Source organism: Maritimimonas sp. 2205BS37-2 (assembly GCF_056591755.1).
Genome location: NZ_JBWQOI010000002.1, coordinates 1 through 115343, shown reverse-complemented (window position 1 = coordinate 115343; position 115343 = coordinate 1). Strand labels below are relative to the sequence as shown.

The following is a 115343-nucleotide window of genomic DNA, read 5'->3' as shown; positions in this document are numbered from 1 at the left end:
GAACGCAATTAGCATTATTAGCAGAAGAACAAGGATTCGGCGCCGAAAGTGCAGATTTAGATGGTGGGGCTCAAAATCCTGAAGGAAGTTCAGATGGCATTCAAAAGTATGCTTTCAAAAAACCTTCTGATACAGCGAATGTATACTATAAGTATATGATGGACAATTATGGAAGCTTAGGAGATCTAAATTCACCAACAGAAGGTAGAGCTCTAAATTGGGATGCAGATTTAGTTTGGGATATTAATCAATACCCTGATGAATATTATGCAGAAGCTATGGATAGTTTATATGCTCCAATTTCAGAGTCGTATGATGGTAGAAGAACTATTAATACTAAAAAATTAAAGTACCTGTACTTTACTTTTGATAGAGAAGCAGCTGCACGTAAAAGAGGTGGTAATAGAAAAGATTTTATTAAAAAGAATACAGTTGAAGTATATCCTGATACTACGGTATGGGTAAAAGATTTCAACTACTCATACAATGATCCCATGCACCAAGATTATTTCTGGCATCAAGCATATAATGATTATCCAGTAGTTGGTGTAACGTGGGGGCAGGCAAAAGCTTTTTGTGATTTTAGAACGCAGAAGAAAAATAAACACTTAGCAGGTAAGAAAAAAGGTGGAGGAAGAATCCCAAGCTTTAGATTACCAACAGAGGCTGAGTGGGAATATGCTGCTCGCGGAGGTCTAGAATATGCTAAATATCCTTGGGGAGGTCCTTACACATATAGTGATAGAGGTTGTTTCCTAGCAAACTTTAAACCAGAAAGAGGAGATTATGCGGTAGACGGAGCATTATATACGATGGAAGCTAAATCATTTGCACCTAACGACTATGGTTTATATAATATGGCCGGTAATGTTTCAGAATGGACAAATACCGCTTATAATCCATCTTCATACTACCTAGGTTCAACCATGAATCCTAATGTCGATGATGAAACGAACCAACGTAAAGTAATTCGCGGAGGTTCATGGAAAGATGTGGCATATTTCTTGGAGGTAGCTACTAGAGATTATGAGTATGGCGATTCAGCTAGAAGTTATATTGGCTTTAGAACTGTACAAGATTATTTAGGAACAAAAACGAAAGACAAAAAATAATAAAATCATGAAGTAGGAATAATTGTTAATAAATTGTTCTACTAATGATATACTAAAATTAGTATTCACAAGTTAAGTAATTAAACAAAACCCTAATAAACATTAACCTAAAACTTAAATTTTAAAATTATGGCACAATCACACAGAACAAAGAAACTATTTAACATGGCTTACGGATTAGGAGCCGCAATTGTTATTGTAGGAGCATTATTTAAAATTATGCACTTTAAAATTGGACCATTAACAGGTGGTCTTATGTTAACCATTGGTATGGTTGTAGAGGCAGCAGTATTCGCATTATCTGCGTTTGAACCAGTAGAAGACGATTTAGATTGGTCTTTAGTATATCCAGAATTAGCAGGTGGTGAAGCATCTGAAAGAGGAGCTAAAGGACAAGGTTTAACAGATAAGTTAGATGAAATGTTAGCTGAAGCACAATTAGATTCAGAAAAAATGGGTCGCTTAGCTAATAGTATTGAAAGTTTTGCTGATGCAGCTTCAAACATTGAGCCTGCAGCAAACTCAGTAGCTGCTACTAACAAATATAGTGAGCAATTATCATTGGCTGCTACTCAAATGGAGTCATTGAACAGTTTATATAAAGTACAGTATGATAGCGCTGAGCGTCAAGCACAAATGAGTGATGCGGTTGCTGAAAATACTGAGAAGTTAAAAGAGCAAATGGAATCTCTTGCAACAAACCTATCTTCATTAAATGGAGTATATGGTGGTATGTTGTCTGCAATGTCTAATAGAGCTTAAGAATTAAGCAAACTAACCAAGCATTAACCCTTAAAAACTATTAGAAATGGCAGGAGGTAAATTATCACCAAGGCAGAAAATGATTAACTTGATGTATTTAGTATTCATCGCGATGTTAGCAATGAATATGTCAAAACAAGTATTGTCTGCATTTGGTTACATGAACGAAAAAATAGCCGACTCAAATGTTTCGGCTGAGACGAAGAACGTTGCTACTTATGCAAGTTTAGCAACGAAAGCATCTGAACAACCAGAGAAGTTCGGTGATCTTAACAAAGAAGCTCAAAATATTCAGGCTTTATCTCTTGATTTTAACAATCATTTAGAAAAGATGAAGCAAGAATTGTTGACCGAAATTGAAGATCCTACAAACTACGAAACGATGGATGGCGAAGATGTAGGTAATAATTATTTCTTTAAAGGAGATGGTTTTTCTGAAGCAGGTGAGCAATATGTTGCTAAGATCAATAACTATAGAGAGAAAGTAGCTGCGGCCTTAGGAGAAAAATATAAAGGAATTGTTGAGCGTGCGAATAAGCGTTTTGATACTTCTGATCAAGATGTAGAAGGCGGTAAACAACCTTGGTTGAAAAACCGATATGAAGGATTTCCTTTAATTACTACTATTACGAACCTTACGCAAATGCAGGCGGATGTTAAGGCTACAGAGAACGAAATGTTAACTGCTATGGTACAAGGTCAATTAGAAAGTGAAGTTTCTATGACTAACTATACTACGATCTTAGTTCCTGAAACACCGGCTACATTACAAGGTAATAACTTTAAAGGTAAAGTAGTATTAGGTAGATATGATGCGAGTTTAAAACCTCATAAAGTAATCATAAACGGTAAGGAAGTTACCAATATTGAAGGTGGTGGAGCAGTATTAGATTTCCCTTCAGGTAATGTAGGTGAAAATGAAATCAAAGGTAAGTTTGTATTTAAAGAGAACGGTGAAGATGTTGAGATTCCAATTAATACAAGTTATGCTGTTGTTGCTAAGCCAAATAGCGCAGTAATTTCTGCTGATAAGATGAATGTAGTATATAGAGGTGTACAAAACCCAATTACTATATCTATGCCTGGTGTACCAGATAACGCAGTAAAAGCTACTGCTGCTGGTTTACGTAAAGTTTCAGGTATTGGTAAGTATATGATGAGTCCTGGTAAAGGTAGAGAAGTTAAGATTAGTGTATCTGCTAAATTACCTGATGGAACACCAGTTACTTCATCTCAATCATTTAGAATTAAAGATATTCCTGCACCAGTAACATCTGCGAGAGGTCAATATGGTATGATAAAAATGCCTAAATCAACTTTGCAAAAAGTAACTATAGGTGCTATGTTACCAGATTTCGTATTCGATTTAAAATTAAGAGCATCTGGATTTAGTGTTAAGGTACCAGGTTCACCAACTGTAAAAGTAAAAGGCACTAAATTTAATGCTGCTGCGATTAGAGCACTGGGTAAAGCTAGACCTGGCGATGTGGTAACTATTTTTGATGTGAAAGCAGCAATTTCTGGAAATTCTGGTTACTATTTGAAGAAAGTAGCACCATTGAATGTGCAAATAACAAATTAATATTATTTAATAGAGTATTATGAATTGGAGAGGTTTTTTAGCAATATGTGCTATAGTATTAGCAACTAACGCGATAAATGCGCAAGCTAATTTGTTAAACGCTACGATTCCTGAAGAGATAGGAGTAAAAACCGTTGAGCAAATGGCAGCAGATAACGATAGACCGTTGCCTTATGGATATATTGATGACAGAGATATATTATGGTCTAAGGTAGTTTGGGAGTATATTGATTTGAATGAAAAAATCAACTTACCATTTTACTACCCAGTTGATACCAATAATATTAGCTCAAGTAGAAGGTCTCTTTATGATACTTTATTAAGAGGAATTAAAAGTGGAGAGATCGTAGATGTGTATGACGATTCTTATTTTGAGAATAAGTTAAACTTCAAAGATGTTCAAGGACGTATGTCTAGAATAGATACAAGTGACGCTGGTATTGAATTATTAAATGCTGGTGAAACATTAACTGATGAGTACATTGATAGAAGAGACTTAACGGCTGGTGATATTACCGGTCTTAAGATCAAAGGTGTGTGGTACTTTGATAAAAGGCAAGGTGAATTAAAATACCGTTTATTAGGTGTTGCGCCGGTAGCGCCAGATGTTAACTTTATTGATGCTGAAGGAGGAGAAGATGAACTTATAGAATTATTCTGGATTTGGTATCCTGGAGCTAGAGAGGTTACTCATAATATGAAAGTATTCAATCGAAGAAACTCTGCTTTCCCACTGTCATACGATCATTTACTAAATGCTAGACGTTTTGTAGCTAGTATTTATAGAGAAGAAAATATATATGGTAATAGAGATGTTGCCGAATATATAAAAGGTAATGCATTGTTTCAAGTTCTTGAAGCCGATAGACTCAAAGAGAATATCAGAAATCGAGAGCTGGATATGTGGAATTATTAAAGAATTAAAAAGCCCGATAAAAACTTATCGGGCTTTTTTATAGAATAATAAAACTAACCGAAAATCAGCTTAAAATAATCTGATTTTACTCTTCGGTTGACTCCTAGCTTTGGCTGGGAGTTTTTTTTATGTGTTATACTAAAATCGTATCTAAATCCAGTTATTTTAGTTTCAATTTTCTTTACTATTCTAAACGAATTAATAAATGTCTTACTTACTTTTGTTATATGCAAGTAGACTATATTATTGTTGGTTTTGGTCTTGCAGGCCTTGCTTTTGCTGAGACCTTAGAACGAAATCACAAATCATACGTTGTATTTAATGATGCTTCGCAGCAGTCGTCAAAAGTGGCCGCGGCAGTATATAACCCGGTAATTTTAAAGCGATTTACACCTGTTTGGGATGCTGAAAATCAACTAGAAGTTGCACTTTCTTTCTATAAAGAATTAGAACTTAAATTTAAAGTACAATATGATTATAAGTTCGATATATATCGAATTTTAACTAGTGTAGAAGAGCAAAACGATTGGTTCGCCGCATGTGATAAACCAGTTTTGAGTAATTATATGCGCCCTCAAACCATCAAAAACCAAAATAAAGCTGTAAATGCTTCATTTGGATATGGAAAACTAACAAATACCGGAAAAATTGACGTAAAAAAGTTACTAGCTGATTATCAAAAACATCTTGAGTTAAATCAAAAGATTAAGAACGAAACATTTGTATATAATGCTATCAATTTTTCAGAGCACGGCGTAACTTACAAAGATGTTGCGGCTACTAAGATTGTTTTTTGTGAGGGCTATGGACTTCAAAAAAATCCTTTCTTTAGTTATTTGCCAATGAATGAAGCAAAAGGAGAGCTAATTACGATTCACGCTCCAGGTCTTAAGTTAAAAACAATGATAAAATCGTCATTGTTTATAATGCCACTTGGAGAGGACCTTTATAAAGTTGGCGCTACATTTAATTGGAAAGATAAAACATCTATACCTACAGAAGAGGGAAAAAAAGAATTAACAGATAAGTTAGATGCAATAGTTAATGTTCCCTATAAGGTGGTTAATCATGAAGCAGGTATTCGACCAACCGTAAAAGATCGAAGACCTTTAGTTGGGGTTCATCATAAGTACAACCAATTAGCTATCTTAAACGGAATGGGAACTCGAGGTGTTATGTTGGCACCTAAAATGGCACAATTACTTTATAATAATATTGAAAATAACAAACAATTACCTAATGAAATAGCTATTGAGCGTTTTCAATATTCGAAGCCCTAATACCATCTTCATTTTTATAATCGGCATCGTAGCCAACAAAAATATTAATATAAATCAATCGTGCTAAACGCAACGTAAATGGCGTAAATAAGATTAAAGCTATAATAATGCCTATAAATATATTGATTAGATCTAGCCCGATGAGGTATAAAATGATAAAAGTAGAGATAGACAAAGCCACTGTAATACCATACGAAACGTACATAGCTCCATAAAAAAATGAAGGTTCTATTAGGTATTTGAATCCGCAATTAGAACAATATTCCTTCATTTTTAAGACCTTTTTTAGATGCAGTGGATTGTCATCTTCAAAAAAACGTCCTTCATTGCATTTCGGACATTTATTTTTTAAAACACTATAGGTTTTGGTGCCCTTTTTTAGCATAGCTTTGATGAAAATTACATTAGATTTGCAAAGTTAAAATTTTAAGATGCTAAACGCACATAATATTACAGTTTCTTTTTCAGGAGAAGACCTTTTTTCGGGTATAACTTTCAGATTAGATGCCGGTAACAGGGTCGGATTAGTCGGAAAAAATGGTGCTGGAAAATCTACGCTATTAAAGGTTATAGCTAAAGAGCAGGAAATTGATGGAGGTACCTTAGCTTTAGAGAAGAACATTCGAATTGGCTTTCTAAAACAAGATCTTGATTTTGAATTTGGAAAAACCGTTTTAGAAGAAGCATACGAGGCATTTGTAGAAATAAAAGAACTAGAGAAGAAGTTAGAAAAGATTAATGAACAACTAGCTGAACGTACAGATTATGAGTCTGATAGTTATAACCAGTTAATTATTGACCTTAATGATGTAACGCAACAGTATGAAATGCTTGGTGGCTATAATTATCAAGGAGAAACTGAAAAAATACTACAGGGTTTAGGCTTTAAACGTGGTGATTTCGATAAGCTAACAGATACATTTTCTGGAGGATGGCGCATGCGTATAGAATTAGCGAAGTTATTGCTTCAAAAAAATGATATTTTATTACTTGATGAGCCAACAAATCATTTAGATATCGAATCTATTATTTGGTTAGAAGGGTTTTTGAAGAATTACCCCGGAGCAATTATGTTGGTATCGCATGATAAAATGTTCTTAGATAATATAACAAATAGAACCATTGAGATTTCTTTAGGAAATATTTACGACTATAAATATCCGTATTCTAAATACTTAATTCAGCGAAAAGAGCTGATGGAAAAACAATTACAAGCTCAAAGAAATCAAGAGAAAGAAATTAAACAAACCGAACAACTTATTGAGAAGTTTCGCTATAAAGCAAGTAAAGCTGCTTTTGCTCAATCACTAATTAAAAAGCTTGACAAAGTAGAACGAATAGAAGTTGATGTTGAAGATAAGGCGGTTATGAGAGTTCGATTTCCGATGTCTATTAACCCAGGTAAAGTAGTTATAGAGGCTGAGAATGTTGGTAAAAATTATGGAGATAAAATAGTTTTAAGCAATGTAAATTTACTCATAGAACGTGGGCGTAAGATCGCTTTTGTAGGGCAAAATGGCCAAGGGAAGACAACATTGGCTAAAATGATTGTTGATGAGATTCCTTACTCAGGAAATTTAAAGCTGGGGCATAATGTTCAAATAGGATATTTTGCGCAGAATCAGGCAGAATACCTTGATGGAGATAAAACCATATTGCAAACTATGGAAGATGCTGCTAATGATACCAATCGTATTAAAGTAAGAGACATGTTAGGATCGTTTTTGTTTAGTGGAGACGATGTAGAGAAAAAGGTTAAGGTTTTGTCTGGAGGTGAACGTAACAGATTAGCTTTATGTAAAATGCTGTTGTCTCCTTTTAATGTGTTGGTGATGGATGAGCCAACGAACCATTTAGATATAGCTTCTAAGAATGTGCTAAAAGAGGCTTTGAATTATTTTGAAGGGACCTTAATTATTGTTTCTCATGATCGAGATTTTTTACAAGGTTTAACCAAAACAATATATGAGTTTAAAGATGGCCGAATCAAAGAATACTTAGGAGATATTGATTATTACTTAGAAGAGCATAATCTCGAGAATTTACGAGAGGTTGAAAAACGATCAAAAACTGTTGAGATAAAAAAATCTATTTCAGAAAATAAAAGAAGCTACCAGGAAGAAAAAGAACTAAAGAAATTGCAAAATAAACTTAGCAAGCTTGAAGCACAGATAGCAAGTTTAGAAAAAGAAATTAAAGAAATCGACGCACAATTAATGGATGCTGCTAAATACGAAGAGCTAACTTCTAATGAAAATTTCTTTGCCAACTATCAAGCTAAAAAAGATAAAGTTGAGGTTTTGATGGAAGAGTGGGAACAACTTCAAGAATAATCAATTTTTGATTTTCTCTAATAATTCTTTAGCCTTCTTATGATTATATAATGAACCTTCTATTATTTCATTTAAAACAATCTTCGATTCATTTATTTTTTTCATTTTAAGATATAATAGGGCTTTGTACCATTTACCTTTTGAAGCATCTAATAATTCACTTAAAATCAGTTCGTCATAAGTTTTTTGAGCTTCATCGAATTTTGATAATTCTGTTTGAGTTATACCTGTATAAATATAAATAGAAGAGTTGTTCTTTTTAGCTAGTAGCTCTTTTGAGAAAATTTTTAGTGCGCTGTCATAATCTTTATTCTCAAAAAATTGCTGCGCTATAACAAGTGAATCTTTCTCTTGTTGCCTTGAAACAAACGAAGGTAAATTATCAAGATCAATATATTTATCATATAGTTTGTCAAAATCTGAACTTTGATAAGTAATACTATAAATTGAAAGTAAAATTGCTATTGTTGCAACACTTGCATATAAATACCAATTCTTAAATTTCTTTGATTTTTTGTGGTAGGTGTCGCTAGCAGTTTTAATATTCCTTTTTAAATCTTTAATTTCTTTGCTTGCAATTGTAGAAGCATATTCTTTGAAATCTTTGGTGTTAATTCGATCAGTATAACTCCAAGAACCCGGATTTAAATTTTCAAATAGCTTTTTTTCAAAAGCAACTCGATTTTTAAAATCAGGATCTTCCTGCATCCTTTTATTAAAGAGCTCAAGCTCTTCTTTTGAAAGAACTCCTTTTATATATTTCTCAATATAAATATCTTCCTCCAGACTCATATTTCAATTAAAGATTTATATCGGCTGTCTTTTTTAATCAACTCTTTTAATTTTTCCTTACATTTAAAAACACGCTGCCGAGCAACAGTTGTAGATTTATAATTAAGCTTTATTGCCATTTCATCATAAGGTGTTTTTGCGAAAAAAAGCTCTAATACTTTTTTGCAATTCTTGGAGATTAAAGCTAAGTTATCGTTAAAAAGTTCCCATCTTTTTTGTTCCAATAAAGCAAGGGTCAAATCTTCTTCTTCGGTAATAAGTTCTTTAACTTCTGATTTTGTTAATACATTTTTTGATTTATTTAATTCTCGCCTCCATAGATTTTTACACACAGTAAATAAATATGCCTCAAAATTTGTTTTAATCTCAAATTTTTCTTTTTTGTATCTTACTGCCAACTGTAATAAAGCCTTTTGAAAAATATCTTCAGCATCTTCTTTTTGTCCTTTATTTTGAAGTATAAACTTCATTATGGTTGGAAAGTTTTTTTCATATATTAAATAAATTTCTTCCGGATTACCTTCTATCAATATATTTAAGTATCGCGAATTGTTCTTCATCAAACAAATAAATAAAGGCAAAAATAAAATTTATATATTTATTGGGTAACAAAATGAAATTTTCTTAACAGTGTTATGAAATTAATTTAAAAATTACAGTATGAAGAAAATCAACATTTTAATAATTAGCCTGGTATTAATTTTAGTAGGCTGTGAAAGAGATAATTCATTAGATATTATTGATCATCAACCGATTAATGATTTAAACCCTAAAGTTGATTCGGCAATGGAGGTTTTAGTAACCTATACATTTGAGCCTCATGTGACACCCGCAGCTAGGCTTTCTTTTATTTTGGGATATAGACAGCATATGGCTCAGTACTATACAATATATTCAATCGAGACCCAACCAAGAACTTGCCTTTATAAAGAATTTGAAATTTGGACTGTGCATGATGAAGAATATAATAGCGCTAACCCTACACCTTTCGGAACCGGAACAGGTGGAGCTAATGCAACAGGTGACCCTGATTTTGATCCAGAATTACTTGAAGATATTACAAATGAATGTGTAGATGACCTTCCAGAGTTTGAATTTAATTAAGATAAAAGAAACGCCAAGAGTCTAATTCAACTTAATTTATAATCTATGATGAAAAGACATATTTTTAGTGCGCTCACCAAACTAAAAATATGTTTTTTTCTGTGCCTTCCACTTATAGTTTCCAGTCAAGAAAATTCTCAAACTTATTTATCTATAATTAATGACGAAGAGCTATTAAGTTCTGTTAAACAGAATAGAGTTGACAGCTTATTTATTAAGTATGAATTACAGGGTAAATTTTCTCAACTTGCTTATGACTCTTATGATTATATGGTCTGGCTTTATAGAGGCGGATTCACTGATAAAGCAATTGAGTCGGGCAAAAAATGTATAGAAACGATCCCTAGGTTGCATGCATTTGATAGCCTTAAGCATAAAAAAGTATATAATAATGTTGGGTTTTTTTATCAAAAAAAAGGCGATTATTATAATGCTTTCAAATTCTATAAAAAATTAACATCTATCGGTAAAGTAGATAGTTATACACAAAAAGCCTATCGACTAGCCGGAAGAAACCTTATGTACATTGGTGATTTTTATGGAGCGGCTGAATATTTCGATAAATCAGTAGAAATTGCGAACAAAGTTGGTGATATTAAATGGGTTGTGGTTAATAGTATTGATGCCGGAATAAATTATAAAGAAATAGGAACGACTAATAGTTTCCAAAAAGGCATTCAAATTATGGAAGAAGCTAAAAGCTTGATTGATCTTTCTCAAGATGGTTTGAATAAGCAAAATTCGGCTACGATTCCGTTACCGGTTTATTTCAGCTTTTATGAAAATCTTGCCAACCTTTATAATGATAGAGACGACTATAATTTTACTAAAAGCAAAATTTATTACGATAAAGCGTTAAACATTGCTTTAGAGTTAAAAGATTCTACTTCGCTATCACATGTCTATAATAGTATAGGCTTCCTTTACACTCACCAAGCTCGTCATGAGGCGTTGAATTATTTAGACCTTTCACTTTCTTATAAACCTGGCAAAAAATTAACTTCAATTGTCTTTGCAAACAAAGGTTTATATTACTTTAAACACAATAAATATGAAGAATCGCTTAAAAATATACAATTAGCAATAAATGAATTAGCTCCGATTAAAATTAATGATTTAACAGCTTTACCTGATAGCACCAGCTTGATAAGTAACCAGTACAAATATGAGTTATTAGAGAACCTAATCAATAAGTCTGAAGTTTGGCTAAATAAGTATAATAGAGATACTAATAAAAAAGATAATTTAATGAATGCTTTAAAAACATTAAGACTTTCAGATTATCTAGTTGACCTCATAAGGTTTGAGAGCAATGATAACAAGTCAAAGTTACATTGGCGTAAAATAGCTTCTAAAATATATACTTTGGCAGTTGAAGCATGTTTTTATTTAAATGATATTGATGAAGCATTTTATTTTATGGAAAAAAACAAGTCCATATTGCTACTTGAAGATGTTTCGCTAAGAAAGAAACGTTATCAGACAATAATTCCGTATGAGATTAGTAATCGAGAGCTTTATTTAAAGAAGCAAATACAAGATCACTCAAAAGAGATAAATAAACTTAAAAATAAATCCTCGGATGATTCTTTGTTTGGTGCAAAACAGGCTTACATAGCTTTTGTTGATTCTTTGCCAGAAAAATACCAGAGCTATTATAAATTAAACAGCTCTCTGCAGCCAATAAATTTAAAGGAAGCTCAGAGTTTATTAAAAGGTAACGAAGTATATTTAGAGTATATTTTAGGTAACAGATCGGGGTACGGAATCTTAATCGATAAAAATGATAAGTTTTTCTTTGAAATTAAAAATTACCCTCAGCTATTAGAAAAATCTCATCAGTATAGAAAACTTTTAGAAGAACCTATTTATGAAACTCATAAATTGAATGAATTAAATAATGTCGGTTTTTCTCTATATAATAATCTGTTTCCAACGGATTTAAGAAAAAAATTAATAAATAAAAAACTTACAATAATTCCCGATGGTTACTTGCAAAACATGCCATTTGAGGCATTAATGACTACCGAAAGAAAAGGTGATTATTTAGTAAAACTGAATGAGATTAGCTATGCTTATTCTGTTACTTTTCTCGCCAAGAATAAAGAGTTGAGAAGAGAAAATGAGAATGACTATTTAGCCTTTGCACCTATTAACTTTGCAAAAGAATTAGTGAGTTTACCAAATAGCGAAAACGAAGTTAATTACAGTAGTTCTTTGTTTTCATCTTCTACCTTTTTGTTGGATAAGGCCTCCATTGAAAATTTTAAGTCGAATTCAGAAGGGTATAGTATTGTACACTTGGCAACACATTCAAGTGTTAATGAAGATGGAGAGGCATGGATAACATTTAATGATGGAGATTTAACACTACCTGAATTGTATCTTACAAAAAATACTGCTGACCTTGTTGTTCTAAGCTCCTGTAAGACTTCTATCGGAAAATTACAAGAGGGAGAGGGGGTTATGAGTCTAGCCCGTGGATTTTTTAATTCAGGTGCTAAAAGTGTGCTGTCAACATTATGGGATGCGAATGATAAAGCAAGTTTTGAAATAATAGCAGATTTTTATCGAAATATTAAAAAGGGGCACACTAAATCTAAAGCTTTACATTTAGCCAAGTTGAATTATATTACTACACATCAATTAAGTGAGCAATCGCCATACTACTGGTCTAATTATGTACTTATTGGCGATGCTGATACAATATCTATAAAGAGTAAAAACAAGCATTATTTATGGTTGCTCTTTACTTTTTTCTTTTTGTTAATCAGTTGTTTAGTGTTTTTTAATAGAAAAAAATAATTTATTCGGGTAACAGATTCAAATTTTTGGAACATTAGGGAAATGTAAAAAATTATTGATTTGAAAAATCCCTTAGTCTTCCTCCTTCAAAAATTATTAGCCACAAATAAAATTAAAATTGATACTGAAGAGTTATCACTCCAAATTCAAAGCCACCCATCTTACCCAAGTTTACATTCAATAACTGGAGTTCTTGACCATTTTAATATTGAAAACATAGCTTTAAAAGTACCTGTTAATAAGGAAACTTTATATCACTTACCTACTAATTTTATAACACATATAAATTCAGAAAACACTAAAGAGTTTGTACTCGTAACTCAAAGAGAAAAAGATATTCAGTTATTGTATGGTAATAAAAAGAAAGACAAAATTAATGTAGAAGAATTCTTAAAAATTTGGAATGGAATTATCATTGTTTTAGAAAATGAAAATTTAGAGAATGAGAATAAAGAAATGAATACTGGAATCAGTGTTAAAATGTTCTTCGCTGTAACTGGTATATTAGGGTTGGGTATTTTTTTCTTTTCAAAACCTACTTTATTTGAATCTTTACATTTTATTTTTTCTTTAATAGGTGTAATAATCAGTTTTTTAATTATAAGCCATGAATTTGGGTTCCAATTAAATGCTATAGATAAACTCTGTTCAGCTACAGAGGCCACGAGTTGTAATAAAGTATTAAACTCAAAAGGAGCAATTGTATTTGGTCAATTTAAATTGAGTGACCTAAGTTTAATCTATTTCGCTGGGCTCATAATAACTTGGATCATATCTGCTAGTATTTCTGCAAGTAATGCACTATTGATTTTATTAACATTGGCAGCAATACCCATAGCAGTTTATTCAATTTACTATCAATATAAGGTTGTAAAAAAATGGTGTCCGTTATGTTTGGCTATAGTCGGTATATTATGGTTGCAGTTTTGTTCTTTATTCTTCTTAAGCAATAAATTAGCAGATTTAAAATTTGACTTTACAAGCAGCATTATACTTTTTTTCGGCTTTATTCTAACGGCTTCCTTTTGGAGTTTTATAAAACCGCTACTTGAAAAACAACAAGAATTAAAAAAACATAAGATTGAGTATTATAAATTTAAAAGAGACTTTAAGCTGTTTAACGCTCTTTATAGTAGTAATAAATTTATTGATACAGGTATTCATATTAATGGGGAAATTGTTCTAGGAAATAGAGGGGCTCCTATAAATATTGTTCTAGTTACAAACCCTTCATGTTTTTATTGCAAAGCTGCACATTTAGATATGGAAAAACTTCTTAAAAATAAAGATATAAGGATTACCATTCGATTTAATGTGCCAGAGCATAAGAATAATATCTCTAATAAAGTCGCATCTAGATTATTAGAGATATATGCCAAAGAATCCAAACAAAAATGCTTGGTTGCTCTGCACGAAGCCTATAAGAAAGATGTTGACCTTAATAAGTGGTTAATCAATTTTGGAGAAACTAAAAATAACGATTCAGAAAGCTTACTAAGCGCATCTAAAGAATGGTGTATTAAGAATAATGTCAATTTCACGCCGGCTTTTTATGTAAATGGTAGGGAATACCCAAAAACTTATGAAAGAACAGATTTGTCATTATTTGTAGATGAACTGATAGAAGAAATTAATCCCAGAGCTAATAACGAAAAAAAGACTTTAATAACCGCCTAAAATAAAAGCTAGAGCCTTTCTATAAAAAAAAAGAAAAGCCTAGCCTGAACAATATCTTCTCGCGAAAGATAGACTGAAACCTTGGCGGTCTTAAAATGTTCAAGGCTAATATAATTTAAATATTTAGATATGAAAAAATTAGCAAGTTTAAAAGGTGTAAAGGCTTTAACAAAATCACAACAAAAAAAAATTTTCGGAGGTGAGGATGAGTTGGATTTAAATGGAAACCCAGTTGGAGGTGGAAATTGTGTTATATGTTCTACTAATTCTGACTGCCCTTCTGGTGTTTGTGTACATTGGGGAGGTGATTGCTCTGGCCCTTGTGGCTGTGGTTGGTACTGTTTATAGCATTATAACAAACCTAAAACCGAATATATAGTAAAATTATTGATAGAAAATCATCGAAATATATATTCGGTTTTTATTCTCATTAAAATATGCTTTATAAAATTAAACAAGTAGTATTAACGGCAGTTTATTTTGTTCTCTATTCTTGTGTCGGAGAAACTAGTTCTAATTTTTCAATTAAAGGAAAAATTACTGGTGATATTCCAACATATATATATTTAAATTATGGAAGCTTTAGAGATAGTTCCATGGTTAAAAAAGGTAAGTTTTATTTCACTGGAAAAGTTGAATACCCAATTCAATCGCGCCTAACTATTAAGCCTATATCTACTATTGAAACTCCGTTTTATATAGAAAACAATGATATTGAAATTAATATATCAGTTAAAAAAAATAATTACAAAGACCGTTTAATTAGTTTTATTAAGGTTGATTCAATTATGGGTTCAGAAACTGCGCGGATACAGTATGATTTTGAAAAGTTTAAAAATGAAAACATAGTAAAAAAAGATTGGGATGAAAGACTATTTAAAAAATTAGAACTAATAATATTGGAGAACCCTTCAAATCAATATTCTGGCGACTTACTTGCTGAGATTTCTAAAACTTTTTTACTTAGTTCAGATAAGATAGAAATATTATATAATCAATTGGACACTTTGACCCTAAACAAGTTTAGTAAAAATGTCATTAAAAAAAGAATTGATTTTAAATTCGATTTGTCCATTGGTTCACAAATTCTTGACTTCAGTTTACCAAATGAAAAAGGTAATTTCATCAATACATTAGATTATAGGGGGAAAATTGTACTTATTAATTTTTGGGCTTCTTGGTGTATGCCATGTAGACAAGAACATTCTGATTTATTAAAACTATACGACCTTAATAAAGAAAAAAAGTTTGAAATTTTAGGCGTTTCAATTGATGCTAGTATAGAGAAGTGGTTAAATACTATAAAACAAGATAGATTAACGTGGGAAAATGTTATTGATCAAAGAGGGGTTAATAGTGATATCTTGGTAAAATATGGGGCTGCGAAATCAGTCCCTCAAAAATTTCTAATTAACGGAAACGGCCAAATAATTGCTAAAAATATTTCAACTTCTGAATTGGAATCATTTCTCAGCGTGAATCTGAATTAACGATTTTTTATTATTCGCGAAAGATAGACCGAAACCTTGGCGGTCTTAAAATGTTCAAGGCTAATATAATTTAAATATTTATTATGAAAAAATTAGCAAATTTAAAAGGCGTAAAGGCTTTAACAAAATCACAACAAAAAGAAATTTTTGGAGGTGAAGGACTTGATACTATTGACGGCGGTCCTGGAAGTAGTTGTCTTGTATTATGTAATAGTGGAAGTATGTATGCCGTCCCCAATTGTGATGACGCTCCTGATGGCGCTTGTCATACTACGGGGTGGTCTATATGCACTTGTTAATTAATAAGATTTAGGGTGCTCATGCACCCTAATATTATAGTAATTGAGTACGAGATTTGTTTAATTTTTTATTGTTTTTTCAATAGTTTTTCTCAAAAAATCGCGATTTGAACTAATAAACTGCAAAGAAATTGATTTCAGAAAATAGTTGTTGTAGGGACTTCTGATGATACTTTTGCACACAGATATAAATCATACAAGTAAAGATTTATTTTCTGTTTAAATAGATTCTATACTTAAGAAGTGATTATTTGATATAGGGATATTTCGTAACTCGTCTAAGTTTAGTCAAAGTTTTATCTCTAGGTGATATCATTTCGCTCGAGATTAAAATTAAACAGATAAAATTAATTTAAAAAGATAATTCCTAAATCTTTTCTAACGATATAATATCATTTGAAAAAATTCCCTCATTACAAACAAGCTGAATCTAAAGATTGTGGCCCCACATGCGTTAAAATTATTGCCAAGCATTATGGTAAGATAATAAATACTCAATCGTTACGAAACCTCTCTGAGACTACACGAGAGGGTAGCAGTTTGTTGGGCTTAAGCGAGGCCGCAGAGAATTTAGGTTTTCATACTATAGGTGTAAAAATAAACTTTAAGAAATTACAGGAAGCATCATTACCGTGCATCGTGCATTGGAATAAAAACCATTTTGTAGTGGTGTATAAAATTAAAAATGATGCCATTTTTGTTTCTGACCCCGCTCATGGTTTATTAAAGTATACACAAAAGCAATTTTTAAAACATTGGATTGGTAATAATTCTGATGAAAGCACCGAAGAAGGTATAGTATTGCTAATAGAACCAACCCCCAAATTTTATACAGATAGTTTAGAATTTGAGCAACCAGAATTCAATTTTAAATTCATATCTAAATACCTTTTTAAGTATAAAAAATTTATTGTTCAGTTAGCTATTGGTTTATTGGCTGGCAGCCTATTACAATTGATAGTTCCTTTTTTAACCCAGAGTATTGTAGATGTAGGCATTCAGAATAGAGATATACATTTTGTTTATCTCATATTATTTGCGCAGCTATTTTTATTTTTTGGAAAAACCGCAATTGAAGTAATAAGAGGATGGATATTATTGCATTTAAGTACAAGGATAAATATTTCATTGATTTCTGATTTTTTCATCAAATTAATGAACCTTCCTATTTCGTTTTTTGATAGTAAAATGACAGGTGATTTACTGCAAAGAATTAATGATCATAGAAGAATAGAAAGAATCTTAACCACGTCATCATTAAATGTATTATTCTCTATGGTAAACATCATAATTTTTGGTTTTGTATTGGCATATTATAGTTTACAAATTTTAGGAGTTTTTCTATTTGGCAGTGCTTTATATTTTGGTTGGGTTTTATTCTTTTTTAAACGTAGAAAAGACCTTGATTATATGCGATTTTCTGAGGTGAGCCAAGAACAAAGTAAAGTGATTGAGCTCATTAATGGCATGCAAGAGATTAAATTGCATAACGCTGAGAGACAAATGAGGTGGAATTGGGAATTTGTTCAAGCACGTTTATTTAAAGTAAGTATTAAAAGTCTTGCATTAGAACAAACACAATCTGTAGGATCTTCATTTATAAATGAACTCAAGAATATTCTAATTACGGTCTTATCAGCTAAATTAGTTATTGAAGGAAGTATAACTTTAGGTATGATGATGGCTATATCTTATATAGTTGGTCAGTTAAATTCTCCCATATTTCAATTGATTAGTTTCTTAAGAGATGCACAAGACGCGAAAATATCCTTAGATCGTTTAGGCGAAATCCACAATAAAGAAGACGAAGAAAAAGTTGGTGAGCAAAAAGTTACTAACGTACCAGAACATGTAGATTTTGAAATCAATAACATTTCCTTTAGGTATACCGGAGCGCTAGAACCTGTTATAAAAGATTTAGATTTAACAATACCCGTAAATAAGGTAACAGCTATTGTCGGCGTAAGTGGTAGTGGTAAAACTACATTAATGAAGTTGCTATTGAAATTTTATGAATTAGACAGAGGTGAAATTAAAATTGGGAGCCATAACCTTAGTGCTATTTCTCAAAAAGTTTGGAGAAAACATTGTGGAGTGGTGATGCAAGAAGGCTATATTTTTAATGATACAATTGCTAAAAATATTGCCGTGGGCGAAGATTTTGTAGATCAAAAAAAATTATTACATGCGGTAAACGTGGCGAATATAAAACCATATATAGATGAACTCCCATTGGGATTTAATACTAAAATAGGCCTAGAAGGTATTGGGCTAAGTACCGGGCAAAAACAACGATTGCTAATTGCCAGAGCCGTATATAAAGACCCTAAATTTTTATTTTTTGATGAAGCAACATCAGCTTTAGATGCGAATAACGAAAAAGTGATTATGGAAAACTTGAATGAATTTTTTACTAATAAGACTGTAGTCATAATTGCTCATAGACTAAGTACCGTTAAGAATGCACATCAAATAGTAGTTTTAGATAAAGGGAAAATTGTAGAAAAAGGAAATCATAAAGAATTAACTATGTTAAAAGGAGAATATTATAACCTCGTAAAAAATCAATTAGAATTAGGAAACTAAATGCCAGAAACACCTGAAAATATACAAATACGTAGCGAAGAAGTACAAGAAATATTAAGTTTTGTGCCTAGCTGGATGATTAGATGGGGTAACACATTGTTTTTTGGTTTAATATTAGGCTTATTACTTATCTCATGGTTTGTAAAATATCCAGATATTATTGTTTCAGAAGTTTTAATTACGACTTCAATACCGCCAGAAAAAATATATGCTAACAGAGGTGGACAGCTTGACGCAATATTAGTAGAGGATAATCAAAAAGTTGCGGAAGATAAAATTTTAGCTATTGTAGAAAATTCGTCGAATAATGAAGATGTTACTTTTCTAAAAAATATAGTAGATACATTAAAAATTGATTATCAAAATTTTCATTTCCCAATTGAAAATCTCCCAACTCTTTTTTTAGGAGATATTGAGTCTGATTTTGCTTTGTTTGAACGAAGCTATTCAGAATATGTATTAAACAAAGAACTTAAACCACTTGAAAATGAATACTTGGCCAATCAACTTTCTTTAGTTGAAGCAAACAATCGTTTAAATACTTTGATAGGACAGCAACACATAAATAAAAGAGAATTAGAACTCAAGCGGAAAGATCAAGAAAGATATAAGGCTTTGTATGAAAAAGGAATTATCGCTACCCAAGAATATGATCAAAAACAATTAGATTTTCTGCAGGCACAACGTTCATATAAAAATAACTCTTCCTCTATTTCTCAATTGAGAGATGCAATAAACAATTCTCGAAAAAACTTAAGAAGTACAGAAATAAAAAGAGTACAAGATGATACGAAGCTCATAAAAAATGTTATTCAATCATACAATCAACTAAAAAAGAGTTTAAAAAATTGGGAGTTAAGTTACGTTTTAAAATCTTCTATAGAAGGTAAAGTCTCTTTTTTAACTTTCTGGAATGAAAATCAAACCGTGAAACAAGGTGATCTAGTTTTTACGGTTGTTCCAACCAAAAGTAGTGAGTTTGTTGGGAAAATTTCGGCACCAGCTCGAAATTCAGGAAAAATTAAAAAAGGGCAAAATGTAAATGTCAAATTACTCAATTATTCTTTTGAAGAATTCGGTATGATTGAAGGTGTAGTTAAAAATATTTCCTTATTACCCGATGCTAAAGGTAATTATTTAATAGATGTAGAATTACCAAAAAATTTAATTACAACCTATAATAGGGAAATAGATTTCAAGCAAGAAATGGTGGGAAGCGCAGAAATAATAACTGAAGACCTTAGGTTAATAGAGCGTTTTTTCTATCAGTTAAGAAATATATTTAATAAATAAAATATCAATCGCGAAAGATAGACTGAATCCTAAACAGTCTTTAAACGTTTTGGGCTAATTTAATTTTTTTAATATGAAAAATTTGGCAAACTTTAAAGGAGTAAGAGTTCTTGAAAAGAGAGAACAAAAAAATGTTTATGGAGGAACATGGGGCACAGACACCATAGGAGATGGTACAGGAGGCCCTTCGTGTAATTCTTCATGTAGTAGTGATGTGGATTGCGGAACTATATGTGGGACTTGTGTTGTATATGGTTTCCCTAATGGTGATGCTAGTTGGGGAATATGTGAAGACGTTTAAGTTCTTTATGATAAAGTGAAATTAAAAGAGAACGAGATTCAACAAGTATAACTCTAATGATGAATGTAACTATGCTAAGACTTTATATTCAATCTCATTAATTAGTAAGTTCAATTTTTTAATTATCAAAAGAAAACCCCAAAATAAACAAGAGCTTATTTTGGGGCTTTCAAATCAAACAGAAAATATAAACGTTGCCTATTCGGCACTTGGTGGATAATTGGCCATTATTTCTGTGACGAATTCATTAATTCGCTCTTCTTTCTTTTCAATATTTTTAGCCGAACGCAAAGCACCGGTACCAACACCTTGCCATGCTAATTCTTTCTTTTTTGCATCTATAAGATCAATAAATAAAGTGCCCTCGGTTGATTTTGTAACCGTTTGGTAAGAATTAGGACCAAAACCTAAGCCCCATGGTCCATTCCATAAAGCCCATCTTCCATAATACCAAGGGTACCATCCATAATAGCGATTGTTATTATATACATCAATCTTTTGACGCGATTTGGTGAAGATATTTACTAATACATCAGGATTGCTAGATTTTGTTAAACCTTTAGCTTCTAATTCTTTCTCAATAGCTTTTAAGATTCTGCGCTTATCAAGATCTGAGATATCTACTTTATCTATTCCTTTTTTATAAAAAGCAAAGGTTTTGTAGTTGTTAAAGTTGGTTTCTTTATCGTAATCAGACGCAACTTTTACAGAAGTACATGAAGTGGCTATAAATAGCGCAAATAAGGGTAATAACTTTACAAATTTCATATGCCAAGCAATAAATTATTAATATTAATCTTTCAATAAATAATCCTTAAGGATAGTACTCAAATACTTTATCCAATAAGATGTTTTTATCAACGTTCGAAATCATAACATTTTAAACGTTTATCAGCTACAAATTACAATCAAGAATCATGCCGAGATTTATAGTTTTTGATTTGTCAGGTTTGCGCGTTTGTCTTCTTATCATACCCGTAGGGGCAATGCTTGCAGCCACTTTCGCAACAATAACCTCTTTTTAAATGATACTTTTCAGTAAACACCTTATAACCTTGCTCAGAATAGTAAAAATCATCTGGTTCTAATTTGGGCATTTTGTTATACATTCATTACAAAATTAAGGTGGTAAAATTACACAATTATACGTTAATAATACTGTTGATTTTTTAATGCTTGGCTATAACTAATGAAAGAACTGTTTCATTACATTTGTATTCAAATGGAGTATAAGTCTTTAAATATTTTTAGTGAATAGCAGTAATCAATCAGTAACGTTTCAAGGTTATTCTTTTACATTTAAACGTGAAGATATGCTACACTCCATTATATCTGGTAACAAGTTTAGAAAATTAAAATATAATCTATTAGAGGCAAAGAAACAGCAAAAAAATACATTGCTTTCTTTTGGAGGTGCATATTCTAATCATATTGCTGCCGTGGCTGGTGCCGGAAAGGAGTATAAGTTTAAAACTATCGGTATTATTCGCGGACAAGAGCTAAGAGATGAGATTGTTAATAATCCAACTTTGAAATTCGCGCAAAAATGCGGTATGCAATTTGAATTTATAAGTAGAGAAAAGTATCGCAAAAAGAAGGAAAGTTCCTTTGTTAAAGAATTACAGCTAAAATTTGGAGATTTTTATTTGCTTCCTGAAGGAGGAACAAATCAGCTTGCGATTAAAGGATGTGAAGAAATACTTACGACCAATGACCACAGTTTTGATTATATCTGTGTCCCGGTAGGAACCGGAGGAACAATAGCGGGGATTATTAATTCGGCAACAACGCAAAAAATTTTAGGTTTTTCTGCTTTAAAAGGTAATTTTATAATTGATGAAGTAAAAAAATTAACAACCAACCACAAGAATTGGCAACTTATTACTGAATATCATTTTGGTGGTTATGGTAAAATAAATGATGAACTTATTACGTTTATCAATGAGTTTAAGCAACAAACAGGGGTGCCTTTAGATCCTATTTATACAGGAAAAATGGTATTTGGAGTTGTAGATATGATTAGAAAAAGTAATATTAAAAAAGATAGTGATATATTAATAATTCATACTGGTGGTTTACAGGGAATTGAAGGTGTGAATAAAAAACTTAAAAGGCAAAATAGACCCTTATTGGCGTGATGAAAAACTTAATTTTAATACTCATACTTTTTTCTTTATTATTGAGCTGTGGCTCAAAAAAAACAATAATCAGTTCTAAAAAACAACCAAATAGGGTAGTTACCAGTACAACCAAGCCTAAAAAACAACCCGTTTTAGAAGATAAAGTTTTTGTAGAGAAAATAGAACGTGCAGATGATCTGGTTCACGACCTTAAAAGACGTAAACCCAAACTACATAAGAGTACATTAGCATATATTGAAGAATACAATGATATTGCAATAGCCGAAATGCATAAATATCAAATTCCGGCCAGTGTTACTTTGGCACAGGGAATTTTAGAATCTAATAGTGGTCGTAGTAGATTAACGGTTAAAGGAAATAATCATTTTGGGGTAAAATGCCATAAAAGTTGGAAAGGAAAGCGTATTTATCACGATGATGATGCAAGACAAGAATGCTTTAGAAAGTATAACAATCCACTTTCGTCGTTTAGAGATCACTCATTATTTTTATATGAACGTAAACGTTATGCAGCATTATTTGATCTAAAATTAACTAATTATAAAGGCTGGGCGAAAGGATTAAAAAAGGCGGGTTACGCCACTGATCCTAAATACCCTAAAAAATTAATAACACTAATTGAGCTTTATGAACTTTATAAGTTTGATGATTTCTATGATAAATATGCTGGGGGAGTTACTAAGGTAAAAAAGAAAGCTCCAGAAAAACCTGGAACCTTTATAGTAGTTAAAAAAGGAGATACTTTGTATTCTATTGCAAGAAATTATAATCTTACCGTTGATCGACTAAAATGGTTAAATGGTTTAAAGAGTAATGATCTTTCAATTGGTCAAAAGATATATATAGAATTATAGAAAAAAGCGGCTACTGCCGCTTTTTTTACCTTCTATCTTGAATTCTATCTCGTCGCAACCTTCTTTTTTTCATTTTGCGCTTGGCCATTCTTCTTTTAGCCTTATGAGCTCTATGCTTTCTGGTTTTTTTCCAAGTTTCAAACTGCTTTTCATTTAAGATCTGTTTCATTTCAGTTTGATGCGCTAACTGCTTATCTAATCTACTTTTCTTTAATTCAAATAGCTGATCACTAGATAATTGTTTTCGTTCAGATCTAAGAGTTTTCAACTCTTCTATTTTTTGCTTGCGCTCAACAGCTTTGCGTTTATTAATCTCATAAATTTGTTTCTGTTGTCTTTCAGAAAGATCAAGATCTAGGGTCATTTTTTTTGTCTGCAATTCTGCTATTTGCTCGGCGGTGAAGTTAGGACGTTTACGTCGCTGTTGATTTTCTTGCTCTTGTGCATATGCACCTAGTGTAAACAATGCCATAAGAGCAAAACTTATTAATTTTTTCATACTATACGTTTTAGTGATTTATAATTTCTTAACCACCACTTTGACTTCCTTAATTCAGTAAGGTTTAATGGCTAAAACTACTTTAACAATGTTTTAACTTAGTTTGCAGGTTTTTTAATCCAACTATTTGAGTTCTTTCGGTTGGAATAATCAATCATGTTGTTAGGATAATTTAACCAATCTATGTGCCGTATGATTTTACCCTTTTGATTAAAAATTAATATTGTGGTAAACTGCATCGCTTCAAATGTATTGTCTTTCCATTTTATAGGGGTGAAATAACCTTTAGTAACAACCTTATTGCCTTCAATAATTTGTTCTTCTATTACTAAAGCTGCTGATTCAGTTCTTGATAAATCTTGATTTCTCCAATCAAAAAAACTTTTAAATGAATCTATACCAATAATCTTATCGCCATTTATCATATCTTCTAAGACAATTGAATCATCATAAAAGCTTAAAAATTTATCATAATCTTTTTGATCAATATAAGTACTATAATACTCACTTACAATTTGACGTATATTTAATTGGCTATCCCGATTTTCTTTACAGGATAAAACCATAACCATTAGGGCGAAAAGTGAGGTTAAATATTTAGTCATTTATTGTCGATTATTGATAGTAGCAATAACATCAATATCTTTAAATTTTCGAGAAATTTCGAAATAGTCAATTGGTACCCTAGGTTTTTGTTCTTCTAAACTCCCATTAACAAAAGAACGCTGAAGAATATCTTCTACTAAAAAATCTAAGGCTTCCTCTTCAGGATGATATTCATTCTTTAGAGAGAGTTTGAACATATTGGCGGTGGTGTTATACCAAAAAGCTTTCCAGCCACTTCGATACTCTTTTACAAGGTCAAATGCAGTAAGACCTGTTTGCCTGTGAATTAACTTTATGAGTATTCTACCTTCAGTACGTGTCATTTTTTTAAGCTTATTGGTAAACTCACCTTCCATATATTTTTGCATCTTTTTCGTATGACGTTTTCGTTTACGTTTTGAACGAATTTTTGAGAGCTGGTCATTTAGTTTCACCAATCTTTCAGCTGCCAACTTTGCATACGGATAAGCCTTATGAACCTTTCTCCAATACCAATAATAATAACGTTTTTCTTTCGTAGAATCGAACTTAAGTTTACTTAAGACTACAACTTCATCTAATGAAATAATAGCTGAATCTCCTTTAATAATAATAAGATCATCGACAATAGTATCTTTCTTTACCTCTTGCGCCGTAAGACCAAGTGTAAAAATCACAAATACATATATTAAAATCTGCTTCATTTTTTCTTTAATATGTGTTTTCCAAATACCATTCCAAAAGTATAATATTTATTAGACCCTAGGTAAACATTAACGTTTATTTAGCTAATAAATTAGTACATTCGTGTACTAAATTTTTAACAATGGCTAAAAAGAGTATTCTTAATAAAAAATCATTAACTTTTTTAGAAAAATATTTAAATAATGCCTCACCAACCGGATATGAATGGGATGGGCAAAAATTATGGATGAATTACCTAAAACCCTATGTAGATGAATTTATTACTGATACCTATGGAACAGCAGTGGGAGTTATCAACCCTGAAGCTGAATATAAGGTAGTAATTGAAGGGCATGCCGATGAAATTTCATGGTATGTGAACTATATTTCAGATAATGGATTGATTTATGTGGTTAGAAATGGAGGATCGGATCATCAAATTGCTCCTAGTAAAATAGTAAATATCCATACAAAAAAGGGAATTGTTAAAGGCGTGTTTGGTTGGCCCGCCATTCACACTAGAAGTAGAGCAAAAGAAGTACCACCTAAACCTGATAATATTTTTATTGATGTAGGGTGTAAAAAGAAAGAAGAAGTAGAAAAATTGGGTGTTCATGTCGGCTGTGTGATAACATACCCTGATGAGTTCCATATTTTAAACAAAGATAATTTTGTGTGTAGAGCATTAGACAACAGAATGGGCGGTTTTATGATCGCAGAAGTTGCACGTTTGCTTCATGAAAATAAAAAGAAATTACCTTTTGGGCTCTATATAGTAAATGCCGTACAAGAGGAAATAGGCTTACGCGGTGCGCAAATGATAGCAGAACGTATTCAGCCGAATGCCGCAATAGTTACAGATGTAACTCATGATACAACCACACCAATGATTGATAAAAAGAAGCAAGGTCATTGTGAAACTGGTAAAGGCCCTGTAATAGCATACGCACCTGCCGTTCAACAAAAATTACGTGATTTAATTACCGAGACCGCAGAATCAAAAAAGATTCCGTTTCAACGAGCAGCATTATCGCGAGCTACAGGAACAGATACCGACGCTTTTGCGTATAGCGGAAGCGGTGTAGCTTCGGCATTAATATCTTTACCATTAAGATATATGCATACTACCGTAGAAATGGTGCATAAAGAAGATGTAGAGAACGTGATAAAGCTCATTTATGAATCGTTATTAAATATAAAAGAAGGAGAAACTTTTAGTTACTTCTAAAAATTAAAAGCCTCATTTTTTGAGGCTTCATTTTTTCTATGAAACTACTTTTACTTGCTGTAGCTCCTGCATTTATCATAATGTTTTATGTTTATATAAAAGATAAGCACGAAAAGGAACCTAAGAAATTATTACTTACCAATTTTTTACTTGGCGCTATTGTAAGTATAATTGTTACTACCATATTGTATTTTATATTTCAATCTATTTTCCCTCCATTTAAAGCAGAAAGCATTTTGCAGCAATTCATAAAAGCCTTTTTTATGGTTGGTTTAATTGAAGAATTTAGTAAATACATTATTGTACGTTATTATGCACAACCTAAGGAAGCGTTCAATGAGCCTTTTGATGGAATTGTATATGCAGTAATGGTTTCAATGGGATTCGCAGTTACTGAGAATATATTCTATGTTATTGAAGGTGGAATAGAAACTGCTGTTTTAAGGGCTTTTACTGCTGTACCTGCACACGCTACTTTTGGAGTGCTTATGGGATATTTCATGGGCAAAGCAAAATTTTCTAATAATAGAATTACCTTAAATCTAACAGGTTTACTCCTTGCTATTATTTTTCACGGAGCGTATGATTTCTTTTTGTTTATACCCTTTGTTCCAGGTATATGGACAGGAGCATTTGTTTCATTAATAATTGGAATCTTCTTATCAAGAAGAGCAATAAAACTACATCAAGACAATTCTCAATTTAATTCTTAAGTAGCATATTTTCCTTTATAAATTCGCTTGGAGTTTGGTTGGTGAATTTTTTAAATGCCCTATAAAAACTAGTTTTATTACTAAAACCACATTCCAAACCAATGGCTTGGATTGATAGTTTTTTTAAAGCTCCATTTAACAGCATTTTTTTAGCTTCTGTAATGCGAAGCTCATTAATAAAATCGTAAAAATTAGTACCCATGTCTTCATTTAAAACCTGCGAGATATGATGTGAAGGTGTATTTATTGATGCAGCTAGATCATTTATTTTTAATTTAGGACTTAAAAATAATTTATCCTTTATAACACTAGACTCTAAATTCTTTCGTATAATTTTTACTTGATTTTTTGCTAATGGTGATGTTTTATATTTTCCCAAAGTTAATGGTAATAAAACCTTAATATCTACAATCCAATAACCCAGTAATAAAATGGTAATCGCCAGTAAACTGGCTAATACAATTTCTGATATAATGGCTGAAGTACCTTGTATAATAAAGCCGGTTTGCAATACCATATAAATGATCGATAATGCCATAAGTACTTTGGTAATTCTTTTTAATAAAATACTATTTTGCCTGTTGTTCTTATATAAATATTTGAGTGAAATAATGGTATAAAAGAATAGCAATAACATATACAGATTAGCATTGAGCCAATTTAGAAATGAAAAACTTGCTCCCGGCACATGCGAATAATAATATTCGACTAGTCCTTTTTTAAAAGACAATGGTTTTAAATAAAAATACACCTGATACCCAATCATAATTATAAAAGGCATTAGATGAAAAGAGTCTGTTTTTTTTAATCTAAAACGAGAGTTGTTAAAACTTTTAATAAAGAAATAATACGCAGGTCCAATTAAGAATAATGTAGGAAAGCTTACACCTAATAAATGAGGATACTTTCTTATAAACTGTGTTGTGAATAATAAAAAAGTATCTAAATGCAATATTAGAAAGAATAAAACAGCTGCTAAATAGAATCTTGAGACTTTTAATGAATAGCTTTTTAGTAATATTAATATTATAAATGCACCTATTAAGATGGTGCCTCCTAATAAAAAAGTAAGTATAAACGACGAAGTTCCTAAGCTATCCATTTTTATATCTTGCGAAGATAGTAAGCCTTTATTAAATGAAATTCCATTTACCTCTAACGACTTAATAAAATAAGTTTCATTTAATAGAGCGTGCCTTATTATGCTAAAAAAGCCTTCCTTTAATAGTTAATTTCGAGTCAAAATCTTAAAAATGGCACGAAAAATTTTTAAATGGATATCATTGCTTTTAATCGCAATAATAGTTCTTACACTTTTATATGCCTTTATCCAATATCCTAAAGCTAAAGGAACACAGCACTTTATGGTCGATCGAATTATCTATGCTCCAAAACATAAAGTTTGGGATATAATATCTGATGTTGGAAATTATCATAAAGTTACTTCAGAAGGAATTCATAATGTTCAAATTATTTCGGGAGAAGGCCTAGGTTTAAAACGAATTTGCTCAGATCCTAATGGGAATAGCTGGGAGGAAACTTGTACAATTTGGGAGCCAGGAAAACAATTTGAATTTGAGGTAAATACCCAAAAAGAGGATTACCCTTTACCATTCAAATCACTTTCTGGTATTTGGAGGATAGATTCGATAACTCAAAATAAGACAAAATTAACGCTTGACTTCAGTTATGAATTTAAAAATGCTTTTGTTGCTGGTTTATTCTTAAGTAAAGCGCAAGAACAGGCAAAAAATGATACCAACCATTTATTAGATAATTGGCAACGAATGGCGGAAGATGTATTATTTAATTTAAACTTAGAAAAATGATAAGAATATTAATAATTAGCATGATTTTTATTACAAATCAATTGGTTGCACAAGAAGTACCTCGATGGTTCCAAGAAAATATGGAGCAATCAATAGGAGTATGGGTAACCAGCAATAAAAATTATCAAACCGAAAACGAATCTTTCGAATCGTATGGGATGGATTGGAATTGGGGCATCGGTAATAAATCAATCGTAGGAGAGTTATATGGGCTTTCTAAAGGCAAAAAGGTAGGGCCTTTTTGGCAATTCAGGCAATATTGGGATTTTAATAAAAATAAAGGAATGTTTGTTCAATATGCACCAAATGGAACTATAGGTCAAGGTTCTTTAAAGGTTTTAGATGATGAAACAATAGAACTCGTTCAAATTTTTACTGCGCCAAATGGAAAACAATCTAAGCATGGACATCGATCAATTTTAACCGGAGATACATCTATTTCTACCTCTTACTCCATTAATAAATCGGGAGAATGGAAAAAGAATAGATCCTATACTTGGCATAAACATAAAGCTGCAAATGACCTTGGTGAATTTTCAATTTCATTGACTGTTAAAGATATTAAGCTTTCTAAAGAGTTTTATGAAAGATTAGGATTTACTAGGGTAGCTGGAAATATTGACCAAAACTGGCTTATTTTAAAGAATGGAACTACCAAGATTGGCCTATTTGAAGGTATGTTTCCTAAAAATACATTAACGTTTAATCCTGTTAATGCAAGAAAAATTTATATGCATAGCATTAATGGGAAAATAGAAACATTAATGGCAACGGGTATGGACAAAGAATCCGGTAAAGCATCATTTATGATTACCGATCCAGATGGTAATCCCATTTTAATTGATCAGCATCAATGATCAACTGAGCCTGCGAAGCACTTTTTCAATACGCTTTCGCTTGCTCTCTTTTTCTACATCTTTTAAGCGTAGCTGAAGTGCATTGATAAATAGTTCTGCATGCTTTTCATCAATAACCGGTAATATTCTTTCAGCATACATCGGTAATTGGTTTGTTGGGCTTATTAATAGTCGCTCTTCAAGTAATTTTAGCATTTCATTTTTATACTTTCTAGATTTAGCTAGGTTGATCAAGATGTTAATCATTTGATCACGAGTAATCACTGAGCCTTTATCCGCAGCCTTAAGCACTGAAGGTAAATTATCAAAAATAATGGTCGGTTTCACCTTGCTTATAGAATTTAAGGCTGTCATGGCTCCCCACTGTAATCGATTATTTTTATGCTTTAATAATTGTAAAAAGCTAGTGAGGTGAGAAGATATAAGTTCTGGTTGTAGTTCTCCTACTTCATATAATACTTTTATGCAATCTTTTTGAACCAATTTGTCTTTACTTGATAAATTTTCAACCAGTAATTTAATGGCCTGTTTGTCTGCTTTTTCAACAATAAGTTTTGCCAATTCTATATTGGGTTGCTCATCTTTTCTATTGAGAGCAGAGGCTATATTATTAAGAACGTTCAACTTTTGCATTATTTAAATCACCTTATAATTAATCAATCTTTCCATCTAACCAATGAATAATATTTAAAAGTAGCTGATAGTTTTCTTTTGCAATATCTAAGCTCATTCCAAAACGTCTTCTGTTTGGTCCTGCCAATTGAGCAGTGAACATAGCGGCTTCTCCCCACATAACAATTCTACCTTTTCCGAATTTCTTGTAAGCACCTTGTGACCATCCTTTAACAGGAGTTCTTGGTAGGTCTGTAAAAACCCATGCCGTGTCTGGCAAGATGTTCACATAATTTTCATCAAAGGTTAAAACAGAAGTAGCGTCTTTTGGAATTTTAAACCCTTGCCCGGTAAAAGAAACGATAGAACTTATTTTTTCAGAAGGAGTCTTACCCTTTGTAATGATAGACTCACCAAGTGTATTATCTTCTGTTTTAAAGAATGCAGTCCCTCTATTGCTTGAAGAATTAAAAACAAATCCGTTTGTAAATTCAAAACCAAAAACCGCAGCTAATTCTTCTGCTGCACCAGCCATAGGCATATGATCTGCAATTAAAAATAAGCTACCACCATTATTTACCCACTCTTTAATTGTTTTAATTTCTTCTTTAGTAAATGCTGAGGGTGTTGGAACATACCAGTTTCTAATATTTATCTCATTAAGAGCATTGGAAATAACCAGTATTTTCCCTTCTGATAACTTTTCTTTAGTAAAGATTCCTTCGTATCCTTTTATAACATAACCATCTCTACGGAGTAAATTGGCAAAGGCCCAATAATTGCCATCTTTAGTGTGAAAATTATGATGCCCTTCATCAATAAAAACAATAGAACCTTTATCTTTTTGATACATTGGGTTTTCAATAATAGGTACATAGGTTGTATCTGGAATCTGTTGTGTATAGCCACTTAGAGCAACTATCGTAAATAGAAAGAAGAAAATGGTTCTCATGTGATTGGTTTTAATTAGGGAATAAACTCTTATCTAATCCAGGAATTAGCGCTAACGCATTTTTATAATATACCTTTTTTAAGACGTTATCGGATAAATTAATGCCGTACATTGCCCAAAAAGCATGATATTTTTTATGATAAGGAAAGTATTCATCTGCGGTTTCTAACACTCTAAAATAAGTTGGAAATTCTTCAGGCTTCCAGCTGTCTTTACCAAATAAGATTCTATCTTGATATTTTTCAAAAAAAGTTTTTGCAAACCTTGGTTGACGTCCTAATTCGGCAATAATGGCCCCAATTCCAACATACATATTTGGTATTTCATCTAATAGTCGGCCTAACTTCCCAAGGTCATTGGCAAACCATCCCATATGCGCATTGATGAATTTTGTATTAGGGTGTTTTTTGAACATGTTATGTTGCTCTTCAATTAATTGTTCCCAGGGAGCTGGGTCATTGGCCCCTCTTTTTCGTCGAGGTCGCGTTTTAAGCTCTAACCAGCGCTCATTATCTGCATTAAAATCTTCCCAAAAAGACTTCGGGTCTGCAGTATGAATTAACACAGGAATACCTAACTCGCCACATTTTGCCCAAATTGGATCTAACCTTGGGTCATCTACGGCAATGCGTTTACCATTCGTGTCTTTATTTCGCATACCCAGACTTTTATACACTTTTAATCCTCTGGCGCCACTTTTAACATCTTCCTCTAATTGAGCAACCGCTTTTTTGGTCCAATCTGGTTTTCCAACGCCGTTAAAATTCACGTTTGCAAAAACGACAAACCTATTTGGATAATGGTCAGCAATATTCTTTACAGACTTTTTTAAATTATCACCTGAACGCCCACTAAGGTTTACCATTATAGCCATATTTAAAGTATCCATAGCGGTAATGACAGGTGTTAAGTTTTGCTCAGGCATTCTGTATTGATGCCCATGCACATCGATAAAAGGAAATTTTGCTTTTTTAACAATCCCACCGGGAACTACTAAGGTAGATTTCGGATTGTATTCTTCAAAAGTAAGGTCTTGAGCTGTTAGAAAGTTTAATGATAAAAAGATAATTACGAGTAAGCTTAAATTTTTGAGTTTCATTATAGAAATTTAATAAGCTATAAAGATATTAATCGCTAAAGAAGTAATGAAGATTTTAGCAAATGTTTAACAATAAAAAGATACATTACGGGAGTTAAGATTTGACTACATTTGCTCAATGCAATCTAACCAACCGAAACTAGAATTAGAATTCGTTACCCTAATGGCCTCATTAATGTCTATAGTGGCATTATCTATAGATGCATTGTTACCGGCATTACCAGAAATTGGATCTTATTTAAGTGTTGTAAATGCAAATAACAACCAGTTAATGATTACCATGATTTTTCTTGGCTTAGGTGTAGGGCAATTAATTTTTGGTCCATTATCTGATAGTTTTGGTAGAAAACCCATTGTCTATGCAGGTTTTGTGTTGTTCATTATTGCTAGCATAATATGTGTTACTACCAAAAACTTTGAGGTGATGATTTTTGGTAGGGTTTTACAAGGTGTTGGTTTATCTTCTCCGCGAACAATGGCAATTGCTATAATTAGAGATAAATATGCAGGTGATTATATGGCCAAAATTATTTCAATAGTTGTAATGGTGTTCATTCTAGTTCCGGTAATAGCACCGGCACTGGGACAATTTATTTTGAATTATTACAACTGGAAAGTCATTTTCTATATAAACTTAGCTTTTGGCTTATTGGTGGTGTTGTGGTTTTGGTTACGACAACCAGAGACTTTGAAACTTGAAAATAAAATACCTTTTTCTTGGTCGTTATTTGTAGACGGTACGAAAGAGTTTATAAAGTATAAAGAAGCGATTGCTTTTACTTTGGTTTCTGGTTTCATCACGGGGTCATTCATGGTGTACCTAAGTACTTCACAACAGATTTTCGAGCAGCAGTATAACATGGCAGACCTGTTTCCATATATTTTCGCGAGTTTAGCTATATCGGTTGGGCTTTCTACATTTTTAAACAGTCGACTCGTAGTGCGATATGGTATGTGGAGAATAGCCTATACAGCATGTGTGGCCTATGTTATTATTTCACTAGCTTATATAATACTATTTTGGTCAGGAAAAAACCCAAGTATAGAGATCTTACTAGGGTTTTTTGCTATTCAATTTTTTGCCATTGGATTTTTATTTGGTAATCTACGCGCATTAGCAATGAACCCGTTAGGGCATATAGCCGGAATTGGAGCAGCGATAAACGGATTTGTATCAACAGTTATGGCGGTTCCAATAGCCAATTATATAGGTGGTTTTGTAAATGATTCTGTATTACCCTTATTTATCGGGTTCTCTTTATTTGGTGTGCTATCGTTATTTTTATTCTTTTATGTTCAACGAAGAAGAGCAAAGGCTATTAAAGTTTAATAAAAATTATAATGCCTTATCCATTATATCTTGTACAACTTCTGGGTTTAGTAAAGTAGAAGTATCTCCTAGATTACTTGTGTCTTTTGATGCAATTTTTCTAAGAATACGACGCATTATCTTACCGCTACGTGTTTTTGGTAATCCATTAGTAAATTGAATTTTATCTAACTTGGCGATTGGTCCAATATGCTCAGTGATAATCTGGTTAATCTCTTTTCGTAAATTGTCCTGATCTCTACTTTCACCAGTTTCTTTTAAAATGACATAACCATATAATGCATTTCCTTTAATATCATGAGGAAACCCTACTATAGCAGATTCAGCCACTGCCGGATGTTCGTTTACAGCATCTTCTATTGGTGCTGTTCCTAAATTATGGCCAGAAACAATAATAACATCATCTACACGTCCAGTAATTCTATAGTAACCTACTTCATCACGTAAGGCACCATCTCCTGTAAAATATTTATTCGCAAAGGCAGAAAAATAAGTGTCTTTATAACGCTGATGATTTCCCCAAATAGTTCGAGCCATTGATGGCCATGGAAATTTTATGCATAAACGACCATCAACTTGGTTACCATGGATTTCTTTGCCATTTTCATCCATTAAAGCAGGTTGAATTCCTGGCATTGGTAATGTTGCATATGTGGGTTTTGTAGGAGTACTATATGGAATAGGAGAAACCATAATTCCACCTGTTTCAGTTTGCCACCAGGTATCAACGATCGGTGATTTTTTCTTACCAATATTATCGTTATACCAATGCCATGCTTCTTCATTAATTGGTTCACCAACTGTACCCAAAACTTTTAATGATGACAAATCATATTTTTCAACAAAACTTAAATTTTCTTTTGCTAATGCTCTTATAGCTGTAGGAGCAGTATAGAATTGATTAACCTTATGTTTTTCTACAATTTCCCAGAAACGTCCCCAATCCGGATAAGTAGGAACGCCTTCATACATTACTGTTGTGGCTCCATTTGCTAATGGCCCGTAAACAATATAACTATGTCCGGTAATCCACCCAATATCTGCCGTACACCAGTAGATATCATTTTCTCGATATTGAAATACATTTTTAAATGTATAAGCGGTATAAACCATATAGCCACCAGTGGTGTGCATCATACCTTTAGGCATACCGGTAGAACCCGATGTGTATAGAATGAATAATGGATCTTCAGCATCCATAATTTCAGGAGCACATTCAGAAGAGGCGTTATCTAATAATGGCTGTAACCATTGATCTCTCCCTTCCTTCATCGTTATATCACTATTTATTCGTTTGGTTACCAGAACAGATTTTACACCGGGGCAACTTTCTAACGCATCATCAACAATTCCTTTAAGATCAATTGTTTTTGTTCCTCTATAAGATCCGTCAGAGGTTAAAACCATTTTTGCGTCACAATCATTTATACGAGTTGCTAGAGCAGTGGAGGAGAATCCGGCGAAAACAACAGAATGAATTGCACCGATTCGTGCACATGCCAAAACAGAAATTGCGAGCTCAGGAATCATGGGTAAATAAATACATACACGATCTCCTTTCTGAATACCTTGTTCTTTTAAAACATTGGCAAACTTATTAACTCTTGTATGTAATTGTTTATAGGTAATATGTTCAGTAGTTTCATTCGGATCATTAGGCTCAAATAATATGGCTGTTTTATCTCCGCGAGTAACCAAATGTCGATCAATGCAGTTTTCGGTAATATTTAATTGAGCACCTTCAAACCATTTAACTTCGGGCTTTGTAAAGTCCCAACTTAATACACTATTCCATTTCTTACGCCATAAAAAATGTTCTTCGGCGATTTCTTCCCAAAAGACCTCAGGATTACGCACAGATTTTCTATAAACTTGATAGTATTCTTCTAAATGTTTGATGTGGTAGTTGCTCATGGTTGTTTTAATTCAATTTACCGCCTAAAAGTAGGGTTTCTGAATTCATTTTACAAGAAATGAAGTCAAATGAAGTGTCAATAACCATTAACAACTTAAAATAGACGTTAAAAAACAATTAATGCGTCATGGCGTCGCCAGCGCCTGAAGGTATTCTAATATCGTCTACAATTCTTTGCACACTTTCTGGTGGGGGTGGAGTAAATGACGAAATAAGTATAGAAACGATTAAGTTAATAATCATAGCTACAGTACCAAAACCTTCTGGAGAAATACCCAGCCACCAATCTTCTTTAGCACCACCACCAAACCAATCGAATTTAAACTTAAGCATGTAAAACAACATGAGTAAAATACCAACTACCATTCCAGCAATGGCTCCTTCTTTATTCATACGCTTGTAAAATATTCCTAAAATGATTGCAGGGAAGAAAGATGCAGCAGCTAAACCAAAGGCGAGTGCAACGGTGGCTGCTACGAAATCTGGAGGGTTTATACCAAAATATCCAGCAATTATAACTGCGACCACCGCTGATAATCTTGCGGCTACGAGCTCGCCCTTTTCAGTAATATTAGGCTTAATTATTTTTTTTATTAAATCATGTGATATAGATGATGAAATAACCAATAATAATCCTGCTGCCGTAGATAGTGCTGCAGCTAAACCTCCAGCTGCAACAAGTGCTATTACCCAATTTGGTAAACGTGCAATTTCAGGGTTTGCAAGTACCATTATATCTCTATCAACAGTTAATTCATTTTTAGTGGCATCGGCTACGTATTGAACTTTACCGTCCTTATTTTTATCGTCAAAGGTAATGAGACCTGTTGTTTCCCAATTATTAAACCAATCGGGTAACTCTTCTCTGTTTTTATCATTTACCGTTTCTATCATGTTCGTTCTAGCAAATACAGCTATGGCCGGAGCTGTGGTGTATAGAATTGCAATAAATAATAGTGCCCAACCAGCAGATTTACGAGCGTCACTTACTTTCTTAACTGTAAAAAAACGAACTATTACGTGTGGCAATCCAGCAGTACCTATCATTAATGCGGCTGTGATAAAAAAGACATCGATTTTTGATTTACTACCAGAGGTATACTCATGAAAACCAAGCTCTCTATGAAGCCCATCCAATTTATCTAAAAGATAAACACCATCATTTCCTGCACTTCCAAATCCTATTTGCGGTACCGGATTTCCGGTCATTTGAATAGAGATAAAAATGGCTGGTACCATAAAGGCAAAGATTAGAACGCAATATTGTGCAACTTGGGTATAAGTGATTCCTTTCATTCCGCCAAGTACAGCATAAAACAATACAATAAACATCCCAATAATCACTCCAGTATTGATAGGTACTTCTAAAAATCGAGAAAAGACCAACCCAACACCTCGCATTTGCCCGGCAACGTAAGTAAAAGAAACAAGCAATGCACAAAGAACGGCTACTACTCGAGCAATGTCAGAATAATAGCGGTCACCAATAAAATCAGGTACCGTGAATTTACCAAATTTTCGAAGATAAGGAGCTAAAAGTAAAGCAAGCAATACATATCCACCAGTCCAGCCCATTAAATATACCGAACCATCATATCCACTAAATGAAATAATCCCAGCCATAGATATAAACGAAGCTGCAGACATCCAGTCTGCTGCTGTAGCTAACCCATTTGCAACAGGGTGAACGCCCTTACCAGCTACATAGAATTCTCCGGTAGAACTTGCTCGAGACCAGATAGCAATACCTATATATAAGGCAAAAGTAATCCCAACAATAATCCATGTCCATAATTGTATACTCATAACTTATTCTTCTAAATTATACTTTTTATCGAGTTTGTTCATGAGTTTTATGTACACGAAAATGAGTATTACAAAAACATAGATTGAACCTTGCTGGGCAAACCAAAAACCAAGTTTAAATCCCCCAAACCTAATTGTATTAAGTTCTTCTACTAATAAAATCCCAAAGACATAAGAAACCAAAAACCAAATTGATAAAAGTATGAAGAGGTACTTTATGTTTTCTTTCCAATATTTTTTTTGAGATTCTGTACTCATTGTCATAGAGATTGGTTGCCACAAGATAAAATTAATTTTTCTATTTTAGAGCTCAAACCAAAATATGCATGATTGAATTTTCTGAGCTTCTTAATGTATTAGTATTGAATTGGGAAGTTGTTGTATTATTTTTTCTTGTTGCTGTGTTATATTCTTCTGTTGGTTTTGGAGGAGGCTCTAGTTATTTAGCAATTTTAGCCTTAACCGGATTAACTTATATACAATTTAGAGCAATCGCATTGCTTTGCAATATTGTTGTAGTCTCTGGAGGCACTTATATTTTTGCCAAGAACGGACATTATAATTGGAAAAAGGTGTTGCCTTTGGTGCTATTAAGCGTTCCATTGGCCTTTATAGGAGGTTATTCAAAAATTAGCCAAACCTCTTTCTTTATCCTTTTAGGAGTTATATTAATTCTAGCTGCAATTTTAATGTGGATTTCTAAATATATTGTTAGTAAAGCTAAAGAAAGTACAACAGTTAAATCTAAGGTTATCGATGGAACTATTGGTGGCGGAATCGGATTTCTTGCCGGAATGGTTGGTATAGGAGGCGGTATTTTCTTAGCCCCTTTTTTGCATTTAACAAATTGGGATACTCCAAAACGCATCGCTGCAACGGCAAGCTTTTTTATATTGGTGAATTCAATAGCCGGCTTATTAGGACAGATACAAAATCCTGATTTTTACTTTGAGCCAAATATTGCTTTTTTGTTAATGGTGGTTGTGTTTTTTGGCGGCCAAATAGGATCACGACTGAGTGCAACAAGAATTTCTCCTTATATCTTAAAAAGAACAACCGCGCTGTTAATTGCTTTTGTAGGAATTCGACTTCTATTAAAGTATTTGTAATTTTTTTGATCTTTTATATACCAATTGGTATATTTTTATATATTTGTAATATGATATTGACAAAAGCTGAAAAAACAAGCCAGTTTATAATAGAAAAGACCGCACCTATCTTTAATAGAAATGGATATACAGGTACGAGTTTATCTGATATAACTGAGGCTACTGGTTTGACTAAGGGGGCTATTTACGGCAACTTTAAGAACAAGGAAGAACTTGCAGTAGAGGCGTTTAATTTCACTGTGAAATATCAAATGGACGAAATAAGAGCGATTATTCAAACTATTGAGTCTCCATTAGCAAAGCTATTCGCAATTACTAACTTCCATAGAAGCTACTATTCGAAATTATTAGAATATGGAGGTTGTCCTATTGTTAATATTGGTGTTGACGCTAATCATACAAATCCGGCATTGTTTCATCGAGTGAAATATGTTATCGACAAAATGCAGGGGAGCCTTACTTCGATTATTGAAGATGGTATTTTTAAGAATGAAATTAGAGATGATATTAATGCGATGAAATATGGTGTTCGTATTTACTCACTGATTCAAGGTGCTGTATTTACGTCTATGGTATCTAAAGACGAGGAATGTTTGATCGATATGATGAATCATGTTGATAAAATGATACAAACAGAGTTGAAGAAATAATATTTTTTTGGTTAAAAATATACCAATTGGTATAAAATATGAACTATGAACTTACAATTGCAATTATTGCGCTCTTATTTTAAAGTTTCTTCTTCGGTTATGCCGAAGTTAAGTGCTTTACAAGCTTTTAAACTTTTTCAGCGAGTAAGAAAAAAGACGGTTAGAAAAAGAGAAGAAGAGTTTTATAATCAGGCAAAGCATTTTAAAATCCCTTCGAGTAAAGAAGATATTCATTGTTATCAGCTTGGAGCGTCTGATGGTAAATTGATTTTTTTGGTTCACGGATGGGAATCTAACGCCGGCAGCATGTCTCGATTTGCTTTTGACCTTGTGGCTAAAGGATATCGCGTAATAAGCTTCGACCTGCCTGGGCATGCCAGAACTAAATCTAAATACACCAATTTATATGAGTGTAAAGAAGCATTTAAAAATGTTCTGGAATTTATTAACCCAATCGAACCGTTCACAGTGGTATCGCATTCATTTGGATCGGCAGTATCTACATATACGTTGTCGCAACTGGATTATGAAGTTGATAAATTTATTTTTTTAACATCACCAAATTCATTGTTTGAAGTTTTTAATGATTTTAAAAAAATTATTGGCCTTACAGATAAATCATTTGCATATGTGCTTAGAAAAGCCAAATTATTATTGAATGAAGATATTCAAGAAGTAAACGTAGATGAAAAACTCCAAAAGATATCGTATTCAAAATTATTGCTGGTGCATGATAAATTTGATAAGATTATCTCTATAAAAAATTCGGAGAAAATACAGCAAAAGAATACTGAAAAAGCAGAGTTAAAAGTTTATAATAAAATAGGACATTATAGGATGCTATGGAATGATACCGTGTTAAATGATACGTTAACATTTATAACTACCTAAACAAAAAAAGCCATTGTTGCATAAATTTCGAGCAGAAGTTTATTCATTAATTAAGAGTTAACAACATGAAAATTAACAATGGCTTTTTATTTTAATTTTCCTTTATACAAACCTTTAATGATTCCATCAGCCAAGCCAATTTTAGGTACATATATTTTTCTGGCACCACTCCATTTCATAGCCGATAGGTAAATTTTAGTAGCCGGTATAATTACATCAGCTCTATCTGGATTTAAACTCAATTCAGAAATACGGTCTTTATAGCTCATATTTTTTAAGAACTGGTATTGTGCATTTAAAAATATATAAGACAATGGCTTGCCAGGCATTCTGCCAGACATTTTAAAGAGCTTATTGATATTTCCACCAGAACCAATCAAAGCTAGCCTTTTTAAACCACTAGCATTCCCTTTGATCCATTTTTCAACTTCTTTAAAAATAACTTTGTTTTCAGCCTTAGTGTTGTTAATCAAACGAACTGTTCCCATTTTAAAAGACTTAGAATTAATAATCTTTCCTTTTGAAAAAATGGTAAACTCTGTACTTCCACCACCAACATCTACATAGAGGTAAGAGTCATCTGAACTAATCAATTCATCAAGGTCTGTTGATGAAATAATAGCAGCTTCTTTTTTACCATCTATGATCTCGATTTTTATAGCTGTCTTTTTAAAAATCTCATCAACAACATTTTTACCATTACTAGCCTCTCGCATCGCAGAGGTAGCACAGGCCTTGAATTTTTCAACGCCATGTACTTTCATTAATAATTTAAAAGCATTCATGGCATTGATCATACGTGTTGTGTTTTCTTCGCTAATAGTACCTTTTACAAAGGCATCAGCCCCTAAGCGTATGGGCACACGAACTAATGATGATTTTTTAAATTGAGGCTCTTTGTTTTTTTGGATTATAATGTTTGCTACTAATAGGCGAATCGCATTGGAGCCAATATCTATCGCGGCATATTTTTTTATTTCTAGCATCTAAGACATTTTTGGTGGTTTGTGATGCTTTGGGAATTCAATAATGAAAGTTTCACCTTTTTTAAAGTTTTTCCAATGTTTGATATCAAATTTAATACCTATAACACCACAAGTAGGAACATGCCCTATATATTTATCACCAAATTTATTTACAAAAGTACTAATGCCATGATCATGACTAAAAATAATGGCCGAATTGAATCCATCATCCAAAGCTTTAACCGCTTTAATAAGATAGCCATCACTAAAACTATATAAGGCCTTGCTTATTTTTAAATTGGCTAATGGGTAATTAAAAGTATAACTAAAGATCATTGCTGTGTGCAATGCTCTGTTTGCGCAACTAGACATAAAAACATCGGGTGTTTCTATCTTTTTTTCAAGCACATTAGATACTAAATAGGCATCATTGATACCTCTCTTTTTTAGAGGACGATCAATATCGCTTACGCCTTGATATTCCCATGAAGACTTAGCATGACGGACAATATAAAGTGTTTTCATTTTTTGTTAGCGAAGTAGTTTGTTAGGTTCTACAGTTCAAATATAATTGTTTCTTGTTTATGGTGCTAATCGTTCTTTTTTCCAATCAAAATTTTCTTGTAAAGAATAACGGATCCGATCATGCATTCTATTGGCGCGCCCTTGCCAAAATTCTATTGATGCAGGCTTTATTAGATAACCACCCCAGTGTTTCGGACGAGGAATTTCTTGTTCTCTAAACATTTCTTCACATTTCTTTAATGCATTATCTAGTTCTTCTCTAGATGTTACTATATCACTTTGGTTTGAAGCCCAAGCACCTAATTTACTTCCATCCGGGCGAGATTCAAAGTACCCATCGGATAAGTTTTCGGCTAATAATTCAGCGTTTCCTTTAATAATGATTTGACGCTCTAATGCTGGCCAAAAAAAAGACAAACACACCTTTTCATTTTTAGCAATTGCTTTTCCTTTTTCAGAATTGTAATTTGTATAAAAAATAAACCCTTCGTACGTAAACTTTTTTAATAAAACCATTCTATTTTTTGGATATCCATCTAATCCAATGGTAGCCACATTCATAGCGTTAGCTTCATGAACGTTTTCAGATTCATCTGCTACTAAAAACCAATTTCTGAATAGTTCAATAGGATTCTCGGGAGTGTTTTGCTCTAGCAAAGCATCCTTTTCATATGACTGTCTGTAATTGCTAAGGTCTTTTTCCATTATTGTAAAGCTACAGTTTCATCTGATGATTTTCGGGCTAATAATAGTCCTACAAAGGTAATTAATCCATTAACCCCTAAAAGTTCAAATCCAAAAACATATCCTCCGAACCATTGTTGAGAATATTTATTTAAAATATAACTCAAAGCAACGGAAAGAATAGCGATAATCCAGGCATACTGATCCTTAATTTGATATTTAGTAAAAATACCAAAGGCAAAAAGCCCTAATAAGGGGCCGTAGGTATATGATGCCACTTGTAATAAACTACTTATCACATTATCTTCAAGTACATATTTGAATATAATGATAACCACAACGAGTAAAATACTCATACCAATATGTACTTTTTTTCTTATCGCTTTTTGTTGTATTTGCTTCTTTTTTTCAAAATCTAAAAAGTCGATACAAAAAGAGGTGGTTAAAGAGGTTAATGCACTATCTGCACTGCTGTAAGCAGCAGCGATTAGTCCAAGAATAAACACAATTCCTATTCCTAAGCCTAAACCACCATTTAATGCTACTTCAGGAAATAAGAGATCTGTTTTAACACTACCATCTACAATAGGTATATTAATTCCGAACTTATTAGAATAAATAAATAATAACGCACCTAATAACATAAATACAAAAGTTACCAGACCTAATACGATGCTAAACGAGATCATATTCTTTTGGGCATCTTTAAGGTTTTTACAAGTTAGGTTTTTTTGCATCATATCTTGATCTAGACCGGTCATACATATGGTAACAAACATTCCGCCAATAAACGATTTTATGAAGTGATTTTTAGCAAGTATGTCATCAAAAAAGAAAGTTTTACTATAACTTTTTAATTCATCTGAAGCTAAGAATTCACCAAAAGACCAATCTAATTTTGAATTGATAAAATAAATTGCGGCAACGCAAGCTAAGATCATGAATAATGTTTGCAGTGTATCCGTCCAAACAATCGTTTTAATACCAGCTCTGTATGTATATACCCAAATTAAAAGAATAGATAATATCACGGTGATTTCAAAAGGTACCCCCCAGCTATCAAAAATCAAATATTGAAGTACAGAAGCAACCAAAAATAATCTAAAGGAAGCCCCTAGCACTCTTGAAATGAAGAAAAATGTGGCTCCGGTTTTATAACTTACAATACCAAAGCGTTGTTCTAAATATTGGTAGATAGAAGTTACATTTAGTCGATAGTACACTGGCATTAATACGAAAGCTACAATAAAATAACCAACCACATATCCCATTACTATTTGCATATAGTTGAATTGTGTATCGCCAACCCAACCTGGAACAGAGATAAACGTAACTCCAGAAAGCGAAGCTCCTACCATACCAAAAGCAACAATGTACCAGGGCGATTTACGCTCTGCTTTAAAAAACACTTCGTTACTATCGTCTTTACTCGTAAAATAGGAGATTAAAATTAAAACTGCGAAATAACCTGCAATGAGCAATAATATGTGAACTGGTTGCATTATTTTGTAGATGTTAGTTGTGCTAAGATAGCTTATTTCGTCTATTGGTAAAAGAAGAAAGAATAAATACTATTTTGCTATCTTTTATCTCATGTCTTTGATCTTTTTTCTTCTTTAAATTGTACATTTGCGGTTATGGATTTTTCTTCAAAATTGCTCGAAAATGCGGTAAACGAAGTGTCACAATTACCAGGTATTGGTAAACGTACGGCACTACGCTTGGTACTTCATTTATTGAAACAGCCAAAGGAGCAAACCAGCTATTTGACCAAAGCTCTAGAGCAATTTAGAAATGATGTTAAGCATTGTAAAAGGTGTCATAATATTTCTGATGTGGATGTATGTGAAATCTGTTCGAATAAGAGCAGGAATGATGAGCTTATCTGTGTAGTTGAAGATATTAGAGATGTAATGGCCATAGAAAGCACTGCGCAATTTAGAGGGATGTATCATGTGCTGGGAGGAAAGATCTCACCCATCGAGGGTGTCGGTCCACAAAATTTAACGATTGAATCTCTGGTAAATAAGGTGGCGAGTGGAGCTGTTAAGGAAATTATTTTTGCGTTAAGTACAACTATGGAAGGTGATACCACAAATTTCTATATCTATCGACAAATTGAAAAATACGATGTAAAAGTATCTACAATTGCACGAGGAATTTCTGTAGGCGATGAATTAGAATATGCAGATGAAGTAACTCTTGGGCGTAGTATTCTGAATAGGATACCTTTCGAAAACAGCCTGAAAGCTTAAATGTTAGTTTTCTTGATCCCAATTTTTACGTGCTCGAAGTCGCTTATATAATTTAATTCCCAACATCAGCAGTATAGAAATCAGTACCAAACCAACCACTCCATAAATCCAGTTTACAGCATTTTTAAGAGTAACTAGAAAAATAATAGAGAATAGAATAATGGTAGCTACTTCATTCCAAATTCTAAGCTTATTAGAAGAATATTTTACAATATCTTTTTGAAGCTCACTAAAGATTCTATGACAAAATAAATGGTAAATATACAGCAGCCCAACAAAGCCTAATTTTAAATGCATCCAAGGCATTTCAAGATATACAGGGTTTTGATATAGCATCCAAAAGGCGAATATACTGGCAAGTATTGCAGAAGGCCAGGTTATTATAAACCAAAGACGCTTACTCATTAATTTATATTGCTTTTGTAAGATACTTTTATCTGGCTCTGGCTTTTCTTCGGCTTCAGCATGATAGATGAATAATCGCACAATATAAAACAGACCAGCAAACCATGTAATTACAAAAATAATATGAAGCGCTTTAATATTTAGAAAATCCAAAAAGTAGTTATTTAGTAATAGCAAAAATAGCAGATTAACAGTTTTGTAACATAAAATTTCATTTATTTTTTATTATTTCGTTTGAAGAAGTCAATCATGAAATTACCAATTACACTAATATCGGGTTTTGTAATTTTTAACCTATTTGTTGGAAGGCTTTTTCAAGAAAGCTTAAGTGTGGTTTGTTTTTCTGAGTTGAGCGTTATTGCATTAACTAGTTTTGTGTTTTGGAGCGTGTCAGCTAAATCTGTAAAGAAAACTTCTAAGCGATATGATTTCTTTAAAAATCCGAGGCATCTTTTAGTGCACGGTGGTATTGGTATTTCTTCAAGCATTATTAACATTTTAATTAGCCAGGCATTTATTATTCTACTAATGGTATATGTATATAAATGTACCTCACCCGGGTTTAGTTTAATTAATGCCAGTTTAACAAATAATATAGCTGTAAACCTATTGTGTTATTTCTCATTGGTATTTTATTATTTATATATTGATAATAGGGCCGCTCAGGTGCATAATATCTCACCCATTGAGGCCGAAGAAAATGAGTACACTGGATTACTGTCTTTATCTTTAGGGAATGTAACTAAAGTTGTACATGTAGATAAGATTAAATTTATTGAGGCTTCAAATAATTGTATAGTTATAAATACGGATGTTGGTAAGTTTGTGAAGTATCAGAGCTTAAAATCTTTTTTAAGTGAGAACCATGTAAATACCATTCAACGTGTGCATCGATCGTATGCCGTTAATATCAATAAGATTAACTCCGTTAAAAAAAATAAAAATGGAGATGGAGTTATAACTTTAGAGAATAACGAAACAGTTAAGTTAAGCCGTAATTATAAATTAGGGTTACTTACCTAACTTCTGAGAATAAACTATAGATGACCGCATAATTAGACGTTTACATCGTTTTGGAAATGACTAATAATACTTTACTTCGATTAGATTGAAATTAAACTTTTGATTTCACCCTTCTTTGTCCTCGTCTTACCATATATATTTTTTTTAGTTGAAGTCTTTGCGCGAGGTTTGACAAAAAAAGGTAATGCAAAAAATATTCTTACTAGTAAGTTTTATATGCTCCATTTCAACCTTTGGTCAAAGCCCTGAGAGAATTATAGTGACCAAAGCTATTGGAGAAATTAATTTAGATGGAATTTTAAATGACGAGGTTTGGAAGCAGGCAAAAGAATTTTCGTTTTTAGAACAAAGTCCTAACTGGGGACAAAGAGATTCACTCACCTCTATGAAAATGGTTTTCGATGATAGGTATTTATACCTTGCCTTAAAGGCTTATGAACCTTTTCCAGAGAAAATAATTGATAGAAATTTAATAAGAGATGGTTGGTATGGAGATGATTTTTTTGCTTTTGGCATCGATCCGAACCAAACTAAAAAGAATTCTTTTATTTTCAGTATTTACCCTTCAGGAAGTCGTTACGATATGGCGGTATCTAATAATGCGATACCTTTAGGTAACTCAACGTTCAATCCTTCATACGATATGATCTGGGAAGGCAAAACACACAAGAATGATAAAGGCTGGACAGCAGAATATAAAATTGCTATTTCAAACTTAAGATTTATAGAAAAAAATGGAGCGGTAACTGCAGGAATTTCGGTAATTCGAACACAAAGACACCTTAATAAAACGGTTAGAATTACACCACTTCCTCCGCAAAATATCCCCAATGGAACAGAAACTCCTTCACTATATCAGCCAATCGTTCTAGAAGGCTTAAAACCTCGAAAGCAATTACAGGTTACACCCTACGCTTTGGGGATGCTCTCATCTGAAAATAGTTTACATAATGATGGTTATGTTAGAGACGATAATGAAAGTTTTGATTTTGGTCTTGATGTGCGCTATGGAATTTCGCCAAAGTTAACTTTAGACGCAACCATTAATACTGATTTTGCACAAGTAGAAATTGACGATCAGATTGTAAACCTCAGTAGAGGGTCTATTTTCTTACCAGAGAAGAGAAAGTTTTTTCAAGAGCAGGCTGGATTATTTGATTTTAATACAGGAATTTTTTCGCAACTTTTCTATAGTAGAAGTATTGGTATTAAAGATGGGCAAATAATTCCCATTTTAGGAGGATTACGATTAACAGGAGAGATCGGCACCATGGATGTTGGTTTGCTTTCTATGCAATCAGACAGCGAAACTTTAAATGATGGCAGTAAATTGGCCTCTGAAAATTTTTCAGTATTGCGCTTACGAAAGAAAGTGTTTAACAATCGTTCATTCATCGGTTTTATGGCTACCAATACATATAGAAAAGATTATTTCAATACAGCATTGGGTGTAGATGGCGTATTTAGTCTGGCAAATCAGAAATTTATAATTACTTCTTTAGCCACCAGTGTAAATGATGATTTTGGGTCGTTTAATTTTATAGACAATTCTCGTTTCGCCTTATTATTTGAAAAACGAAAAGATGATGGCTTCTTTTACAAGGCTGCATATGAATATTCTGCTGAAAATTTTAACCCTCAAATGGCCTCTTTACTTAGAGAAAAGCATCATAATTTTTTCACTTTGCTAAGCCATGGAAAATATAATAATACAAAAGAAGATGGTTTGTTTAGATACAAACGCTGGAATTTTATAGATTCAGATTTTTATTTTACAACTGATATGTCTCGTTTAGTTTCATGGTATGGTAATCCTTCATGGACTGGATCTTTCTTTTCTGGAGATAGAATAACATTAAGATTAAAAGGGCAATATGAATCTTTAACTGAACCACTTTCGTTTACAGATAAAATTACGATTCCTGCCGATACGTACTTTAATAGTGGTTTTGCCATATCTTACAGTCAAGGTACTCAACGTGCTTTTAGAGCTCCAATGAGCTTGGAATATGGTGGTTTTTTTGACGGAACGAACCTTCAATTTCGCATTTCACCCGAAATCACTCTTAATAGGTATTTGAATGTTTCGACATCATGGCGTACTAACTATCTTGATTTTAAGAATAGAAATATTAACGAGTGGATCAATATTGTACAGGCTAAATTGAATTTCGCATACAACCTTCACCTATCTGGGAGCATTATAGGACAATATAATTCTATTCGCGATCAAATTTTTATGAATGCAAGATTACGTTACAATTTTAAGGATGGACATGACATTTATTTGGTTTATAACCAAGATTATAACACAGAAAGGGATTTGATTCGACCACAATTACCCACATTTAACGATAGAATCTTCACCATTAAATACCTATATACGTTCTTTAAATAATATTAATGGCTTTCTTCAATCAAGTACCATCTTTATTAAGAAAGAGAGTGTTTGTAATATGGTAATTCTCTAGTTTTAGTTATAAAACATGTAACTTAGTACATAAAAATAATGATGAGGTATTTAGGAATCCTATTGATAGTAATTTTATTACCTTCATGTTTTTCAGACAAGGATAAAGGTTTAGTTCAAGTTTTTGAACTTGACCTTCCAAAAAACACTATTCCTGAAGGAATTGCGGTTGATCAGAAGTTGGGAGAAATTTTTATTAGCAGTATACACCTCAATACGATTACAAAGTCTACCAAAAATGGAAATGACTTTTCTACTTTTTTGCCAGAAAATTATTGTGGCTATTCTACCGGAGTTGGAATGGAGATTTTTAATAATAAGCTATATTCATTAGGAAGTTTTAATCGAAAGAAAAGATCAATTTTAGTAGTCAAAGATTTAGAAAATCCTGATGATGTTGAATGTTTTTCTATGCCAAGTAATGTGGAATCTTATTTTAATGATCTAGCGATAGATAATCAAGGCAATGCTTACATGACCGATACAAACTCTCACAAAGTATATTTCTTCAACTCAAGCAACAAGGTAATTGATATTTTTATGACCGATGAGCAGATTCAATATCCAAATGGTATAGCTATTTCAAAAGACAATTCGAAATTGTTTGTTGATTCATATACACATGGTATTAGAATAATAGATATTAAATCAAAAACAATTTTAAATAAACCTCATAAAGAATCTTCTAATATTGGAATTGATGGGCTTAAATTTCACAATGGGACATTATATGCTGTGAGAAATGGAGGAAGAGATAAAGCAAAACATGGTTTATATCAATACGTTTTAAATGAATCACACAATGATATTTTAGAAATGAACCCACTGGTGATAAATCATAAAAAAATGAACTTACCAACTACGGTTGCCATTTCTGATAATTTTGCTTTTGTTTTAGCAAATAGCCAGTTAGATAATTTTGATCAAGATAAAAATGAAATTATCGATACAATGACGTTAGATCCGGTTTACGTATTAAAAGTGCAATTAAATTAATTAATGATGGACAAGTTATTTGAACCTTATAAAGAATATGGATTATTCATATTGAGGCTATTTATTGGGCTCCGACTTATATATGGAGTTGTAGATAATGTAGTTAGCTGGAACCACATGTTAAAATTTTCAGAGTTTCTAACAGCCTTTCATTTTCCATTTCCTTTAATAAGTGCTGTTGTATCTGTATATGTTCAATTTTTAGGTGGACTATTTTTAATAATCGGATTTAAAACTAGATTAAGCGCAGCAATACTAGCTTTTAATTTTTTAATTGCATTACTTTTTGTTCATATTCTGGGTAACGATAGCATTGAGCAAATGACTCCGGCTTTAGCTATGTTTTTCGGTTGTGTAACGCTAATTTTTACAGGACCGGGTAAATTTTCACTAAAAAAATAAGCCTATAGTACAACTGTTTTTTCCTGCCATTCTTCAATCCAAGTGACCATTACATTTACCCAATCATCATTGTCATTTAAACATGGAATGTATTTATAATCCTTACCTCCAGCTTCCATAAATTGATGTTTGCCTTCCATGGCAATTTCTTCAAGTGTTTCTAGGCAATCAGCAACAAAAGCGGGTGTAATTACCGCCAATCTATTTTTTCCTTCTTTAGGGAATTTCTCTAATTCGAAATCGGTATATGGACGTAACCAAGGATCTTTTAACAAGCGAGACTGAAATGAGTCACTATAAGTACCTTCTTTTAAACCTAATTCGTTAACAACAGATTTTGTGGTTTCAAAACACTGATGCCTATAACAAGTACGATGTGCTTTCGATGGTTTTTCACAACAGCTACCATCTACTTTACAATGCGATTGCGTAGTATCTGATTTATAAATATGTCTTTCTGGAATACCATGATATGAAAATAAGATATGATCATATTCAAAACCATCTAAATGCTTTTTAATATTAGCAGCTAATACCTTAATATAATCTTTATCGTTATAAAAAACCGGTAAGACATCTATTTTAATATTAGGGAAATTGTCTTTATTTACTTGTTTTGCTTTTTCAACCACCGTTTCATAAGAACTCATCGCATAATGAGGGTAAAGAGGGGCTAATAAGATTTCTTCAACACCTTGATTCACTAACTCCTGAATACCTTTTTTAATGCTCATAGAACCATAGCGCATACCTAATGCAACCGGAAGATTCAGTTTTTCAGCTACTTTCTTTTTAAATCGTTCAGAAATAACAACGAGTGGCGACCCTTCATCCCACCAGATTTTTTTATAGGCTTCAGCTGATTTTTTAGGACGTGTATTTAAGATAATGCCTTTTATTAATAGATAGCGCTTCCAATATGGAATATCGATTACGCGCTCATCCATTAAAAATTCATCCAAATATTTACGAACATCTTTTACTTTGGTGCTATCAGGTGATCCTAAATTTACAAGTAATACTCCTTTTTTCATATTAAAGATTTCAACTGCAAAAATACAATTATTGAATAGAAAGAAAACCAAAAAAGCACTTAACTATTCACAAATGATATGCTACTCGTTTAGAGTAGGATTTTACTCATTTTAATTGTTTAAATTATAAACTAATAAATATATTTACCTCTCTCTAATTAGAACTATGAAGCAATTTTTAGCTATATGTTTGATGCTGATTACAGTAAGTGTTTCGGCGCAACAAAAATACCAAAGTCTTTTATGGAAAATTTCTGGCAATAAACTTAAAAAGGATTCTTATCTGTATGGAACAATGCATGTAAGTAGTAAAGTTGCTTTTAGACTTGACGATGTTTTTTATAAGGCACTTAAAGAATGTGATGCGGTGGCACTAGAGTCAGATCCTACAACATGGATGGAGCATAATTATGAGCTTATGGGGATGGTGTCTGGCTATGCTGGCTATTACATGAATAAAAGTGATGATTTTTATGCAAAACACTTTCAATTTAACTTTCCTAATGATATTACAATTCGATCTGCTATTAGATTAGATAATTATATCATAAACGGATATTTATATAGAAAAAATTTTGCCAGAGATAATTTCGAAGAAGAAACATACCTCGATATGTTTATATTTCAGGCAGGGAAAAAACAACTCAAACCAATTTTCGGACTAGAAGATTTTAAAGAATCGAGATACTTAACAACAAAAGCCAGTTATAATATTTCAAAGAAAAAAATAGACGCATGGTTGCAGAAAGAATATAAAAACCACTCACGGTTTGATTTTACCGAACAGGCATATAGAGATCGAAATTTAGATTTGCTAGATTCAATTGGAAATGCAACTAATACCGATCATTTTAGAAAGTATATGTTGTATGAGCGAAATCATAATATGGTAGAAGTTTTGGATTCATTAATGCATATACAATCGGTATTCTCAGGAGTAGGAGCCGCGCATTTACCAGGAGAAAATGGTATGATAGAACTTTTAAGAGAAAAAGGATATCAGGTAACTCCACTAAAATCTAAACAGTCTGAATTTGGTAAAAAAACGAAAAAAGAAATTGAATCAACTTTTATAAAACCACTATTAAAAGAAGAAGAAACAAATGACAGTTTTTTGCGCATTAAAAGTTTTGAAAAATTACATGAACTTAATTTCTTAAATCAAAATTACTATGTGGCAACAGATATGACGAATGGGGCTTATTTAGCTATTACTCGTATTAATACATTTGACTATTTAAATTCTAAGAAAAAAATAAACTTAAAAGATATTGACGATTTTCTATTTGAAGATATTCCAGGAGAAATAATAACAAAAGAGTATTTTGAATCACCTCATAAAGGAATACGAGTTTTAAATAAGACAAAAAAGGGCGATTATCAACGTTATTCGATCTATAAAACACCTCTTGAAATTGTAATAGTTAAACTTGGCGGTAAGCAAGATTATGTTTTAAAATACGGCGATGAGATTTTTAATTCGATTTCGTTTAAACCTATTAATAATCTATGGCAAAATTTTGATCCTAAGTTTAAAAAATATGAGTTTTCTATTCCATCAAACTATATCGCTGAAAACTTTGGTAAAGCGGGTAGAAAAATTGTGCAATCTTATGATAAAAATGGGTTTTACTTTTTTGAAGAAGTGCCAATAAACGACACTAAATATATTGAAGAAGATGCTTTTGAAGCTTCCTACATTCATAAGGCATTTTTAGATATTAATAAACTAAAACCTAAAAATGGAAAATTTGAAAACGGCAGGTACAGTACTTATCGATCTTCAACGACAATTGATTCAATCAACAACGAAAAAATAAGCTTAAAGACTATTATTAAGGATGGGTCTTACTATTTAATGGGATATGTTGGTGGAAATTTAGAAAAGGCCGATCAATTTTTTAAGTCATTTAAGGTTAAATCTATAATTTATAATAAAGAAGCAGAAAAGGTAATCGATACCTCATTACACTTTTCTGTTCGTACCGCAGCTAAACAACCTTTCCCGAACATGTTTACAGGATATAATAGTAGAAAAAGAAAATCCTATGACGAGCTTAAGAAGACAACAAGTTATTCTACCAAGGCTAATGAGGCAATTTTTGTAAAAAGAACAAAGTATCATGACTTACAAATGTTTGCGAATGTTGATAGTCTATGGAATAAAATCAAGAAGCCTCTTCTTAACGATTATTACGTTGTTGACGAAGAAAAATCTTTTGATAATAATTTATATACATATGATTTTGTATTGAGAGATAGTTTAAGTGCAAAGCAAATTAAGGTTAAAAATGTTCTTAAAAAGGGAACACTGTTTGAATTAAAAACATTGCAAGATAGCATTAGTGTGTCTTCAAAATTTGTGAATGATTTCTATACTAGTTTTCACCCCTTAGACACGCTATTAGGCCGCAATTTATTTGAAGATAAGGTGCCAGAATTTTTTGAAGCATTAAAGAATAATGATAGTATAGTTTTTGGGTCAATTGATTTGTTGAATTTTACAAAGGCTCATAAGAAACGGTTAAAGGAAGTTATTGGAAATTTCGATTTTCCTAAAGATAAAATGCCGATAAAAAGCCAATTAGTAAAAGAGCTTATCAGATTAAGTGATCCCGAAGAAATGCAATTGATCAAACAGCTTTATGCTACATCCTATAGCGAACCGCAGATACAGATTGCTATTATAAAATCACTGATAAAGAAAAAAGATAAAGCATCGTATAAATTGATCTTAGACTTACTAGAGACCGATTTTCCTGTGAGTAATGACTATAATATAAGATCACTATTTACTACTTCTTTTAAAAAGGACTCATTAAAATTAAAAAGAGAACTTTTTCCAGAGCTATTAAAATATTCTACAATTACAGAGTATAAAGAACCAGTCTATAAATTGCTGTCTGAGTTACTTGGAAAAAACTTTATAAAAGTTAAAGATTATAAGAAATATAAAAGTCAGATTTTGAACGACGCCAAATTAGAACTAAAAAGAAGTCTTTTTAATAGTAATAATAAAAAATACAATAAATATTCAGCTTATAGAGGCTCTAAAGAAGAGTTGTTAGACGATTATGTGAACATCTTGTTTCCTTTTAAAGATGAAAAAGAGCTTCAAAGTTTCTTTACTAGGTTGCTTGAAAGTAATGAAAATAAAGCACTGGGAATGTACTATGCACTTTTAAAGAAGAATAAGTTGCCTATTAATCAAAAATTAAGTGATAAACTACTTAATGATGTAGAAAATTACAGCTTTTTAATTGATAAACTCGAAGAACTTAAAGTAGCTCATAATTATTTAAAAGAAGATAAAAACAAGCTAAAATATGCACGCTCTAGAGTGTTCAATAAGAAAACTTATAATAAAGAAACGGATGAGATTACTTTTTTAAAGATAAAGCCTATAAAGGTGAAAGGGGAAAGTATAAGGGTATACTTTTTTAAATTGAAAGAAAAGAATAATTATAATACCAATACTACAATACATGCAATAGCTTTCTCAATTAAAGATGGTAAAATGATTTTAGAACCCTATTATCAATCAGAAAGAAATGGGCGGCAATTGGATGAAGTAAGAGATGAAGAAGAGGTTATTAATGAGATTCTAGATACTATTAGATATTTAGATAGAAAACGATTGTTTAAGTTGACTTATAGTCCATTTTAAATTGATTAGTAAGCTCGTAAAGTGTAATTGCTAAGCTGTGTACAACATTCATTGATGAATTTGTTCCGTACATCGGTATTGAGATGCTTTTATCAAGCAGGCTGATGTCATTTATCCCTTTACGCTCACTACCTAATAATAGTACAATTTTATTATGCTTAGTAAAATCATATTCTTGAATGTTTGTACTTTGATCGGTAATTTCTAAACCTAAAATGATGTTCCCTTCGGTTTTTAACTTGTTTATGAGGTCATTAATGTCATCGTAAATTTCAAAGGGTACCACATTAATGGTGTTTCTGGCGGTTCTATTAACAATTCTGTTTTCGGTAGATGGAGAATTTTTATGAATAAAAATTTTTTCAACACCAAAACTTTCTGCCACTCTAAAGCACATACCTATATTTTCTGGAGTTCGAAGTTCATCACAAACTAGCGTAACAGGAAATAATTGCTGCTCATTATGTGTTTCAAGATGAGAAAGCTGTTTCATAGAATTATGCCTGTAATGCGCTTACATATTTTTTGGGAGTAGTGCCGTATTTCTTTTTAAATGCAGCAATGAAATGACTAGAGGTACTATACCCTATTTTATGTCCTACCTCATTCACATTTAGTTTATTTGATTCTAGCAGTTTGCGCGCATACTCCATTTTATAGTCGAACAAGAAACTATAAACCGAATCGCCATAAATTTGTTTAAAACCTTCTTTTAATTTTTTTAGAGTAAGACCTACTTCATTCGCTAATTCTTGTAAGCTTGGAGGCTCAGCCATCCTTTCAATTACGATGTCTTTGGCTTTTCTAATTTTTAATACATTTTGTTCGTCAACTAAAAAAGGACATTGTTCAATATCGGCATCTTCACTTTTATTAAAGTGTAGGCTTAATAGCTCATAAGCTTTTCCTTTTAAATACAATTTTTTGATTGAATAATGTAAGTTGTTGTTCAATACTTGATTTAGCACGATGGTCATTGTTGGAGAAATGGGCCTGGTATCGTAGTATTTTTTGTCTTTATTATCATCACTCAAAAAGTGAATATAATCGGCCTCTTGAGAAAATAAGGAATGAAACTTTTTTATAGAAATTAGCACCGATACAATACTTGAGTTAGGATGTAATTCAAGGTTTAATGGTAATTCACGCTGAGGATTGTATAACAATAATGAATGCTCATTACTTACGTCGAAACCATAACGACCTTCATTAAACAAAAATTTTGAAGCGCCCTTTAGGCAGTAATGAAATTGAATAAAATTACTATCTATCTCGCGTACAATCTGCTGAGGTTCATTACTTTTGTTGAGCAGCTTTAGTACTAAAAATCCATCTTCAAGTAGGTATTCTTCAGTTGAACCTTTAGCGATATTTTTATGATGATTGCTGTTGTTAGGTTTCATGTGTTTTATTTAGAATGAGTCTAAATTATATGATCTCTAAACCCTTATTTTAAGGCAAAAATACGGTTTTTTGTAACTTTTGGGTAAGAAGTTAGTCTAAAAAACTTATAACGTTATAAAAAAAACCTTTAGCGTTGTTTTTTTAATGTTGCTACAATTATTTTTGTCCACGAATTTAAAAGCTAGATGAAAAGCTACAATATTTCGAAACATACTACATTTTACTGTATCGGGTTAAGCTATAAAAAGGCAAATGCCGAAATAAGAGGTAAGTTCTCAATAGATGCAAATACCAAAGAATTACTTTTACAGCAAGCTAATGATGCTAGAATTGAAGAGATTATCGTGATATCTACATGTAACCGTACGGAAATTTATGGTTTTGCAGAACATCCTTTTCAACTTATTCAATTATTATGTAACAATACGAATGGTACGGTAGAAGAGTTTCAGAAAGTGGCTTATGTGCATAAAAACAATGATGCCATAGCACATTTGTTTCGGGTTGGTACTGGGTTAGATAGTCAGATTTTAGGTGACTTTGAAATCATAAGTCAGCTTAAACAAAGTTTTAGACTATCTCAGAAATATAATCTAATCAATGCTTTTCTTGAACGTTTGTTCAATGCAGTTATTCAGGCGAGTAAGCGTATAAAAAACGAAACAATAATTTCTACAGGTGCCACTTCAGTAGCCTTTGCTTCGGTACAATATATCTTAAATAACGTAGTAGATATTTCTAATAAGAACATTTTACTTTTTGGAACGGGTAAAATTGGAAGAAATACCTGCGAAAATTTAATAAAACATACTAAAAATAGCCATATTACGCTGGTTAACAGAACTAAGGATAAGGCAGAACGTTTAGCGGGCAAGTTAAATTTAGTAGTAAAAGATCATAATGAGCTGTCCTCTGAGATTGGTAAATCTGATATACTTATTGTAGCTACAGGAGCTCAAAGTCCTACAATTACAAAAGAGCACATCAGCAAGGGTAAAGATTTATTAATTTTAGACTTATCAATTCCTAAGAATGTTTCAAGTGATGTTTCAGAGTTAGAAAATGTGACTTTAATACATTTAGATCATTTGTCACAAATTACCGATGAAACTTTAGAAAAACGCAAGCGAGAAGTTCCAAAAGCACAGTTAATTATTGATGAAATTCAACAAGAGTTTAATGCTTGGCTTGAGACCAGAAGATTTGCCCCTACCATTAAAGCTTTAAAATCTAAGCTAAAAGAAATCCAATTAGAGGAAATTGACTATCAGCGCAAAAAGCAAAATGATTTTAACGAAGATCAGGCAAAAATTTTATCTGATAGAATCATTCAAAAAATTACCAAACACTTTGCAAATCACCTCAAAGAAGATACTACGACTGGTGAAAGTATTGAGCTGATCTCTAAAGTTTTTCAATTAGAAAAAACCAATTAATGAGTACCACTATTATCAGAATAGGAACTCGCGATAGTGAGTTAGCATTATGGCAGGCAAAAACAGTTCAGCATCAATTAGAATATTTAGGATATAAAACCGAATTGGTACCCGTAAAATCTACAGGTGATTTAATTTTAGATAGACCGTTATACGAATTAGGTATCACAGGCATATTTACAAAAAACCTTGATATCGCGATGCTTAATGAAGACATTGATATTGCGGTACATTCATTAAAAGATGTACCTACAGCTTTACCAAAAGGCATCATTCAAGCTGCGGTTTTAAAGAGAGGGAATAATAATGATTTATTGGTTTACAATAACAATGAAGAGTTTTTAGCCCAAAAAGACGCTATAGTTGCTTCAGGAAGCCTCCGCAGAAGGGCTCAATGGCTTAATCGCTATCCAAGCCATAGTGTGGTGGATCTTCGCGGAAATGTAAATACACGATTAGAAAAGTTAGCAACTAATGATTGGAATGGGGCCATTTTTGCTGCTGCAGGACTAGAGCGTATAAAAAAGAAACCTGAAAATTCAGTTCAGTTAGGTTGGATGGTGCCGGCACCAGCACAGGGCGCTATTATGATAACTGCTCTAGATGAAAATGAATATGTAAAAGAAGCGTGTGCAAAACTTAATGACGAAGAGACAGAATTATGTACAACGATTGAACGTGAATTCTTACGCATTCTAGAAGGCGGATGTACCGCACCGATTGGAGCCTTAGCATATATAAAAGAAGATCAAGTACACTTTAAAGGAATATTGCTAAGTAAAGATGGTACTAAAAAAATAGAAGTTTCTAAAACTACGAAGCATAAAGATTGGAAAACAATAGCTCCTTACTGTGCCGGCGAAGTAATTGAACGTGGAGGAAAACGTATTTTAGTTGAAGATGCAAATGCGCTTGTAAAAGATATAAAAGTATTCTCTACTAAGAAATTATCTAAACCTCAAGAAGACTTATTTAATAATAATATTGGCGTAGAAAGTAGTGATTTTGTAAAAGTTAGATTTAATAGAATAGCGCCCAAGGTTATTAGAAACGAAATAGAAAATGTAATTATAACCAGTAAAAATGGTGTTGAGTCTTTATTAAATAGTTTTTCGGCTGTTGAATTACAATTTCAGAATATTTATTGCGTAGGGCGTAGAACAAAAAAACTAATACAACAAAGAATTGGTACGGTTAAGCACTCAGCTAAAAATGCTCAAAAGTTGGCTGAATATTTGAAAGAAGAACTTAAAGAAGGCGATGAAGTTACTTTTTTTTGCGGTGATTTAAGACGTGATGAATTACCAACAATTTTAGGAGGAAATGGAATTACGGTAAATGAGGTTGAAGTATATCAAGCGATTCTCGATTCTCAAAAACTAGATGAAGATGTAAAGGGAGTACTGTTTTATAGTCCATCAACGGTTCAAAGTTATTTAAAACAAAACACTACCGATAGAATGGCATTTTGTATTGGTGATACAACTGCAACAGAAGCCAAAAAACATTTTAAGAATGTGGAAGTTGCAAAGGTGCCTACGGTTGAAAGTGTTATTGAACTGACTAATTTACATTTTGTAAAAAAATAGATGTTCTATATATTAAAAATTAAAGAACAAGACATCAATAGAAGATGTACCGCCTTTAATAGAATAAGAACTTATTATGTTTAGAACTCGTAGACTTAGAAAATCAGAAAGTATTCGAAGATTAGTTCGAGAAACGAAATTATCGGTTAATGACTTTATTTATCCTTTATTTATTGAAGAAGGAGAGAATATTGAAACTGATATACCATCAATGCCTGGTATCAAGCGCTATTCTTTGGATAGAATTTCAAAAGAACTAGATGAGGTCGTTGAATTGAATATCCCTGCCGTTTTACTGTTTGGGATTCCTTCTAAGAAAGATAATGAAGGTACTGAAACTTGGAATGATAACGGAATTATGCAACAAGCAATCCGTTTTATTAAAAAGAACTATCCAGATATATATGTTATAACAGACGTTTGTTTTTGTGAATACACATCGCATGGACATTGCGGAATTATACATGATAATGACGTGGATAACGATGCTACATTGGTGAATATAGCTAAGCAAGTAGTCTCTCATGCAAAAGCAGGAGTAGATATGGTAGCACCTTCTGGAATGATGGATGGCACCATTGCAATAATTCGAGAAAGCTTAGATAATTCTGGTTTTCCAAACCTGCCAATTATGGGGTATTCCGTAAAATATGCTTCGGCATTTTATGGTCCGTTTAGAGATGCGGCTGATTCGGCACCGAGCTTCGGAGATAGAAGAACTTATCAAATGGATCCTTCAAATAGAGATGAAGCATTACGAGAAGCTACTTTTGATGATGAAGAGGGGGCAGACATTTTAATGGTGAAACCGGCTTTATCATATTTAGACATAATAAGAGATTTAAAAAACAATTTTGACCGCCCTATTGCTTGCTATAATGTGAGCGGTGAATATGCCATGATTAAGGCAGCCTCAGAGAAAGGCTGGATTGATGGAGAAAAAGTAATGCTAGAAAGCTTGCTTTCCATGAAGAGGGCTGGAGCAGATATCATCATTACTTATTTTGCGAAAGAAGCCGCTAAATTATTGATGAAATAATAATTGGTGATTAATAGTTGAAATTAACTACAAAAGAATGAACTATAAAAATTCAAAAAAACTCTATAAAAAAGGACTGAAAAACTTAGTTGGTGCGGTTAATTCACCAGTTAGAGCTTTTGCATCTGTTGGAGGTAACCCACTATTTATAAAGAAGGCCAAAGGGAGTAAGATTGTAGATGTAGATGGAAATGAATATGTAGATTATGTATTGTCTTATGGCCCCATGATCTTAGGGCATCGTCATAAAAAAGTACAAAAGGAAGTTGTTAAAGCTTTAGAGAATGGTTATTCATTTGGTGCCTCTACTGAGAATGAAATCAAATTAGCTAAAATTATTTGTGATGCTTTTCCGGGAATGGATAAAGTACGCTTTGTAAACTCGGGTACAGAGGCGGTACTAAGTGCTATACGTTTGGCTCGCGCTTTTACCAATAAAGATAAGATCATTAAGTTTTCAGGATGTTATCATGGGCATCAGGATGCCTTATTGGTTGCTGCCGGATCTGGATTAGCAACCTTAAGTTTACCAGGAAGTAAAGGTGTGCCAGAGGGAGCGGTAAAAAATACTTTAATTGCCAATTATAATGATATAGAGAGTGTAAAATCACACTTTAATAATCATAAAGATATTGCCGGTATTATTATAGAGCCTGTAGGTGGAAATATGGGGGTTGTGGTACCAAAAGATGGTTTTTTAAGTGAGCTTAAAGAGTTAGCACATAAAAATGGAGCGGTGCTGATAGCAGATGAAGTAATGACCGGATTTCGATCAAAATTTGGTGGTGCGCAAGAATTATTAGGTGTCGAAGCTGATATTACATGCTTAGGTAAAGTAATAGGAGGAGGTTTCCCAGTGGGAGCGTATGGAGCAAGAAATGAGATAATGGAACAGGTAGCACCTTTGGGAGGGATGTATCAGGCAGGAACTTTAAGTGGAAACCCAATTGCAATGGCAGGAGGAATTGCTACTTTATCAGAGCTAAAAAAGCAGAATCCATATGAGCGATTTGATGAATTAGCCAGTATTCTTGAGATCATTCTTAAAGAGAAAGCAAAAAAACATGGTGTTGATATTACCGTAAATCGTTTTGGATCTATGATTAATCCGTTCTTTTCAAAGAATGAAGTAACAAACTTTGAACAAGCTCAACAATCCGACACGAAGAAATTTGCTGCTTTTTTCTGGGAAATGATACACCATGGTATCTTTTTACCGCCGTCACAATTTGAAGCATGGTTCTTATCATCAGCATTGAGTGATAAAGACATAGAAAAAACATCAAAGGCAATAGATAAAGCAATGGAGGCAGTTGCTAAATTGTAATCAAACAAGACAAAACAAAAAGCGAATGGCTAACAAAATTAAAAACGATTTATTCTTAAGAGCTTTAAAGGGCGAAACAGTAGAAAGACCTCCGGTATGGATGATGCGTCAGGCAGGAAGATATTTACCTGAATTTATGGAGATCCGTAAGAAATACGATTTTTTTACACGTTGCCGTACTCCAGAGCTAGCCTCAGAAATTACAGTACAACCTATTCGTAGATACGGAATGGATGCTGCGATTTTATTTTCAGATATCTTAGTAATTCCGCAAGCAATGAATATAGAGGTAGAAATGAAACCCAACTTTGGACCTTTTTTACCAAATCCGGTTCGTGCTCAAAAAGGAGTAGATCAAGTAATCATTCCTGATGTTCAAGAAGAATTGGGATATGTTATGGAAGCTATTAAAGCTACCAAAGAAAAGTTGAACGATGAAATTCCGTTAATTGGTTTTGCGGGATCGCCTTGGACGATCCTTTGCTATGTTGTACAAGGGCAAGGCTCTAAGAATTTTGATAAGGCCAAAGAATTTTGTTTTACGCAGCCAAAGGCAGCTCATGAATTGCTGCAAAAGATCACCGATACTACCATAACTTACTTAAAAGCTAAAGTAGCGGCAGGATGTAATGCAGTTCAGGTTTTTGATTCTTGGGGAGGTATGCTATCCCCTATAGATTATCAGGAGTTTTCATGGCAATATATCAATCAAATTATAGAAGCCTTAAAAGACGATGCGCCAGTTATTGCATTTGGTAAAGGCTGTTGGTTTGCATTAAATGAAATGTCAAAGAGTAATGCTGCCGCATTAGGAGTAGATTGGACGTGTTCACCAAAAAATGCTCGTTACCTAACAGGATATAATAAGACCTTACAAGGAAATTTTGACCCATCACGTTTGTTATCGCCACCAGCAGAAATCAAAAAGATGGTTCATCAAATGATTAATGAGTTTGGAAAAAATAAGTATATTGTTAATTTAGGACATGGTATTTTGCCTAATATTCCTGTGGAAAATGCAAAAGCCTTTATTGATGCCGTAAAAGAATACCAAGGATAGAGGTAACTTTTGGAGGGTTTAAGAGAGTCAAATTTTAAATGATTAAGAATATTTTAACTGGTGTTAATGCCTATTTTAGTGCATATAGATTAATTTCTAAATTAAACCTTTGGAAATATTTTTTCATTCCAATAGTAATAAGTATTGTCACAGCTATCGCAATATTTGGCTTGGCTTATAGCTTCTCAGATAATTTAGGAAGCTTTATTTCAAAGATTTGGATATTGGATTGGGGTAAAGATGTTTTTAGTAGCGTTGGTACATTTATAGGAGGACTCATTATCATTGCCTTGGGGATTATTCTTTATAAGCACCTTATTATGGCTTTTTCGGCACCTTTTATGAGCCCGGTTTCCGAAAAAATTGAAGCACATTTACTTGGCGAGAATCACTTACATACCAACTCGACATTTACTGAGCAACTGTGTAGAGGAATCCGATTGAATACCAGAAACTTATTTATGGAATTACTAATTACCATTCCGATTTTAATATTAAAATTCATTCCTGGTATTAATATATTATCTACAGTTTTATTATTTATGGTACAAGGATATTATGCAGGTTTCGGTAGCATGGATTATACTTTAGAACGGCATTTTAATTATAAAGACAGTATACAATTTGTTAAAAAGCATAGAGGCTTGGCTATTGGTAATGGCTTATTATTTCTTTTGATGCTTTTAACGCCTGTGGTTGGAATTATACTAGCATTGCCATATTCTGTAGTGGCGGCTACAAAGGTAACTGTTAAAGAAATCCATAATCCAATATGAATATTTGGAAGATCATAAAGCGATTTAAATATGGCCAGATGTGGCAGCTTCTTATATTAAGTATAAGATATCCTCTTTATGTGTATCCTACACTAAAAGCAACCTCGAAGAGCTTCTTAAAAGCTAAAAAAGAATTTCCTAATACGCATGGAAAAAATGGAAAAGCAAACGCATACAGACATGCATTTTGGAATAGTTTGATTTGTTTCGAATGTAGAAAGTGGAGTAAAAATACGCGAAGAATATTAGCCTGGACAAAACTAATTACCGACAAACATGAACAGTTATCTCCGAACGACCCATTAGATGAACGTATGGATTTACACAATAACAAAATAGGACGAAACCTCTATATTGCCTCTTCATTTAAATCTGTAGACGAAATGTCCAACTTAATTATTGAAAAGTTAAAATCTGCCAAGAAAATTAGTGAAGTTAAAGATGCTGAGTTACATCCCACGAATTTGGTATATATTAAGGACGAATAATGAAGCTCGAAGACTTTAGATTTAGTAAAATTTCAAAAAATGATGCTAAAGGTATTCATTATTTAATGATTAATAATGCTGATCGATTCAAGCTTTATTTTCCAAAAACTTTAGAGCAAAATATAACCTTAGATTTAGCAAAAGAATTTACCAAAACAAAAGAAAAGGAATTTAAGGCAAAAGAGGAATTTCTTTTTACAATTAAAAACTCCAAAGCCAATAGCATTATTGGCTTAGTTTATATAAAGGATATTGTTTGGGATAAGCAACAAGGAGAATATGCCTATTGTATGGATAAGAACTTTGGAGGAAGAGGTATAATGGTTAAGACAATTAAAGAACTATCAAATCATGCTTTTTTAAACTTAGGGTTTAAAGTATTGCAAATAAAAGTTCATAAAACAAATACACCTAGTGTTAAAGTAGCTGAAAGGACCAATTTTAAGTGGCAAGAGACTTTATTAAAAGAGTATACCCCGCCCGGAAGACTCCCGTTAGATATGGAATTATATGAATTGTATAAAAATTAATTTATGCCGCATTTTGTAGTAGATTGCTCAAAAACAATTATTGAAAAAGAAGCTGCTAATCATGTGCTTAAAATTATACACGATGCAGCTGTAGATACCAATCTTTTTGACGAAAGAGATATAAAAGTACGTTTAAACCCTTTTAATAGAGATTACTTTGTAGGAGGAAAGCAAGACGATTTTATTCATGTTTTTGCTAATATAATGGAAGGAAGAACTACCGAGCAGAAAGCAGATCTCTCAAGAAAAATTGTTAGACAACTAAAAGAATTATTTCCCGAGGTTCAATTTATTGCTATCAATATCAGAGATTTTGAAAAAGCAACCTATTGTAATAAAAATATGATCTAGTAATGAAAGATAAATTTTATAACTATATACAACAACTTCAAGATACCATTACTTCAAAACTTGAAGAAATAGATGGAAAGGCGAAATTTCATCAAGACATCTGGAAGCGTCCAGAGGGCGGTGGTGGAAGAACTCGCGTCATCGAAAACGGAAATATTTTCGAAAAAGGAGGTGTAAATATTTCAGCTGTTCATGGACCATTACCAAAAGCAATGCAAACATATTTTAATGTTGGTGAAGTAGACTTTTTTGCTTGTGGACTAAGCTTGGTAATTCATCCAAAGAGCCCATTTGTGCCTACGGTACATGCTAATTGGCGATATTTTGAAATGTACAATAAAGATGGAGAAATAGTTGATAGTTGGTTTGGTGGAGGGCAAGATTTGACGCCTTATTATTTATTCGAAAAAGATGCACAACATTTTCATCAAATATGTAAAAGCGCTTGTGATGAACATAGTAAAGACTTCTATAAAGAATACAAAAAGAAATGCGATGAATACTTTTATAATTCACATCGAGGAGAAGCAAGAGGTATAGGTGGTTTGTTCTTTGATTATTGTAAAAAGTCAGATTCAATGACAATGCAGAATTGGTATGATTTTGTAACCGAAGTGGGTAATAGTTTTTTAGAAGCCTATGTACCGATTGTTGAACAAAGAAAAGATATAAGCTACACACAAGAACATCGCGATTGGCAGGAAATTCGCCGTGGGCGGTATGTAGAATTTAACTTGGTGCATGATAAAGGTACTTTATTCGGACTTAAAACAAATGGCCGTATTGAAAGTATACTGATGAGTTTACCGCCACATGTGCAATGGGTATATGATCATCATCCTCAAGCCGGAAGCGATGAAGAAAAGCTCTTGAAAGTTCTTAAAAACCCTAAAGAATGGGTGAATTAAAGTTTTAACAAAAAGTAGTAAGTATTAACTTCTTTAATAACACTAAATTTCTCTTTCATCTATAAATTTTGAAGTTAACTCACTTCAAGACATTATGTTTAGTAGGTTCGTAATTTTCTTATTCTAGATTCGCTAGTACTAATCAAGAGCTAGATTGGCTACAAGATATTACAACTTTTCAATTGAGTTATTCGCAACAAAATTGGCTAATTGTTATATTTTATTGATAAAATAATAAATATTAGTTGTTTTTTTGTCAATTCATTAATTCGTTTAAAGATTAATTCCTCCAATTCAATTTTTACATCTTTAAATTTCTTAAATTCGCAGTCTCAAAACTACGAATCTGTTATGGCAAAATTTGAGTTAAAACTTCCTAAAATGGGTGAAAGTGTTGCTGAAGCAACGATTACTTCTTGGTTAAAAGAAGTAGGAGATACCATTGAACTTGATGAGGCAATTGTCGAGATTGCCACTGATAAGGTAGACTCTGAAGTCCCTTCAGAAGTTGAAGGAGTTTTAGTAGAGAAATTATTTGAAGCTGATACCGTAGTACAGGTAGGTCAGACCTTAGCAATAATTGAAACAGATGGAGCTGATGCTGCTATTGAAGCCACACCAGCTGCCGTAGAAACTCCTGCTATGATTGAAGCTGAAGCAAAGCAAGAAATTGTTGAGCCAGTTGCCGCTGTAGAACAAAATGCTGCTGCTGCTGTAGCAGAGATTAAAAATTCTCCTTCAGGTAAGTTTTATTCGCCATTAGTGAAGAACATAGCGCAGAAAGAAGGCATTTCTTTAGAAGAGTTAGAATCTCTAAACGGAACAGGTAAGGATGGTAGAGTTACTAAGAATGATATTTTAGCATACGTTGAGAATAGAACAAATGGTTCAGTACAGCCGGTTGCCAAAGTAGAAACACCTTCTCAACCAAAGCAAACTTCTACACCAAAAGCAGCTCCGATTGCAATGAGTGGTGAAGATGAAATTATTGAGATGACAAGAATGGGGAAACTCATTTCTAAACACATGGTTGATTCGGTACAAACTTCTGCACATGTACAATCATTTATAGAAATTGATGTTACTAATATTGTAAAATGGAGAGATAGGGTGAAAGATGCTTTCTTTAAGAGAGAAGGAGAGAAGCTAACCTTTACTCCAATATTTATGCAAGCAGTGGCTTCGACGGTTAAAAAATATCCATTAATAAATATATCGATACAAGGTGATACCATTGTTAAAAAGAAAAATATCAATTTGGGTATGGCAGCTGCTTTACCAGATGGCAACTTGATTGTTCCTGTAATTAAAAATGCAGATCAATTAAATTTAATGGGTATGACTAAGCAGGTAAATGACCTTGCTAATAGAGCACGTATAAATCAACTAAAGCCAGATGAGATTCAAGGTGGTACCTATACTGTGACAAATGTAGGAAGCTTTGGTTCTGTGATGGGAACACCTATAATTAATCAACCACAAGTGGCAATATTAGCTTTAGGAGCTATTCGAAAAATGCCCGCTGTAATTGAAACACCCGATGGAGATTTTATTGGTATCCGTCACAAAATGTTTGTATCGCATTCGTATGATCATAGAGTTGTGAATGGAGCGCTTGGAGGGATGTTTATTAAATCACTAAAAGAAGCTTTAGAAGCTTGGGATGTAAATCAAGATTTTTAATTTATTTTAACTTTTAAGATATTCAAAAGCTCGGTTTTAACCGGGCTTTTTTATTATTTTAGTCCACTATAGTATTAATGAATGACCTTTGATAATCCATTACTATTTTTTATTTGCTCTTTAGGAGTTTTTAATGGCTTTTTGGTAAGTCTATATTTTTTATTTTTTAGTAAAGAAAAAAGGGTTCAGAATTTTTTCTTAGGAGTACTAGTCTTAATGCTCTCTATTCGAATAGGAAAATCCGTTTATGTGATTTTCACATCTAGAGAAGAACGCAATTTATGGATTTTACAGATCGGACTTTCAGCTTGCTTTTTAATTGGAGTCTCACTATTTTATTATCTTAAATCTTCGGTAAAAAATACCAAAGTGATTCCAAATTCTTGGAAGATACACTTCTTACTTTTAACCATTATAATTTTCTTGATAGGCGCAATAAAGCCCTATGCCACAAATCAAGAAATTTGGATAGAATATATAGTGCATACCATTTATACAGTGTGGGGAGTCTATATCTTGCTATCTGGATTTATTATTAAAGATATTTTTCGAAAACTATTTAGGAGAAAGGAAAAATGTACTACTGCAGAATTGTGGCTAGTTTGGATGTACGTAGGCAACATTTTGATATACACAGCATATATAATAGGTTATTTCTATTTATATATGGTAGGTACCATTACATTTTCAGTGGTGTTTTATGCGCTATTAATATTCTTACTTTTTAAAAATAATAGAGAAGGTGTTTTTCAAGATATTCCTGAGAAATATAGTGCCAAGAAAATAGATGAAAGTGAGGCCAATCTTTTGCTAGATCAACTAAATGTCTTGATGAAACAAGAAGAATTGTACAAAGAATCAGATCTAAAATTACAAAGCGTAGCAAAGCATATACAGGTATCAACGCATAAATTATCACAATTATTGAACGATAATCTAGGTAAAAGCTTTGCATCTTTCATTAATGATTATAGAGTAGAAGAAGCAAAACAATTGTTGAAAGAGAACAATCAATTCACCTTAGAAGCAATAGGATTCGAAGCTGGATTTTCCTCAAAATCAAGTTTTTATGCCACTTTTAAAAAAGTGGTTGGCAAAACACCTTCAGAATTTCAAAAGCAATTTAAATAAACAAAACATCCAAAATTATAATTCTGGACGCCTAAATTATAACCTATAAATCAATAGTAGAATCATTTTAAGAGGTTTGAAATCAATTTTAAACTTTTTTACAAATGAAACTATTCTTTTTTCTGGTGAGTTTACTTAGTGTACAACTCATTAATGCACAATCTGATGAACAATTAGTTAGTAAAACGCTTCAAAATTATATTGATGGTAGTTCATATAATAAACTCAAGTTACTAGAAAGCGCCTTTACTGAAGATGCAACACTTTATCTTACGGGTAGGGAAGGATTTAAACGCTATACACCTAAAGAATATACCGACTTTTTTAAAAATAGAAAACCAGGGGAATTTAATGGTAGACACGGCAAAATACTTTCTATGGAGCTTATAAAAGATATTGCTACAGCGAAAGTTGAAATTTCCAACCCAGAAAAAAAATGGACTTACATTGACTTATTCCTACTTAAAAGAACTGATAAAGGTTGGAAAATTATAAGTAAAACTGCTACTAGAACGGACGACAATAAATAATGAGAAAATTTTTAGCTTTGGTATTCTCGGCTGTGTTTTATGTCATAACCGCCCAGACACCGGAAATAAGATTTTTAGAAACTGATATAAAAATTGATGGTAATCTAAATGAAAATGTTTGGCAAGAGTTACCCGCCTATACCGGATTTTATAACTATTTGCCTACCGATGAAGGTTTAGCGAAAAATCAAACAACCATAAAAATATTTCATAATGGAGAAAACTTATATATAGGAGCAACATATAACGATACTACTCCGAGAAACCAAGTAAGCACATTAAAGCGCGATGTTTCTATAGCTTCTAGTGATGCTTTGGTAATGATTTTAGATACGCAATACCAACAACAAAGCGCCTATTTTTTTGCTGTTAATGCATTGGCAAGTCAGGTAGATGGTTTAATTGAACGCGTTAACGACGGTTATGGATTGAGTTTTAGTTGGAATGCAGTTTGGCAAGCTAAAACATCAACACGAGGGAATCAAAAGTTATACGAAATCGAAATCCCCTTAAAAGCACTTAATTTCAATACTGATATTGGTAAATTCGGAATTCAATTTTATGTACGTGATATTAAAAATAATTCATGGACCATCTTAAAAAATGTAAAGCGTAACTATCCTAATTTTGATTTAAGATTTACCGAAACTTTTTTAGTTGGAAACTTACCGAATAAGGCAAAATCTCGATTCGCAATAACGCCGTCTGCCACGATTAACTATCAAAATAATGTTGAAAATAATCAAGACGAAACTACTTTTAAGCCCAGTTTAGATGTTCAATACAACTTAACTTCATCTTTGAAGTTAGATGCTACCATAAATCCTGATTTTTCGCAAATTGATGTTGATCAGCAGGTAACCAACCTAACACGGTTTTCTATATTTTTTCCTGAGCGCAGAAGCTTTTTTTTAGAAAATGCTGATTTGTTTTCAAACCTTGGAACCGATGATGTAAACCCATTTTATTCAAGACGAATAGGCGCGAATAGCGATATACAATTTGGCGTAAAGTTGTCTGGGAATCTTTTTCCAAAAACCAGAATTGGATTTTTAAATGTGCAAACGGAAAATGACGACGACATAGCTTCTCAAAATTTCACATCGATCGTAGGAGAACAGCAGTTATCTAAGAACTTTACGGCTACAGCATTTCTAATTAATCGTCAACAAACAGATAAATTTGAATTTCTAGATGAATATAACCGTGTAGCAGGACTAAATATCAATTATAAATCAAACAATAATCGTTGGACAGGATTAATCAATTTTGGTAAAAGCTTTAATGATCAACTCTCAGGAGATAATAGCTTTTATAACGCTGGTGTCTGGTACAATAAGCGAGGTATGGAGTGGAATGTTGCTGTTAAACAACTCGGTAAAAATTATATTACCGATGTCGGATTTACGCCTCGCCTGTTTAATTACGATGCAATAAATGATGAAATAATTAGAGAAGGATATACCGAAGCCTCTGGGTATTTAAGCCTGAACAAATTTTTCTCAAAATCTAAAACGCTAAATCAGTATCGCTATTTTTTTGGTAGAAATAATACCTATTTTGATGAAGAGGGCACAATCTCTCAGGTAACATCCTATTTTAATACAGCTCTTTTTTTTAAAGATTTATCGGCAGTATATATCAACCTCTACCATGATTATATAGATTTAAAATATGCATTTGATCCGTTAAGAAATGGTAATGTGCTCTTACCCGATCAATACCGCTTTTTTAGAGGGAGGATAGGTTATAATTCTGTAAGTAATAAAAAATTAGTTTTTAGAACATACTTGCACCATGGGCAATTCTATAATGGTAAACGCTCGGCAGCTTTTTTAACCACTTCATATAGATTATTACCTTTTGCCAATATTGATCTATCGTATGAAATAAACCATCTAAATTTAGATGAACTTGGTAAAGAAACCTTTCATCTTACCCGTTTTACAGGCGAGATCTTTTTTAACAACCGATTGAACTGGACAACCTACGTGCAACATAATACACAACGCGATAATTTTAACATCAACAGCCGTTTGCAATGGGAATATAAACCTTTGAGTTATATCTATTTGGTAGTAACCGATAATTTTAATGAAAGTATTCATCGTAAAAACTGGGGTGTGGCATTTAAAATGAATTATCGCTTCGATTTTTAAAAATTTGTAACGTTTTTATAAAAAGGCAGTTTACCTGTATAGAATTAAAAATTAATTTAATCTCATATACCATGAAAACGCCATTTAAAGTAATACCATTAATAGCCTTATCTTTTTTTATCAATTTTAGCTCATGTGCTCAAAAAAAGAAAGAGAAAAAGTATCAAGAGGTAACCAATATTTCATTTAATAATTTTTCTAACTCACCAGATATAAGATCAGGATTTTGGACAGCCACTAAAGAAGATAACATTGTATTTTTTCAATTGATAAGCTCAAAAAGAAGAAACAATGGCTCATTTCATATTAGTTTTTCGGTAGATGAAAATAAATTAAAAAGAAATGCTGACGGTTTTGAACTAGATCGCGAAGCTGGTACTATGAAATTTCAGGGAAAATTCCCAACAGATGAAGACACAGGCAAATTTACTTTTGAAAAGAAATTAAATTTTGAAACCTTTTTGGAAGGTAAAGTACTTTCTAATGTAAGTGGAAATAAAGATTATTATTTTTTTAAACTATTCTTAGGTGATATTACAAGAGCATATGTAAATAGTTTGAAGCAGATGGGTTATCAACCAACCATGCGTCAATTGGGTAAGCTTGGTATTCATAATGTAGACATAGAATATATCAAGGAGCTCAGAAAAACAAAGTATAATGACCTAGATCTAGATATGATGATTAAATGGGCAATACATGGAGTATCATTACATTACTTAGATCAATTAAGAAAAGCAGGTTACGGAAATATGAGTGCTAACATGGTAAAGAAATTTGCAATCCATAATATAACATCTAGCTATATTAATGAGCTTTCAAAAGCAGGTTATGGAGATTTGGATGCCGATATGCTTAAGAAATTTAAAATTCATAATATAAGCTCAGATTACATTAACTCATTATTATCAACTAAAATTGATAAGCCTGATGCAAACACAATCAAAAAAGCAAGAATTCATAATGTAACTGCCAATTTTATTGAAAGAGCCAGAAACGAAGGACATGATTCTAACGAATTATATGATTATGTAAAACTAAAAGTTAGAGGAATTTAAGGAGCAGCTCGGAATTTTCCGAGCTGTTTTTTTAACAGTACTACTATTCAATAGGCTTATTGGTAGAAGTGACGTTGTCAATTTTCCAACCATCCTTATATTTCTTATAAATTGCTGTCCAGGCAAAATGTGTCTTTCCTTTTACAGTATCATTATCTTCATTTAAATAACTTACTTCAACTATTTTGTCAACAACTGTATAAGCCATACTGCCATCATTAGAAAATTTAATTATGGGTTGAGAGACATCGTCCCATTTAACAAAATTTACCGATGAGAAATAACCATCGTACCTTGAGATAGTTTCTTCCTTAGAAGGTTTACTTATGATCCCTCGGTTAACCGAAATAAAATTGTCTGAAAGTTGATTGGCAAATGCAATTGAGTCTTTGTTAAAATGATAAGCCCTTTGTAATTTATGCAGTTCTAAAATTTTCTGTTTTTCAGCCTCTATCGTGACTTCTTTTTCGGCCTTTTGGCAAGAAGCTATTGAGAATAATAGAATGCTTAAGAGAATTAGGTTTTTTTTCATAAAAATTAGTTTATTTCTCCTTCAGCGAAGGCTTTAAAATTTTTCATAAACTCATATGATTGCTTTTTAAAAGCACCTGGCATTAAAAAACCAAAGAGCTTCATTTTAAAAGAAGAAAATTTAAAGATATTATTGCTCATCCATTTGGTCTTATTAGATGAAATCGCCGTAAAGTTATTTTCAATTTGATTAAACACTCCGGTAGCCTCATAAGTAGCATGAAATTCATTAGGCAGATTGCGACTAATAATGGTTTCGATCATTTCTACTTTGCCTCCCTTTTTACCCATATCATATTTTAAGCGTGACTTCGCACCAGGTTGGCCGGGTTCTCCGCTAACATGTTCAAAACTAATAAAACCCGGTTGCCATTTAGGCATATTATCAGCATTATCAAATAGTTCAATAACTTTTTCTCTAGGTAGATCGATCTCAATTTCATTAGAATATTTCATAGTATAGAAGTTTGGTTAACAAGCTAAAATTAACAAAAAATGAGGCCGCTTATAGTTAAAATTATCATAAGACAAATTGTATCTTTGAGATTTAAATTATATAAATGGAGTTGAATCTTAAAAAACCGATTGCTTTCTTTGATCTGGAAACAACAGGTGTAAATATTGCTAAAGATAGAATTGTTGAAATTTCGATACTTAAAGTTTATCCTAATGGGAATAAAGAAAGTAAAACCTGGTTAGTGAATCCAGAAATTGAAATCCCGAAAGAAGCATCAGATATCCATGGCATAACAAATGAAAGAGTTGTGACCGAACCCACTTTTAAAGAATTGGCGAAAGAAGTAAGCAAACTGATAGAAGGATGTGATCTGGCAGGATTTAATTCTAATAGGTTCGATATTCCTCTTTTAGCAGAAGAATTATTACGGGCTGGCGTAGATTTTGATATGAAAAGTAGAGTGGCAGTTGATGTTCAGGTTATTTTTCATAAAAAAGAACAACGAACGCTGAGCGCGGCATATAAATTTTACTGTGATAAAACCCTTGATAATGCGCATTCTGCAGAGGCAGACACAAATGCAACCTATGAAATTTTAAAAGCTCAACTTGATAAATATGAGGATCTAGAAAATGACATTAAATTTTTAAATGAATTTTCATCTCACAAAAAACGAGCGGATTTTGCAGGATTTATTACGTATAATGATAAAGATGAAGAAATTTTTACATTTGGTAAATATAAAGGACAAAAAGTTGAAGATATTTTAGAAAAAGATAAAGGGTATTATTCTTGGATACAGAATGCTGATTTTCCTTTATACACTAAAAAGGTATTGACAACTATTAAATTGCGTAGTTTTAATAATAAATTGAGTTAATAAATGTTGGTTGATTTTAACACTTTACCAGAAACTTCAAGAGTTTGGATTTATCAAGCAAATAGAACCTTAAGTGATCTTGAAGTTACTACGATTAATGATCGCTTAGCAATTTTTGTGCAAAATTGGAAAAGACATGGCGATGATTTAAAAGCTTCTTACCTTGTAAAATATGATCAGTTTATCATACTTGCAGTAGATGAAAATTTTAATGATGTTTCGGGTTGTTCCATTGATGCATCAGTACATACTATTCAGCAATTAGAGAAAGAATTAGATATAGATTTAATGAATAAAATGAATATTAGTTTTAAAGATGGTGAGAATATTAACACGGTATCTATGAAAAAATTCAAAGAATTTGCTGAGCAGAATAAAATAAAATCTGATACTTTAGTGTTTAATAACATGGTTACTTCTAAAGCTGATTTTGAAACTGCTTGGGAAATTGAAGCTAGCAAAAGCTGGCACGCACGATTTTTAAATTAAAATATTCATTGTAAGCATTTGTAATGGGATGATTTTGTCTATGAAAAAAACCACTCTTTTTATACTTCTTTTTTTATTCGGCTATTTTATAAATGCTCAAAATATTGATCCCTTAATTAAATTTGATAGTAGAGCACAACAGCGATGGGTAGATAGCATTATGCAATCTATGACAATTGATCAAAAGATTGGCCAATTGTTTATGGTTGCGGCTTATTCTAATAAAGATGTTAAGCATGAGGCCGCCATCGATAGGCTAATTAATAAATATCAAGTTGGTGGACTTATCTTTTTTCAAGGAACTCCTCAAAAGCAAGCCCAAATGGCCAACAGATTTCAGGGCCTTTCAAGAGTGCCTTTATTAATAGGATTTGATGGTGAATGGGGGTTAAATATGAGGCTTAATGACACCTATCGTTTTCCTTGGAACATGACCCTTGGTGCCATTCAAGACACTAAGCTAATAGAATCATTTGGTAAACATGTTGGCAGGCATGCGAAGCGATTGGGAATACATGTGAATTTTGCTCCTGTGGTAGATGTAAATATTAACCCTAAAAACCCAATTATTGGCAATCGCTCATTTGGTGAAGATCCAGAAAATGTTACCCAAAAAGCACAAGCTTTTATTAGAGGAATGCAGAGTGAGCAGGTCTTAGCAAATGCAAAACACTTTCCTGGGCATGGTGATACCGATGCTGATTCGCATGAAACATTACCCACAATTCCCTTTACAACTGAACGACTAGACTCTATAGAACTATACCCTTATAAACGTTTGTTTGATACAGGATTAGCAAGCGTAATGATAGCTCATTTAAGTGTGCCCGCATTAGAATCAAATACAGATTTACCCTCTTCACTATCTAAAAATATTGTCACAGATTTATTGCAAAAAAAACTAGGCTTTGAAGGGCTTATTTTTACGGATGCTTTGAATATGAAAGGAGCATCAAATTTTTCTACACCTGCAGAGATTAATTTAGAGGTTATTAAAGCAGGAAATGATATTTTATTAATGCCAAATGATATTCCGGGGACTTTTCAAAAAATCAAACAAGCAATTACAGATGGTGTCTTAACAGAAGATAGAATTAATCATTCTGTAAAGAAGATATTAAAAGCGAAGTATTGGACTGGACTTTATGAAAATAAACCTATAGCTGAGGAAAATTTAATTGAGGATTTAAATACTGTTTATGATGATGTATTGCATCAAGAATTGGTCAGGAATTCTATTACATTAATTAAAAATTCTAAGACACTATTTCCTGTAAAGGACCTTGTTAAGAATAAAATAGCCTATGTGAAATTAGGGGATGCAGACAATACTACGTTTGTTAAAAGATTGAATGATTATACTCAGGTAGATGTAATTTCAGGAGACAAGCTTGATGCGGTAATTAAGAAATTGGCTCCGTATAACGTAGTGGTTATTGGATATCATAAATCAAATAAGAACCCATGGAAGAGCTTTAAATTTAAGAATAAAGAACTGGTATGGCTTCAGGAAATAGCAAGGCAGAAAAAGGTGATTTTAGACATCTTTGCGAGCCCATATAGCCTTTTAGATATAAAAACATTTACCAATATTGATGCCGTTGTGGTTTCATATCAAAATAGTAAAATTGCTCAAGATGTTTCTGCTCAGTTATTATTTGGGGCAGGTCAAACCAAAGGAAAACTTCCGGTTTCTGTTAATACCACTTTTAAAGCAGGTCAAGGATATGTTTCTAAAGATTTAAGAAGATTAACATATGGTTTTCCAGAAAGAGTAGGTTTGAGTTCTAAAAAATTAAAAAGAGTAGATTCAATTGCTCAGAAAATACTTGAAGAAAAAATGGCTCCGGGTTTGCAGATTTTGGTAGCTAGAAAAGGTCAAGTTGTATATCGAAAGAGCTTTGGTTTTCACACCGCTGAAAAAAAGAAACCGGTGAAGAATACAGATATTTATGATTTGGCTTCTTTAACCAAAATTTTAGGTGGAGTTCCGTCTATAATGAAAGCTAATGAAGATCAAAAGTTCACGTTAGATTCAAAATTGGGAGATTTAATGCCCAACCTAAAGGGAACAAATAAGGATAGTATTACAGTGCGAAAGGCTCTTTCACATAATGGTAGATTACAGGCATGGATTCCATATTACTTGAGAACTTTAGATTCTATTACTAAAGAACCTTTAAAAGAATTCTATAACGTACGCAAAACCAAAAAATATGGTATTAAAGTAGCAAATAACATGTTTTTGAGAACTAGTTTTAAAGACTCTGTCTATAAAATGATAGCCGATTCTCCGTTACGTGAAAAAGAGGGTTATAAATACAGTGGACTTATCTTTTACTTATTTAAAGACTATATAGAAAAGCAATATGGTAAAGGACTCGGTGAATTTAATGATGTAAATTTTTATGAACCTTTAGGAGCCACTACTTTAACATATAACCCTTTAGATAAATTTACCAAAGAGAGAATCGTGCCTACCGAAATTGATAAGTTTTACAGAAGGCAATTATTGCATGGATATGTTCATGATCAAGGTGCAGCAATGTTGAATGGTGTTAATGGAAACGCAGGGCTGTTTGCAAATGCTAATGACGTGGCAAAAATGATGCAACTATACTTGCAAGGCGGCTATTACGGCGGTAAACAATACTTTAAAAAAGAAACTATTGATACTTTTAACAAAAGGCATTTTGGAGAAGATAGTGTTCGAAGAGGTTTAGGCTTTGATAAACCGCAGATAGATCCTGATATTAAGGCCACTTGCGGATGTGTTTCTTCAAAAAGTTTTGGACATAGTGGATACACCGGTACTTATACTTGGGCCGATCCGGAGACTAAACTTATCTATGTGTTTTTATCAAATAGAGTATATCCTTCTTCTTCGAATGATAAGTTGGTTAGGCAGAATATTCGAACGGAGGTTCAGCGTTTAATTCAAGAAGCTATTATTGACTAAGTTCTTATTTATTCTTCGTCAAAAATAATACTAACACCAAGCTAATACCTAAATAGGTCAAAGCAATCTTAGTGTTAAACATAGCATTAACAAGTAGCGTTTGAAGCAGATAAAACAATGGGAATGCTGTAATTCCAATTGCAAATTTAGTGGTGGAAATAAATTCTATTTCTTTAATTTTAGGTTGAAAAGCTTTCCAGATTAATAAGGGGAAAATACTATTAAGCTTCACTAAACCATAAATAATTTTCCAGATAAGATGAGGCTTCTTAATTGGTTGCGTTTTCAGATTAGGGATTTGATTATTAATATTTTCAATCCTCTTATTTACATCATCAGGGTCTAAAAAATCAACATCTCCTAACTTTTGGAGCACTTCATTTTCATTAGCTATATTTTCTATATGAGTTGTTAATTCTTTCATGCGATTTCTCACTTCTTCCTTTAATGTTAAAGCGGCGATACTTGTATTTTTTTCTTTTAAAAAAGGACTCACTGATATGGGTTTTCCATAGAAAATAGCAACCGATTCGGCAAAAGCCTCTGCTTTCATATAATTTAAACCAACAGGAACAATAGTTAATTGTAAATCTGGGTTTTGTTCTAATGCCCCAAAGGTAATCCGGGTAAACCCTTTACTAAGGGGGCGAACCCAACGCCGAATATCATGAGTGCCTTCAGGAAATATGAGTAGCGATTTTTGTTTGTTTAATATGTCAAAACACTTTTTAAAGATCTCCTCGTTTTTTTTGAGAGTTTCCTTACCATCGCGCATTCGATATATTGGGAGCATGTTTACGGTGGAAAGAAGCCATTTTACAAACTTTAATTTAAAGGCACTAGCACGTGTTAAGAAATGAATATTTCTTGTAGTTGTGGTAGCGATAAGCAGTGGGTCTATCAAAGCATTTTTATGATTTGAAACAAATAGGAGAGCTCCTTTCTTCGGAATATTTTCTCTGCCTATTACCATTATTTTTTTGTGATAAAAAAAGAGCCCTATAGAAATATAGACTTTAACGATATGATACCAGATGCGTTTCAAAACTAGGCAAGAGCTTTATTAGATTTTCGAGACCAAAAATACGCCAATCCCAATCCAGATGCAATATCCCAAACACCCCAAAAAGCAACACATAAGGCCATTCCACCTAAGCCTTCAAAGAAAGCAAAAACCAATAGTAATCCTAAACCAGAATTCTGGATGCCAGTTTCTATAGCCATTGTTTTTTGATCTTTATAAGATAATTTAACAACCTTGGCAAAATAAAAACCGGCGATGTATCCTGAAAAATTGTGCAAAAGAACAATTAAGAATACATAATGTATGTGATCTAGAAAAATAGTTAAGTTTTGCGCAAAGGCCCCTGCAATAAAAATTAAAAAGATAATGATTGAGAAAGGTTTTAAATATTTAGAAAGTTTTTGTGCTAAATCCGGTTTATATCTTCTAACAAGCATTCCTGTTAATAAAGGAATACCTAGAATCAATGTAACAAGTTTTACCAATTCAAAGGGATCGAGTTCAACCGTACGTAAAATTTTTGCAGTAGGTTCGTAGAGATTACCCCAAAAGGCCAAATTAAGTGGGGTCATTACTACAGCTACCAATGTAGCGAATGCTGTTAAACTTACAGATAGTGCAGCATTTCCGCTGGCTAGTTGTGTCATAAAGTTAGAAATATTACCGCCAGGGCACGCCGCAACCATAATCATGCCTAAGGCAATGCTAGGATAGGGGTTTATAATATTTATGAGCAGATAGGTAACCAGAGGAAACAATATGAATTGTGAAACAATACCGGTTACAACTATTTTGGGGCTTTTAAACAAGCGTTTAAAATCTTCGGTGGTAATACCTAAAGCAACTCCAAACATAATCAGAGCCAATATTACGTTTACAACCCAAAGCTCTTGATCGTTAAAATTTATTTTTATAGCGTCTAAAACGCTTTGTTGATCAGTTTTTAAAGGCATAAGCTATAATATTTGCACCCATCTTAAGCGCTTGCTCGCGAACATTGGGTGGGTTATTATGTATTTCTTGATTTTCCCATCCATCGCTTAAATCACTCTCATAATCATAAAAACAGATAAGCCTTCCTTCGTGGAAAAGACCAAAGCCTTGTGCAGGTTTACCATCATGCTCATGAATCTTTGGTAAAGTATCAAAATCATAGTTTTGATGATAAATAGCATGATCACTAGGAATTTCTAGAAATTCTAATTCAGGGAAAACTTTTTTCATTTCACGACGAATGTATTGATCCATTCCATAGTTATCAGAAATATGCAAGAATCCACCGGCCTGAAGATAATCTCTTAGGTTATCAATATCTGGTTCAGTAAAATAAACATTACCATGTCCGGTCATAAAAACAATGGGGTAATTGAAAATATCCACACTATTTGCTTCTACGGTTGCTGGTTCCTCATTTATTTTAGTTTTTACATTTTCATTTGTGAACTTTATAAGATTAGGCACAGCCGTTGGGTTGGCATACCAATCACCTCCACCTCCATATTTTAATATAGCCACCTTTTGGGCATTTAGCGAAATAGTAAAAAGGAATGCTATAAGGAATTTTAATTTTAACATTTAAAATAAATAAGTCTCAAATATAAAATTATTCTACCAGAGGTAAAGAATTAACATTTATTTAATTCATCATGGCTATATCTTTAGATTCTGTATAGATTTTTAGTTTAGATTTGCCATCTGAAAATTTTAATCAAATAAAAAGTAACTATAAAATGAAAAATCAAATTGTAAAAATTGCTACAGTATTATTTATTGGATTAGCTGTGGTATCATGTAAGAAAGCAAAAAACGAAACAGAGGCGGCTAAAGCCGAAGATGTTAAACAAATTGCTGAGGCTGCAGAAAGGTATGTTGCCAATGCAGATGAGAGTATAATTACCTGGAAAGGATTTAAACCTACCGAATCTCATAATGGTACTATTAAAGTTTCTGAGGGTTATGTAGCTTTTGAAAATGGTAATTTATCTGGCGGTAATTTCGTAATAGATATGGGTACCATTGCAAACGCAGATATAGAGAGTGAAGAATGGAAAGGTAAGTTAGAAGCTCATTTAAAGAATGCTGATTTCTTTGATGTTGAAAAACACCCTTATAGTGTATTTGCTATCACTGGAGTTGAAACAACTGAAGAAGGTAAAGCTACCATAAAAGGTAACTTAACAATTAAAAATATTAAAAAGAATATCGAATTTCCTGCGACAGTTTCCGTTAATGGTGACGAAGTTTCTTTTGAGAGCGAGCCTTTTACAATTGATAGAACGGAGTGGGATGTGAAATACAATTCAGGTAAATTCTTTGAAGATTTAAAAGATAAATTAATCAAGGATGATGTTGAAATCTCATTCAACATAAAAGCTAAAAAAGATCAGGCAATATAATTTTGTTTAAATCAACAGTATTAAAGAAGCCACCGTTTATGGTGGCTTTTTTATTATAATGAGTTTATTAAAGAAACTGCATGCGCGGCCACAATTCCGGCTGTTTCAGTTCGTAAACGACTTTTCCCTAAGGAAACAGGGGTATAGTTAACTAATAAAGATTTTTGAATTTCGTTTGTACTAAAATCACCCTCAGGGCCAATGAGTATTGTAACGTGTTCTTTTGGTTTCAGGTTTTTTTCTAAAGAACTTCTATCCAACTGATCTTCACAGTGAGCAATAAATTTTTGCCCATTACAAGATAAATCTATAAAATCAATAAATTTTGCTGGTTCATTTAACTTAGGGAAGTGAAACTTTATTGACTGTTTACCCGCAGATTCAATAATTTTTTGAAAACGTTCTATTTTAATCACTTTCCGTTCAGAATGATCACAAATAATCGGGGTAACCTCATCTATACCAATCTCAGTTGCCTTTTCTAAAAACCATTCAAATCGATCATTATTTTTCGTCGGTGCGATGGCGATGTGTAAGTAATAATCCCATGGTTTAGGTTCATCTTTTACATCAATAATTTTCACCATACATTTTTTATCATTATCAATTACAACTTCTGATGTAAATAAGATTCCCTTACCATTAGTTATATATAATTTATCTCCTTGTTTTTTACGCAATACTCTAACAATATGCCTGCTCTCAGTTTTATCAAAAATAAACTGTGGATCAGTAGAGCGTAAATGAGGGGCGAAAAATAGTTGCATTAAAGATTTTTACGGTATGTTCTTCTGCGTTTGTAAAGCTCTGAATTAAAATGTTTCCAGATTTGACGAATGGCTACATTGTCTTCTAGTTCTGGTGTTCTGATACAATTTTGAATCCCTTTTTTTGTAAATACTCTGTAATACTCATTAAATATTACCGCATGCACACCCTTATTTTGATAATCTGGATGCACACCTATTAAATAAAAAATCACATCTTTACTATGCTTTTTGGCTTGCAAAAGATGATAAAATCCAAATGGAAATAACTTGCCTTTGATTTTTTGTAAAGCTTTTGAAAAAGAAGGCATTACAATGGCAAAAGCCACTAAATTATCATCTTTATCAGTGATGTATTTAATATATTCTGGATTGATAAAACTAATATACTTTTTCTTGAAATACTCCTTCTGTTTATCAGAAATTGGAGTAAAAGTCGATAGTTTAGCATAGCTCGCATTGAATAATTCAAACATACTATCAACATATGGCATTATTTCTTTGGTAGATCTAAAATCTAATGCTGTTAACTGATAACGTCTTTTAATTAAATTATTGGCCTTTTCGAAAAATTCGGGTTTTACATTACTAAATGGAAAGCGCCATTCTAGATGTTCCTTTTCCTTTATATACCCTAATTTTTCTAAATGCTCTTTGTAGTAAGCATGATTATACCAGGTAATCATTGTTCCTAACTCATCAAAACCTTCAATAAGCACGCCAACCTTATCTAAATTAGAAAAACCTACTGGGCCTTCAACATATTCTAAATTGTTTTGTATGCCAATCTCCTCAACTTTGCTAAGTAAGGCCTTTGTAATATTAATATCATCAACTACATCGAACCAACCAAAGCGCATTTTTTTAATGCCCTGTTCATTTACTTCTGTATGATTGATAATGGCAGCTAATCTACCAACAATTCGATCATTCTTATAAGCTAAAAAAAATCGAGCATCGGCATTATCAAAAGCCGGATTTTTATCTTTATTAAAGGTTGCGAGTTCTTCACTGATAATTGGAGGTATCCAATTATAATTTTCTTTATAAATACTGAATGGAAATTTTACAAATTCTTTTAGTTCTTTTCGAGTCGTAATTTCCTTTACTGTAATCATTTAAAGTGCTAATTATTTTCTGGCGGCTCATAATTTTTATCATAATCTCGTGCCGCCTTCTTTTGTTTTTTCTTCTCTTCTTTGGCCTTTTTTCTGGCCTCTTTCTCTCTTCGTTTCTGAGCTTTACTCTTTTTAGGAGCTTTGTCTTTCTTTATTTTACGCTTACGTGCTTTTACCTTTTTAACCTTACGTTGCTTATCAGGTTTATTTTTACCGAATAACCTTGAGAAGAAGTTTCCTTCTTTCTTTTGTTTTTCAACTTCTTGGCCGTCAGCACCTACAATCTTAAATTTATCTCTATGGCGATCTAAGCGCCAAGTAAAACCGGCATTTATCAATAACGTTGATCCATCCCTGTCATTAATAGCGCGAGTAGCAATATCAAACTGCGTATTTCTATTTAATAAATATGCGATACCACCCCCAAACTGAAAATCATTAGGAATACCATCACCTTTAAAGATTCCTTGATGCTCACCAAATATAGACCATTTATCAGTAATTGAATAAGTACCTGTTAAAATATAAGAATTTTCCTTTTGATCTGAACCAATCTTATCCATTACAAAGTTCATTAAAAAAACAAACTTATCTGTAAAATTATTTTGTGTAAATATGGCTACTCTAGGACTAAATTCATCTTTTAAATAGCCAGGAGAATTTCCGCCAACATAATTTTTGGTTATAGGTACATTAACCCCTGCGTATACTGCTACGGCCGGAATTAACCGTTTCCAGTCATAAGCGGTTTTTCGTTTCCAACTTCTTATTTCTTTTGACTTATCGTCGTATTTAGGATAGTAGACGAGGTATTTTGCTCCAATAGCCAGACGACTAAAGCTAAAGGTAGAAATATCTTCTAATGTAGGGTCGCTAGCAATAAATGAATCTGCAAAATCTACATCATCATATTGCAAAGTAGTGCTGAGATTTAGTTCTAATTTCTCTAAAAACTTACTATACCGAACCATAATGTCAGTACCATAAGACGTTACGGAAGTACCCCGATCATTAATATCTCTATAAAACAAACCACTTTCAAATTGTAGGACGTTGGTGCCAACACTAAATGGACTATCAGAAAAACCAGGACGTCTTGAATTAATCAATTCAGTGTATTGGGCACTACTAAATTGAAAGCAAAAAATCAATAGAAATATACCGAGGAGTCGTTGCATAGTTTATAGGGTTCGTATTTATATGTAAAGATTTTATCTATATACTAACGTTTTAGTTGCTCTCAAATTGTTACTTTTGGCATATTATTTAAAATTTATGCAAGAAGCAGGGGTGATGAACTTTTTAAGAACCATATTAATCATCTTATTGATCTATTACGGACTTAAGCTACTAGCAAGATTTGCTTTTCCGATGGTAATGAAACGCTTTATGAATAATGTTGAAAAGCGATTTAATGAGCAAAAAGGTCAATTTAGAGGAAATCAAGATAAAACCAAAGTTGGTGAAACAGTTATTGATAAAGCACCAAAAGAAAAACAAAGCAATCAGAATGTTGGAGAATATGTTGACTTTGAAGAGGTTGATTAACTAATCTTATTGTTAGAATGAAAGGTATTTTCCAAAAGTTATTTCCGTTTTTTATTGCAATTCTTGTATTTGTTATTGCTTCATTAACATATTTTTCACCAGTTTTAAAAGGAGAAAAATTATTTCAAAGTGATATCGCCCAGTTTAGAGGGATGTCTAAAGAAATTGCCGATTTCAGAAAAACAGATCAAACCGAACCTTATTGGACCAATCGCGCTTTTGGAGGCATGCCAGCATATCAGTTGAGTGCATATTATCCACATAATTATGTGAAAAAAGTTGACTCATTATTACGTTTTTTACCTCGCCCGGCTGATTATTTATTTCTTTATTTTCTTGGGTTTTTTATTCTACTCTATATTCTTAAAGTTGAATGGAAACTAGCCATATTGGGTTCCTTAGCTTTTGGATTTTCAACATACCTTATTATTATTTTTGGAGCAGGACATAATGCCAAAGCGCATGCTATTGCATATATGCCAGTAGTTTTAGCCGGGATAATAGCAGCGTTTCAAAAAAGATATTTGCTTGGTTTTGTGTTGACCGCTTTAGGGATGTCTTTCGAGATTAGTGCCAACCATCCTCAAATGACATACTATCTTTTATTTTCAGTACTTATCTTAGGAATAGTATATTTAATTGACGCTTTAAAACAAAAAGAATTTTCTAATTATTTAAAAATAGTTGGGCTGTTAACATTGGCGGTTATATTAGCAGTCGGGGTAAATTCTACTAGTTTATTAGCAACTAAAGAATATGCAAGTAATAGTACCCGAAGCAAAAGTGAATTAACGATAAACCCTAATGGGGAACCGAAAAAAGAGATAAGTAGTGGCCTTTCTGAAGATTATATTACGCAATACAGTATAGGAAAGGCAGAAAATTTTAATGTGTTGATTCCTCGGTTTTATGGAGGGGGAAGTCGCGAAAAAATAGGTAAAGATTCTAATACCTATGAATTTCTAAAAAATAAGATCGGGAGGACTCAAGCGAGAGACTTTGCAAATAATTTTCCTGGATATTGGGGTGAGCAACCCATTGTAGAAGCTCCGGCATATATAGGTGCGGTATTAATATTTTTATTTGTTTTAGGTGCATTTTATGTAAAAGGAAGCCTTAAAAAGTGGTTAGTAGCGGCCACTATTTTTTCATTTATATTAAGTTGGGGTAAGCACTTTTCGATTATCACTAATTTCTTTATTGACTATGTTCCACTATATAATAAATTTAGGGCGGTGTCATCAATTCAGGTAATTGCAGAGTTAGCGGTTCCTTTGCTAGCAATATTGGCGTTGCATCAGTTTTTAAACTCCAATAATGGTAAAGAAGAAAAATTAAAGTATTTAAAGTATGCGCTCTATGGAGTTGGAGGTATAACCTTATTTTTCACTTTAGCGGGAACGAGCCTGTTTAGCTTTGAAAGTCTTCGAGATGCAGGCTTGGAGCAGCAATTGCCAGGAATAAGTGATGCCATGATTGCCGATAGAAAATCAATCTTCTTTAAAGATAGTTTACGCTCATTCGTTTTAATTTTAATTGCTGCAATTACTTTATGGGCATTTTTAAAAGATAAAATCAATAAGAATGTTGCGTTAGGCGCTTTTGCTATATTGATTCTTTTTGATTTGATAGGAGTCGATAGGCGACATATAAATCAAGATGATTTTGAACCTAAATCAAAGAATGAGAAACCATTTCTGGCTTCTGCGGTGGATAATGAAATCTTAAAGGATAAATCATATTATAGGGTTGCAAACTTCACTGTAAATCCATTAAATGATGGGAGTACTTCCTACTACCATAATTCTATCGGGGGATATCATGCGGCTAAACCTAGACGATATGAAGAATTATTCGAATATCAAATTAACAAGAATAATTTTGAAATACTGAATATGCTAAATGCTAAATATATCATTTTTGCCGATCAACAAGGGAATCAGCAAATGCAAAAAAATGAGGAGGCAAATGGCAATGCATGGTTCGTGAGCGAGGTTGAGTTTGTGAATTCAGCCGATGAAGAAATTAAAGCTCTAGATAGTTTAAATACAAAAGAAAAAGCAATTGTTGATATTTCCTTTAAAGAGCAACTGCCAAAAGCAAATTTTACCAAAGACTCTATTGCTACGATTTCGCTTACCAATTATAAGGCTAATCAATTAACATATACGACCAAGGCAAATACCGAACAGTTAGCTGTTTTTTCTGATATGTATTATAAAAATGGATGGAATGCTTCTATAGATGGCCAATTAACACCTCATTTTAGAGCAAATTATGTGTTAAGGGCTTTACGTATCCCTTCAGGAACACATAAAGTTGTATTTAAATTCGAACCTTCGGTAATAAAAACAGGAAATACAATCACATTAGCATCTTACAGCTTACTTTTATTAATACCTTTAGGTTGGTTCTTTTTATTGAAGCGTAAAAAATAGTATGCACACTTATTTTCTAATAAAGAATGTTCTTGTTTTTAGAATAGAATCGTGTAAACAAAAAGAAAATCAATGCGTATAGGAATGATTTTAGATAAAACATTTCCACCCGATCCTAGGGTAGAAAATGAGGCTATTTCACTTATAGAAGCGGGTCATGAAGTTTTTCTTTTTTGCTTGAAATACACCAATGAAACACGTGAAGAGCTTATTAATGGGATAAAAGTTCGAAGATATCAATCAAATAAACTAGAATATAAATTATCGGCATTGGCTTATACAGTTCCATTTTATGCCTTTAGCCTCACTAAGAAGATCAAGCATTTTTTGGAAGCAAATGCTATCGAAGCAATTCATATTCATGATATGAGAATAGCCGAAGCAGCTTTCAAGGCCAATACTAAGTTAAAACTGCCTTGCATTTTAGATCTGCATGATAATATGCCTGAGATTATGAAACTGTATCCTCATGTTCAGAAATTTCCTGGTAAATATTTAATTTCTCCAAAAAAATGGAAGTATAAAGAAGAAGAATTTATTAAAACAGCAACAAAAGTTATAACGGTTTCTAATGAGTTTAAAGATGAAGTGGTTGAAAGAACAAAAGTCGGTATAAATAAGGTTCTTGTTGTTCCAAATACCGTTAGAAAATCGTTTTATAAAGATTATAAGCTCTATCAAAACATTATAAGACGGTATGAAGATAATTTTGTAGTACTATACCTGGGAGACACGGGCTTACGAAGAGGATTACAAACGGCAATTGAATCCATCCCGTTACTTTTAGACGAGATACAAAATTTTAAACTAGTAATCGTTGGAAAAAATACAACAGATCATATTTTAAAAATGAAAGCCAGTGAATTAGAAGTAGAAAAATATATTGATTTTGAAGGATGGCAAGATGTAAGTTTGTTCCCAAGCTATATTTTATCTAGTTCTATTTGTATTTCACCTTTACACAGAAATATTCAACATGACGTAGCGTATGCCAATAAATTATTTCAATATATGAGTTTTGCAAAGCCAGTTCTAGTAAGCAATGCAATCGCACAGAAAAGATTGGTTGAAACTAATGGTACGGGGGTGGTTCATAGAGAGAAAGATGCGAAAGATTTTGCCAATAAGGTTTTACAATTGTATAAAAATGAAGAATTACGAAAGCAGTTAGGAGCGAATGGTAAAGGATTTATAGAAACACAATTTACTTGGGAGAAAACCTCAAAAAAGTTGATAAACTTATATGATAACTTAGCTAGTTGAAAGCATTAGTCATTACATATTATTGGCCACCTGCCGGCGGATCGGGCGTTCAACGTTGGTTGAAGTTTGTAAAATATCTACAAGATTTTGGCATCGAACCAGTAGTATATACGGTTAAAAACCCCAACTATCCTTTAATGGATACATCTTTAAGTACAGATGTACCTAATAATTTAGAAGTTCTAAAATATCCGATTTGGGAACCAAATAATCTTTTTGGAAAATCAGCAAAAAAAACAAGTGCCGGGTTCTTAGATGCGAACCCTTCAAGAATTGGGAAGGTAATTCAATATATTCGAGCAAATTTTTTTATACCTGATGCTCGAAAGTTTTGGATTCAACCTTCGGTAAAGTTTTTAAATAACTATTTAGAAAAGAACCCTGTTGATGTTATAATTACCACCGGACCACCACATAGCATTCATTTAATAGGTTTAGGGTTAAAAGAAAAACTAGCTGTTAAATGGCTAGCCGATTTTAGAGATCCTTGGACGGAGATCGATTATTTTCATCAGCTACCTTTAACAAAGGATTCTTTAAAGAAGCACCAAGATCTTGAAAAAAAAGTATTAATAAATGCAGATGCGGTATTAGTAGTTGGTAAAAAAATGGCTGATAGCTATAAAGAATATAATAAGAACACTTACATCATAACAAACGGCTATGATTCTGAGGTTTCCGTTTCTAAGAAGTCTTTAGATTCTCAGTTTTCCTTGGTACATATTGGTATGATGAATGCCGATAGAAACCATGGTATTTTATGGGAAGCACTAAGAGAATTATGTGAAGAACATTCGAGTTTTGCTGAAGATTTAAGGTTGAAATTTATTGGTAAGCTGGCCGATGAAGTTGTAAAGTCCATTAAGAGTCATAAATTGGATGTTCATACAGAATTTATTGATTATTTAAAACATAATGAAGTACTAAAACATCAGCAATCGGCGCAAGTGTTATTACTTTCCGTAAATAATGTACCAAGTGCAAAGGGTATTATAACAGGTAAAATATTTGAATATTTGCAAGCAAGAAGACCTATCTTAGCAATTGCTCCAGTTGAAGGAGATTTAGCAAATATTTTAAACAAAACGAAAGCTGGAACCGTAGTTGGGTTTAATAATAAACAAAAAATAAAAAGTGTGATATATGATTATTATAAGGCTTACAAGAATGATCAATTATTTGTTGAAGGAGTAAATATTAATCAATACCATCGTAAAAGCTTAACGGAAGAATTGGCTAAAGTAATTAAAGAAATATAGTTGAAGAAGCCAAGCTCAGTTTTTCAAGAAACCTATTGAAGGTATAAAGTAAGTAAGAAAATATATAAAGAGATAGTATCAATACTTTAATCATAATGAAATTACCAAAATTTTTATTAGGCGATAATACGGACCATCCAGATGATATTTTTATCATACATACCGATTATCCTCAATTTATAATCAATTTAGTAAATGATGAAATTGAGTGGTTAGAAGAGGTAAGAAGTGATAATGAATCAAGTCTTGAGAATGAAGTACAAACTCTAATAGAGGAGGCATCATTGTTTTATGATAGAGAAATGGAACGTTATAGTGAATAGTGCTACCTAAAAAGACAGCGGTTGATCGATTAACGCCCGCCTTTTAATTCATCCTGCCATTTTTTTAACTCTTCCCATTTATCATCAGCCGCAAGACCAGCTTGTTTAGGCCATGTTCCTGGATTGTGTATGCGATATCTAGGTCCGGCATTATTTAAAATTTCTTGTATGCTATCAACAGATGTTATAGAGAGTTGTCTAAAGCTCCATATACCATCATTATTTAATAGTCCTTTGATTTTTGGTCCTATACCTTCTACCTTTGTTAGATCATCTTTTATAGAGTCATCTATCTTCGCTACACCATCTGTAAAGCTTGAAGCAATAATTTCTGAATCAATTACGCCACTGGCAGTTACTTTTCTAGCTTTGATAGTAGTATTGTGTTCATGTTCTAAATTTTTATATTTAGCTTTCCATTCGTTTATTTCAGTTTGGCACTTGCCTTTATACCACCAACGCCAAAAAAGCCATCCTATTAAAAAGGCGCCAAGCATCCAGAAAAAAAGTTCGATTAAATGAGCAGTATTTTGGTTAGAAAATATTGATAAGGTCATTTGGTTATTATTTTACGGTTATTACTATTCTTCTATTCTTAGCTCTTCCTTCTTCAGTTCTATTTGTAGCAACAGGTTCTTCTTCGCCTTTAGAAATTACTTCAATAATAGTTGCTGCTATACCTTGAGAAATTAGATAGTTCTTCACATTGTTAGCACGATCTAATCCCCATTGGTAGTTATTCACACCTACACTATCAGTATGTCCGGTAACTATTACTCTTTTATTTGGATATTTTTGCAAGTAATTTTTGAGTTCTAGGGTATACGCGGTGAGTGTCTTATCAGGTTTAAATTCTTTAACTGCAAAATTGGTATATAACGTTTTATTAGTTATACCTGCCTCTATTTCTGAAGTACGCTCGTCAGAAATATTTCGAAACAGCAATGAAATACCATCGTAATAATTTCCATTATCATCATAACTAAACTCAGATAATACTGCTTTAGGAACAATCCTATCTGGATTAACTCCTGCTTTGACAAGAATATTTTTTAAGAAATTGGCTCTGGAATTTCCAAAATGAATACCTTTTTCACTATCAACTTCTGAGGTCAAATATTTTGCAGATATCAATAGCTCTTTATTCTGATTAGCATTCAAATAATTATAAATAGAATCTTTAAATCCTCTTAATTCATCAGGAATGATAATATCGCCACTAGAGGCATTAAAAGAAAAACCTTTAGGAAAGTTAAAAACGGAACTCCCATCTGAAGCTACAATTGAAAAAGTAGCTTTAGGTACTTGATCCGAAGCTATTGTATCATTTTTATCTGTTATGTGATGTGGGGCTTTTAAGGTATGGGCCGTTGCACATTCACCACAAATACTATTACTCAAGTATTGGTGAAATAAAATGGCAATGGCAGCCCAAAGTATAAAAACCAGAAAGGCAAGCCAAAATTTTTTCATATTTCGGTCTAAGTTAGTTAGTAGTTAAATTTAAAGAAAAGTACCGTTAAATACAAGTATATCTTCCTAATATTAAACTAAATAGATACAAAAATATAAGGCCTTTTAACGAATATGACACAAAAAAAAGCTTTACGTCACTTGACGTTAAAAAATTACTTTTTAGCGGCTTCTACCAATTCTAATTTTTCTAATGAAGTTGTTGTTGTAAATAGTCCGTAGTTGATAATGGCCTTATTTCTTTCTATTTTTTCAATAACGCCAACTGATTTGCTATCAATTAACCTAACACGATCATTCAATTTATAAGTGTAGTTTGCTTTTAGTTTTGCCTCTTTCTTAGCCTCAATAGCTTTTTCTTTACGCACATCTTTAACCTTTTCAAGAACTTCTTTCTTAACTTTTTCTAATTTTTGTTTTTGTTGTTGTTCTTGTTTTTTAGCTATTTTCTTCTCGGTTTTAGATGTGTTCTTTTTTTGTCGTTTTGATTTTTCAATGGTCACCCATTTCATCAAGTCTGTTAAAAACTGCTTTTTGTTATTAGTTTGAAAATATTTATTCGACAGTTCATTAAATCTTCTTCCAATTAGAAGCATTTTTTGATTATTATCGTAGAGTTCTTGAAAGCTTTCTAACTTCTCTTGAATTTTTCTTTCTTTATCAGAAAGATTTTCAGTATGTTCTTGTGCTTTAGTTTGCGCTTTTTCAAGATTAACAGATGTCTTTCTTAGTCTAGTGCGTTCTTGTTGAAGTTTAGATATTGTCTTATCTAAACGAATTTTTTCGCGCTCTACTTTTTTCTTAGCGCGATTAATCAAACTAAATGGGATGCCATTTTTTTGAGCTACTTCAAAAGTGAAAGAACTTCCTGCCTGCCCAATGAATAATTTAAAAGTAGGTTCTAAAGTTTTGGCATCAAATTGCATATTGGCATTGGTTACATTATCCAGCTCATCGGCCAGAACCTTTAAGTTCGCATAATGCGTGGTAATAATACCATAAGCTCCTTTTTCATAGAATTCTTCTAAGAATATTTCAGCCAATGCTCCACCCAATTCTGGATCGCTACCAGTACCAAATTCATCAATTAGAAATAATGTATTTGCGTTGCACTTACGTAAAAAATTGCGCATATTCTTTAATCGATAACTATAAGTGCTTAATTGATTTTCAATAGATTGATTATCTCCAATATCAGAAAGAATCGTGTCGAAGAAATACACTTCACTACGTTCATGAACAGGAATCAAAATACCACTTTGGAGCATTACCTGTAGTAAACCGATGGTTTTTAAAGTAATACTTTTTCCGCCGGCATTTGGCCCTGAAATTACAATAATTTGTTGTTGCTCATTGAGTTCAATTGTCTGAGGAATGGTATCAATATTTTGTTTGCGATTGCTTTCTAATAAAATAGGATGGTAAGCATCTTTCAAGAATAGCTTTTTAGTTTTTGATATATGAGGTAAAATTCCACCTATGCTCCGAGCATATTTCGCTTTAGCCCCAATAATATCTAACCGAATTAGAAAATCTTGGTAAGTATTTAATAGCTCAATACTTGGGCGAATATCATCTGTAAGCTTTTTTAGAATACGTACAATCTCTTCCTGTTCTTCATGAATAAGATCTTGTAGCTCTCTATTCAGCTTAACGGTAGAATCAGGAACAATAAAAACGATACTCCCAGTTTTCGAAGTTCCAAGAATAGCACCTTTTACTTTTCTTCGGTGCATCGCCTGAACCGCTAATACACGTTGATTTTCAATAACTGATTCTCGAATATCATCTAAGTAACCTGAGTTCATATGTCTGCTCAAGGCACTTGAAAAACTTGTGCTAATTTTGGCTCGTACAGTATTAATTTCTTTTCGTACATGTCTAAGTTGATCTGATGCCTTGCTATCTACTTCACCAAAATTATTAATCACTTTTCTAATAATCTCTATTAATTCTTTGGTGAATATTACCTCCGATGAAATTTTAAAAAGAGTAGAGTAGTACTCCTTAAATTTCTCTAGAAACTTTAATTGAATATTTACGGTTTCCGATATTGCAGCAATTTTTAAAAAAGCATCAGTTTCCAGAAAACTATCTTCAATACCTAATAAGTGAATTTCTTTGGTAATTTCTTCAAAATGGTGATTGGGTATTTTATTCTCGTTTTCAAATGAGCTCAAATATTCATTTACTAAATTTAATTGTTCAAGTAATTTGAGCTTTGCAGAGATAGGTTGAATATTTTGAATAGCTTTTCTGCCTAAATCGGAAATACAATAGTCACCTATACTATTAATAACAGTATTGAATTCAAGATCATTTAATGTTTTTTGGGTGATTTTGCTATTCAAAATTGTACTTTTACAAACGCACTGCAAAGTAACTATTTTTACCTCGATTATGAACGTTCAAATTGCCGAAAGTTGGAATACTGTTTTACGTGATGAGTTTGAAAAGCCATACTTTAAAGTATTGGTTGATTTTGTAAAAAGTGAATATAAAAAACATATTTGCTATCCTAAAGGAAATCAGATTTTTTCAGCTTTTGATCGTTGTTCTTTTGATGATTTAAAAGTAGTGATCATAGGGCAAGACCCGTATCATGGAATTGGGCAAGCAAATGGCTTATGTTTCTCTGTAAACGAAGGTATTGCGCATCCACCATCATTGATCAATATCTTTAAAGAATTAGAAACTGATTTGAATTTACCTTATCCAAAAAGCGGTAATTTAGAACGATGGGCAGATCAAGGCGTGTTGTTGTTAAATGCTACTTTAACAGTACGTGCTCATCAAGCAGGGTCACATCAAAAAAAAGGTTGGGAGCAATTTACAGACGCTGTAATTACTAAAATTTCTGAACGTAAGAGTAATGTAGTCTTTTTATTGTGGGGTGGTTACGCGAAACGTAAAGGAGCAAAAATTGATATATCCAAACATTATGCATTAACAAGCGGACACCCATCTCCGTTAAGCGCAAATAGAGGTTTTTGGTTTGGTAATAAGCATTTTTCAAATACGAATGATTTCTTGAAAAGTAAAAATTTGAAAGCAATTGATTGGTAGTTTCATAGGCTTTCACAATAAAAACCTTCATTCTGTACTATTTTTTTTACATCTTCTTCATTAAGCGCATCATGCGCTTCTATTCTGAGTACATTATCAATATCTTCTAAATCAATTGACCAATCTAGAATTACTGAATTTTCATTGAGAATAGGTTTAATTCTTTTAACCTTCTCTTTAGTTTTTATATCGGTTCTTAAAATTAATAGTTTCATAAGGCAATTAGCTATTTTTATTCCAAGTCGTTTTCTTGTTGCACAGAATTATCTGTTTTACGATGTATATAATCGTTGAAAGCCTTTTCTCCTTCCTCTTCCCAAAAGCCCTCATAGTGTTTCCACTTAGAAAAGTCACCTTTAGATGATACCCTCTTTTTTCTTGAGTTATCACATTTTCTTTTCTTGTCACGATCCTTGTCACCACCAAAGCCTCCAAACAATAATTTAGACAATAGACCTATACCCAGAGCTTGCCAAAATGTAATGGTTACTAAACCAAAAAGTTCAGGCATTAACCAATTCCATAAATACATTATTATAAAACCGAATGCTACAATAAACAATGTTATCAGAAAGGCTATGAAAATTACGGTACCAACAATTACGGCTGGATTTTTACTTCTTAGTTTGTGTTTAAAATAATTTTTCATCATTTAAATTTTAATTGATACTATCTTTTCTAATTTTTAATTTTTTATAAAGTTGTGAAACCGCTCTATGTCGTCTAGAAAGTAAGGTCCCTTCTGGGATTCCAGTCTCATTAGACAATTCTCTATACGAATAACCTTCTACATCGATCGCAAGAATAATATCTCTATATGGAGGCTTAAGGCTAAAAATGGCTTTCTTTAATTCAATTTTTAATTCTTCAGAATACGAATTGTCTGAATTTTCGTAAAACGATTCTATAAATTCTGATAGTTGCGTCTCAAAATCATCTTCAATGTTTGTATAAGGTTTGCGTTTTCTTAATGTATCAATGATCTTGTTCTTAATAGAATGATATACAAACCCAGCAATATTATTAATGGGTAAAACCTCTTTACGAGAAAATACCTTTAATGCTACATCTTGAATAATATCTTCGGCATCGCGATCAACGTCGTTTTCAATTTTAGAAAGTACATAAGCTTTTAGGTTATGATATTCTTCATTGAAAAATGTCTTAAGTCGTTTATCGTTTTCTGTTTCTGAAGCCATTAAGGCACCTTTTAAATTGGTCTTCATTTATAAAGACGTACAGCAATTCTTTTATTGCACTTTTTTTTGAAGTTTTTTTTTCGAACAATACTTCGAGTCATTTCTAATAAAACCATTACAAACGAAGTTCGACTTTAAAAATCATAAAATCAAGATTAGAATTCCTATTTTTACAGCAAACCAAATGCGATAGTGCAGCGCTCTTATTCTATAATTATTCCAGTATATAATCGTCCTCAAGAATTGGAGGAGTTACTTGGGAGTTTATCTCGACAAACTTTTGATGAAAATTTTGAAGTGATTGTAGTTGAAGATGGTTCTACCATAACTTCCGAAGGAGTAGTTGCCGCCTTCAATGATAAATTAAATATTCAATATTTCTTTAAAAAAAATAGCGGTCCAGGACTTACTAGAAACTATGGAATGCAAAAAGCATCAGGTAACTATTTTATTATTTTAGATTCTGATGTGCTGTTGCCCAAAACCTACTTAACATCGATTAATGCCGCTTTGCAATCAAAATTCACAGATGCTTTTGGCGGGGCTGACGCTTCACATTCTTCATTTACCATTTTACAAAAGGCTATTAGTTATTCAATGACTTCCGTGTTAACTACCGGAGGAATTAGAGGAAATAAAAACCTTAAGAAATTTCAACCTCGAAGCTTTAATATGGGACTCTCTAAAGTTGCTTTTGATAAGATAGGCGGTTTTGGAAAACAACGTTTTGGCGAAGATATAGACCTTGCTTTTAGACTTTGGGAAAACGGATTTGAGTCTCAATTTATTGAGGAAGCTACTGTATTTCATAAGCGAAGAAATACAATGCCGAGTTTTTTTAGACAGACATTGAATTTTGGTGCTGCGAGACCGGTTTTAAGCAGGCAACATCCTAATACTGCAAAGATCACCTATTGGTTCCCAAGTTTGTTTGTTATAGGCCTGTTGTTCTCGATTATCGCCTTTTTATTTGGGCATAAATGGCTCTTAATTGTTTATAGTATTTATTTCTTAATGTTATTCTTTGATAGTTTATTAAAGAATAAAAATATTATAGTTGCTTTCTTTAGTGTTATAACAACGCTTGTACAATTTTTTGGTTATGGATTTGGGTTTCTACGTTCGGCTTTCCACATGAACATACTTCAAAAACCGATCAAGGAGGTATTTCCCAGAATGTTTAGTTAATTACCTTTTATCTAATAGGTATTCGTTATTTTTGCAGCGAAATTTTACAACATGAATTACGCTAAAAATATCTTAGAGACTATTGGAAATACACCCTTGGTAAAGCTTAATAAAATTACAGAAGAGGTTGATGCCTTAGTGCTAGCAAAAGTAGAAACATTTAACCCGGGAAATTCGGTAAAAGACCGAATGGCTTTAAAAATGGTTGAAGATGCTGAAACTGACGGCCGTTTAAAACCTGGGGGAACCATAATTGAAGGTACTTCTGGAAATACAGGAATGGGCTTGGCTTTGGCAGGAATTGTCAAGGGTTATAAATGTATTTTTGTTACTACAGATAAACAGTCAAAAGAAAAAGTTGATGTATTAAAGGCGTTGGGAGCTGAAGTAATTGTTTGTCCTACCGATGTTGCACCAGACGATGCGAGAAGTTATTATTCTGTTTCAAAAAGGTTAGGTGAAGAGACTCCAAATTCATGGTATGTAAATCAATATGATAATCCTAGCAACGCTGTAGCGCACTATGAGCAAACAGGGCCTGAAATTTGGGAACAAACTGAGGGTAAGGTAACACATTTTGTTGTAGGTGTTGGTACTGGAGGAACCATTTCGGGTGTTGGTAAATATTTAAAAGAACGAAATCCTGAAGCTAAAATTTGGGGAGTAGACACCTATGGTTCAGTATTTAAAAAATACCATGAGACGGGTATTTTTGATGAAAATGAGATTTATCCCTATATCACTGAAGGTATAGGCGAAGATATATTACCTAAAAATGTTGATTTTGATATTATTGACGGATTTACAAAGGTAACTGATAAAGATGCGGCGGTATTTACTAGAAAACTAGCTAAAGAAGAAGGAATTTTTGTTGGAAATTCAGCAGGCTCCGCTATTAAAGGAGTTTTACAATTAAAAGAACATTTCAAGAAAGATGACATAGTTGTGGTTTTATTTCATGACCATGGTAGTCGATATGTTGGTAAAATGTTCAATGATGATTGGATGCGTGAGCGTGGCTTTTTAGATGAAGAAGTTACGCAAGCAGTAGATTTGGTGAAGAACCATATGGATAAACCTTTAGTTACCGTTAAAACAGAGGAGCTAGTTTCACATGCTATTGAAAGAATGCGTCAATATAATATTTCGCAAATACCAGTAGCTGATGTTGATGGCTTTGTAGGTTCTGTAGACGAGAGTGATTTATTCAGGCTTTATTTTGAAGATAAAAACATAGCGGATAAACCCATTAAAGAAGTGATGCGATCTCCTTTTCCCATAGTTAACAAAAGTGCTTCTATAGAGCAAATATCAAAGCTGATAAATAAAGAAAATGAAGCAGTACTTGTAGATCTAGGAGAAGGTAAATATCATATTATAACTAAACATGATGTGATTAGTGTAATTAGCTAAGAACACCAAAAGTATTTATAGTCTTTACGGATCGATTTAAAAGCAACTAATAATTTTATTGGGAAAGAGAAGCTATCATTGAAGATCACATTTATTCTTTATTATAAATATCTTCTAGTGTTGTCATTTCAACATGAACAATAAAGTCAATAAGTTGTTCTTGATTTTCTCTACCAATATTTTCGAATAGAGTATTACCTTCTTTAATAAGTTCATGACCAATTTCTAAGCCTTTTATTTCTTTTTTAGAATATACCTTTGGGTTATTCTTCATTTTAGAAATTAAAAAATCAATGATTTCAATAATTTTTTGAACCTGCTTTCTATCATGCAAGATTTCAAATAGTGAACGCGTACTGCTAATAAATTGATCAATATCTTCCCGTGGTAGTTTTTTAATGAACTCGTTCATGAGGTCAACACTAAAAGGAGGTGATTGTTTTGAAGCGCACGCTTCTTTTACAAGTAGATTTTCAAAACGATTAGCATCTCGAAAAGAGCGCAAAGCTCTTATTCCGGAATTAAAAATTTTCGGTAAATGCCTACCATATTTTAAAATGAGTGAAGTAGAATCTACTAATATTTGAAGTAGTTTCGTTGGATTTTTAATATAGGCGTCTAGACTTTCAAAAGCTTCATTTAACTCATTTCTTTTTTTAATTCCAGGGTAGATATAGCTTAGAAAATAATTTCTGATTTCTGTCACATGTTGTTCTTGCAAAGAAGTAGGTAAGTCGTATTTTTGTGTGAGCTGTTCATATCGGTATCTTTCTTCTATGATTTGCCGATAGGCAGTTATTATGCTATTTAAAATTAACTGATTTGACATGTGATTAGCTACATATAATTTTTGAGTGTTGCAAAGATGGACAATTCACTTAAATTAAGATAATCACATTTCAAAATTTTTGCTATGAGAGAAGATTTTATAATGTTTATTTGGAAGCATCAATACTTCCAAAAGAAATCCTTGAAAACATCTCAAAATGAGAAACTTCAAATTCTTAAGACAGGTGAAGAGAACACGAATTCTGGCCCAGATTATTTTAATGCCCAGGTGGTTATAAACGAACAGCATTGGGCGGGAAATGTTGAAATACATGTAAAATCATCTGATTGGTATGTTCATGGACATGAAACCGATAATAATTATGATAATGTTGTACTACATGTAGTTTGGGAAAATGATGTGCCCGTATTTAGAAAGGATAATTCTCATGTTTCCACACTCGAACTTTCTAAGTTTATAGATGATGATCTACGCTATAAGTACCGTAAGCTATTCTCAAATAAACAAAAATGGATAAATTGTGAACAAGAAATATCCACTATTGATAAGTTCACACTAGATAACTGGATAGAGCGTCTTTATTTTGAGCGCTTAGAGGAAAAGTCAAGAGTAATTCAAAACCTGCTTAAGGAATCAAATAATAATTGGGAGGCTGTATTGTTTCAAATGCTTGCTAAAAATTTTGGATTAAAAGTTAATGGAGCTGCCTTTTTTGAATTTGCAAGAAATACTGATTTTTCTATCGTCCGTAAAGAAAGTAGCGATTTGAATACTTTGGAAGCCTTATTTTTTGGTAAGACGGGATTATTGGATAAACAAATTGAAGATGAATATTTTCAATTACTAAAAGAGAACTATGAGTATCAGTCAAAAAAATATCAACTAATACAAATAAAAACATTACCTGTACAGTTTTTTCGGTTGCGTCCTAATAATTTTCCTACAATTAGATTAGCACAGTTAGCCAAATTGTATCATCAACATCAAAGTTTATTCTCAAAGATAGTTGAAACAAAAGCTATTGATGACTATTATCAATTATTTTCTGTTACGGCATCTTCATTTTGGGATACACATTATACTTTTGAAACCATTGCTAAAAAAAGATCTAAAAAACTTACTAAAGCATTTATAGATTTAGTATTAATCAATACTGTTATTCCAGTAAAGTTTATGTACAAAAAAAGTATTGGTAAAGAGAGTGAAGCGGAAATACTAAAATTGATAACCGAACTAAAGCCAGAAAAGAATGTGGTTATTGAAAAATTTACTGAGCTAAAAATTCCTTCGAATAGCGCACTTCAAACGCAATCATTGTTACAATTAAAAAATGAATATTGTAAAAAACATGCTTGTTTAACTTGCCAAATTGGAGCTAATATCCTCAAAAAATAACCTCTTAGAATTTGTAAAATTTTACTTTAAAAATATTTTTGGCAACCTTTTTGTACATTTAATAGTACCAAAACTGAAAAACCAAATTAATGCTATGAAGAAAATACTGCCATATATAGGTACTTTTCTTTTGTTGTTATCATGCGCTAAAGATTTAAAAAAGGAGGCTCCTTTTGTTGATAATACCAATTATAAACAAGAATTAGAATCTTTCTTTAAAACGAATTTTAATGCTTTAGATAGTGCTAAAATCATTCAAAATGTAAATCTTTCCTTTGCCACCGATATCAATGATTTCTACAGTAAGATTGGATATAAATCCATTTGGATCAACGATTCTGTCGATCTTAATGAAAAAGCAACAAAAGTAATTTCTCAATTTACTAAGGCAGATGCATTCGGTTTGAACCCCAAAATGTATGGAATTGAATTGTTATATACTATAAGACAGCAATTAGGTGAGATAAAGAATAAGAGAGAAAGATATCGTATTGCATCAGAAATAGAAGTCTTATTAACCAATTGGTACTTGCTCTACGGAAAACACTTAAACTATGGTGTTTTAGATTCCATAGATTCTATTACTGTATTGCCCAGAAAGAAGTTTACTTTAAATCTTTCAAATAGACTTTTAAACAACTATAAAACTAACAACTTAATTGGTGGTTTATACGATATGCAACCTAAGCATCGAGCATATAAAAAACTACAATTAAAGTTGGACGAGTTTCTCGATAAATCTTCATTGAGTGAAGATGCCGTATTGGTAAATAATTTTAGGGAAGATTCTATTAAAGCCATTCAACAAGCAAAAAAAGCATTGCTTTTACATCGCTATTTAGATTCTATTACAACAGATTCTATTTACGAAATTGCTCTAAAGAGATTTCAAAAGGATCATGGGTTAAGAGACGATGGTTTAGTTGGTAAATATACAGCTAAGGCACTATCAAAGAGTCCATACGAACACTATGAAACTTTAGTTGCGAATCTTGAACGGTGGCGTTGGAAAGAACCTTTCCCGGAAGATTATTTATTGGCAAACATACCGGCATTTGACTTGCAAATGTTCGAACAGCACAAGTTTAAATTTAGACATAGAACGGTAGTAGGAAAATATAAAACGCAAACACCCGAGATTAGAGATTCTTTAAAGACGATTATTGCGTATCCGTATTGGTATGTACCAAAAAAAATATCACTGAAGGAGATTTTTGTGAAAGCTCAAAGTGATTCAACATATTTTAAGCGAAATAATTTTGAAGTAATTACATATCAAAAAGATTCGGTTGATTATGAAAGTTTAAATTGGAATGAGATAAATCAAGGAAAGTTTAATTACCTAGTGAGACAAGCAGGAGGAAATGCTAATTCTTTAGGATTAGTAAAATTCATCTTTCCAAATAAACATGCCATTTATTTACATGATACTCCAGCAATGCATTTGTTCGGAAAAGAAAAAAGAGCATATAGTCATGGTTGTGTAAGAGTACATGGAGCTTTAAAATTGGCGGATTATTTACTTGAGTACGATGAGAATAAAATGACTATTGATTCGGTTAGAAGTTATATAGAAATGCAAAAAGAAAAACCAATTAAACTTAATAAAAGGCTTCCAATATTTTTATACTATTTTACTGCAAGTGTAGATGAAAACAACGACTTGGTGTTTTTTAATGATGTTTACAAAAAAGATCATCTTATTTTAGAGCAGATGAACGCCATATATGATAAGAAAAAGGTAAAAGTGACTAGGCACTTGGAGAAACCTTAGTTGTAGAGTTAGCCAATTTTGACTTTAAAAGATAGTTTTTGTTTGGCGAATAAATAAATAGGCAACTACCTTCTTTTATTTTTGTAATAACTTCTTTATATCCTTTTTTTGGTAGTGAAGGACACCCGTAGCTCCTACCTAGTCTTCCATTTCTTTTTACAAAGTTTTCGTTTGCATAATCGGCTGCATGAATCACAATTGCTCTTTTTCTAGCGTTGCTATTAGAGTATTCTAAGCCGTCTAAACGTAGCGAATAACCATGTTTTCCAAAATAAGTTTCGGCAGTTTTATAAAAGCCTAAACTACTTTGGTGGCTATTTACTTTATTCGAGAACTTATTAGCAAATTCGAGCCCTGAGTTTCTCCCATGTGCTACTAGACTTTGATGAATAAGCTCCTTAGATTGAATATCAAAAATAAACAAACGCTCTTCTTTTGATGACTTACTAAAATCTACAATAGTTAAGTACTTTTCATTCGCCAGCCTGTTCTCTTTTTGAAGTTGTAAATATCCTATTAGAGCCGTTTTAAAAACTGTAAATTCTAATTTTGGGTCTATTAAATTTTGATAAAAAGTAGTAGTGTATTCCTCAAAAACTTCTTTCTTATCAACCTTTATACTTGTTGAGGTATTAAGAGGCAGTACTTTTACTGGAACTTCTTTAAACGATAGGTTTGAAAGCGTCCATAAAATAACTAATAAAAATACTCCTATTCCTCTCATATATTTCAAGGTTTTATTAATACTCAATATAAAAAATGGGGGAGTGTGATATACACAAAGATTATAAACTAATTAAAAATAAATTTATTGTGCTAAACTAGATTGATCGTAAAAAAAAGGTAACTTTATTAGTTACCTTTTTTTCCATCTTGTTTAGAATATTTTTGCTTATTGATCTCGTCTTGAAGCTCACGTCTTATCTTTTGCTCACGCTCTAAAGAACGTTGTCTGTGGCTCTCATATTCTTCTTCGATTTCAGTTTTCGCATTTCTTGCTTCAATGGTAATGGCGTTGCTGCGCTTGAATCTACCAATAAAAATAGCCAGTAATACAGATAAAGCCGCAATTATAGACCATAAGATCGTGTTATAGCCAGATTTGCTCATCGGAATACCTATAAATCTGATACTATCTTTTTCTTTTGTAACTGAAGTAAGATTCTCATTGGTTTGACCAAGATTAGCTTTTAAGCTCTCTATTTCTTGGCGTTGAGTAGCAATAGTAGCATTCGCTTCATTATACTTTGCTTTGGCATTTTTTAAAGTGTCAATTGCATTTCCCTTAAACTTATAAAGATCATTTACCTTAATGGTTTTATATCTTAATCCGGTTTTAGGATCTGTCCAGCGAAAGGATTTTTTAAACATATAATCAAACTGACTTTCTAAAGTGCCTGAGTTTAATGAAGCCTTTACTTCTTGAGTTTGATCGTCTTGGGCATTTGTAGTTAATGAAATGAAAAGTAGGGTGAGAACTGAAAGTATAAACTTAGCTCGTATCATTAAATTAAAAATTAGAGTTTTTAAGCGTTGGCAAAAGTAAACAATTACTTGTAAATTTGGTATAATTCTATGAAAAAAAGCAGTTTAATACAACTTTTTATACTTATTAGGATCAACTTCATGCATTAAGCTGTATATACCTTCAAAGATATCTTCAACAGAAGGTTTAGAAAAATAATCACCATCAGTACCGTAAGCAGGTCTATGATCTTTGGCCGTAATTGTAAGAGGTTTACTATCTAAAAATTGATACCCGTTTTGTTTATCTAAAATTTGATCTAGTAAATAGGCACTAGCCCCACCTGGCACATCTTCGTCTATAACAACAAGTCTGTTTGTTTTTTTAAGACTTTCTACAGTATCATGATTAATGTCAAACGGAAGTAAACTTTGAGCATCAATAATTTCAATATCAATTTCCACCTGAGCTAATTCTTTAGCTGCTTCTTCAACTACTCGCAACGTAGAACCATAAGAGACTACAGTAATGGTTTCACCTTCTTTTACAGTTTCAGTAACACCAATGGGTGTTTTAAATGCTCCAATATTCGAAGGAAGTGTTTCTTTTAGGCGATAACCATTTAGATTTTCAACGATAAGTGCGGGTTCATCACTTTCCAATAAAGTGTTGTAAAAGCCTGCAGCTTTTGTCATATTTCGAGGGGTTAAAATGTACATTCCTCGTAATAGATGAAGTACAGCGCCCATATGAGAACCCGAATGCCAAATGCCTTCTAGGCGATGTCCTCTGGTACGAACAATCATAGGTGCTTTTTGCTTTCCTAAAGTTCTGTAGCGCAAAGTTGCTAAGTCATCACTTAAAATCTGTATTCCATATAGCAAGTAATCCAAATACTGTATTTCTGCAATAGGTCTCAAACCTCGCATTGCCATTCCAATACCTTGCCCCATAATAGTTGCTTCACGAATACCGGTGTCTGCAACGCGAAGTTCCCCATGCTTTTCTTGTAATCCTTCCAATCCTTGATTCACATCACCAATGTAACCTGCATCCTCGCCAAAAATGATCGCTTCAGGATACTTTTTAAGCAAGGTGTCGAAATTATCTCTTAAAATAATTCGTGCATCCACCAGCTTACTGTTCTCGTCATAGGTTGGAGCAACTTCTTTTACTGCAGTTGCTTTAGATGCATGTTCACTATATAAATGCTCGCTGTAATTTTTAAATTCTTCCTTCAAGAATGACTTAATGAAATGTTGGAGCTGTTCCTTAGCTGGTAAGTTTTCATTTCTAAGATATACTAATACCTTTCGAGCAATGGCAAGAACCTCTTTTTTAGATGGTTCAGCTATAGCACTTAGGTCAGATTTTAATTTAGAAATAAAAGCTGCATTAGCACTAGATTTCAATAAAGAATCAAGTAATTGCTCTAATTGTTGTTTCCTTTCTCTTATAGGTTTTAAATATGCCGTCCAAGCAGTTCTTTTGGCTTGACTTACTTCTTTTTTGGCATTTTTTTCTATCTCAATAATTTCTTCTTCATTTTCAAAAACGCTAATAATCCACTCACGCATTTTTAGATTACAATCAAACTCGCGTTCCCATTGTAAGCGCTCCGCAGATTTGTAACGCTCATGAGATCCAGATGTTGAATGACCTTGCGGTTGCGTAAGCTGTTGTACATGAATTAATACAGGTACATGCTCTTTTCTTGCAACATCAGAAGCTTGATTGTAAACATCAATTAGTTTAGAATAATCCCAGCCATTTACAATAAAGATCTCGTAGCCTTTATTTTTGTCATCACGTTGAAATCCTTTTAAGATTTCCGAAATATTCTCTTTTGTTGTTTGATGTTTCGCTGGTACTGAAATTCCATATTCATCATCCCAAACACTAATTACCATTGGTACTTGTAATACACCCGCTGCATTGAAAGTTTCAAAGAACAATCCTTCTGAAGTACTGGCGTTACCTATAGTTCCCCAAGCAATTTCATTTCCATTATCCGTAAAATTGCTTTTAGATTTTAAATTGTCAAGATTTCGGAACATTTTAGACGCTTGCGCTAGTCCAAGTAAACGAGGCATTTGCCCTGCTGTAGGAGAGATATCAGCACTTACATTTTTTTGATTCATCAGATTTTTCCAACTACCATCTTCATTTAATGTATGTGTCATAAAATGTCCGCCCATTTGTCTTCCTGCTGATTGGGGGTCAGCTTCGATATCTGTATGAGCATAAAGGCCAGCAAAGAACTGCTGTGGTGTAAGTTCTCCTATGGCCATCATGAAAGTTTGATCTCTATAATAGCCAGAACGCCAGTCTCCATTTCTAAAGGCTTTAGCCATGGCTAGCTGAGGCACTTCTTTACCGTCGCCAAAAATTCCGAATTTAGCTTTTCCGGTTAAAACTTCACGTCTTCCTAAAAGGCTACATTCTCTACTTACAACAGCAATTTTATAATCTGTTAAGATCTCTTTTTTGAATTCTTTGTAAGATAGTTTTTCTTGAGAATCGATTAGCTTTTCAGACATATAAATACCGTTTTTAGAAGTGCTGCAAAACTACAAATTTTGTAAGAAACTTAAAAACAAAGGCGGAGAATTATCAAAATGATAATTAGGATGTGATATTTAACCTTTTATTGAGAATAATTCAATGATATAATGAGTTAAATGATTGATTTTCTATTTTTTTATTATTAAAAGTAGATTAGACGTTATGGTATTTATTTAACGCTAATTATTTGAAAGTAGGTACTGCTTTTTATTAATTACGAGCTTTCCTGAAATTAAGTATTTGATAATAAGCTGTTTTCAAAATTTATTTAAGCAATGCTTTTAGAAGAGACCGCTTTAATAACTTTAGATGTATAAAAATTTAATAAAACCCTCTTTTAATGAAATTATAAATTTGAGCTGGTTTAAGTGTTAATACAAACCGTATTTTTTTGTCATAATTCGGTAGTGAAGGCTCAAAACCAAGACTGGACTGCAATGGGAAATAAACTTCTAAAATATTATGTATAAAATTTAAACGGATACCACTATCGTATTTAAATTTTGCATTTTGACCTTTGCTTTTGTAAAAACCTGCATCGGCATAGGCTTCTATCCACCTCCAAATACCAATACTTCCATTTGTAGTAAGCATCCATTGATTGGCAAACCTGTTTTCAAATTGTGACTTGAAACCTCCCTCCGCAATAATTATTTGTTGACTTAAAAAACCAGACTCTTCTGATCTTCCTAGATAGTCATAATCAAACAGATAATCGGAGGGCCTATCTAAACCAAAGCTAAAAAAATCATCAGGATCGTTTAAATCATTATGCAAGAATGTGCCCGCAAATAGGCGTAAATCAAACTGTCTATTCGCGTTGGTTAACTTTCTATATCTTAAGTCTAAAGCTAGCTTGCTGAAATTTTTAGAAATTTGAAAATCAGTTGAATAAGCAATGTTCTGTATGATGTCTGGTCTAGATGAAGTAAATCTAAAGTTTAAAACATTATAACTATCTGATTCTTTATCCTCATCATTAGGGTCGGTTTCTCTGTCTACCATAACAAATCTGGCGGATACTCCTTTTCCGCCTACATCTCGTAAACTTTTCCGCTTAAAATTTATAACTGCAAACGGTGTAAATCGTGTATACCTTAGATCAGGAGCATAATTAAAGGTGCTGCCTCCAAAACCAAATCTGTAGCGATAAACCTTTGTTTCATTGGGTAAATATTCGTAGACCAAAGAAAATGAACCTGATAGCTGATTACTTTTAAAACCATAGGTAGGCGTAATCTTATATAACCACTTCTTTTTAAATAGTGCCTCGTTATAAAGACGTGGCCCGATAATTAGACCATCATAAAAATTATAATCAACAAAAACATTATAAAATGCTTGATTATAAAAAGGGTTTTCAATGTCCTTAAAAAAGCGAAATTGTACTGGCTTATTGAATATACCATTTAAGCTTTTCCAGTTATCCCTTAGGTTCAGTTCTGGGTATTGATAATCATAGTTTAATGCAATTTTTGTATAATCTCCTTTAGCAATTTTTATCGTACTAATCGAATCAATTGGCTCTAACCATTTCTTAAATACGGTTTCTCTATTTTTCACTCCATATAGTGCGATTGGGGCAGAGAAACTTCTTTTATTTTTAATGGTTACCTCAATAGAATCGTTAGTTTTCTTAACCTTGGTTATAGTATAATCAATTTTCTTTTTTGTAGTCACATAATCACCAAAAAACCAGCTTAAGTTTTTATCAGTTTTTGCAGTAATTAATTCTTTAAATTTTGTAGAATGAACACTTTTTAATTTATTTTGATCGTAAAATTCTTTAATGCTCTTAGAAACAATATTGTTCTGTAAATATTCGTCAAGATAGAGTAAGCCGATACCTGCTTTATATTTATTGACAATCTTGCGATTGAAGTTAGATAATGAGTCTGCACTTGTGGTTAAAGCTTGATCTAAATTTTTTCGAGCAGCAAATTGATATACAAAAGGATACTTATCATTAAAATCTAACTTGGCAATATTATAACTCCGCATCCCCCAAATTTTCGAAATATTACCCATAGCTTTTATTTCAGGATAATATTTTTCTACATACTGCATCATTAAATAGGTTTGAAAGCCGTCTAATAACCAACTATCAGTTCTACGGTTTACCAATAAAGTATTTTCTAGATATTTTTTTGTTAGTACTTTGAACATTTTAATATCCCATTCGAAAACACCGGTAAATGGATTTAAAATTTTTGGTAGTTGGTTTAAACCATAGATAGGGTTCTTATCATATGATATTTTATTAATCATTAATTTTTCATGTGGATATGACCCTAAATGCTCTTCAATAAAAAGTAATTGCCTATTTAAAACATCTTTTTTTACCTTATCTTTTAAAGGAGTTTTATTAAGATTGGTGAGAATTTCAAGATTATCCGTTTCAAACGTTTTAAAATCATTTAATACCGTAATATTAAGTTCGGGGTCAACTCTATTGTTTCCGAAGAGGTTATATATCGTGTAGGGAGTCGCATCAACTTTAGAGATCACATCAAGATCTGTATTTAGAGTAATGCCTTCTCTAAGTTTTAAATTAACCTTGTAGTTAGTGGGTCGCATATAAAAATCATCAAGATTCAAATTGCTCATTAAATGCCATTTTCCATCAAAAACTGCAGGTGTTAAATGCCAGTTTTTTAGATTGAAAATATTACCATTTCTGCCATATTTGGTGAATTCATCACTTGGGATTTTTATTGAGTAAGAGGCGTTAATAACAATAGAATCTTTTGGGAGCAATTTTCTATTTAAAACAATTTTTAAAATATCTGGTGTGTATTTCCCAACTGACCACATTAGCGGTTTAGTATTATCTGATATTTCTTTAATGGTATTATGCCCTCTATCTTTTCTTTTAGCAAAGTATAGACTTTTATCATAATCTTCAATAAGATGCTTTGCTAAAGGTGCTCTTCTTCCTAAAAAACTATTCGGCCAGTTAAGTAAATAAAGCGTATCTAATGTTTTATTAGATTTATTAAAATAAGTTATTCGCTGCTCGATCTCTAGCTCATAGGATTGCATGTTTAGATAAGCCTCTATTTTTACTTCATCGTTTTGAGAGAAACAAGAGAATAGGGTCCAAGTGTAAGCCGATATGATAAGTATAATTCTTGTCAACGGATCTTAATAAATTTTATAGGGCTTGGAGTTGTAGAATTTGCTAAAGATATATAATAGATGTCACTTGACAGATTAGTTGCGTTAAAATAATAAACATTACGTTTCATAACATTTTTAATTGCTGTAATTATTTTTGCTTAATACTTAATCGCCTATAACTATAGTTCTGTTTAATAATTTGACTTCCATCTCCATTAAAAGTTTATTCTTCACACAATTTTTATTGATTTAGCAAATAAGATTCAATACTTGTTAAACTCCATTTTACTTTTAATTAATAAACATAAACAGATCAGATTTAAGATCGTCAATATTATGTTGTTAAAGTATTGGTTTTGTTATAAAGAGTTTCAAGAAAAACATATAAATCTTAAACCCCAACATGAACATTGGTTAGAAACATGTTCATGAGAAAGTTTGCGGTCATTTTCTTGAAACCCTTTAAAATCTAGAAGTTCGGTTTTAAGCTATATTTAGCATAGAATCTATTAAAGTGTTCAACAGCCTCATCGGCAGTATCTACCACTCTAAATAAATTCAAGTCCTCTGGGCTTACATTGCTATATTTTTCGATAAGTACTTTTTTTACCCAATCAAGCAATCCTTCCCAAAATTCAGAACCAACAAGTATTATTGGGAAACGACCAATTTTTTTAGTTTGAATTAGTGTCATCGCTTCAAAAAGCTCATCTAAAGTGCCAAAACCACCAGGCATTACAACAAAACCTTGAGAGTATTTTACGAACATTACTTTTCTTACAAAGAAGTAATCAAATTCTAGGTTCTTATCACTATCAATCCATGGATTGTCATGTTGTTCAAATGGTAATTCAATATTTAAACCTACAGAAGTACCTTTTCCTCTATTAGCACCTTTATTACCAGCTTCCATGATCCCTGGACCACCTCCGGTTATAACCCCAAATCCACTTTGAGTTAATTTATAAGCAACTTCTTCTGCCAGTTTATAGTATTTATGATCTGGTTTTGTGCGTGCTGAACCGAAAATTGAAACACAAGGTCCAATTTTACTAAGCTTTTCATAACCATCAACAAACTCAGACATGATTTTGAAGATAGCCCATGAATCGTTGGTCTTTATCTCATTCCAAGTTTTTTGCTGAAGTTTTTCTAATATTTTTCTTTCTTCATTTATTTTCGAATCGTTCGTCATTTTTCTTCTTTTAAATCCTGTCAGTCGACAGGAAGGTTAAACAAATAACTAATGTAGTTCTTTTTTTAAGAACTTAGCAGTATAACTTTTATTGTTTTTTATAAGCTCTTCGGGTGTTCCTTCGCATAAAATTTCGCCGCCATTTTTCCCTCCTTCAGGTCCAATATCAATAATATGATCAGTGAGTTTAATTACATCAAGATTATGCTCTATAATTAATACGGTATTGCCTTTATTGGTAAGTTTGTTTAGCACTTCCATGAGTACACGAATATCTTCAAAATGTAGCCCTGTGGTGGGTTCGTCTAATATATAAAATGTATTTCCGGTATCTTTCTTAGATAGCTCGGATGCAAGTTTAATGCGTTGAGCTTCGCCACCAGATAGGGTGGTAGATTGTTGCCCTAAGGTAATATATCCCAGGCCAACATCTTGAATAGTTTTGAGCTTTCTATATATTTTAGGAATGTGTTCAAAAAACTTTACACTTTCATTGATTGTCATATTGAGAACATCGGAAATTGACTTTCCTTTATAGCGAATTTCCAAAGTTTCTCTATTAAAGCGCTTACCTTGACAGGTTTCACATTCAACATAAACATCAGGCAAGAAATTCATCTCAATAACGCGTACACCGCCGCCCTCGCAAGTAGGACAACGCCCATTTTTAACATTAAAAGAAAAGCGTCCTGGTTTATATCCACGTATCATGGCTTCGGGTGTTTTTGAGAATAAGCTTCGTATTTCACTAAAAACTCCGGTATAAGTAGCCGGATTTGATCGTGGTGTTCGGCCTATTGGCGATTGATTTATTTCTATAATCTTATCAATATGCTCTAACCCCTTAATGCTTTTATAAGGTAATGGTTTTTTTACGGATTTATATATATGCTGATTGAGAATCGGGTACAAAGTTTCATTGATTAAGGTAGATTTACCACTACCGGAAACTCCGGTAACACAGATCATTTTGCCTAGTGGAAAGGCAGCAGTAATATTCTTTAAATTATTACCCGTAGCCCCAGAAAGAATAATTTTTTTACCATTACCCTTACGGCGTTTTTCAGGAACTTCTATCTCTAATTTTCCATTTAAATAATTCGCTGTTAGTGTATCGCTTAATAGTAACTCTTTAGAAGTGCCTTTACTAATAATTTCACCACCATGACGCCCGGCTTCTGGACCAATATCAATAACATAATCTGCATGTTCTATCATATCTTTATCATGCTCAACTACCAAAACAGAATTACCAATATCACGTAGTTTTTGCAATGAGTCTATTAACTTTTGATTGTCGCGTTGATGTAAACCGATACTGGGCTCATCTAAAATATAAAGTACTCCAACGAGCTGAGAACCAATTTGTGTCGCTAAACGAATACGTTGTGCTTCGCCTCCGGAGAGTGTTTTAGAACTTCGATTTAATGTTAGGTAGTCTAATCCAACATCTAATAGAAACTGTATGCGAGCGTTGATCTCTTTTAAGATTTCCGAAGATATGATCAATTGTTTTTCAGAAAGTTTGGTTTTAATATCTCGAAACCATTCAGCCAACTGAATAATATCCATAGCTACCAAATCTGCTATGCTATAATTGTCAATTTTAAAATGTAAGGCCTCCTTTCTTAATCTGGAACCATGGCATTCAGAACATATATTAGAATCCATATATTCTTTAGCCCATCGTTTGATGGAAGTAGAGTCAGTATTGTGATATTGATTAGAAATGAAGTTTATTATTCCTTCAAAATCGATTTCGTAATTACGGGTTATTCCAACATCTTTTGATATGATCTCAAATTTTTCATTGCCACCATATAAAATAATATCTAAAGCTTCTTTAGGGATTTTTTCTATAGGAGTATTGAGCGTGAATTTATATCGCTCGGCAATTAAAGTAAGTTGTTTAAAGATCCATGAATTTTTATAGTCACCCAAAGGAGCCAATCCGCCATTATAGATGTTAGCTGACTTATTAGGAATGATTTTGTCTATATTTACTTCACGTACGTTACCAAGTCCATTACAATTAGGGCAAGCGCCCTTAGGAGAATTGAAGGAGAAGGTATTAGGCTCTGGCAGAGGATAAGATATCCCACTTGAAGGGCACATCAAATTTCTACTGAAAAATCGAGCCTTACTTGTATCTTCATGGTCAATTACCATTAAAACACCTTCGCCATGATACATTGCTGTTTTAATTGTTTCATTTAAACGTTTATCAGCATTACTATCTATCTTTAAACGATCAATCACAATTTCAATATCGTGGGTTTTATAACGATCAAGACGCATGCCTTTTTCAATTTCTAATAGTTCTCCATCAACACGAACCCGAACAAATCCTTGCTTAGAAATTTGCTCAAATAGTTCTCTATAATGTCCTTTTCGCGATTTTACAATGGGCGCTAAAACAACGATCTTTTTATTATTAAAGTCTTTTAAGATTAGATCTTTTATTTGCTCATCAGAATAACTCACCATTTTCTCATCGGTGTTGTAGGAAAAGGCATCAGATGCTCTAGCAAAGAGCAATCGAATAAAATCATAGATTTCAGTAATTGTTCCTACCGTAGATCTTGGATTCTTACTTGTGGTCTTTTGCTCAATAGCAATTACCGGAGAAAGCCCATCAATCTTATCAACATCTGGACGCTCAAGACTGCCTAAAAATTGCCTGGCATAAGCCGAAAATGTTTCGATATACCGACGTTGCCCTTCGGCATAAATGGTGTCAAATGCCAATGAAGACTTACCGCTACCACTTAGTCCTGTAATAACTACTAATTGTTCGCGAGGTATTCTTACATCTATATTTTTTAAGTTGTGAACTCTTGCTCCTTGTACCTCAATATACTCTTGTTCTGCGATCATATATCATTAAAAAATTGGCAAACCACAAAGGTATTGAATTGTAAGCAAAATTTGTTAATCTTGTTTAAAGTATTATTAAAGAAATAGTTAAATTGCGCTCTAATTCTACAAGAAGTGAGAGTCATCCATTCAATCCGTCATTTTTTTGAAAAGCGAGGATTTGATGTGTCTTCCAGATTAGCAGATAAATTGGGGATGCGAGTGACCAACGTACGCTTATTTTTTATTTATATTTCTTTTATTACTTTAGGATTTTGGTTTGGTATTTATCTTACATTAGCTTTCTTACTAAAATTAAAAGATATGATTTATACCAAAAGAAGTTCGGTTTTTGATTTGTAGATAGCTATGAACGTATTTCAATCAAAATTGTATAAGGCGCTATTACTATTTTTCTTAGTTATAGTTATTGGAGTTGCAGGCTATATGTATTTGTCTAATGACACCTTTATCAATGCCTTGTATATGACAATAATTACCATTACTACAGTTGGTTTTGGTGAAGTTCATCCTTTAAGTCAAGAAGAGCGACTATTCACAATTTTCTTAATTTTAATGAGTGCTATTACTTTAGGGTATGTTGCATCGGTATTAACAGAATATATTGCTAGCGGTAGATTATTTGAGAAATTAAAATTTAATAGAGTGCAAAAAAAAATTCAGCATTTAGAGAAACATGCGATCGTGTGTGGTTATGGAAGAAATGGAAAACAAGCGGTTGTAAAGCTTAATAAATTTAATATGCCTTTGGTGGTAATTGAAAATGATGAAACTCGTATAACAGAATTAGAAGAAAAGCAGTTGTTATATATTAAAGGCGATGCAACGAAAGATGAAGTACTTGAAAAAGCCGGTATAAGAAAGGCTGCGAGTTTAATTTCTACGCTACCATCAGATGCAGATAATTTGTATGTAGTATTATCATCGAGGCAGCTTAATAAAGATTTAACACTTGTGAGTAGAGCTTCGAATGATTCGTCAGACTCTAAATTACGTATAGCTGGGGCAGATAACGTGATAATGCCTGATAAAATAGGTGGAGATCATATGGCTTCACTATTGGTAACACCAGATATTGTTGAGTTTGTTGATATGCTGGCTGTCGATGCACATAATTCTACATGTTTAAAAGAAATTGCAATTGAAGACTTGCCAGATGAATATAAATTAAAGTCTATTCGCGATTTAGATTTTAGAAAAAAAACAGGTTGTACCATAATAGGATTCAAAACTCCGCAGAATGAATATATTGTAAATCCGCAATCAGATACTCAGTTGGTGCCAGACTCTAAATTAATTCTGTTGGGGCAAGCAGAACAAATCGCTAAACTCAACACCATATTATAATGCATAAAATTGTTGTTACTGGAAGCAATGGTTTGCTTGGTCAAACATTGGTGAATTTATTAAGCAATTATAGTTATAAGATTTATGCGCTATCACGTGGAGATGATAGAAATATATCAAGTAATAATTATAGTTATTGTGATGTAGATCTTGTAGATTTTTCACGTGTAAAAAGTTTACTTTCGGAAATTAAACCTGATTTTATTGTCAATACAGCTGCTATGACGCATGTAGATGTTTGCGAAGATAATAAGGGTGCCTGTGATTTGATCAATGTTGAGTTGGTGAAGCATCTTACTGAAACCTGTAAAAACTTAAACGCACACCTTATACATATATCTACAGATTTTATTTTTGATGGAAAAGATGGGCCATATAAAGAAGATGATGTGCCCAATCCACTTAACTATTATGGTATATCAAAATTGAAATCAGAAGAAGTGTTGCTATCATCAGAAATTGATTATACCATATTAAGAACTATTTTGGTTTATGGTTACGTCAAAGGAATGAGCCGTAATAATATTGTATTATGGATTCGCGATGCGGTAACTAATAAAAAGGTAGTAACAATAATTGATGATCAATTTAGAACACCTACCTTGGTGGATGATTTGGCCGAAGCTTGTTTGTTAGCAATTCAAAAACGGGCTAAAGGCATTTTTAATGTCTCATCTAATGAATTATTAAGTATATATGATATGGCCATTGATGTGGCTGATGTATTTAATCTTGATAAATCATATATAAAAAGAGTGTCAACTGAAGAGCTAAATCAGCGAGCACCACGTCCGATTAAAACGGGATTTGATTTAACGAAGTCAAAAAATAGTTTAGAACTACCTATATATACTTTTAAAGAACGCTTGCAATTCTTTAAGAATCAGCTCGATAATATTGATTGAGAATTGGTGAGCTAATTATTTCCTTTTTGTTAATAATTTTTATTTCGAAAATATTTGCCAGAAATGTTTTTTGATGTACCTTTGCAGCTCCCAAATTTGGGAACGGAAAAGCACGGTCTTTACTTAATGATTTAAACG

At 32.5% G+C, this 115343-nt stretch carries 107 protein-coding genes (1 of these 107 running past the window's edge); 63 read left to right on the top strand and 44 right to left on the bottom strand.

The window, feature by feature from the left end:
- The 5 genes from porK to AC1EUU_RS07890 all read left to right on the top strand — a co-directional run.
- On the top strand, positions 1 to 1112 hold the 3' portion of the coding sequence (porK, locus tag AC1EUU_RS07910; RefSeq protein WP_480200876.1) for a T9SS ring complex lipoprotein PorK/GldK. The gene continues 304 nt to the left of window position 1, outside the view; the window shows 1112 of its 1416 coding nt (coding positions 305-1416); its start codon lies beyond the left edge, outside the window; its stop codon occupies positions 1110 to 1112.
- Positions 1113 to 1241: 129 nt separating this feature from the next.
- On the top strand, positions 1242 to 1874 hold the full coding sequence (gene porL, locus AC1EUU_RS07905) for a type IX secretion system motor protein PorL/GldL (protein WP_480200875.1): 633 nt from the start codon (positions 1242 to 1244) through the stop codon (positions 1872 to 1874).
- Between the two features lie 46 nt (positions 1875 to 1920).
- On the top strand, positions 1921 to 3456 hold the full coding sequence (gene porM, locus AC1EUU_RS07900; protein ID WP_480200874.1) for a type IX secretion system motor protein PorM/GldM: 1536 nt from the start codon (positions 1921 to 1923) through the stop codon (positions 3454 to 3456).
- A 19-nt stretch (positions 3457 to 3475) separates the two neighbouring features.
- Positions 3476 to 4372, top strand: a complete 897-nt coding sequence (gene porN, locus AC1EUU_RS07895) for a type IX secretion system ring subunit PorN/GldN (protein WP_480200873.1) — start codon at positions 3476 to 3478, stop codon at positions 4370 to 4372.
- A gap of 227 nt (positions 4373 to 4599) precedes the next feature.
- Positions 4600 to 5652, top strand: coding sequence for an NAD(P)/FAD-dependent oxidoreductase (locus tag AC1EUU_RS07890; RefSeq protein WP_480200872.1), 1053 nt, complete (start codon positions 4600 to 4602; stop codon positions 5650 to 5652).
- On the opposite strand, the gene AC1EUU_RS07885 is transcribed toward AC1EUU_RS07890, so the two are convergent.
- Positions 5621 to 6037: a DUF983 domain-containing protein gene (locus AC1EUU_RS07885; RefSeq protein WP_480200871.1), complete on the bottom strand. Its 417-nt coding sequence runs from the start codon at positions 6035 to 6037 to the stop codon at positions 5621 to 5623. The genes AC1EUU_RS07890 and AC1EUU_RS07885 overlap by 32 nt on opposite strands.
- 46 nt (positions 6038 to 6083) lie before the next feature.
- Here AC1EUU_RS07885 and AC1EUU_RS07880 point away from each other — a divergent pair, with 46 nt between their 5' ends.
- Complete coding sequence (locus AC1EUU_RS07880; RefSeq protein ID WP_480200870.1) at positions 6084 to 7985, top strand: ABC-F family ATP-binding cassette domain-containing protein; 1902 nt, start codon at positions 6084 to 6086, stop codon at positions 7983 to 7985.
- Here the strand turns inward: AC1EUU_RS07880 and AC1EUU_RS07875 are convergent, their stop codons facing one another.
- Both AC1EUU_RS07875 and AC1EUU_RS07870 read right to left on the bottom strand, forming a co-directional pair.
- The gene (locus AC1EUU_RS07875; RefSeq protein WP_480200869.1) at positions 7986 to 8777 is read right to left on the bottom strand and encodes a tetratricopeptide repeat protein; all 792 of its coding nucleotides are present in this window, start codon (positions 8775 to 8777) and stop codon (positions 7986 to 7988) included. It lies immediately after the preceding gene.
- On the bottom strand, positions 8774 to 9307 hold the full coding sequence (locus tag AC1EUU_RS07870; RefSeq protein ID WP_480200868.1) for an RNA polymerase sigma factor: 534 nt from the start codon (positions 9305 to 9307) through the stop codon (positions 8774 to 8776). The genes AC1EUU_RS07875 and AC1EUU_RS07870 overlap by 4 nt, the downstream gene beginning before the upstream one ends.
- Before the next feature lie 130 nt (positions 9308 to 9437).
- Here AC1EUU_RS07870 and AC1EUU_RS07865 point away from each other — a divergent pair, with 130 nt between their 5' ends.
- The 9 genes from AC1EUU_RS07865 (at position 9438) to AC1EUU_RS07825 (ending at position 20332) form a co-directional block, all read left to right on the top strand.
- Positions 9438 to 9881, top strand: a complete 444-nt coding sequence (locus AC1EUU_RS07865) for a hypothetical protein (protein WP_480200867.1) — start codon at positions 9438 to 9440, stop codon at positions 9879 to 9881.
- 45 nt (positions 9882 to 9926) lie between these two features.
- A complete protein-coding gene (locus AC1EUU_RS07860; RefSeq protein WP_480200866.1) occupies positions 9927 to 12686 on the top strand; it encodes a CHAT domain-containing protein in 2760 nt (919 codons plus the stop codon).
- Between the two features lie 60 nt (positions 12687 to 12746).
- On the top strand, positions 12747 to 14363 hold the full coding sequence (locus AC1EUU_RS07855; RefSeq protein ID WP_480200865.1) for a vitamin K epoxide reductase family protein: 1617 nt from the start codon (positions 12747 to 12749) through the stop codon (positions 14361 to 14363).
- 129 nt (positions 14364 to 14492) lie between these two features.
- Positions 14493 to 14711 carry a hypothetical protein gene (locus AC1EUU_RS07850; protein WP_480200864.1) on the top strand — a complete coding sequence of 73 codons (219 nt, stop codon included), beginning with the start codon at positions 14493 to 14495 and terminating at the stop codon, positions 14709 to 14711.
- A gap of 89 nt (positions 14712 to 14800) precedes the next feature.
- A complete protein-coding gene (locus tag AC1EUU_RS07845; RefSeq protein ID WP_480200863.1) occupies positions 14801 to 15853 on the top strand; it encodes a redoxin domain-containing protein in 1053 nt (350 codons plus the stop codon).
- 83 nt (positions 15854 to 15936) lie between these two features.
- Entirely contained in the window at positions 15937 to 16152 is a 216-nt protein-coding gene (locus AC1EUU_RS07840) for a hypothetical protein (RefSeq protein ID WP_480200862.1), read from the top strand.
- A 396-nt stretch (positions 16153 to 16548) separates the two neighbouring features.
- A complete protein-coding gene (locus tag AC1EUU_RS07835) occupies positions 16549 to 18738 on the top strand; it encodes a peptidase domain-containing ABC transporter (RefSeq protein ID WP_480200861.1) in 2190 nt (729 codons plus the stop codon).
- Positions 18739 to 20031: an HlyD family secretion protein gene (locus AC1EUU_RS07830; RefSeq protein WP_480200860.1), complete on the top strand. Its 1293-nt coding sequence runs from the start codon at positions 18739 to 18741 to the stop codon at positions 20029 to 20031.
- 73 nt (positions 20032 to 20104) lie between these two features.
- Positions 20105 to 20332 (top strand): hypothetical protein, encoded by a 228-nt coding sequence (locus AC1EUU_RS07825; RefSeq protein WP_480200859.1) that lies wholly within the window; start codon positions 20105 to 20107, stop codon positions 20330 to 20332.
- Between the two features lie 198 nt (positions 20333 to 20530).
- On the opposite strand, the gene AC1EUU_RS07820 is transcribed toward AC1EUU_RS07825, so the two are convergent.
- Together AC1EUU_RS07820 and AC1EUU_RS07815 are read right to left on the bottom strand one after the other, a co-directional pair.
- Positions 20531 to 21100, bottom strand: coding sequence for a DUF4136 domain-containing protein (locus AC1EUU_RS07820; protein ID WP_480200858.1), 570 nt, complete (start codon positions 21098 to 21100; stop codon positions 20531 to 20533).
- A 176-nt stretch (positions 21101 to 21276) separates the two neighbouring features.
- A complete protein-coding gene (locus tag AC1EUU_RS07815) occupies positions 21277 to 21429 on the bottom strand; it encodes a C1orf53 family protein (RefSeq protein WP_480200857.1) in 153 nt (50 codons plus the stop codon).
- Positions 21430 to 21582: 153 nt separating this feature from the next.
- On the opposite strand from AC1EUU_RS07815, the gene AC1EUU_RS07810 reads away from it, so the two are divergent.
- The gene (locus tag AC1EUU_RS07810) at positions 21583 to 22470 is read left to right on the top strand and encodes a 1-aminocyclopropane-1-carboxylate deaminase/D-cysteine desulfhydrase (protein WP_480200856.1); all 888 of its coding nucleotides are present in this window, start codon (positions 21583 to 21585) and stop codon (positions 22468 to 22470) included.
- Positions 22470 to 23327 (top strand): glucosaminidase domain-containing protein, encoded by an 858-nt coding sequence (locus tag AC1EUU_RS07805; protein WP_480200855.1) that lies wholly within the window; start codon positions 22470 to 22472, stop codon positions 23325 to 23327. The genes AC1EUU_RS07810 and AC1EUU_RS07805 overlap by 1 nt, the downstream gene beginning before the upstream one ends.
- A gap of 25 nt (positions 23328 to 23352) precedes the next feature.
- Here AC1EUU_RS07805 and AC1EUU_RS07800 read toward each other — a convergent pair whose 3' ends face one another.
- The 3 genes from AC1EUU_RS07800 to AC1EUU_RS07790 all read right to left on the bottom strand — a co-directional run bounded on the left by AC1EUU_RS07800 (position 23353) and on the right by AC1EUU_RS07790 (position 25115).
- A complete protein-coding gene (locus tag AC1EUU_RS07800; protein WP_480200854.1) occupies positions 23353 to 23826 on the bottom strand; it encodes a hypothetical protein in 474 nt (157 codons plus the stop codon).
- A gap of 98 nt (positions 23827 to 23924) precedes the next feature.
- Positions 23925 to 24431: a nuclear transport factor 2 family protein gene (locus AC1EUU_RS07795; protein WP_480200853.1), complete on the bottom strand. Its 507-nt coding sequence runs from the start codon at positions 24429 to 24431 to the stop codon at positions 23925 to 23927.
- Complete coding sequence (locus AC1EUU_RS07790) at positions 24432 to 25115, bottom strand: DUF4294 domain-containing protein (protein WP_480200852.1); 684 nt, start codon at positions 25113 to 25115, stop codon at positions 24432 to 24434.
- Between the two features lie 122 nt (positions 25116 to 25237).
- Here AC1EUU_RS07790 and AC1EUU_RS07785 point away from each other — a divergent pair, with 122 nt between their 5' ends.
- The gene (locus tag AC1EUU_RS07785) at positions 25238 to 26323 is read left to right on the top strand and encodes a M42 family metallopeptidase (RefSeq protein WP_480200851.1); all 1086 of its coding nucleotides are present in this window, start codon (positions 25238 to 25240) and stop codon (positions 26321 to 26323) included.
- Positions 26324 to 26361: 38 nt separating this feature from the next.
- Entirely contained in the window at positions 26362 to 27036 is a 675-nt protein-coding gene (locus AC1EUU_RS07780; RefSeq protein WP_480200850.1) for a PrsW family intramembrane metalloprotease, read from the top strand.
- On the opposite strand, the gene AC1EUU_RS07775 is transcribed toward AC1EUU_RS07780, so the two are convergent.
- A complete protein-coding gene (locus AC1EUU_RS07775; protein ID WP_480200849.1) occupies positions 27026 to 28138 on the bottom strand; it encodes a helix-turn-helix domain-containing protein in 1113 nt (370 codons plus the stop codon). The genes AC1EUU_RS07780 and AC1EUU_RS07775 overlap by 11 nt on opposite strands.
- A gap of 151 nt (positions 28139 to 28289) precedes the next feature.
- On the opposite strand from AC1EUU_RS07775, the gene AC1EUU_RS07770 reads away from it, so the two are divergent.
- Both AC1EUU_RS07770 and AC1EUU_RS07765 read left to right on the top strand, forming a co-directional pair.
- Positions 28290 to 28865 (top strand): type II toxin-antitoxin system RatA family toxin, encoded by a 576-nt coding sequence (locus AC1EUU_RS07770; RefSeq protein ID WP_480200848.1) that lies wholly within the window; start codon positions 28290 to 28292, stop codon positions 28863 to 28865.
- Positions 28862 to 29722 carry a hypothetical protein gene (locus AC1EUU_RS07765; protein ID WP_480200847.1) on the top strand — a complete coding sequence of 287 codons (861 nt, stop codon included), beginning with the start codon at positions 28862 to 28864 and terminating at the stop codon, positions 29720 to 29722. Before AC1EUU_RS07770 ends, AC1EUU_RS07765 begins: the two co-directional genes overlap by 4 nt.
- Here the strand turns inward: AC1EUU_RS07765 and AC1EUU_RS07760 are convergent, their stop codons facing one another.
- Genes AC1EUU_RS07760 through AC1EUU_RS07750 form a run of 3 tightly spaced genes read right to left on the bottom strand, consistent with a single transcriptional unit; the run spans position 29723 to position 32385 of the window.
- A complete protein-coding gene (locus AC1EUU_RS07760) occupies positions 29723 to 30355 on the bottom strand; it encodes a HEAT repeat domain-containing protein (RefSeq protein WP_480200846.1) in 633 nt (210 codons plus the stop codon).
- Positions 30356 to 30374: 19 nt separating this feature from the next.
- On the bottom strand, positions 30375 to 31286 hold the full coding sequence (locus AC1EUU_RS07755) for a hypothetical protein (RefSeq protein WP_480200845.1): 912 nt from the start codon (positions 31284 to 31286) through the stop codon (positions 30375 to 30377).
- A gap of 10 nt (positions 31287 to 31296) precedes the next feature.
- Positions 31297 to 32385, bottom strand: a complete 1089-nt coding sequence (locus AC1EUU_RS07750) for an amidohydrolase family protein (protein ID WP_480200844.1) — start codon at positions 32383 to 32385, stop codon at positions 31297 to 31299.
- A gap of 118 nt (positions 32386 to 32503) precedes the next feature.
- Between AC1EUU_RS07750 and AC1EUU_RS07745 the strand changes: the two genes are divergently transcribed.
- Entirely contained in the window at positions 32504 to 33715 is a 1212-nt protein-coding gene (locus tag AC1EUU_RS07745; RefSeq protein ID WP_480200843.1) for a multidrug effflux MFS transporter, read from the top strand.
- Positions 33716 to 33721: 6 nt separating this feature from the next.
- On the opposite strand, the gene acs is transcribed toward AC1EUU_RS07745, so the two are convergent.
- The 3 genes from acs to AC1EUU_RS07730 all read right to left on the bottom strand — a co-directional run bounded on the left by acs (position 33722) and on the right by AC1EUU_RS07730 (position 37694).
- On the bottom strand, positions 33722 to 35629 hold the full coding sequence (gene acs / locus AC1EUU_RS07740; RefSeq protein ID WP_480200842.1) for an acetate--CoA ligase: 1908 nt from the start codon (positions 35627 to 35629) through the stop codon (positions 33722 to 33724).
- 118 nt (positions 35630 to 35747) lie between these two features.
- Positions 35748 to 37436, bottom strand: a complete 1689-nt coding sequence (locus AC1EUU_RS07735; protein WP_480200841.1) for a sodium:solute symporter family protein — start codon at positions 37434 to 37436, stop codon at positions 35748 to 35750.
- Between the two features lie 3 nt (positions 37437 to 37439).
- Positions 37440 to 37694 carry a DUF4212 domain-containing protein gene (locus AC1EUU_RS07730; protein WP_480200840.1) on the bottom strand — a complete coding sequence of 85 codons (255 nt, stop codon included), beginning with the start codon at positions 37692 to 37694 and terminating at the stop codon, positions 37440 to 37442.
- Between the two features lie 68 nt (positions 37695 to 37762).
- On the opposite strand from AC1EUU_RS07730, the gene AC1EUU_RS07725 reads away from it, so the two are divergent.
- The 3 genes from AC1EUU_RS07725 to AC1EUU_RS07715 are packed head-to-tail and all read left to right on the top strand — an operon-like array spanning position 37763 to position 40086.
- Complete coding sequence (locus AC1EUU_RS07725; RefSeq protein WP_480200839.1) at positions 37763 to 38545, top strand: sulfite exporter TauE/SafE family protein; 783 nt, start codon at positions 37763 to 37765, stop codon at positions 38543 to 38545.
- 50 nt (positions 38546 to 38595) lie between these two features.
- Positions 38596 to 39195 (top strand): TetR/AcrR family transcriptional regulator, encoded by a 600-nt coding sequence (locus tag AC1EUU_RS07720; protein ID WP_480200838.1) that lies wholly within the window; start codon positions 38596 to 38598, stop codon positions 39193 to 39195.
- Positions 39196 to 39240: 45 nt separating this feature from the next.
- Positions 39241 to 40086, top strand: a complete 846-nt coding sequence (locus AC1EUU_RS07715) for an alpha/beta hydrolase (RefSeq protein ID WP_480200837.1) — start codon at positions 39241 to 39243, stop codon at positions 40084 to 40086.
- 86 nt (positions 40087 to 40172) lie between these two features.
- Here the strand turns inward: AC1EUU_RS07715 and AC1EUU_RS07710 are convergent, their stop codons facing one another.
- From AC1EUU_RS07710 to AC1EUU_RS07695, 4 genes are read right to left on the bottom strand one after another with little or no spacing between them, the layout of a single operon-like run.
- Positions 40173 to 41072 (bottom strand): Ppx/GppA phosphatase family protein, encoded by a 900-nt coding sequence (locus AC1EUU_RS07710; protein WP_480200836.1) that lies wholly within the window; start codon positions 41070 to 41072, stop codon positions 40173 to 40175.
- Positions 41073 to 41576: a SixA phosphatase family protein gene (locus tag AC1EUU_RS07705; protein ID WP_480200835.1), complete on the bottom strand. Its 504-nt coding sequence runs from the start codon at positions 41574 to 41576 to the stop codon at positions 41073 to 41075. It abuts the gene before it with no gap.
- A gap of 57 nt (positions 41577 to 41633) precedes the next feature.
- Positions 41634 to 42281, bottom strand: coding sequence for a pyridoxamine 5'-phosphate oxidase (pdxH, locus tag AC1EUU_RS07700; protein ID WP_480200834.1), 648 nt, complete (start codon positions 42279 to 42281; stop codon positions 41634 to 41636).
- Positions 42281 to 43762, bottom strand: coding sequence for a sodium:solute symporter (locus tag AC1EUU_RS07695; protein ID WP_480200833.1), 1482 nt, complete (start codon positions 43760 to 43762; stop codon positions 42281 to 42283). Before AC1EUU_RS07695 ends, pdxH begins: the two co-directional genes overlap by 1 nt.
- A gap of 135 nt (positions 43763 to 43897) precedes the next feature.
- On the opposite strand from AC1EUU_RS07695, the gene recR reads away from it, so the two are divergent.
- Positions 43898 to 44515: a recombination mediator RecR gene (gene recR / locus AC1EUU_RS07690; RefSeq protein ID WP_480200832.1), complete on the top strand. Its 618-nt coding sequence runs from the start codon at positions 43898 to 43900 to the stop codon at positions 44513 to 44515.
- A 3-nt stretch (positions 44516 to 44518) separates the two neighbouring features.
- Here recR and AC1EUU_RS07685 read toward each other — a convergent pair whose 3' ends face one another.
- Complete coding sequence (locus tag AC1EUU_RS07685) at positions 44519 to 45073, bottom strand: CopD family protein (RefSeq protein ID WP_480200831.1); 555 nt, start codon at positions 45071 to 45073, stop codon at positions 44519 to 44521.
- Positions 45074 to 45169: 96 nt separating this feature from the next.
- Between AC1EUU_RS07685 and AC1EUU_RS07680 the strand changes: the two genes are divergently transcribed.
- The 4 genes from AC1EUU_RS07680 (at position 45170) to AC1EUU_RS07665 (ending at position 49811) form a co-directional block, all read left to right on the top strand.
- Entirely contained in the window at positions 45170 to 45943 is a 774-nt protein-coding gene (locus tag AC1EUU_RS07680; RefSeq protein WP_480200830.1) for a LytR/AlgR family response regulator transcription factor, read from the top strand.
- A 184-nt stretch (positions 45944 to 46127) separates the two neighbouring features.
- Complete coding sequence (locus AC1EUU_RS07675; protein ID WP_480200829.1) at positions 46128 to 48341, top strand: DUF5916 domain-containing protein; 2214 nt, start codon at positions 46128 to 46130, stop codon at positions 48339 to 48341.
- A 111-nt stretch (positions 48342 to 48452) separates the two neighbouring features.
- Positions 48453 to 49409, top strand: coding sequence for an SMP-30/gluconolactonase/LRE family protein (locus AC1EUU_RS07670; RefSeq protein WP_480200828.1), 957 nt, complete (start codon positions 48453 to 48455; stop codon positions 49407 to 49409).
- Positions 49410 to 49415: 6 nt separating this feature from the next.
- Positions 49416 to 49811, top strand: coding sequence for a DoxX family protein (locus tag AC1EUU_RS07665; RefSeq protein ID WP_480200827.1), 396 nt, complete (start codon positions 49416 to 49418; stop codon positions 49809 to 49811).
- A gap of 2 nt (positions 49812 to 49813) precedes the next feature.
- Here the strand turns inward: AC1EUU_RS07665 and hemH are convergent, their stop codons facing one another.
- A complete protein-coding gene (hemH, locus tag AC1EUU_RS07660; RefSeq protein WP_480200826.1) occupies positions 49814 to 50845 on the bottom strand; it encodes a ferrochelatase in 1032 nt (343 codons plus the stop codon).
- Between the two features lie 166 nt (positions 50846 to 51011).
- Between hemH and AC1EUU_RS07655 the strand changes: the two genes are divergently transcribed.
- Positions 51012 to 54512 carry a TraB/GumN family protein gene (locus tag AC1EUU_RS07655; RefSeq protein ID WP_480200825.1) on the top strand — a complete coding sequence of 1167 codons (3501 nt, stop codon included), beginning with the start codon at positions 51012 to 51014 and terminating at the stop codon, positions 54510 to 54512.
- Here the strand turns inward: AC1EUU_RS07655 and AC1EUU_RS07650 are convergent.
- Together AC1EUU_RS07650 and AC1EUU_RS07645 are read right to left on the bottom strand one after the other, a co-directional pair.
- Positions 54487 to 55005 carry a TrmH family RNA methyltransferase gene (locus tag AC1EUU_RS07650; RefSeq protein WP_480200824.1) on the bottom strand — a complete coding sequence of 173 codons (519 nt, stop codon included), beginning with the start codon at positions 55003 to 55005 and terminating at the stop codon, positions 54487 to 54489. The genes AC1EUU_RS07655 and AC1EUU_RS07650 overlap by 26 nt on opposite strands.
- A gap of 4 nt (positions 55006 to 55009) precedes the next feature.
- Positions 55010 to 55915, bottom strand: a complete 906-nt coding sequence (locus AC1EUU_RS07645) for a helix-turn-helix domain-containing protein (protein WP_480200823.1) — start codon at positions 55913 to 55915, stop codon at positions 55010 to 55012.
- 186 nt (positions 55916 to 56101) lie between these two features.
- Between AC1EUU_RS07645 and hemA the strand changes: the two genes are divergently transcribed.
- From hemA to AC1EUU_RS07570, 15 genes are all read left to right on the top strand, one after another.
- A complete protein-coding gene (gene hemA, locus AC1EUU_RS07640; RefSeq protein ID WP_480200822.1) occupies positions 56102 to 57352 on the top strand; it encodes a glutamyl-tRNA reductase in 1251 nt (416 codons plus the stop codon).
- The gene (gene hemC / locus AC1EUU_RS07635) at positions 57352 to 58941 is read left to right on the top strand and encodes a hydroxymethylbilane synthase (RefSeq protein ID WP_480200821.1); all 1590 of its coding nucleotides are present in this window, start codon (positions 57352 to 57354) and stop codon (positions 58939 to 58941) included. The genes hemA and hemC overlap by 1 nt, the downstream gene beginning before the upstream one ends.
- Positions 58942 to 59017: 76 nt before the next feature.
- Positions 59018 to 59980, top strand: a complete 963-nt coding sequence (hemB, locus tag AC1EUU_RS07630) for a porphobilinogen synthase (RefSeq protein ID WP_480200820.1) — start codon at positions 59018 to 59020, stop codon at positions 59978 to 59980.
- A 37-nt stretch (positions 59981 to 60017) separates the two neighbouring features.
- Complete coding sequence (gene hemL / locus AC1EUU_RS07625) at positions 60018 to 61307, top strand: glutamate-1-semialdehyde 2,1-aminomutase (RefSeq protein WP_480200819.1); 1290 nt, start codon at positions 60018 to 60020, stop codon at positions 61305 to 61307.
- A gap of 25 nt (positions 61308 to 61332) precedes the next feature.
- Positions 61333 to 62367, top strand: a complete 1035-nt coding sequence (hemE, locus tag AC1EUU_RS07620) for a uroporphyrinogen decarboxylase (RefSeq protein WP_480200818.1) — start codon at positions 61333 to 61335, stop codon at positions 62365 to 62367.
- Positions 62368 to 62405: 38 nt separating this feature from the next.
- Positions 62406 to 63143: an EI24 domain-containing protein gene (locus AC1EUU_RS07615; RefSeq protein ID WP_480200817.1), complete on the top strand. Its 738-nt coding sequence runs from the start codon at positions 62406 to 62408 to the stop codon at positions 63141 to 63143.
- A complete protein-coding gene (locus tag AC1EUU_RS07610; RefSeq protein WP_480200816.1) occupies positions 63140 to 63631 on the top strand; it encodes a DUF6973 domain-containing protein in 492 nt (163 codons plus the stop codon). The genes AC1EUU_RS07615 and AC1EUU_RS07610 overlap by 4 nt, the downstream gene beginning before the upstream one ends.
- Complete coding sequence (locus AC1EUU_RS07605; protein ID WP_480200815.1) at positions 63631 to 64161, top strand: GNAT family N-acetyltransferase; 531 nt, start codon at positions 63631 to 63633, stop codon at positions 64159 to 64161. The genes AC1EUU_RS07610 and AC1EUU_RS07605 overlap by 1 nt, the downstream gene beginning before the upstream one ends.
- A 3-nt stretch (positions 64162 to 64164) precedes the next feature.
- A complete protein-coding gene (locus AC1EUU_RS07600) occupies positions 64165 to 64512 on the top strand; it encodes a 5-carboxymethyl-2-hydroxymuconate Delta-isomerase (protein ID WP_480200814.1) in 348 nt (115 codons plus the stop codon).
- A gap of 2 nt (positions 64513 to 64514) precedes the next feature.
- A complete protein-coding gene (gene hemF / locus AC1EUU_RS07595; protein ID WP_480200813.1) occupies positions 64515 to 65420 on the top strand; it encodes an oxygen-dependent coproporphyrinogen oxidase in 906 nt (301 codons plus the stop codon).
- Between the two features lie 351 nt (positions 65421 to 65771).
- Positions 65772 to 67103 carry a dihydrolipoamide acetyltransferase family protein gene (locus tag AC1EUU_RS07590; RefSeq protein WP_480200812.1) on the top strand — a complete coding sequence of 444 codons (1332 nt, stop codon included), beginning with the start codon at positions 65772 to 65774 and terminating at the stop codon, positions 67101 to 67103.
- Between the two features lie 81 nt (positions 67104 to 67184).
- Positions 67185 to 68234, top strand: coding sequence for a helix-turn-helix domain-containing protein (locus AC1EUU_RS07585; protein WP_480200811.1), 1050 nt, complete (start codon positions 67185 to 67187; stop codon positions 68232 to 68234).
- A gap of 104 nt (positions 68235 to 68338) precedes the next feature.
- Positions 68339 to 68764 (top strand): nuclear transport factor 2 family protein, encoded by a 426-nt coding sequence (locus tag AC1EUU_RS07580; RefSeq protein WP_480200810.1) that lies wholly within the window; start codon positions 68339 to 68341, stop codon positions 68762 to 68764.
- Positions 68764 to 70923: a DUF5916 domain-containing protein gene (locus AC1EUU_RS07575; protein ID WP_480200809.1), complete on the top strand. Its 2160-nt coding sequence runs from the start codon at positions 68764 to 68766 to the stop codon at positions 70921 to 70923. The genes AC1EUU_RS07580 and AC1EUU_RS07575 overlap by 1 nt, the downstream gene beginning before the upstream one ends.
- A gap of 71 nt (positions 70924 to 70994) precedes the next feature.
- Complete coding sequence (locus AC1EUU_RS07570; RefSeq protein ID WP_480200808.1) at positions 70995 to 71981, top strand: hypothetical protein; 987 nt, start codon at positions 70995 to 70997, stop codon at positions 71979 to 71981.
- Between the two features lie 43 nt (positions 71982 to 72024).
- On the opposite strand, the gene AC1EUU_RS07565 is transcribed toward AC1EUU_RS07570, so the two are convergent.
- Together AC1EUU_RS07565 and AC1EUU_RS07560 are read right to left on the bottom strand one after the other, a co-directional pair.
- Complete coding sequence (locus AC1EUU_RS07565) at positions 72025 to 72513, bottom strand: nuclear transport factor 2 family protein (protein WP_480200807.1); 489 nt, start codon at positions 72511 to 72513, stop codon at positions 72025 to 72027.
- 5 nt (positions 72514 to 72518) lie between these two features.
- Positions 72519 to 72968 carry an SRPBCC family protein gene (locus AC1EUU_RS07560; RefSeq protein WP_480200806.1) on the bottom strand — a complete coding sequence of 150 codons (450 nt, stop codon included), beginning with the start codon at positions 72966 to 72968 and terminating at the stop codon, positions 72519 to 72521.
- 104 nt (positions 72969 to 73072) lie between these two features.
- Here AC1EUU_RS07560 and AC1EUU_RS07555 point away from each other — a divergent pair, with 104 nt between their 5' ends.
- From AC1EUU_RS07555 to AC1EUU_RS07545, 3 genes are read left to right on the top strand one after another with little or no spacing between them, the layout of a single operon-like run.
- Positions 73073 to 73849: an exonuclease domain-containing protein gene (locus tag AC1EUU_RS07555; protein WP_480200805.1), complete on the top strand. Its 777-nt coding sequence runs from the start codon at positions 73073 to 73075 to the stop codon at positions 73847 to 73849.
- 3 nt (positions 73850 to 73852) lie between these two features.
- Positions 73853 to 74338, top strand: coding sequence for an ABC transporter ATPase (locus tag AC1EUU_RS07550; protein ID WP_480200804.1), 486 nt, complete (start codon positions 73853 to 73855; stop codon positions 74336 to 74338).
- A gap of 40 nt (positions 74339 to 74378) precedes the next feature.
- The gene (locus AC1EUU_RS07545) at positions 74379 to 77297 is read left to right on the top strand and encodes a serine hydrolase domain-containing protein (RefSeq protein WP_480200803.1); all 2919 of its coding nucleotides are present in this window, start codon (positions 74379 to 74381) and stop codon (positions 77295 to 77297) included.
- A 4-nt stretch (positions 77298 to 77301) separates the two neighbouring features.
- Here the strand turns inward: AC1EUU_RS07545 and AC1EUU_RS07540 are convergent, their stop codons facing one another.
- The 3 genes from AC1EUU_RS07540 to AC1EUU_RS07530 form a co-directional block, all read right to left on the bottom strand.
- Complete coding sequence (locus tag AC1EUU_RS07540; protein WP_480200802.1) at positions 77302 to 78270, bottom strand: lysophospholipid acyltransferase family protein; 969 nt, start codon at positions 78268 to 78270, stop codon at positions 77302 to 77304.
- A 74-nt stretch (positions 78271 to 78344) separates the two neighbouring features.
- Complete coding sequence (locus AC1EUU_RS07535) at positions 78345 to 79274, bottom strand: bile acid:sodium symporter family protein (protein ID WP_480200801.1); 930 nt, start codon at positions 79272 to 79274, stop codon at positions 78345 to 78347.
- Complete coding sequence (locus AC1EUU_RS07530; RefSeq protein ID WP_480200800.1) at positions 79258 to 79896, bottom strand: DUF4159 domain-containing protein; 639 nt, start codon at positions 79894 to 79896, stop codon at positions 79258 to 79260. Before AC1EUU_RS07530 ends, AC1EUU_RS07535 begins: the two co-directional genes overlap by 17 nt.
- Before the next feature lie 155 nt (positions 79897 to 80051).
- Between AC1EUU_RS07530 and AC1EUU_RS07525 the strand changes: the two genes are divergently transcribed.
- On the top strand, positions 80052 to 80717 hold the full coding sequence (locus AC1EUU_RS07525; RefSeq protein ID WP_480200799.1) for a YceI family protein: 666 nt from the start codon (positions 80052 to 80054) through the stop codon (positions 80715 to 80717).
- Between the two features lie 53 nt (positions 80718 to 80770).
- Here AC1EUU_RS07525 and AC1EUU_RS07520 read toward each other — a convergent pair whose 3' ends face one another.
- Genes AC1EUU_RS07520 through AC1EUU_RS07510 form a run of 3 tightly spaced genes read right to left on the bottom strand, consistent with a single transcriptional unit; the run spans position 80771 to position 83780 of the window.
- Positions 80771 to 81484, bottom strand: a complete 714-nt coding sequence (locus tag AC1EUU_RS07520; protein WP_480200798.1) for a 16S rRNA (uracil(1498)-N(3))-methyltransferase — start codon at positions 81482 to 81484, stop codon at positions 80771 to 80773.
- On the bottom strand, positions 81484 to 82602 hold the full coding sequence (locus tag AC1EUU_RS07515; RefSeq protein ID WP_480200797.1) for a GTP cyclohydrolase: 1119 nt from the start codon (positions 82600 to 82602) through the stop codon (positions 81484 to 81486). Before AC1EUU_RS07515 ends, AC1EUU_RS07520 begins: the two co-directional genes overlap by 1 nt.
- Positions 82603 to 82610: 8 nt before the next feature.
- Positions 82611 to 83780: a transporter gene (locus AC1EUU_RS07510; protein ID WP_480200796.1), complete on the bottom strand. Its 1170-nt coding sequence runs from the start codon at positions 83778 to 83780 to the stop codon at positions 82611 to 82613.
- Between the two features lie 76 nt (positions 83781 to 83856).
- Between AC1EUU_RS07510 and AC1EUU_RS07505 the strand changes: the two genes are divergently transcribed.
- The 5 genes from AC1EUU_RS07505 (at position 83857) to AC1EUU_RS07485 (ending at position 89433) form a co-directional block, all read left to right on the top strand.
- On the top strand, positions 83857 to 84150 hold the full coding sequence (locus AC1EUU_RS07505) for a DUF4834 family protein (protein WP_480200795.1): 294 nt from the start codon (positions 83857 to 83859) through the stop codon (positions 84148 to 84150).
- A gap of 17 nt (positions 84151 to 84167) precedes the next feature.
- Entirely contained in the window at positions 84168 to 86588 is a 2421-nt protein-coding gene (locus tag AC1EUU_RS07500; RefSeq protein WP_480200794.1) for a YfhO family protein, read from the top strand.
- 72 nt (positions 86589 to 86660) lie between these two features.
- Positions 86661 to 87851 carry a glycosyltransferase family 4 protein gene (locus AC1EUU_RS07495; protein ID WP_480200793.1) on the top strand — a complete coding sequence of 397 codons (1191 nt, stop codon included), beginning with the start codon at positions 86661 to 86663 and terminating at the stop codon, positions 87849 to 87851.
- Positions 87848 to 89110, top strand: coding sequence for a glycosyltransferase family 4 protein (locus AC1EUU_RS07490; protein WP_480200792.1), 1263 nt, complete (start codon positions 87848 to 87850; stop codon positions 89108 to 89110). The genes AC1EUU_RS07495 and AC1EUU_RS07490 overlap by 4 nt, the downstream gene beginning before the upstream one ends.
- A gap of 95 nt (positions 89111 to 89205) precedes the next feature.
- Positions 89206 to 89433 (top strand): hypothetical protein, encoded by a 228-nt coding sequence (locus tag AC1EUU_RS07485; RefSeq protein ID WP_480200791.1) that lies wholly within the window; start codon positions 89206 to 89208, stop codon positions 89431 to 89433.
- 29 nt (positions 89434 to 89462) lie between these two features.
- On the opposite strand, the gene AC1EUU_RS07480 is transcribed toward AC1EUU_RS07485, so the two are convergent.
- From AC1EUU_RS07480 to AC1EUU_RS07470, 3 genes are all read right to left on the bottom strand, one after another.
- Positions 89463 to 89990 (bottom strand): hypothetical protein, encoded by a 528-nt coding sequence (locus AC1EUU_RS07480; protein ID WP_480200790.1) that lies wholly within the window; start codon positions 89988 to 89990, stop codon positions 89463 to 89465.
- 7 nt (positions 89991 to 89997) lie between these two features.
- Positions 89998 to 90906 (bottom strand): OmpA family protein, encoded by a 909-nt coding sequence (locus tag AC1EUU_RS07475; RefSeq protein WP_480200789.1) that lies wholly within the window; start codon positions 90904 to 90906, stop codon positions 89998 to 90000.
- Positions 90907 to 91061: 155 nt separating this feature from the next.
- Complete coding sequence (locus tag AC1EUU_RS07470; RefSeq protein WP_480200788.1) at positions 91062 to 93257, bottom strand: endonuclease MutS2; 2196 nt, start codon at positions 93255 to 93257, stop codon at positions 91062 to 91064.
- A gap of 49 nt (positions 93258 to 93306) precedes the next feature.
- On the opposite strand from AC1EUU_RS07470, the gene AC1EUU_RS07465 reads away from it, so the two are divergent.
- On the top strand, positions 93307 to 93972 hold the full coding sequence (locus AC1EUU_RS07465) for a uracil-DNA glycosylase (protein ID WP_480200787.1): 666 nt from the start codon (positions 93307 to 93309) through the stop codon (positions 93970 to 93972).
- Between the two features lie 2 nt (positions 93973 to 93974).
- Here AC1EUU_RS07465 and AC1EUU_RS07460 read toward each other — a convergent pair whose 3' ends face one another.
- Genes AC1EUU_RS07460 through AC1EUU_RS07450 form a run of 3 tightly spaced genes read right to left on the bottom strand, consistent with a single transcriptional unit; the run spans position 93975 to position 95198 of the window.
- A complete protein-coding gene (locus tag AC1EUU_RS07460; RefSeq protein ID WP_480200786.1) occupies positions 93975 to 94187 on the bottom strand; it encodes a hypothetical protein in 213 nt (70 codons plus the stop codon).
- A 17-nt stretch (positions 94188 to 94204) separates the two neighbouring features.
- A complete protein-coding gene (locus tag AC1EUU_RS07455) occupies positions 94205 to 94621 on the bottom strand; it encodes a hypothetical protein (RefSeq protein WP_480200785.1) in 417 nt (138 codons plus the stop codon).
- 10 nt (positions 94622 to 94631) lie between these two features.
- A complete protein-coding gene (locus AC1EUU_RS07450) occupies positions 94632 to 95198 on the bottom strand; it encodes an RNA polymerase sigma factor (RefSeq protein ID WP_480200784.1) in 567 nt (188 codons plus the stop codon).
- Positions 95199 to 95363: 165 nt separating this feature from the next.
- Between AC1EUU_RS07450 and AC1EUU_RS07445 the strand changes: the two genes are divergently transcribed.
- Together AC1EUU_RS07445 and AC1EUU_RS07440 are read left to right on the top strand one after the other, a co-directional pair.
- Complete coding sequence (locus tag AC1EUU_RS07445; protein ID WP_480200783.1) at positions 95364 to 96359, top strand: glycosyltransferase family 2 protein; 996 nt, start codon at positions 95364 to 95366, stop codon at positions 96357 to 96359.
- A 51-nt stretch (positions 96360 to 96410) separates the two neighbouring features.
- Positions 96411 to 97772 carry a pyridoxal-phosphate dependent enzyme gene (locus AC1EUU_RS07440; protein ID WP_480200782.1) on the top strand — a complete coding sequence of 454 codons (1362 nt, stop codon included), beginning with the start codon at positions 96411 to 96413 and terminating at the stop codon, positions 97770 to 97772.
- A 91-nt stretch (positions 97773 to 97863) separates the two neighbouring features.
- Here the strand turns inward: AC1EUU_RS07440 and AC1EUU_RS07435 are convergent, their stop codons facing one another.
- Positions 97864 to 98601, bottom strand: coding sequence for a hypothetical protein (locus AC1EUU_RS07435; protein ID WP_480200781.1), 738 nt, complete (start codon positions 98599 to 98601; stop codon positions 97864 to 97866).
- Positions 98602 to 98685: 84 nt separating this feature from the next.
- On the opposite strand from AC1EUU_RS07435, the gene AC1EUU_RS07430 reads away from it, so the two are divergent.
- Both AC1EUU_RS07430 and AC1EUU_RS07425 read left to right on the top strand, forming a co-directional pair.
- On the top strand, positions 98686 to 99957 hold the full coding sequence (locus AC1EUU_RS07430; RefSeq protein WP_480200780.1) for a DUF2851 family protein: 1272 nt from the start codon (positions 98686 to 98688) through the stop codon (positions 99955 to 99957).
- Between the two features lie 94 nt (positions 99958 to 100051).
- Entirely contained in the window at positions 100052 to 101731 is a 1680-nt protein-coding gene (locus AC1EUU_RS07425) for a L,D-transpeptidase family protein (RefSeq protein ID WP_480200779.1), read from the top strand.
- Here the strand turns inward: AC1EUU_RS07425 and AC1EUU_RS07420 are convergent.
- From AC1EUU_RS07420 to uvrA, 6 genes are all read right to left on the bottom strand, one after another.
- On the bottom strand, positions 101709 to 102455 hold the full coding sequence (locus AC1EUU_RS07420; protein ID WP_480200778.1) for a murein L,D-transpeptidase catalytic domain family protein: 747 nt from the start codon (positions 102453 to 102455) through the stop codon (positions 101709 to 101711). The genes AC1EUU_RS07425 and AC1EUU_RS07420 overlap by 23 nt on opposite strands.
- 128 nt (positions 102456 to 102583) lie before the next feature.
- Entirely contained in the window at positions 102584 to 103237 is a 654-nt protein-coding gene (locus tag AC1EUU_RS07415; protein WP_480200777.1) for a tRNA (guanine-N1)-methyltransferase, read from the bottom strand.
- 84 nt (positions 103238 to 103321) lie between these two features.
- The gene (locus tag AC1EUU_RS07410) at positions 103322 to 105736 is read right to left on the bottom strand and encodes an alpha-ketoacid dehydrogenase subunit alpha/beta (protein ID WP_480200776.1); all 2415 of its coding nucleotides are present in this window, start codon (positions 105734 to 105736) and stop codon (positions 103322 to 103324) included.
- A gap of 346 nt (positions 105737 to 106082) precedes the next feature.
- Positions 106083 to 108899, bottom strand: coding sequence for a gluzincin family metallopeptidase (locus AC1EUU_RS07405; protein ID WP_480200775.1), 2817 nt, complete (start codon positions 108897 to 108899; stop codon positions 106083 to 106085).
- A 451-nt stretch (positions 108900 to 109350) separates the two neighbouring features.
- Positions 109351 to 110076 (bottom strand): LOG family protein, encoded by a 726-nt coding sequence (locus AC1EUU_RS07400; RefSeq protein WP_480200774.1) that lies wholly within the window; start codon positions 110074 to 110076, stop codon positions 109351 to 109353.
- Between the two features lie 48 nt (positions 110077 to 110124).
- A complete protein-coding gene (gene uvrA, locus AC1EUU_RS07395) occupies positions 110125 to 112953 on the bottom strand; it encodes an excinuclease ABC subunit UvrA (protein WP_480200773.1) in 2829 nt (942 codons plus the stop codon).
- Between the two features lie 114 nt (positions 112954 to 113067).
- Here uvrA and AC1EUU_RS07390 point away from each other — a divergent pair, with 114 nt between their 5' ends.
- Genes AC1EUU_RS07390 through AC1EUU_RS07380 form a run of 3 tightly spaced genes read left to right on the top strand, consistent with a single transcriptional unit; the run spans position 113068 to position 115205 of the window.
- Positions 113068 to 113295: a PspC domain-containing protein gene (locus AC1EUU_RS07390; RefSeq protein ID WP_480200772.1), complete on the top strand. Its 228-nt coding sequence runs from the start codon at positions 113068 to 113070 to the stop codon at positions 113293 to 113295.
- Between the two features lie 6 nt (positions 113296 to 113301).
- Entirely contained in the window at positions 113302 to 114300 is a 999-nt protein-coding gene (locus tag AC1EUU_RS07385; RefSeq protein WP_480200771.1) for a potassium channel family protein, read from the top strand.
- A complete protein-coding gene (locus tag AC1EUU_RS07380; protein ID WP_480200770.1) occupies positions 114300 to 115205 on the top strand; it encodes an SDR family oxidoreductase in 906 nt (301 codons plus the stop codon). The genes AC1EUU_RS07385 and AC1EUU_RS07380 overlap by 1 nt, the downstream gene beginning before the upstream one ends.
- Positions 115206 to 115343 lie beyond the last annotated feature (138 nt).

Excerpts from the sequence above, each read along its gene's own strand:
- porL (WP_480200875.1), top strand. The coding sequence starts at position 1,242 with ATGGCACAATCACACAGAACAAAGAAACTATTTAACATGGCTTACGGA.
- porM (WP_480200874.1), top strand. The coding sequence starts at position 1,921 with ATGGCAGGAGGTAAATTATCACCAAGGCAGAAAATGATTAACTTGATG.
- porN (WP_480200873.1), top strand. The coding sequence starts at position 3,476 with ATGAATTGGAGAGGTTTTTTAGCAATATGTGCTATAGTATTAGCAACT.
- AC1EUU_RS07890 (WP_480200872.1), top strand. The coding sequence starts at position 4,600 with ATGCAAGTAGACTATATTATTGTTGGTTTTGGTCTTGCAGGCCTTGCT.
- AC1EUU_RS07885 (WP_480200871.1), bottom strand. The coding sequence starts at position 6,037 with ATGCTAAAAAAGGGCACCAAAACCTATAGTGTTTTAAAAAATAAATGT.
- AC1EUU_RS07880 (WP_480200870.1), top strand. The coding sequence starts at position 6,084 with ATGCTAAACGCACATAATATTACAGTTTCTTTTTCAGGAGAAGACCTT.
- AC1EUU_RS07875 (WP_480200869.1), bottom strand. The coding sequence starts at position 8,777 with ATGAGTCTGGAGGAAGATATTTATATTGAGAAATATATAAAAGGAGTT.
- AC1EUU_RS07865 (WP_480200867.1), top strand. The coding sequence starts at position 9,438 with ATGAAGAAAATCAACATTTTAATAATTAGCCTGGTATTAATTTTAGTA.
- AC1EUU_RS07860 (WP_480200866.1), top strand. The coding sequence starts at position 9,927 with ATGATGAAAAGACATATTTTTAGTGCGCTCACCAAACTAAAAATATGT.
- AC1EUU_RS07850 (WP_480200864.1), top strand. The coding sequence starts at position 14,493 with ATGAAAAAATTAGCAAGTTTAAAAGGTGTAAAGGCTTTAACAAAATCA.
- AC1EUU_RS07845 (WP_480200863.1), top strand. The coding sequence starts at position 14,801 with ATGCTTTATAAAATTAAACAAGTAGTATTAACGGCAGTTTATTTTGTT.
- AC1EUU_RS07840 (WP_480200862.1), top strand. The coding sequence starts at position 15,937 with ATGAAAAAATTAGCAAATTTAAAAGGCGTAAAGGCTTTAACAAAATCA.
- AC1EUU_RS07830 (WP_480200860.1), top strand. The coding sequence starts at position 18,739 with ATGCCAGAAACACCTGAAAATATACAAATACGTAGCGAAGAAGTACAA.
- AC1EUU_RS07825 (WP_480200859.1), top strand. The coding sequence starts at position 20,105 with ATGAAAAATTTGGCAAACTTTAAAGGAGTAAGAGTTCTTGAAAAGAGA.
- AC1EUU_RS07820 (WP_480200858.1), bottom strand. The coding sequence starts at position 21,100 with ATGAAATTTGTAAAGTTATTACCCTTATTTGCGCTATTTATAGCCACT.
- AC1EUU_RS07815 (WP_480200857.1), bottom strand. The coding sequence starts at position 21,429 with ATGCCCAAATTAGAACCAGATGATTTTTACTATTCTGAGCAAGGTTAT.
- AC1EUU_RS07805 (WP_480200855.1), top strand. The coding sequence starts at position 22,470 with ATGAAAAACTTAATTTTAATACTCATACTTTTTTCTTTATTATTGAGC.
- AC1EUU_RS07800 (WP_480200854.1), bottom strand. The coding sequence starts at position 23,826 with ATGAAAAAATTAATAAGTTTTGCTCTTATGGCATTGTTTACACTAGGT.
- AC1EUU_RS07795 (WP_480200853.1), bottom strand. The coding sequence starts at position 24,431 with ATGACTAAATATTTAACCTCACTTTTCGCCCTAATGGTTATGGTTTTA.
- AC1EUU_RS07790 (WP_480200852.1), bottom strand. The coding sequence starts at position 25,115 with ATGAAGCAGATTTTAATATATGTATTTGTGATTTTTACACTTGGTCTT.
- AC1EUU_RS07785 (WP_480200851.1), top strand. The coding sequence starts at position 25,238 with ATGGCTAAAAAGAGTATTCTTAATAAAAAATCATTAACTTTTTTAGAA.
- AC1EUU_RS07780 (WP_480200850.1), top strand. The coding sequence starts at position 26,362 with ATGAAACTACTTTTACTTGCTGTAGCTCCTGCATTTATCATAATGTTT.
- AC1EUU_RS07775 (WP_480200849.1), bottom strand. The coding sequence starts at position 28,138 with ATGGATAGCTTAGGAACTTCGTCGTTTATACTTACTTTTTTATTAGGA.
- AC1EUU_RS07770 (WP_480200848.1), top strand. The coding sequence starts at position 28,290 with ATGGCACGAAAAATTTTTAAATGGATATCATTGCTTTTAATCGCAATA.
- AC1EUU_RS07765 (WP_480200847.1), top strand. The coding sequence starts at position 28,862 with ATGATAAGAATATTAATAATTAGCATGATTTTTATTACAAATCAATTG.
- AC1EUU_RS07760 (WP_480200846.1), bottom strand. The coding sequence starts at position 30,355 with ATGCAAAAGTTGAACGTTCTTAATAATATAGCCTCTGCTCTCAATAGA.
- AC1EUU_RS07755 (WP_480200845.1), bottom strand. The coding sequence starts at position 31,286 with ATGAGAACCATTTTCTTCTTTCTATTTACGATAGTTGCTCTAAGTGGC.
- AC1EUU_RS07750 (WP_480200844.1), bottom strand. The coding sequence starts at position 32,385 with ATGAAACTCAAAAATTTAAGCTTACTCGTAATTATCTTTTTATCATTA.
- AC1EUU_RS07745 (WP_480200843.1), top strand. The coding sequence starts at position 32,504 with ATGCAATCTAACCAACCGAAACTAGAATTAGAATTCGTTACCCTAATG.
- acs (WP_480200842.1), bottom strand. The coding sequence starts at position 35,629 with ATGAGCAACTACCACATCAAACATTTAGAAGAATACTATCAAGTTTAT.
- AC1EUU_RS07735 (WP_480200841.1), bottom strand. The coding sequence starts at position 37,436 with ATGAGTATACAATTATGGACATGGATTATTGTTGGGATTACTTTTGCC.
- AC1EUU_RS07730 (WP_480200840.1), bottom strand. The coding sequence starts at position 37,694 with ATGAGTACAGAATCTCAAAAAAAATATTGGAAAGAAAACATAAAGTAC.
- AC1EUU_RS07725 (WP_480200839.1), top strand. The coding sequence starts at position 37,763 with ATGATTGAATTTTCTGAGCTTCTTAATGTATTAGTATTGAATTGGGAA.
- AC1EUU_RS07720 (WP_480200838.1), top strand. The coding sequence starts at position 38,596 with ATGATATTGACAAAAGCTGAAAAAACAAGCCAGTTTATAATAGAAAAG.
- AC1EUU_RS07715 (WP_480200837.1), top strand. The coding sequence starts at position 39,241 with ATGAACTTACAATTGCAATTATTGCGCTCTTATTTTAAAGTTTCTTCT.
- AC1EUU_RS07710 (WP_480200836.1), bottom strand. The coding sequence starts at position 41,072 with ATGCTAGAAATAAAAAAATATGCCGCGATAGATATTGGCTCCAATGCG.
- AC1EUU_RS07705 (WP_480200835.1), bottom strand. The coding sequence starts at position 41,576 with ATGAAAACACTTTATATTGTCCGTCATGCTAAGTCTTCATGGGAATAT.
- pdxH (WP_480200834.1), bottom strand. The coding sequence starts at position 42,281 with ATGGAAAAAGACCTTAGCAATTACAGACAGTCATATGAAAAGGATGCT.
- AC1EUU_RS07695 (WP_480200833.1), bottom strand. The coding sequence starts at position 43,762 with ATGCAACCAGTTCACATATTATTGCTCATTGCAGGTTATTTCGCAGTT.
- recR (WP_480200832.1), top strand. The coding sequence starts at position 43,898 with ATGGATTTTTCTTCAAAATTGCTCGAAAATGCGGTAAACGAAGTGTCA.
- AC1EUU_RS07680 (WP_480200830.1), top strand. The coding sequence starts at position 45,170 with ATGAAATTACCAATTACACTAATATCGGGTTTTGTAATTTTTAACCTA.
- AC1EUU_RS07675 (WP_480200829.1), top strand. The coding sequence starts at position 46,128 with ATGCAAAAAATATTCTTACTAGTAAGTTTTATATGCTCCATTTCAACC.
- AC1EUU_RS07670 (WP_480200828.1), top strand. The coding sequence starts at position 48,453 with ATGATGAGGTATTTAGGAATCCTATTGATAGTAATTTTATTACCTTCA.
- AC1EUU_RS07665 (WP_480200827.1), top strand. The coding sequence starts at position 49,416 with ATGGACAAGTTATTTGAACCTTATAAAGAATATGGATTATTCATATTG.
- hemH (WP_480200826.1), bottom strand. The coding sequence starts at position 50,845 with ATGAAAAAAGGAGTATTACTTGTAAATTTAGGATCACCTGATAGCACC.
- AC1EUU_RS07655 (WP_480200825.1), top strand. The coding sequence starts at position 51,012 with ATGAAGCAATTTTTAGCTATATGTTTGATGCTGATTACAGTAAGTGTT.
- AC1EUU_RS07650 (WP_480200824.1), bottom strand. The coding sequence starts at position 55,005 with ATGAAACAGCTTTCTCATCTTGAAACACATAATGAGCAGCAATTATTT.
- AC1EUU_RS07645 (WP_480200823.1), bottom strand. The coding sequence starts at position 55,915 with ATGAAACCTAACAACAGCAATCATCATAAAAATATCGCTAAAGGTTCA.
- hemA (WP_480200822.1), top strand. The coding sequence starts at position 56,102 with ATGAAAAGCTACAATATTTCGAAACATACTACATTTTACTGTATCGGG.
- hemC (WP_480200821.1), top strand. The coding sequence starts at position 57,352 with ATGAGTACCACTATTATCAGAATAGGAACTCGCGATAGTGAGTTAGCA.
- hemB (WP_480200820.1), top strand. The coding sequence starts at position 59,018 with ATGTTTAGAACTCGTAGACTTAGAAAATCAGAAAGTATTCGAAGATTA.
- hemL (WP_480200819.1), top strand. The coding sequence starts at position 60,018 with ATGAACTATAAAAATTCAAAAAAACTCTATAAAAAAGGACTGAAAAAC.
- hemE (WP_480200818.1), top strand. The coding sequence starts at position 61,333 with ATGGCTAACAAAATTAAAAACGATTTATTCTTAAGAGCTTTAAAGGGC.
- AC1EUU_RS07615 (WP_480200817.1), top strand. The coding sequence starts at position 62,406 with ATGATTAAGAATATTTTAACTGGTGTTAATGCCTATTTTAGTGCATAT.
- AC1EUU_RS07610 (WP_480200816.1), top strand. The coding sequence starts at position 63,140 with ATGAATATTTGGAAGATCATAAAGCGATTTAAATATGGCCAGATGTGG.
- AC1EUU_RS07605 (WP_480200815.1), top strand. The coding sequence starts at position 63,631 with ATGAAGCTCGAAGACTTTAGATTTAGTAAAATTTCAAAAAATGATGCT.
- AC1EUU_RS07600 (WP_480200814.1), top strand. The coding sequence starts at position 64,165 with ATGCCGCATTTTGTAGTAGATTGCTCAAAAACAATTATTGAAAAAGAA.
- hemF (WP_480200813.1), top strand. The coding sequence starts at position 64,515 with ATGAAAGATAAATTTTATAACTATATACAACAACTTCAAGATACCATT.
- AC1EUU_RS07590 (WP_480200812.1), top strand. The coding sequence starts at position 65,772 with ATGGCAAAATTTGAGTTAAAACTTCCTAAAATGGGTGAAAGTGTTGCT.
- AC1EUU_RS07585 (WP_480200811.1), top strand. The coding sequence starts at position 67,185 with ATGACCTTTGATAATCCATTACTATTTTTTATTTGCTCTTTAGGAGTT.
- AC1EUU_RS07580 (WP_480200810.1), top strand. The coding sequence starts at position 68,339 with ATGAAACTATTCTTTTTTCTGGTGAGTTTACTTAGTGTACAACTCATT.
- AC1EUU_RS07575 (WP_480200809.1), top strand. The coding sequence starts at position 68,764 with ATGAGAAAATTTTTAGCTTTGGTATTCTCGGCTGTGTTTTATGTCATA.
- AC1EUU_RS07570 (WP_480200808.1), top strand. The coding sequence starts at position 70,995 with ATGAAAACGCCATTTAAAGTAATACCATTAATAGCCTTATCTTTTTTT.
- AC1EUU_RS07565 (WP_480200807.1), bottom strand. The coding sequence starts at position 72,513 with ATGAAAAAAAACCTAATTCTCTTAAGCATTCTATTATTCTCAATAGCT.
- AC1EUU_RS07560 (WP_480200806.1), bottom strand. The coding sequence starts at position 72,968 with ATGAAATATTCTAATGAAATTGAGATCGATCTACCTAGAGAAAAAGTT.
- AC1EUU_RS07555 (WP_480200805.1), top strand. The coding sequence starts at position 73,073 with ATGGAGTTGAATCTTAAAAAACCGATTGCTTTCTTTGATCTGGAAACA.
- AC1EUU_RS07550 (WP_480200804.1), top strand. The coding sequence starts at position 73,853 with ATGTTGGTTGATTTTAACACTTTACCAGAAACTTCAAGAGTTTGGATT.
- AC1EUU_RS07545 (WP_480200803.1), top strand. The coding sequence starts at position 74,379 with ATGAAAAAAACCACTCTTTTTATACTTCTTTTTTTATTCGGCTATTTT.
- AC1EUU_RS07540 (WP_480200802.1), bottom strand. The coding sequence starts at position 78,270 with ATGGTAATAGGCAGAGAAAATATTCCGAAGAAAGGAGCTCTCCTATTT.
- AC1EUU_RS07535 (WP_480200801.1), bottom strand. The coding sequence starts at position 79,274 with ATGCCTTTAAAAACTGATCAACAAAGCGTTTTAGACGCTATAAAAATA.
- AC1EUU_RS07530 (WP_480200800.1), bottom strand. The coding sequence starts at position 79,896 with ATGTTAAAATTAAAATTCCTTATAGCATTCCTTTTTACTATTTCGCTA.
- AC1EUU_RS07525 (WP_480200799.1), top strand. The coding sequence starts at position 80,052 with ATGAAAAATCAAATTGTAAAAATTGCTACAGTATTATTTATTGGATTA.
- AC1EUU_RS07520 (WP_480200798.1), bottom strand. The coding sequence starts at position 81,484 with ATGCAACTATTTTTCGCCCCTCATTTACGCTCTACTGATCCACAGTTT.
- AC1EUU_RS07515 (WP_480200797.1), bottom strand. The coding sequence starts at position 82,602 with ATGATTACAGTAAAGGAAATTACGACTCGAAAAGAACTAAAAGAATTT.
- AC1EUU_RS07510 (WP_480200796.1), bottom strand. The coding sequence starts at position 83,780 with ATGCAACGACTCCTCGGTATATTTCTATTGATTTTTTGCTTTCAATTT.
- AC1EUU_RS07500 (WP_480200794.1), top strand. The coding sequence starts at position 84,168 with ATGAAAGGTATTTTCCAAAAGTTATTTCCGTTTTTTATTGCAATTCTT.
- AC1EUU_RS07495 (WP_480200793.1), top strand. The coding sequence starts at position 86,661 with ATGCGTATAGGAATGATTTTAGATAAAACATTTCCACCCGATCCTAGG.
- AC1EUU_RS07485 (WP_480200791.1), top strand. The coding sequence starts at position 89,206 with ATGAAATTACCAAAATTTTTATTAGGCGATAATACGGACCATCCAGAT.
- AC1EUU_RS07480 (WP_480200790.1), bottom strand. The coding sequence starts at position 89,990 with ATGACCTTATCAATATTTTCTAACCAAAATACTGCTCATTTAATCGAA.
- AC1EUU_RS07475 (WP_480200789.1), bottom strand. The coding sequence starts at position 90,906 with ATGAAAAAATTTTGGCTTGCCTTTCTGGTTTTTATACTTTGGGCTGCC.
- AC1EUU_RS07465 (WP_480200787.1), top strand. The coding sequence starts at position 93,307 with ATGAACGTTCAAATTGCCGAAAGTTGGAATACTGTTTTACGTGATGAG.
- AC1EUU_RS07460 (WP_480200786.1), bottom strand. The coding sequence starts at position 94,187 with ATGAAACTATTAATTTTAAGAACCGATATAAAAACTAAAGAGAAGGTT.
- AC1EUU_RS07455 (WP_480200785.1), bottom strand. The coding sequence starts at position 94,621 with ATGAAAAATTATTTTAAACACAAACTAAGAAGTAAAAATCCAGCCGTA.
- AC1EUU_RS07450 (WP_480200784.1), bottom strand. The coding sequence starts at position 95,198 with ATGAAGACCAATTTAAAAGGTGCCTTAATGGCTTCAGAAACAGAAAAC.
- AC1EUU_RS07440 (WP_480200782.1), top strand. The coding sequence starts at position 96,411 with ATGAATTACGCTAAAAATATCTTAGAGACTATTGGAAATACACCCTTG.
- AC1EUU_RS07435 (WP_480200781.1), bottom strand. The coding sequence starts at position 98,601 with ATGTCAAATCAGTTAATTTTAAATAGCATAATAACTGCCTATCGGCAA.
- AC1EUU_RS07430 (WP_480200780.1), top strand. The coding sequence starts at position 98,686 with ATGAGAGAAGATTTTATAATGTTTATTTGGAAGCATCAATACTTCCAA.
- AC1EUU_RS07425 (WP_480200779.1), top strand. The coding sequence starts at position 100,052 with ATGAAGAAAATACTGCCATATATAGGTACTTTTCTTTTGTTGTTATCA.
- AC1EUU_RS07420 (WP_480200778.1), bottom strand. The coding sequence starts at position 102,455 with ATGAGAGGAATAGGAGTATTTTTATTAGTTATTTTATGGACGCTTTCA.
- AC1EUU_RS07415 (WP_480200777.1), bottom strand. The coding sequence starts at position 103,237 with ATGATACGAGCTAAGTTTATACTTTCAGTTCTCACCCTACTTTTCATT.
- AC1EUU_RS07410 (WP_480200776.1), bottom strand. The coding sequence starts at position 105,736 with ATGTCTGAAAAGCTAATCGATTCTCAAGAAAAACTATCTTACAAAGAA.
- AC1EUU_RS07400 (WP_480200774.1), bottom strand. The coding sequence starts at position 110,076 with ATGACGAACGATTCGAAAATAAATGAAGAAAGAAAAATATTAGAAAAA.
- uvrA (WP_480200773.1), bottom strand. The coding sequence starts at position 112,953 with ATGATCGCAGAACAAGAGTATATTGAGGTACAAGGAGCAAGAGTTCAC.
- AC1EUU_RS07385 (WP_480200771.1), top strand. The coding sequence starts at position 113,302 with ATGAACGTATTTCAATCAAAATTGTATAAGGCGCTATTACTATTTTTC.
- AC1EUU_RS07380 (WP_480200770.1), top strand. The coding sequence starts at position 114,300 with ATGCATAAAATTGTTGTTACTGGAAGCAATGGTTTGCTTGGTCAAACA.